This window comes from Sphingomonas suaedae (genome assembly GCF_007833215.1).
Classification (GTDB): Bacteria; Pseudomonadota; Alphaproteobacteria; order Sphingomonadales; family Sphingomonadaceae; genus Sphingomonas; species Sphingomonas suaedae.
The window spans coordinates 2250231-2361971 of the sequence record NZ_CP042239.1 but is presented as its reverse complement, the minus strand read 5'-3'; the positions used below and the strand labels follow the sequence as shown (position 1 = coordinate 2361971).

Sequence of the window (111741 nt, the reverse complement as noted above, 5' to 3'; positions counted from 1 at the left end):
CTCGGCCTGAAGCGCGAATCGGAAAACCGCGTCACCGCCGAGGAATTGCACATGATCGTCGCCGAAGCGACGCATTCCGGCGTGATCGAGGAGCATGAGCGGTCGATCATCTCGGGCGTGGTGCGGCTGGCCGATCGCCCCGTGCGCGAGGTGATGACGCCGCGTACCGATGTCGACTGGATCGACGTCAATCTGGACGAGGGCGCGATTCGTTCGGCGCTGGCGGCGACGCCGCATACCCGGCTGCCGGTGGCGGACGGATCGGTCGATGCGGTGATCGGGGTGGTGCAGGCGCGCGACGTGGTCACCGCGCTGATCGAGGGGCGACCGATCGATCTGCGCGCACTGATGCAGACCGCGCCGGTGCTGCCGGACCAGGTCGATGCGATGGATGCGCTCGGCGCGCTGCGCCGCGCGGCGGTGCCGATGGGCTTCGTCCATGATGAATACGGGCATTTCGAGGGGATCGTGACCCCGGCCAACCTGCTCGCGGCGATCGCGGGCGAGTTCCTGTCCGACGCCGATCCGGGCGACAATCCCGCGATCACGGTGCGCGAGGACGGGTCGCTGCTGGTATCGGGCCAGCTTGCGGCAGACACGCTGGCGGAGCGGATTGGGATCGATCTGCCCGAGGATCGCGACTATGCGACCGTGGCGGGGCTGGCGCTGGCGGTGCTCAAGCGGCTGCCGCATGAGGGCGAGACGTTCGTCGAACAGGGCTGGACGTTCGAGGTGGTCGATATGGACGGCCACAAGATCGACAAGCTTCTGGTGACCGAGATCGCCGAGCCGGCGTGACCTAATCGGCTTCGTTTTCCCGCGCCGCCAGCGCGTCGGCTTCGTGTTCTTCCTGCGCTTCCTTCCACCGGCGATGCAGATGGCGCCCCCACCAGAGGATCGCGATGGCGCCCGCTGCGCACAGGGCAATTACGAGGAAATGGGTGACGGTCACCCATGCGAACATTTCGGCCATGCCGGCCGGAGGCACATAGGGTTTGTCGCTGTCCATTTCGTCGCCTCCCCGCTCGCACGCATAGCATCAATGCGCGGAAGCGGGGAAAGGTTCGTATGGGGGTTCAATTGCCCTCGGCGCTGCGCACCTGCTGTACTGCCGCGAGTTGAGCGAGCTTGAGGAACTCGTTGCGCCAATAGCCCTGGGGGTTGCCGGCGAGGCCGCGAATGTCGGCGAAGCTGTAGCTGCCCAGATATTTGTCGCCGCGCAGCTTCTGCCCGAACGCCGCGACCGCGACGGCGAAGGCCATGTCGCCCGACGGTGCGGGCGCGGCGCGCAGCAGCGATGCGGGAACCGGCTTTTCGATCAGTTTCGATGCGGTTTCACCGGGCAATTTATAGCGCAATTTGACGAAGGCGAGTTCGCCGCCCTTGCCAGCTGGAGCAGGCGGCTGGTTCGCCTCATAGCGGCGATCGGGCAGCCATCCCTTTGCGCCCGCCGGAACGACCTCGTAGATCGCGGTCACCTGATGCCCCGCGCCGATGTCGCCAGCGTCGACCGCATCATTGTCGAAATCCTCCTCGGCCAGCGCGCGATTCTCGTAACCGATCAGGCGATATTGGCTGACCTGTGCGGGGTTGAACTCGACCTGGACCTTCACATCCTTGGCGATGGTGAAGAGCGAGGCGCTCAGCTCGTCGTCGAGCACCTTCTGCGCCTCCATCGCGCTGTCGATATAGGCGTAGTTGCCGTTGCCGAGATCGGCGATGCGCTCCATCAGCGCCTCGTTGTAATTGCCCTGGCCGAAGCCGAGCGTGGTGAGGGTGACGCCGCTGTCGCGATATTTCCTGACCATCGCCTCCAGCGCCTTGTTGTCGCTGACGCCGACGTTGAAGTCGCCATCGGTGGCGACGAAGATGCGGTTGATCCCGCCCTTGATGAAATTGGCGCTGGCGATGTCATAGGCGAGCTGGATGCCCTGTGCCCCTGCGGTCGAGCCGCCGGCTTCGAGACAGTCGAGCGCGGCGCGGATATAGTTGGGGCTTGAGGTGGGTTCGAGCACCACGCCCGCGGCGCCGGCATAGGCGACGATCGAGACGCGGTCCTTTGCCGTCAGCTTGTCGGCGAGCAGGGTCAGCGCCTGCTTTACCAGCGGCAGCTTGTCCGCGCTGCTCATCGATCCCGAGACATCGACGAGGAAGACGAGGTTCGCCGCCGGGCGCCCCTGTGCGGTCACGTCATAGCCGCGCAGGCCGATGCGGACGAGGCGGGTGTCGGGATTCCACGGGGTCTTCGCGACGTCGGTGGTGACGCTGAACGGCTGTTGGCGCGAGGCGGGCAGGGGGTAATCGTAGCGGAAATAGTTGATCATCTCCTCGGTCCGCACCGCTTCGGCCGGAGGGGTCTGCCCCTTCTGGAGGAAGCGGCGGACGTTGGAATAGGCGCCGGTGTCGACATCGACGGAGAAGGTTGAGACGGGCGCGGTCGCGACCGCTTGAACCGATGCGACGTCCTTCCCCGCATGGCGTTCGCGGTTGTCGGCGCTGCCATAGGGGGCGGCCTGCGCGACGACGCCAGGGGCCATGCGCTTGGCGGCGAAATCGGCGGTCGAACCCGGAGGGGGCGGCGCCGACATGACCGGCGGCGGCGGAGCCATCGGGAGCGGCGGCGGGGGCGGTGGAGGCGGCGCATAGGCGCGGCCGCTCGCCCCGCCGCGCGGGCGAATGCCGGTCGCGGCGCCGGGGCGATAGGGGCTGCCGATCTTGCACCGCACGGGCGAGTCATTGTCGGCGCGGGTCGGCGCCGGACGCGGCTTTTGCGGCGTGGCGACCGGCGGCGGCGGCGCGGCGGCGCCGAGCAACAGCGAAAGCGAAACGAGGGCGGCGGTGCGCTTCATGGGACTTCCCCTTTGGTCGCGAATGACACGACCGGGGGTGCTCCGCGCGGGATGAGCGGTGCATGAATAGGTTATGGTGTTACATCGGCTTGACTGAACCTGTCAGAATTGCGGGGGCGGGTGCCAGGTCGCGGACGGCCTACGACCGCTATCGGCGGCCGGTCGGAACGTCGTATAATGGGTGGGAAGCCGCCGTTACGTAATCCCCATCAAGGCCAATGCAAAAAGCACCGTCGAGGTCAGACCAAGCAGGCTTCTGACATTGTGGAGCCGCCCCCAAGACAAAAGCAAAGCTCGTGTGTGCGGGCCTGCCTGCTTCGGAAGGACCGCCTTCAATCGCTTGTTCGTTGGCATGATCGCTACAAGCGTGAATGGCCAGTTGCCAAGAAGCACGATGCTCCCGGCGATCCACAACGATTGTCCCGAGAAGTACCAAGCCGCCAATCCACATATGCCGCCGACAATCGCTAGACCCGACTGTATCGGCAGTGCCTTGGCGTAACTTGGCTGCTATTGCGCGAGCAGCGCTTCGTCGTTCAACAGCAGGCGGACCGGGTGTTCGACCAGACTGATGTATCCCGCCGCGCCGGTAAACAGAGCGGCGGACGTCAGGGCGACAATTTCAAATAGAAACATGAGTAGTCCTCGGCTTCAGCCGGAGGAGGCGCGGTTCATACAGCCAGCGTCTCCCCAAGCAAATTGGGTCAACGCCGCGGCTGAGAAGAACCCACAATGTGGGCGCAGGAGCTACCGACCTGCTGCTCTATTTTCGGCTCTCACGCAGTGCACGGAGGTTCGTGACGGATCAAGCTATTCGTGACGGATCAAGCTAAATGTCCGCAATGGGGTCGGAACCCAGACCGCATTCATGAATCGGCTGCCTAGCCTCCTGTGGCTTGGGGCAGCTCCACTTTGACCGCGTGCGTCGGCATTGGGACCAGCAGAAGGAGCAAGCCGCTCGCCAACCCGAGTGCGCCCCAGACATAGTTTCGTCGGCGGAAGTCCACCATGCTCCGGGCCACGCAATAGACGCACGCGCCGATCACTGCGGCGCTCCAGAGCAGTGCCGGGTTCATTCACTCCGTTCCCGCGCCACTTCGCGCCAGCCGATGTCGCGGCGGGAAAAGCCGGTGGGGAAGTCGATCGCATCGACCGCGCGATAGGCGGCTGCCTGGGCCTCCGTCACGCTGGCGCCGGTGGCGGTGACGGTGAGGACGCGACCGCCGACGGCGACGAGCGTATCGCCATTCAGCTTGGTACCCGCCTGAAATACCTTTGCGCCGGTCGCTTCGGCTTCGGCGATCCCGGCGATCGCGCCGCCCGCTTGCGGCGTACCGGGATAGCCGTTCGCCGCCATCACGACGGTCAGCGCGGTGTCCGCGCTGAATTCCGGGGTGGGGTGATGGGCGAGCGTCCCAGCCTCGGTCGCGATCATCGTTTCGAGCAGATCGCCCTCGAGCCGCATCATCAGGACCTGACATTCGGGGTCGCCGAAACGGGCGTTATATTCGATCAGCTTGGGGCCGGCATGGGTGAGCATCAGGCCCGCATACAGCACGCCCGAATAGGGCATCGAGTCACGCGCCATCGCCTCGACGGTGGGGCGGATGATCGTGTCGATCGCCTCTTCCTCGAGCTCGGGGGTCAGGACGCGGGCAGGGCTGTAGGCGCCCATGCCGCCGGTATTGGGGCCGGTGTCGCCATCGCCGACGCGCTTGTGGTCCTGGGCGGAGCCAAAGGGCAGAATCGCGGTGCCGTCGGTCAGCACGAACAGGCTCGCCTCCTCGCCATCCAGAAACTCCTCGATCACCGCTTCGCCGCCGGGCTTGTCGAAGATCGCGGCGATGGCGGCTTCGGCCTCTTCGTCGGAGAAAGCGACGGTGACGCCCTTGCCTGCCGCGAGGCCGTCGGCCTTGATCACCACCGGCCGGGGGAAGTCGCGGGCGAGGGCGAGGCGTGCGGTGTCGAGATCGGCGACGCGGACATAGCCTGCGGTCGGAATATTCTCGCGCGCGCACAGATCCTTGGTGAAGCCCTTCGACCCCTCCAGCTGCGCTGCGGCCTGGCTGGGGCCGAACACCGGGAGGCCGGCGGCACGCAACGTATCGCTCAGGCCATCGACCAGCGGTGCCTCCGGGCCGATGACGACGAAGCCGATCAGATGGGTTCGGCAGAAGTCGATGACGGCGGCGTGATCGGTCAGCGGTACATCGTGGCACAGCGCATGGTCGGCGATTCCGGGGTTGCCGGGAATCGCATGGAGGCTATCCAGCCGGGGCGATTGCGCGAGCTTCCAGGCCAGCGCATGTTCGCGGCCACCCGACCCAAGCAACAGGACGTTCATGCCAGATCCCTTCGACGATACCGATCTTCCGCGGCTCGTAGCCGAGGGGCGGGAAGGGGACAATGATGCGCCGCTCTCCGTCGGCGAATTGTCGCTGAAGCTGAAGCGGATGGTCGAGGGCGAATTCGGCCATGTCCGCCTGCGCGGCGAGATTTCGGGATTCAAGCGCGCGGCGTCGGGCCACGTCTATCTGGCGCTGAAAGACGCTGATGCGGTGATCGACGGCGTCATGTGGCGCGGCGCGGCCGACCGGCTGCAGTTCCGGCCACAGGACGGGATCGAGGTCGTCGCGACCGGCAAGCTGACCACCTATCCCGGCCGGTCGAAATACCAGATCGTGATCGATCGCATGGAACTGGCCGGCGAAGGCGCGCTGATGGCGCTGTTCGAGAAACTGAAGGCGCAGCTGGCGGGCGAGGGGCTGTTCGACGTGGCGCGGAAGAAGCCGCTGCCCTTCGCGCCGAGGGTCATCGGCGTCGTCACCTCGCCCACCGGGGCGGTGATCCGCGACATCCTGCATCGGCTGGAGGATCGCTTCCCGACGCATGTGCTGGTGTGGCCGGTCAAGGTGCAGGGCGACGGCGCGGCGGCGGAGGTTGCGGCGGCGGTACGCGGGTTCGACGCGATGCCTGCCGATGGCCCGGTGCCGCGCCCCGATCTGGTGATCGTCGCGCGCGGCGGCGGGTCGATCGAGGATCTGTGGGCGTTCAACGAGGAGGTGGCGGTGCGCGCGGTCGCCGCCTGTTCGATCCCGATCATCTCGGCAGTGGGGCATGAGACCGATACCAGCCTGTGCGATTTCGCGGCGGACATGCGCGCGCCGACGCCGACCGCTGCGGCGGAGATGGCGGTGCCGGTGCGCGCCGAACTGGCCAATGGCATCGCCAGCATGGGGCTGCGCGCCGAGCGGTGCGCGCGGCGCTATCACGAGCGAGCGGGCGAGCGGCTCTCGGCGCTGGTCCGCGTGTTGCCCAGGCGCGACGCGCTGCTGGGGCCGCAGCGGCAAAAGGCCGACGATCTGGGCGCGCGGCTCGATCGCGGGCTGGAGCGGCGGGTGACGCTGGCGCGCGGCGTGCTCGACCGGGCGGGCGGGGCGCTGCGCCCGGCGGTGCTGGAGCGCAAGCTCGACGCGCTGCACCACCGGCTGGACGGCGCGGGCAAGCTGCTCGACGCAGTCCATCCCGACAAGCCGCTCCAGCGCGGCTATGTCCGCGTCGGCGCAAAGGCGAGCGGCAAGGTGATCGCGAGCGCGGCGGATGCGCGCGCGGCGGGCGCGCTGACGCTCCATTTCCGGGATGGTCCGGTTGACGCGCGGGTTGAGCGTGGCGGCGGCAAACCCTATGCTGGCGACAAGCCCGAACAGCCCGACCTGTTCTGACCCCAAGCGAAGAGTGAGCGTTGCCATGCTGATGTCGTCCAATACCGCCCGTCCGGCGCGACTCCATTTCATGGCCAACGGCTTTCGCGTGCTTACCCCCGGCGACCATGTCGTGTGCGGAGTGAGCGGCACGGCGATCCCGCTCGATGCGCTGCGTTACTGGAGCGTGGCGAAGCAGGAAGCCTATGCGTCGGCCGACATCGCGACAAAGGCGATGGCAACGACGTGAGGAAGATCGGGGGGACGATCGCCGCCGGGGTTGCGCTGGTGCTGATGGGCACCTGTTCGATGGCGCCGGAGCCGATGGCGCACACCGCGTCCGCGCCGCCGCCCGTTGCGGAGCCGGTGGTTCAGGCGCGCGGGGCGCCGAACCGCAATGATTTCAGCTTTGACGGGCCGATGATCCAGGGCGGTACGGTGCTCGGCACCGTGCCCGCGCTGACGAGCGGCCTGACACTGGACGGGCGCGCGGTTCCGGTTGCGGGGGATGGGCGATTCCTGATCGCCTTCGACCGCGATGCGGGGGCGCGGGCCGAACTGGTGGCGACGCGGGTCGATGGCAGCGCGGTGCGCAGGACGCTGTCGATCCAGCCCCGCGCATGGCGGATCGAGCGGCTCGACCGCTTGCCGCGCTATTCGCAGCCCAGCGCCGAGTTCCAGCGCCGCCGCCCCGGCGAATTGGCGCAGATCAACGCCGCGCGGGCGAAGTCGCACGACATCCATGGCTGGCGACAGGAGTTCATGTGGCCGGTCACCGGGCGCATCTCCGGCCTGTTCGGGTCACAGCGCATCTACAAGGGCGAGCCCGGATCCTATCATTCGGGCGTCGATGTCGCCCGGCCATCGGGCACACCGGTGATCGCGCCCGCCGACGGCGTCGTCATCCTGGCTGCGCAATCGCCCTTCACGCTGGAGGGCAAGCTGCTCATGCTCGATCATGGCATGACCCTCAACAGCGCCTTCCTGCATCTCTCGCGGATCGACGTGAAGGTCGGTGATGTGGTGCGGCGCGGCCAGCGGATCGGCGCGGTCGGCGCGACCGGCCGCGCGACCGGGCCCCATCTCCACTGGGGCATGAAATGGGGCAGCGCGCGGATCGACCCGCTTCTCATCGCCGGAACGATGCCGGTGACGGCGGATTGAACAAGCTGTTCCCCGGCCTGCGCCGGGGAACAGCTTGTGCCGACTTCGGATCAGACCGGCGTCAGTACCAGCCCGCCATCGCCTTCGCTCACCTTTACCGTCGCGCCGTCCTTCACCTCGCCGCGAAGGATCGCGTCGGCGAGCGGGTCCTGAAGGTAGCGCTGCACCGCGCGCTTCAGGGGCCGCGCGCCATAGACCGGATCGTAGCCGACGCGGCCCAGCCAGTCGCGCGCCTCGGGCGTCAGCTCCAGAACGATCTTGCGATCCTTGAGCAGATGGCCCAGCCGGGCGACCTGGATGTCGACGATCGGCGCCATTTCGTCGCGGCCAAGGCGATGGAACAGCACGATCTCGTCGAGGCGGTTGAGGAATTCCGGGCGGAAATGCGCGCGGACGATCTCCATCACCTGCGGTTCGACGCTCGACACGTCCTGCCCGTCCTCGAGTTGCGTCAGGAACTGGCTGCCGAGGTTCGATGTCAGCACGACGATCGTGTTGGTGAAATCGACCGTGCGGCCCTGTCCGTCGGTCAGGCGGCCGTCGTCGAGCACCTGGAGCAGGATGTTGAACACGTCGCCATGGGCCTTCTCCACCTCGTCGAACAGGACGACCTGATAGGGGCGACGGCGCACCGCTTCGGTGAGCACGCCGCCTTCCTCATAGCCGACATAGCCGGGAGGGGCGCCGATCAGCCGGGCGACGCTGTGCTTCTCCATGAACTCGCTCATGTCGATGCGGACCATCGCGCTTGAATCGTCGAACAGGAATTCGGCGAGCGCCTTGGTCAGTTCGGTCTTGCCGACGCCGGTCGGGCCGAGGAACAGGAAGCTGCCGAGCGGGCGGTTGGGGTCCTGAAGCCCTGCGCGGCTGCGGCGCACGGCGGTCGAGACGGCCTTCACCGCCGCCGCCTGGCCGATCACGCGCTTGCCGAGCTGTTCCTCCATCGCGAGCAGCTTCTCGCGTTCGCCCTCCAGCATCCGGTCCACGGGAATCCCGGTCCAGCGGCTGACGACGCCGGCGATGTCGTCGGCGGTCACTTCCTCGCGCAGCATCGCGCTGCCGGTGGTGGCCTGTGCCTCCTCCAGCTGCTTGGTCAGCGACGGGATCGTGCCGTAGTTGAGCTCGGCCATCTTGGCGAGGTCGCCCGCGCGCTGCGCCTGTTCGAGTTCGAGGCGCGCGGCGTCAAGCTGCTCCTTGATCTTCGCCTCCCCCGCGATCTTGTCCTTCTCCGCCTGCCAGCGCTGGGTCAGTTCGGCGGATTGCTGTTCGAGATTGGCGAGTTCGTGGCGCAGGTTGACGAGCCGGTCCTGCGACGCGGCGTCGGTTTCCTTGGCGAGCGCCATCTCCTCGATCTTGAGCTGGACGATGCGGCGGTCGAGAGTCTCGATTTCCTCTGGCTTGCTCTCCACCTCCATGCGGATGCGCGAGGCGGCCTCGTCCATCAGGTCGATCGCCTTGTCCGGCAGGAAGCGGTCGGAGATGTAGCGGTTCGACAGGGTCGCCGCCGACACGATCGCGCCGTCGGTGATCCGCACGCCATGGTGCAACTCGTATTTCTCCTTGAGCCCGCGCAGGATCGAGATCGTGTCCTCGACCGTCGGCTCGCCGATGAACACGGGCTGGAAGCGCCGCTGGAGCGCCGGGTCCTTCTCGACATATTTGCGATATTCGTCGAGCGTGGTCGCGCCGATGCAGTGCAGCTCGCCGCGCGCCAAGGCGGGCTTGAGCAAATTGCCGGCGTCCATCGCGCCTTCGGATTTGCCCGCGCCGATCAGCGTGTGCATCTCGTCGATGAACAGGATGATGTCGCCCTCGGCGCCCTTCACCTCGTCGAGCACGCCCTTGAGCCGTTCCTCGAACTCGCCGCGATACTTTGCTCCGGCGATCAGGCTGCCCATGTCGAGCGCCATCAGCCTGCGGTCCTTGAGCGTGTCGGGGACATCGCCATTGGCGATGCGCAGCGCGAGGCCCTCGGCGATCGCGGTCTTGCCGACGCCGGGGTCGCCGATCAGCACGGGATTGTTCTTGGTGCGACGGGCGAGGATCTGAATGGTGCGGCGGATTTCCTCGTCGCGGCCGATCACCGGGTCTAGCTTGCCGTCCTTGGCCGCTTGCGTGAGGTCGCGGGCGAATTTCTTGAGCGCGTCGTAGCGATCCTCGGCCCCCGCCGTATCGGCGGTGCGGCCGCCGCGCAGCTGATTGATCGCCGCGTTGAGCGCTTCGGGCTTCACCCCGGCGGCGGCGAGCGCACGCCCGGCATTGGTGGTCATCGCAAGGGTGAGCGCGAGCAGCATCCGCTCGACCGTGACATAGCTGTCGCCCGCCTTGCCGGCGATCTGCTCGGCCTGATCGAGCACGCGGACGGCGTCATTGTCGAGGCCGGGGGCCTGTTGCGCGCCGCTGCCGGTCACCGCAGGCACGCGCGACAAGGCGGCGTCGGTTTCCGCGACCGCGCGCTTCGCGTCGCCGCCCGCCGCCTGGATCAACCCTGCGGCCATGCCCTGCTCGTCCTCCAGCAGCGCCTTGAGCAGATGTTCGGGGCTGATCCGCTGATGGTTCATGCGGATGGCGACCGTCTGGGCCGACTGGAGGAAGCCCTTCGCGCGGTCGGTGAATTTTTCGAGATTCATATGCGTCCCTGCCTTTCATCCAGCGAAATAGTGTTGCAGATTTGCAACACAAGGGCTGCGCGCGCCGAAATCCGCCGCTGGGCAATGCTGGTCCTTTCGTTGCTGGCGAGCAAGGCGGCCCCGCTTCCCGGGGTTGCACCCCTTCGACGGACCGGTATGTTGTTGCGATCGATACAGTTCACTCCGGGAATTTCCGTACATGAAATCAGCATTTGCCAGCCTGACCGCGCTCGCGGTCGTGCTCAGCGCACCGGTCCATGCCCAGCAGGTCGCAGCGCCGAAGGTCGAAGCGGTTCCCGTCGCCGATCTCGTGAAGCGCGTCGATATTCCCTATGAGGAGTTCCGCCTGGACAATGGCCTGCGCGTGATCGTCCATACCGACCGCAAGGCGCCGATCGTCGGCGTCGCGGTCTGGTACAATGTCGGATCGAAGCATGAGCCCAAGGGCAAGACCGGCTTTGCGCATCTGTTCGAACATCTGATGTTCAACGGGTCGGAGAATTCGCCGGGCGAGTTCTTCGAGCCGCTCAAGGAAGTCGGCGCGACCGACTATAACGGCACGACCAATTCGGACCGGACCAATTATTTCCAGACGGTGCCGCGCGCGGCGCTCGACCGGGCGCTGTTCCTGGAGAGCGACCGGATGGGCTATCTGCTCGGCGCTGTGACCCAGGCGAAGCTCGACGAGCAGCGCGGTGTCGTCCAGAATGAGAAGCGTCAGGGGGACAACCAGCCCTATGGCCTGCTGCGCTACAAGGTGAGCGAGGGGCTGTTCCCGGAGGGGCATCCCTATCGCCATTCGACGATCGGTTCGATGGCCGATCTCGACGCCGCCAGCCTTGAGGACGTCAAGAACTGGTTCCGCCAATATTATGGCCCGAACAACGCCGTGCTGGTGCTGGCGGGCGATATCGATGCCGCGACCGCAAAGCCGCTGGTCGAGAAATATTTCGGCAAGATCGCGCGCGGCCCGACGATCAGCGATCCGGCGATCACCGTTCCCACATTGCCCGCGCCCAAGGTCGAGGTGATGAAGGACCGTGTCGCGGTGACCCGCATCTATCGCATGTGGGCGGTGCCGGGGATGCGCGACGCGGACTCGACCGTGCTCGACGCATCGATCGGCGTGCTGGGCGGCCTCGCCAGCTCGCGGCTCGACAATATCCTGGTCAAGGACGAGAAGCTGGCGGTGAGCGTCGGCGCCTATAACCAGAGTCTGGCGCAGGCGGGTCTCGTGCTCATCTCCGCGGACGTCCGCCCCGGGGTCGATGCGGCCAAGGTGGGCGAGCGGCTGGACGCGATCATCGCCGATTATCTCGAGAATGGTCCGACCGCAGAGGAGCTGGAACGCTACAAGACGCGTACCGCTTCGTCGCGCATCCGCGGGCTTGAATCGGTCGGCGGCTTCGGGGGCAAGGCGGTGACGCTCGCCTCCGGCGCGATCTACATGGACGATCCGGGCTATTACAAGAAACAGCTGGCGCAGCTTGCCGCCGTGACGCCCGAACAGGCGCGCACCGTGACCGCCAAATGGTTGTCGCGGCCCGTTTACGCGCTGACCATCGAGCCGGGCGCGCGCGAAGCCTATGCCGAGGCTGCGAGCGCCGCGAAGGTGCCGGTCAAGGAAGCGCCCGAGGTGGTGAAGGGCACGCGCGGGCCGCTGCCCGGCGTCGCCGAGGTCAAGGACATCGACTTCCCGGCGATCACACGCGCCAGGCTCTCGAACGGGATCGAACTGGTCTATGCCCAGCGCGATGCGGTGCCGGTGACCCAGGCGGTCATCACCTTCGATGCCGGGACCGCATCCGATGTCCCGGATGCCCTGGGCACCGAAGGGATGACGCTGTCGCTGCTCGAAGAAGGCACGAAGAGCCGCAATTCGATCCAGATCGCCGAGGCGCAGGAGCGGCTGGGCGCCGGAATCAATGTCGGTAGCAGCGCGGACCGCGCCTATATCTCGATGTTCACGCCGAGCCCGAACCTGGCCGGCGCGCTCGAACTGACCGCCGATATCGCGCGCAACCCGAGCTTCCCGGCGAACGAGCTCGAGCGTGTGCGCGGCCAGATGCTGGCGACGATCGCGCAGGTTAAGGCGAACCCGGCGGGCCTGGCACAGATGGCGATGCCGCCGCTGTTGTACGGCAAGGAGTCGCCTTATTCGAAAACCGCCGCGATCGGCGGCGATCCCGAGGCGGTCAAGACGCTGAAGCGCGAGGATCTGGTCGGCTATTACAATGCCTGGATCCGCCCGGAAAAGGCGAAGATCTTCGTCGTTTCCGACCGTCCGATGGCCGAGGTCAAGGCGGCGTTCGAGGCGAAGTTCGGCGACTGGAAGGGCGAAGGCGCCCCCGGCAGCAAGGTATTCGCCGCCAAGCCGCAACAGGCCGCGCCGAAGATCCTGCTGATCGACCGGCCCGATTCGCCGCAGTCGCTGATCTATGCCGGACAGATGACCCCGGTCGATCCGTTCGGCGACCCGATCCCGCTCGCCACCGCGACCGAGGTGCTGGGTGGCGACTTCCTGTCGCGCATCAACATGAACCTGCGTGAGGACAAGAGCTGGTCCTATGGCGCGCGCGGTGGGGTCAACCGTTACGAGCACGCCGTGCCGTTCCTGATCCAGGCGCCGGTCCAGGCCGACAAGACCGGCCCGGCGATTGCCGAAATCCAGCGCGAGCTGGCCGACTATCTGGGCGACAAGGGCATCACCAAGGCCGAGTTCGACCGCTCCGTCATCAGCGCGATTCGCAAGATGGCGGGCCAGTATGAAACCGCGGGCGCGGTGCTGGGCGCGATGCAGTCGAACGACTTCATGCGCCGCCCGGACGATTACCAGGACGGGCTCGCGAAAAAATATCGCGCGCTGACCCAAGCCCAGGTTGACGCTGCGGCACGCGCGGCTCTCGACCCCAAGCGGCTGGTCTGGGTGGTCGTGGGCGACGCGGCGAAGGTGCGCGATCAGCTTGACAGCCTCGGCCTGCCTGTCGAGGTGGTGAAGCCCGAGTCCGTCGGCGTCGCGGCCGGCGGTAACTGAGGCGACACCGGATTACAGGAGAGACGAGCATGGCGAATGTCGATGGCAACTGGGATACCGTCACCCACTCCCCGATGGGCGACCAGAAGGCGACGCTGACCGTCAACAGCGCGGGCGACAGCTTCACCGGCACCTATGCCGGGGCGATGGGATCGACCGAGATCAAGGACGGCAAGGTCGATGGCGACAAGCTGAGCTGGTCGCTGGACATCACCGTGCCGATGCCGATGACGCTGACCTGCGAAGCCACGGTCAATGGCGACGCGATCAACGGCACCGTGACCGCGGGCGCGTTCGGCAGCTTCCCGATGGAGGGCACGCGCGCCTGATCGTAGCTCCCGTGCGATGAAATAGCCCGCTTTCCGCGAGGGAGGCGGGCTTTTTCGTTCCCGGCGGCAACCAAGTGGCGCTGGTGCGTTGTCCACCCTGAACACAGGGAGACTTCACATGCTGCGTGCCGCCTTCATCTTCGCGATCATCGCGCTCGTGCTCGGCCTGCTCGGCTTCGGCGGGATCGCCGGCGTCGCCTGGGATATCGCGAAGATCCTGTTCTTCATCGCGCTCGCGATCGCCGCGGTTTTCCTGATCCTGGGTGTCACCATCTATAAAAAGGTGACCTGACGCGTTCGGGCTGAGTTTCATCCGCCTGTTCCCCGGCGGAGGCCGGGGCCCAGGATCGACGGATACCAGGCGGCATCCCGCCCCTGAGACTGCTCGCAACTGGCCCCGGCCTGCGCCGGGGAACATTCGGTTCCGCCCGAATAGGCTTCTAGAGTCGTTTTCAGCAGAGCTGAATCGGCACCGGCCCGCTCCCCCACCCGGCCACCCATAGAATACACTTCCGTTGGGTGGCCGGGTGGGGGAGCGGGCCGGTGCCGCCTGACTGAAAACGACTCTAACGCAGCCGCGTTCCCACCAGCGTCCCCTTCGTCCCGCCATCGGCGATGCGAAACTCGAAATCGGGCCAGCGTGCCCGCCAGCGCGCAGCAACCACGCGCTCGCCGGGACGGCGGGCGTCGTCGAGCATCACCGTGCCGCCGACCGGGATGCGGTCGAACAGCACCTCCGCCGCGCCGCGCGTATAGGGGTGGATCGACCAGGAGGGGCCGTCCACGACCAGCAGGTCGATCTGCGGGGGCACGTCCACCGCCTGGTACCAGGCGCCCGGCCAGCCGCGCGGGCTGGCCCCGAGTTCGGCGAAACGCAGATCGGCGGCGATGCCTTGTTCGGCGAGCCATTCAGCGGTCGCGGCGACGAACCCCTGATTCTGGTCGAAGCTGATGAGCTGGCCATGGCCGTTACGCTGCAACGCGCGGCCGATGACGAGGCTGGAGGCGCCCATGCCGAATTCTACGACCGTGTCGGGCCGCCGCGTCTCGACATGGTCGGCGAGCATGGTGAGCAGCCCGGTATCTGCCTTCCAGCTGCCGAGATAGGGGAGCGCGTCGGGGGCGAGGCCGAGCCGTTCGATCAGCGCCGCTTTGTGCGCCCGCGACCCGCCCGAAAGGCTGCGCAACAGCCAGGGCCAGCCGATCGCGCCGAAAAGCAGGACATGGGCGGTGTCCGAAATCGACCGTTCGAGATCGCGCGTCGCCGCATCCGCCAACGGTAGCAGCGGCGTTAGGTTGCGTGAGGTCATTCGCTCTCCTTGGGGGCAGTCTCACGCATTCGGCAACATGCCGGAGCCGGAACGGTCCTTATCAACGGTCAGCGCCGCACCCGCGTCACATGGCCCATCTTGCGGCCCGGGCGTGCGTCGTTCTTGCCATAGAGATGCAGATGCGCGCCGGGTTCGGCAAGCAATTCGGCCCAGGCATGGACATCGTCGCCGATCAGATTGCGCATCTCGGCCGATGTGCCGGTCAGGCCGACTGCACCGAGCGGCAGGCCCAGCACCGCGCGGACATGGTTTTCAAATTGGGAGGTTTCCGCCCCCTCGATCGTCCAATGGCCGCTATTATGCACGCGCGGCGCCATTTCGTTGAACACCGGGCCGTCGGCGGTGGCGAAAAACTCGCAGGTCAGCAGCCCGACATGGTCGAGCCGCTGGGCGATGGCCATGGCGAGCGCGGCGGCGTCCCGCGCCTGTTCGACCACTGCGGCAGGAGCCGGAACGGTCGAGCGCGCGAGGATACCGCCCTCATGCTCATTATGCGGCGGCGGATAGGCGATGCTGGCGCCGTCGGTGCCGCGCACCAGCAGGATCGAAAATTCATGGGTGAAGTCGACAAAGCCTTCGAGCACGCAGTCGCGCCCGTCCATCGCCGCCCATGCCGCTTCCGCATCGGCGGGGCTGGCAAGACGGATCTGCCCCTTGCCGTCATAGCCCTCGGTCGCGGTCTTGAGGATTGCGGGGGTGCCGATTTCGGCGAGCGCGGCGTCGAGTTCGGCGCGTGAGGACACCGCCCGCCAGGGTGCGGGACGGCCGCCGCACTCCTCCGCCAGCTGCTTCTCCCGCCAGCGATGCGCCGCGGTTTCGAGCGAGGCGCGACCCGGGCGGACGGGCGCGTGAGCGGCGACGCTATCGACGGCGGCAGGATCGATATTCTCGAACTCATAGGTGACCGCCGCGCAGTCCTTCGCAAATTCGGTCAGCGCTGCTTCGTCGTCATAGGCTGCGCAGGTGAAGGCGGCGGCGACGTCGCAGGCGGGGCCGCTTTCGGGGGCGTAGATATGGACGCGATAGCCAAGCTGCGCCGCCGCGACCGCGATCATCCGGCCAAGCTGACCGCTGCCGAGAATGCCAAGGGTATTGCCGGGCGGGATCGCAGTCATTCGGACGTGGTCACGCGGGGTCGGTCGCGACGCTATCGGTCTGGCGCCCGCGCCACGCCTTGAGCCGTTCGGCGAGGTCCGCGTCACCCGTCGCGAGGATCGCGGCGGCGAGCAGGCCGGCATTGGTCGCCCCCGCCTTGCCGATCGCTAGCGTGCCGACGGGGATCCCGCCAGGCATCTGGGCGATCGAGAGCAGGCTGTCCATGCCGTTCAGCGCCTTGGACTCCACCGGCACGCCCAGCACCGGCAGGTGCGTCATCGATGCCGCCATGCCGGGCAGATGCGCCGCGCCACCCGCGCCCGCGACGATCACCTTCAGCCCGCGATCGGCGGCACCGGTGGCATAGTCATAGAGCCGCTGCGGGGTGCGGTGGGCCGACACCACTTTGGTTTCGTGCGGCACGCGGAGCGTATCGAGAATATCGGCGGCGTGGCGCATCGTCTCCCAATCGGAGGTGCTGCCCATGATAATGCCGACCAGTGGTGCGTCCGCCATTCGCCTGCCCTGAAGAGTACGGGAAAGCGTCCCCCTAATGGCGTGCGGCTTTGGACGCAATGGACGGGAAGCGGCGCACGCGCGATGCGCTATATCTGCGCGCATGAGCAGCATCATCTCCGACGACGAAGCCTGGGCCGCATTCGAACGCCGCGACCGCGCCTATGACGGGCGGGTGATCGCAGGCGTGCTGACCACCGGCATCTATTGCAAGCCGAGCTGTCCGGCGCGGCACCCGCTGCGCACCAATGTCGTGTTCTTCCCCGATACCGAGAGCGCGCGGGCGACGGGGCTGCGCGCGTGCCTTCGCTGCAAGCCCGACGAGATCGGGCGCGAGCGGATCGCGGTGGCAAAGGCGGTCGCGCTGCTGGAGGGTGCCGAGGACTCGCCGGGGCTCGACGCGCTGGCAGCGCAGGTCGGCTATGCGCCGCATCATTTCCAGCGGCTGTTCAAACGTGCGACCGGGGTCACCCCGGCGGCCTATGCCCGGGGGCTGCGCGCGCGCCGCGCCGCCGCTGCATTGGATGCGGAGGGAAGCGTGACCGAAGCGATTTACGAAGCGGGCTATTCGGCACCAAGCCGCTTTTACGAAACCGCTGCCGACCGGCTGGGGATGACCCCCAGCGCCTGGCGCAATGGCGGGGCGGGGGTGACGATTCGCTGGACGGTGGCGGATACCAGCCTTGGGCCGCTGCTGATCGCGGCGACGGACAAGGGGCTGTGCCGCGTCGCGTTTGACGAGGACAGCCTTGCGCTCGCGACGCGCTTTCCGCGTGCGGAGATTGCACAGGGCGGCGCGGCGCTCGCCGATCTTGCAGCGCGGGTGGTGGCCGAGGTCGAGCAGCCGGGACGGCACACCGACCTGCCGCTCGATGTGCGTGGCACCGCGTTCCAGGAGGCGGTGTGGCAGGCATTGCGCGCGATCCCCCCCGGCGAGACGCTGAGCTATACCCAGCTCGCCATCGCCGCCGGTCACCCCGGCGCGGTGCGCGCGGCGGGGACGGCGTGCGGCGCGAACAACGTCGCCATCCTCATCCCCTGCCACCGTGCCCAGCGCAGCGACGGGACCATGGGCGGCTACGCCTATGGCGTCGACCGCAAGAAGGTGTTGCGCGCGCGGGAGGGGATCGAAGACTGAGGACGATCAATCGACGCTGCGGCGCATCCGATAGGTGCCGGGGCCATAGCCGCCGCCTCCGACGATCGCGAAGCCCTGCGCCATCCAGAAACGTTCGGCGCCATTGACCGCGACCAGGCTGACCTCGCAATGCCCCGCCTGCCGGGCGAGATCGAGGACGAGCCGGGTCGCAGCGCTGCCTGCGCCATGCCCGCGCGTCGCGGGGAGCAGAGCGATATCGTGCAGATAGAAGCTGTCGGCATCCTCCGGGATCGCGCCGAGCAGCACCCCCAGCGCAGGCGCGGCCGCGCGATGCCAGGGATGGGCGACGAGCAGGCCTGCGACGCCATCGCCCTGTTCCCATATGAAGCAGCCTGCCGGCCATAGCCGCAGCCGCTCGGCATAGACCTCCTCGGACTCGGCATAATCGCCATGTACCTCGGCCGAGATCGCCGCCACGGCGGGCAGCTCGGCGACCGTCATCGCATGCCAGCCCATGCTAGTCCGCAGACTTGCAGCTATAGACCAGCCGTTCGTTGAAAATCTGGGGCAAAGCGGTGCGGATCGCCTGCTGGCGCGACGCCAGGTCGGCGCGGGCGGCGGGATCGGTGCTGCAGGCCTTCACCTTGACCTCTGCGCGGCGCTTGCGTGCCTCCTCCATCTGGCGCGCGGACAGCAGGTAGCGCGTCGTCGAATAGGTGCGCGTCGTCGGCGCATATTCGAGGACGGAGACCGCCTGTTCCTCGTCGGGCACCAGGATGCGCTGCCAGTTCTGCCCCGCCTCGGCATATTGGGTGCGGCCGTTGACGCAGCCATCGGCGTTGATGTCGATCGCCACATCCTGCGTATCGGATACGGTAATGCGCGAGCGGGCCGGATCGATGGTGCAGACCATCTTGCCCAGCCCTCCGGGCTGCGCGACCGGCGGGGGAATCGCCACGCGCGCACCGCCATCGATCGCCGCGGGGTCGAAGGCCGGGCGGAGGATGAAGGTGACGACCGACGCCACGATCAGCGCGCCGCCGCCCACCGCCGTGTAAATCGCCTCGCGCTTCTGTTCGCGGGTCAGCAACAGCCCGGCAATGCCGAGCGTGAACGCGCCGAACACCAGCAGCAGCGCGGCCCCGGCCATATAGTTCTCGCGCATCACGATATTCTCGGACCGCGCCCGCTGGATGGCGTTGTCGCGATCCGCCGCCGCCACTGCCGCCGCCTCGCGCTTGCGCAATTCCTCCGCCTCGCGCGCCTGCTCGGCGGCGCTGCGGTCCTGTGCCAGCCGCTCGGCGATGCTGGTACAGGCGACGCCATTGGCGGGCATTGGCTGCTTCGCTTCGCGGAGGAAAGCGGCGACCTCCTCGTTCGCGATGGCGAAGCCGAAACTGGCATCGCCATCGTCGGCACGGGTCAGCGCGGCATTGACGCCGAGCACGCGCCCGCAGGAATCGAGCAACGGCCCGCCCGAATTGCCCCGCGCAATGCCCGCAGTGTGGAGCAGCACCCGCACCCCCTGAAGATCGCGGCGCCCCGAAAACACGCCCTGCGACCGGATCGGGGTCAGCGGCGTGATGAAGTCCGCCGCCGATCGCGCGGTGGCGAGATCGACATTGCCCGGATAGCCGAGCGCGATCATCGAATCGCCCTCATTGACCGGCCCGGAATAGAAGGTGAGCGGGGGCAGGCGGATGCCGGCAAATTCGATCAGGGCAAGGTCGCGGTCGCTGTCGATCGCGATCAGCCGCCCCTGAAAGGTCTTGTCGCCCTCCGACGGGACGACGCCGATCACGACATTGCCGGGATAGCGTTCGGCTGCCTCGACGACATGGGCGTTGGTGAGCACGCGGTTGGGGGCGACGGCAAAGCCGCTGCCATGGCCGAAACCGACGACTTCGCCTTCGATCGTCGCGATGGTGACGATCCGCACCACGCCCCGCCCGGCCGCCGAGATATCGTCGGCGCGGGCCGCGAACGGCCAGACGCACAGCATGGCGAGCAGGATCAGCCAGCGAACCATGCCGTGCATCGTGCCCTCAGTTTCCGGCGGTCTTGCCGCCCTTGGCCTCGTCCTGCTTCTTGAGCAGGCGATCATACATTTCGCGGGGCGTCTCATAATCGGTCTGGCCCAGCATCGCATAGGTTTCCTTGGCCTTGTCCCGCCGCCGCTTCTCGCCCGGCGACAGCTCGCTGTCCGGCTTGATCGTATAGGCGAGCGGACGGATCACCGCGATCGCTTCGGGGATCATGTCGCGATCCTCATAATCCTTCGCCACCTGATAGCGCAGGTCGTCGTCGTTCGGCACGAGCTTGAGCGCATAAGCGAGGCCGTTGAGCGCGCCGGCGGGCGGCGGATAACGACCCTCGGCGACGAAGCTGTCGTAATAGACCTTGTAGAAGCGCGGGGTGTCGGGTGACGCCTTGATCGCGGCGGCGATATTGGCGCGTGCGGTTTCCCATGCGTCGGCATCGGTCGATTTGGCGGCGGCGAGCCGCTGCGTCGCGAGCTTGCCCTTGAACATCAGCGCGCCCGGATCCTTCGGAGCGACCGCGATCCAGCGGTCCAGCGCCGCCTGTGCCTCGGCTGCGTTGCCCGCAAGGTCCTCGGTCTCGGTGAGAACCGCGAGCGCGAACGGATCGTTCGGGAACTTCGCCGCGCCCTCGCGCACCCGGCGGACGAAGCTCTCGCGGTCGCTCTTGGCGACACCGCCGCTCAGCCGCTGGTCTTCGTCGAGCAGTTCGTTCTCGGCGGGCGTCGTCGCGCGAATCGCGATCTCGCCCGTCGGGATCGGTTTGAACGAGATTTGCTGGGTGCCGATCTTGCCCTGACGCGCATAGGCCTGAAGCTCGCTGTTGAGCGCGTCGAGCGTGGCACCGTATCCCGCCTTGGCGGCGTCGGCATAGGTTTCGCCCCGGTTGATCGCGGCGAGATAGGTCTGAAGCTGCTTGTTCCGTTCGCTGTTGACGAAGGAATAATGGGTCAGCAGCCAGCCCTGCGCATAGAGCGATCCGATCTGGTCGCCCGCATCGGCATAGCTGCGCGCGGTGAGCAGCTTTTCCATCGGCATCCAGGGCGAGCGCGCAATCTGCGTCAGGCGCGAGGTCTGCGGCAGGCCGAAGCGGACGAGGTCAGCCTTGTCGCTGGTCTCGATCTGGAACCCGCCCCAGAATTCCGCGAACCCTTCCGAATACCATGAGGGGTATGCGGCGGGCGAGTATTGGAACATGAAATGGTGGGTCAACTCGTGATAGAAGACGCCATCCGCCTCGAACGCATCGTCGGCGGCGCTCAGGCGGCGGGCGGAGCGCATCTTGGTGCTGCGGATCCCCCGGCGCGGCGTCACCAGGAACGGGCCGCGCAGCACCGGATTATAATAGCCGCCGACGCCATAGGACGGGAAGGGGAGCGTCGCGACCACGGCGGGCACGTTCGCGACCATATAGACTTTGAGCTTCACCGGCGATGGCGGCACGTCCTTCTTGCCCTGCACCACGGCCTGCACGAAGGCGAACTTCTCCATATTCTCGGTCGCGGTGCGCAGCTCTTCCTCGGAACCCTCGCTGAACACGATGAAGTTCTTCGATTCGGCACGCTTCCAGTCGGCATGGGCGATTCCCGGCGCGACCAGCGTCGCGCAAATCGCCAAGAGCTTGAAATTCATTGGTAACCCGTCCCCACTATCTGATGGGCCAAGGGTATTGGGTGGCCCCCGGCGAGGCAAGGCAAAAGCCCGGCCTTTCCGGCGTTAGACTCGTTTTCGGCTTGGCTGAACCGGCGCCGGCCCGCTCCTCACCCGGCCACCCATCGAAGATACCGTGTGGTTGGCCGGGTGGGGGAGCGGGCCGGCGCCGCGCAACTGAAGACCAGTCTACAGGAAATTATAGGGGTCGACGTCCACCACCACGCGCACCTTGGCCGACCAGTCCACCCCGCCCAGCCAGTCGCGGATCACATCCTGCACATCCAGCGCGCGGCGGGCGTGGACCAGCAGGCGAAAACGGTGGCGGCCGCGCAACATCGCCAGCGGAGCGGGAGCGGGGCCGAAGACCTGCATCGCCTCCACCTGCGGCGCGCTGCGGCCGATCGCGCGGGCGGTCTCCAGCGCCGCGTCCTTGTCCTCGCTCGACACGATGATCGCGGCATAGCGGCCAAAGGGCGGGGCACCCGCCTCGCGCCGCGCCTCGGTTTCCGCCGCATAGAACCCCTCTGCATCGCCGCTGACCAGCGCCCGCATCACCGGCGCCTTGGGGCTGTGCGTCTGGATCAGGACATGGCCCGGCTTTTCGCCGCGTCCGGCGCGCCCCGCGACCTGGCAGATTTGCTGGAAGCTGCGCTCCGCCGCGCGCAAATCGCCGCCCTCCAGCCCCAGATCCGCGTCCACCACCCCGACCAGGGTGAGGTTGGGGAAGTGATACCCCTTGGTCACCAATTGCGTCCCGACGACGATGTCGATGTCGCCCGCCTCCATCCGGTTGACGAATTCCGCCGCCTTGGCCGGGGACCAGATCGTGTCCGACGTGACGATGGCTGTCCTGGCGTCCGGGTACAGCGCCGCCACCTCGTCCGCGATCCGCTCGACGCCGGGGCCGCACGCGACCAGGCTGTCCTCGCTGTCGCATTCGGGGCAGGCGCGCGGCGTCGGGATGACATGCCCGCAATGGTGGCAGGCAAGGCGGCTGATCAGCCGGTGCTCGACCATCCAGGCGGTGCAATTGGGACATTGAAAGCGATGTCCGCAGGTGCGGCACAAGGTCAGCGGCGCATAGCCGCGCCGGTTGAGGAACAGCAGCACCTGTTCGCCGCGTTCGAGCGTCGCGTCGATCGCCTTGACCAGTTTCGGCGCCAGCCAGCGCCCGCGCATCGGCGGTTCCGCGATCAGGTCGATCGCCTCGATCGCCGGCATCTCCGCCGCGCCATAGCGACCGGGTAGCTTGAGTTCGGCATAGCGGCCCAGCGCCACCTGCTGCCGCGTCTCGATCGCCGGGGTCGCCGATGCCAGCACCACCGGACACGCCTCGAAATGCCCGCGCATCACTGCCACGTCGCGGGCGTGGTAATGGACGCCTTCCTCCTGCTTGAAGCTCGTCTCATGCGCCTCGTCGACCACGATCAGGCCGAGATTGGGATAGGGCAGGAACAGCGAGGACCGCGCCCCCACCGTAACCAGCGCCTCGCCACTGGCGATCGCGCGCCACGCCCGGCGCCGCTGTGACTGGCGCAGGCCCGAATGCCACGCCACCGGCTCCACCCCGAAGCGCGCGTGAAAGCGTTTGAGAAAGGGCTCGGTCAGCGCGATTTCGGGCAGCAGGACCAGGCTCTGCCGCCCGGCGCGGATCGCGCTCGCCACCGCCTCGAAATACACCTCGGTCTTGCCCGAACCTGTGACGCCGTCGAGCAGAAAGGGCTGAAACCGCTGCGCATCGACCGCCTCGCACAATGTCGTCGCGGCGGCGCGCTGGTCGGCGGACAGGTCGGGCGGGGCATAGGCGGGGTCGGGCGCGGGATAGGGGCTGTCCAGATCGACCGCGACCCCCTCGATCGCGCCGACCTTGACGAGGCCACGGATCACGCCGTCCGATACGTCGGCAATCGCGGCCAGTTCGCGGATCAACCCCTGCCGGTCGCCAATCCGCGCCAGCGCCTGTTCGCGCTGCGCGGTCATGCGGTCGGGCACTTCGCCGGTCGCGCGATATTCGACGATCGTCTTGCCGCCCTCCAGCGCAGACGTGGAACTGAGCGCCATTCGCAGCACCGAAGCGAGCGGGGCGAGATAATAGTCCGCCGTCCATTCGATCAAGCGCCGGAGCGGCGCCGGGATCGGCGGCGCATCGGCGACGGCGAGCAGGTTGCGGAGGCGATTGTCGCCTACCTCCTCGGTCGGCAGTCGCTCGGCTTCCCACACCACCCCGATCAACTGGCGCGGGCCGAGCGGCGCGACCACGATCGACCCCGGCTCGACCGCCATGCCGCGCGGGACGCGATAGTCGAGCGGGCCGAGCGCGCTGTTGAGGACGATGACACGGGCGCGGGACATGGGGGTCCATATCGGGATTCGGGCGGGCGGCGCAAACCCGGTCGATGACCCGGTTGATGGGATGTCTGTCGTTTTTGATGCGCCCAAGGGCGCATGTGCGGTGCCAGCCCGCTCCCCCACCCGGCCACCCATCGAAGATACCTTGAAGTGGGTGGCCGGGTGGGGGAGCGGGCCGGCACCGCGCTGCGGGCGAATGCCCGGCCAAATATCGAATGATTCAGGTGCGCCACGGCTGGCGCTACGCGTACCGCGAGGCTGGATCGACGTTAATAGGCCAAGAAGATCACGGTTGCAGCGATCAGGTTCCACGTCGCATGGGCGGCGATCGGGGCGGCGAGCCGCATACCCCGCCACCAATAGAGCAGGCTCATCAGCAGTCCGCCATAAAAGCCCGTGTCGATGATCCCCGCCCACCCTTGATAGCCATGGCTCAGGGCGAACAGCGTTGCCACGACGATGGTGGAGACGATCTTGCCGGCGGTTCCTCCCCCGCACAGCTTCGCCAGGCCGAACAGCAGCAGGCCGCGAAACAGCAGTTCTTCGCTTGTCGATCCGAGCAGGGCGAGGATCAAAATCCCGGAAAAGCCGGCATAGGTTTCGCCGATCTGCGCTGCATTGGCGACAACGTCGCTGCGCGCAGCGCCGCCGGTAGCGGGAATGATGAGCAGAAACTGCACCGCCGCGAATGTGAGGCCAATCCCGATTCCGACGAGAGTGTCGGACTTCAATTCCGTGCGGACGAGTCCGGCGTCAGTCAGGCGCAGCCGCGCGAAACGGAGCGCGAGCCAGATGATCGCGCCGCCGAAGACCAGTTCGACCAGGCCCAGTGCGGTATATCGGACACCCGGCGGCAGTTCTCCCGCGCTGACCAGCATATAATCGGCGGCAACCACGATTGCATACCAACCGACAAGGCCAAATATCAGGGCTAGGGCGAGGCGAAGGCTTCCAGTCACTGTGTTAGTCTAGCAGTACAGTTGGGGCGGGGCAAGGTTGCAGCATTCCCCTTGAAATGTTGGAATAGATTTGATCTGGCATCGCGATGCCGGACGCCCGGATCGCTCCTTGACCCTGTCAGCCGCGCCTGCGTGTCGATAGTTCGACGATGGGTAGATCAGTTGGTGATTTCGGACACCCGCCAAAGCTGCGCGTTAGCGTAAACTTTGTGTCAACTTCGGGCATTCGCATCGTCGTCAGAGCGACAGGCCGACGCTCAGCGACAAGACATGGTCCATCGTGTCCCGGCGGGTGCCGCGACCGAAGCGATACTGGTTCAGATAGCCGATCTCGACGCCGATCGCATCGCTCGCCTTCCACGACACCCCCGCCAGGTTCCGCATCCGGTCATAGCCCGCGCGTTCCCCCCAGTCGGTGTCGTTGAGCGGGATCAGGCTTTCATGGCTGGCAACCAGACTGAAATCGCTGTCCCCCAGCGGCAGTGACGCCTTGATCTGCGGGCGAAAACGATAGGCAGTGTCGTCGCCGGTCGATGCCGATCGATGCTCGAGCCGCAACCGGCCGGAAAGCCGGACCGGCCCGGCATCGCCCGACAGCCCCAGCTGGACGCGGAACCGGTCCTCACCGCGCGTCACGTCGCCGCGCGAATAGCTGACGACGCGAACATAGCCGCCGTGGATCGACACGCCCTTTGCGACTGTCTGGGTAAAGCCCCCCATGAACTCCGCTTCGTACAGACCGCCCGAATCGTCGCTGAACCGGCTGACCGCCTCGAAATCGATCTCGCTGTTCTCGCCCACCGCAATGCCTGCGCCGCCGGTCAGCCACACTTCGCTGTCCTCCTCCTGGGCCAATGCGGGGCTGGCCAGGATCAACAGCGGCAGGGCGAGAAGGATGGAGCGCATTGGAGTCCGGTGTTAGAGGGCTACTCGAAAGAATCGCGCACCCCTTAGCGCGCCGTAATACAACTGTCACATTTCACGGAGCACCCCCCATGAAGTTCTTTGCCGATACCGCCGACACCAATGATATCCGCGAACTGGCGGACGCCGGGCTGCTCGATGGCGTGACGACCAACCCGTCGCTGATTCACAAGGCGGGCCGCAATTTCCTGGAAGTGGTCGAGGAGATTTGCGGCATTGTCGACGGACCGGTTTCCGCTGAAGTCGTCGCACTCGATTATGACGGCATGATGCGTGAGGCCGAAGTGGTGCGGAAGATCGCCGACAATGTCGCGGTCAAGCTGCCGATGACGATCGAGGGGCTGAAAGCGTGCAAGGCGCTGACCGACGATGGGACGATGGTCAATGTGACGCTCTGCTTCTCGGCCAATCAGGCGCTGTTGGCGGCAAAGGCCGGGGCGACCTTCATCTCGCCGTTCGTCGGCCGTCACGACGATATCGGGTTCGACGGCATGGACCTGATCGGCGACATCCGCCTGATCTACGACAATTATGCGTTCGAGACCGAGATCCTGGTCGCCAGCGTCCGCCACCCGATCCACATCCTCGAAGCGGCAAAGCTCGGCGCCGATGTGATGACCGCCCCGCCCGCAGTGATCCGCCAGCTGGTCAAGCACCCGCTGACCGACAAGGGCATCGAGGGCTTCCTGTCGGACTGGGCGAAGACCGGCCAGACGATCGGCTGAATTGAATTGCGCGAATTGAGGAGGGGCCGTCCCGGGTCGGGGCGGCCCTTCTTCGTTGGGATCACTCGGCGAGGAACGCCTTGACCTCGGTCGCGAAGCGTTGCGGCTGGTCGAGCATGATGAAGTGGTAGCTGTCGGGGACCGCGACCAGCTCGGCGGGGGTTCCGGCGTAAGCGGGATCCCAGATCGCTTTTGCCTGTGCCTCGCCGACGCCGGCGGCGTAGAGGATGGTGAAGGGCTTTGCCGTCACCTTGGCCAGTTCCGGGCCAATATCGGTGACGATATCCTCGTACAGCGCCTGGGCGACGGCGGCCTGGTCGGCCTGGCGGGTCCAGTTGGCGACCTTGATCCGCCCCTGCGCCGTGTTCGACCAGATGCCGCCCGGATCGCTCGTGATCGGCGCCATCGCCTTCATCCGCTCCGCCCCGGCGATGGTCATGGCGCGCATCTGTTCGGCGCGCGGCGCGATGCTGGCGGGGGTCGCTGAAGGGTCGAAGAGGCGGCCGAAAAAGGGCAGGGTATCGACCACCATCAGCCGTCCGACCCGATCGGGATGGCGCGCCGCCAGCATCATGCCGATCAACCCGCCATAGCTGTGGCCGATCATCGCGGGCTGCGTGGCACCACGGGCTGCGGCGTCGGCGAGAATGTCGGCGATGATGCCATCGGTCATGCCTGGCTTGCCATTCTCCCCCACCGCATCGCCGCCGAACCCGTTGACCTGGACCAGCAGCACTTGCCGGTCCTTCGCCAGATCGGGAGCGATGCCGTCCCAGACGGCGCGGGGGCTGGACAGGCCGGGGATGAGATATACGGGGTCGCGGTCTTTGCGTGGTTCGCCGAGCACGACGATCGAGATGTGCGGCGTGCGCTTTTCCGCAGTGGCGGAGGCGGTAGCTTCGGCCTTGGACGCGGCGAGTGCGGCAGGCGCGGTGAGGCAGGCCGCGGCGAGCGCGGCGAACAGGGTCAGCTTGTTCATGATGTCAGCCCTCTTTGGACGGGTTGATGAAGATATCTTCGATGGTCAGCGCGAACAGGTCGGCGATCTTGAAGGCGAGGGGGAGCGAGGGGTCGTAGCGGCCGGTTTCGATCGCATTGACGCTCTGGCGGGAGACCTCGAGCCGTTCGGCCAGATCCTGTTGGCTCCAGGCCCGCTCGGCCCGGAGGACCCGGAGGCGGTTTTTCATGCTGCACCGTCCGCGCGCTTGTCGCGCCACGACAGGATGCCCTGGGTTATTCCCCATGCGCCGCACCAGATCGGAAAGGCGAGGAAGACGGGCAGATCGCCGACCAGATCCTCGAACTGAAGAAAGCCCAGGATCGAGGTTAGCGAGAGCAGGACGCCAAGTCCGATCAGCATCGAAACGACGATTCGATCACGCACGAACTCGTCAGTCTCTTCCTTGAGATAAATGCCGAGCACGCCAAGCATGGCGATGATGGGCAGGGCGGTCAGCACTGCCATCGCCGCCAACACCGCCGAAGGGGGTTCGAGCATCCGGCTGATCGCCACATTGGCGCCGATCATCAGACAATAGACGGTCATGACGATCGTGAACCGAGAGACATAGCGCTTTGCGGCTGTAGTAGGCATTGGAAAGCTCCCTTGGTTAAATGACAAGGTCACTTTACGTAAATGTCGCTTTACATGTCAAGTGTCCTTTGCTCCATTTTTTGCCATCGGTTTGACACCGCTCTCTGGGATGCCCAGTTGTACCGAATCTGAAACAGCCAGGAGCATGAAGCCCGCCGCCATCGCGTCGGGCGGCGATCGACCGCGTGATGAACGATATTCAGTCCAACCTCTCCGCCCTTCCCTTCCTCTCCACCCTGCCGCCCTGGACCGAGGCGCTGATCGGCCTGTCGCTGCTGGTCGCCGTCGCTGCGCTGGCCAATTTCATCGTCCGCCGGGTGATCCTTCGCGTCGCGCTGCGGGTCATCGGATGGGAGACGCCGATGCTGCGGCAGATCGCATCGCGGCTCGCCAATATCGTCCCGGCGATCATCGTTTCGCGGGGCATCTATCTGGTTCCGCATTTGCCGCCGGAGGTTGCGATCGTGACCGGGAATGTGGTGAGCGCACTGGTGATCCTCAGCATCGTGCTGGCGCTCAGCGCCGCGCTGAACCTTGGCAACGAGCTGTATCAACGGCGTCCGGACGCGGCGAACCGACCGATCAAGGGCTATCTTCAGGTGGTGAAGATCCTGCTATTCGGCGGCGCGGCGATCCTGATCATTGCAGTGCTGATGGAACGGTCGCCGTTGCTGCTGCTGTCCGGGCTGGGGGCGATGGCGGCGGTGCTGATGCTGGTGTTCAAAGACACGATCCTGTCGCTGGTGGCTTCGGTCCAGCTGACGTCCAACGACATGCTGCGGGTCGGCGACTGGATCGAAATGCCGCAACTCAATGCCGATGGCGATGTCATCGATATCGCGCTGCACACGGTGAAGGTGCAGAACTGGGACAAGACGATCACCACCATTCCCACCCATCGTCTGATCGCCGAAAGCTTCAAGAACTGGCGGGGGATGTCCGAATCGGGCGGGCGGCGGATCAAGCGGTCGCTGTTGATCGACCAGAACAGCATCCGCTTCCTGACCGACGACGAGAAGGGGGCGATGCGGCGGTTTGCGCTGATCGACGACTATCTCGACGCCAAGTCGGGCGAACTGGCGGACTGGAACGCACGGCTGGGCGAAGCGGGGCGCGACCCCGTGAATGCGCGGCGGGTGACCAATATCGGCACGTTCCGCGCCTATGTCTTTGCCTATCTGCGCGCCAATGCCCGGATTGCCCAGGACATGACGCTGCTGGTGCGGCAGCTGGATCCGACGGCGCGGGGACTGCCGATCGAAATCTATTGCTTCACCGCTACCACCGGCTGGGACGATTACGAGGCGATCCAGGCCGACATTTTCGATCACCTGCTGGCGATCCTGCCCGAATTCGGCCTGCGCCTGTTCCAGGAACCGAGCGGGCTGGACCTGGGCCAGCTACGCGCCGCCTGAAGCCTGTCCATCCAGGCGTTCGACCATCTCCTTTGCGAGCAGGCTCAGCGTATCGTCTCTTGCCCCCATGATGACGATGCGATCGCCAGGCCGTGCGATCGCGGTGAGATGCGCGGCGGCGGCCGCGCGGTCGGGGATGTGGCGGGCGTCGCGGCCGGTGGCGGCGATGTCGGCGACGATGTCGGCGCTGGTTACTTCGCGGGTGACGGTGCCGCCCTGATAGACCGGGTCGGGCAGGATCAGCAGGTCGTCGGGGGCCAGTTTCGCCGCGAACATCGCGACGAGTTCGGCGCGCATCACCTTGAGCGGGCCGAAACCGTGCGGCTGGAACAGCGCGAGGACGCGGCCGGGGAAGGCGTGGAGCGCGTCGAGCGTCGCGCCGATCTTGTCGGGGTTGTGCCCGAAATCGTCGATCACCGCGACACCGGCGCCATGGCCGACCAGTTCGAAGCGGCGGCGCAGGCCCGAATAGCCGTGCAGTGCGGCGCAGACCGCATTGGGTTCGAGCCCGAGCGCGACGCAGGCGCCGATCGCGGCAAGCGCATTGGCGACATTGTGCCTGCCCGGCGTCATGATGCGCACCGGTCGCGTCCGGCCGTCCATGACGAGATCGAAGCGGATCGCATAGGGTTCCGGTTCGAGATTGCGTGCGGAGAGATCGGCGGGAGCATCGACCGCGAAGGTGCGGGTGCGGGCCGGATCGAGCGTCGCGGCGAGCGCGGCGCTTTCCGGGTCGCCGACATTTACGATGGTGGTCGCTGCGCGCGCCGCGAAATCGCCGAACAGCTGGCGCAACTCCTCCAGGCTCTTGTGATCGAGGCTGACATTGTTGAGCACCGCGATCTGTGGCTGGTAGAGTGCGATCGACCCGTCGCTCTCATCGACCTCGCTGACATAGATGCCGCCATCGCCGACCAGCGCGCTGGCAAAGGGGGCGTCGGGGCTGACGAAATTCTTCATCACCGCGCCATTCATCACCGTCGGGCGGCAGTCGAGCGCATGGAGGATCCAGGCGATCATGCCGGTAACGGTCGACTTGCCGCTGGTCCCGGCGATACCGATCGATTTCGGGGCCGCGTTGAACAAAGCGGCGTTGAGCTCGGCGCGGCTCATTCGCGGACAGCCCAGTTCCGCCGCGCGGACCATGTCGGGGACGCTGTCCTCCACCGCGGCGGAGGCAATCACGACCTGATCGGGCGATGTGATGCCGCTGCCGTCCTGGGGGAACAGGTCGATGCCGAGTGCGCGGAGCGCATCGAACTTGGGCGTCAGGCGCCCGGAATCGAGGCTGCGGTCCGAACCGGCGATCTGTGCGCCTTGGCCGGCAAGGATCATCGCCAGCGGCATCATGCCGCTGCCGCCGATCCCGACGAAGAAATGGGGTTTGCCGTTGTGCATCATGCCGGGCTATCGACGCTTGAGCGCGGTTCAGCAAGGCTGAACCGGTTGCGGCGCCGGCCCGCTCCCCCACCCGGCCACCCATAGAATATACTGGCGTTGGGTGGCCGGGTGGGGGAGCGGGCCGGCGCCGCAACACCAACAAGGGGTAGCATATGCGGATCGGCGTTGTCGCACCGGCACGGACCGTCAGCCAGGAATCGGCGGCGCGGATGCAGGCATTCATGGCGCTGACCTATCCGGCGCACGAGATCGTGTTCCACCCGCAATGCTTCGTGACCGAGGGGCATTTCGCCGGTCCCGACGATCTGCGCGCCAGGGCGTTTGTCGAGTTCGCCAACGACCCCGCGTTCGACGCGATCTGGTTCGCGCGCGGCGGCTACGGCTCCAACCGCATCCTCGAGATCGCGATGCCGCAGTTGGGCCCCGCGGCGCGCAACAAGACCTATATCGGCTATTCCGACATGGGGTTCATGCTCGGCGCGCTCTATGCCCGGCGGATCGGGCGTCAGGCGCATGGATCGATGGCCAGCGCCATGGGGCCGAACGACAAGGGCGTCGATGCCGGATGGGTGCTCGGCTGGCTGATCGACGGCAAGCGCGACGGGCTGGAGCCGACGCTGGACGGCCGCCCGGCGGCGGCGTTCAACCTGTCGATCCTGGCGGCGATGATCGGCACGCCGTGGCTGCCCGACCTGACCGACCATGTCCTGCATATCGAGGAGGTCGGCGAGCCGATGTACCGGATCGACCGGATGCTGTTCCAGATGGCGCATGCCACGCAGCTGCAGGGCATCGCCGGGGTGCGGCTGGGCGCGGTGACCGACATGGTCGACAATGACGTGCCGTTCGGCGAATCGCTCGAGCAGATGATCATCCGCTGGTGCCGCGAAATGGGGGTGCCGTATCTCGGCCGGTCGGGCATCGGGCATATCGCGCTCAACCGGGTGGTGCCGTTCGGGGTGGTGTGAGGTCGGGGCTGACAGGCGCCCGACGATCCTGACGAAAACAGGGGTGTTTCGGGCGGAGGCGACCGGGACGCGACGGGTTTGCGGCTGGAAGGCGACTGCGACGCGACAGGTGCGCGACGAGGCCACGACACCGGCGCGACGGATATGCGACGGGGGTGCGTTGCGTGTCAGGAAAGCGGATCCGGGCGGCGACTTCATCGATCAGTTATGCGCCGATCGGGGGGCTGTAGGAAAGGTGTTCATGGTGGGGACGGGTCGCGCTCAGCTCGACGATTGCCCCGCCATCTGCTGTAAATTGATGACGACGAATTCGGCGGGCTTCATCGGTGCGAACAGGATCGCAATATTGACGATGCCGTTAATCATGTCTTCCGCCGTCGTCGTCGATTCATCGCAGATCACCAAATAGGCCTGCGCGGGCGTGGCGCCAACGAACGCGCCCTGAAGGTAGAGCGGGTGCAGGAACGCGTTCACGCTGAGCCGGATCTGTGCCCAGAGCCGCGCATCATTGGGTTCGAAGACGACCCATTGCAGCCCCTGGATCAGGCTCTGTTCCAGATACAGCGCGAGGCGCCGGACCGGGACATATTTACAGTCGTCATCGGCCAGATTTGCGGATGCGAGCGTGCGCGCGCCCCATGCGACACTGCCATAAACCGGGAAGCTGCGCAGCGCATTGATGCCGAGCGGGTTTAGCTGGCCATTTTCCTGATCGGTCATGACATAGGCGAGTCGTTCGACGCCCGTCAGCACTGCCGTGATGCCGGCAGGGGCCTTCCATACGCCGCGATTGACATCGGCGGCCGCGTAGATGCCCGCCATGGTGCCGCTGGCGCCCAGCGAGAGCGGCCGGGCCGAACAGGGCGAGGAAATCTGAACCTGCGGCCAGTAGCTGGCGCCGTTGATGACGCCCGCGCCGACGGTGCCCAGCGTTTGCGTGGCCCATGCAGCCGCGTCCGAAGGCGTCGTGAGGCGCGATGGCATGTCGAGAATGGCGAATGCCTTGCGCCGAACGGCGTAATCGAGGGTCGCGGTCGCCGCCGCGAGATAGTCCGCCGTGCCCATCGATTCCATGTCCGGTACGGCGATGATGTTCACGATCCTCATCGCATCGAGCGCATGGATGCCGGTGCGGGCCGTCGCGTCCCCCGCGATGTCCGGCCCTGTCGGCGGCAAGCCGTCGGGATGTTCGACCGGATTGGCGGTCGCCGGCGCGGCGAGCCGCTGCGCCTGATGGTTGATCGACTGCACGGTGAACAGGGCGGGCGTGGAACGAATGCTGACCAGATAGTCGGCGAAGTCTGGATCGGGCACCCAGATCTGAACGAGCGGCGTCTGCGTGCCGGTGGGCGAAATGAAGGGCGACAGACAGCTGCGCACCTGTGCGTCGCCCAGGGCAAACAATCGCAGATCGCGGGCGGCGTTGGCGATTGCGCTCTGGATCGCCGCGACCAGATCCGCCTGTGTCGAGACAGATACGGCAACATCGAGCGTCGATTGCAGCGGTGGCGGGGGCATGGCCGGATCTGAACCCGGCGGCTGGACGATTACCGTGAAAGTGGCGCTCACTGCGCTCTCGGGCGGTATGAACTCGAGCATCGTACCGCTGGCGAACGGTGCCGAGACCGGGGGTGAAGCGGTCAGCAGTGGTACTGCGAGCAGCGCATCGTTCTGATTGCCCGACTGCATCACGGCGATGATCGACTCAGGCTTACGCACATCGAGCGTCACCGCAGAGACATGCTGCGCCTCCACGATGTGGTATCCGTGGCTCGCGGAATTGCCGCTTTTTGACTCCGAATACAGCGTCGCGGTCATGTTGAAGGTGTCGGGCTTGTTCGTCATGTAATCGACGGTGACGAAAATGTTTTCGCCCCAGCTTCCCGGGTTGTGAGAGGCGATTTGCACCAAAGTCGTGCCCGGCGTCGGCGCCAGCCCCTTATCGGCACCTTCGCCCATGTCCGTTGCCGACACGGGAACCGCGCCCCTCAGCTCGACCCGAGGCTGGACCGGGGGCGCCGAACCGGCACAGACGCGGCTGACCCATGCCTCGGTCCCGCCGTTCAGGAAGAATTGCGAAACCTGAAGACTGGTGAGGCTGTCGGGATCGGGTCTGCCGAAGACGCGCTGGAAATCCCCGAAATCGAGGCACTGCACCGGGGCGTCCATCGGGCCGCGCGCGAGATAGCCGACAAATGCCGAAACGGATGTCGCCACGCTGGAGATGGTGTGTGTGCCGCCTGGAAGCTCCTGCACATAGACGCCGGGATAGGTGGGCTGCAGGGGCATGGGCGTTTTCCATCGTGAAGGTGGCTTAGAAGGGCATAGCTATCAGAATTATGCGACACGCGGGATATTCGATCGCCGATGTCCGGCGCGATCATCGTGGTGATGTTCCGGGAATGGTGCTTGTTCCTGAGCGTATTGCGCCCGTTGGCGTCAGGCCTCTCGCCCCACGCGGACCAGCGTGCCGTCGGGATCGCTGACGACGAATTCGTACATGCCCCACGGTTTGAGATGCGGGGCGCCGGGTTCAATCACGAGCTCGCGCACGCGGTCGGCGACGGCATCGACATCGGCGACATAGAGGTACAGGCCGAACGCGTTGTCGGGCGGGCCGGGAGTGCTCGATTCGTGACGCAAATGCAGGTGCCAGCCCTTGCCGTCGCTCAGGATGCGGTAATCGCCATAGTCGCTGTCGAGGGTGAGGCCGAGGCGTTCGTAAAAGGCCGTGCTGGCGGCGAGATCGCGGCAGGGGAGGATCGCGGCGATGCGGTGGTCGGGGCGGTGGTCGGCCATTGTCAGATGCCCCCTCTGGCGTTTCCGGCGCGCGATGCCTATTCTGTGTTAATGGCACAGCGTTTCGTCCCGACCACTAGCACTACTCCCGCTCCGGCGGGAGGGCTGGTCGGGCGCGGCTGACGCGCGGCCGGTTCCTCCTCCGGGGACGGGGGAGGCCGGCGCCCCGCTTCCCCTGTTCCGACGTGAATTCGCGGGCGCGAGGGAGCGATCGTGCGTTACTATATCGACACCGAGTTCAACGGGAGCGGCGGGCAGCTGCTGAGCATTGCGCTGGTCCGCGAGGACGGTGCGGAGTTCTATGAGGCGCTGCACGCGCATGAGCTGATCATGCCCTGGGTGCGCGACCATGTGATGCCGCAGCTGGACCGCGAGCCGGTCGACCGCGCGACGGCGGTGAAGCGGCTGCAGAACTTCCTGCGCGAGGATGAGGGACCCTTCCTGTTCGTCGCCGATTGGCCCGAGGATCTGGCGCATTTCTGCACGCTGCTGATCCGCGACCATGGTAAGCGCAACGATCCGCTGAGCTTTTCGTGTATGCTGGTGCATCTGCCGGGGTTCGACACCGCGGCGCATAGCGCGCGGCCGCACAATGCGCTGGCGGATGCGATTGGGCTCAAGGAACGGGTCGAGGCGAGCCTGCGCGGGGAACGCGCGGACCTGTCGGAGCACGACCTTGCGCGATTGCGGGCGGGCTGACATGCCGCGAGCCTTGCCTAGTTCCCCACCGCGCGGGCATAAGCCGCGCGACTTGAACGACCCCTCCAACAGAAAGTCCGATCCCGTGTCCGAGATGTTCCGCATTACGCTGCCCGACGGTTCCGTCCGCGAGGTTGCGCCGGGGACTACCCCCGCGGATATCGCCGCGGCGATCGGGCCGGGGCTGGCCAAGGCGGCGATCGCCGCACGGGTCGATGGTGAATTGCGCGATATCGGCCGGCCGTTCGAGGGCGATGCGAGCCTTGCGCTGGTGACGGCGCGCGACGAGGCGGATGCGCTGGAGCTGGCGCGGCACGATTTCGCGCATATCCTGGCCGAGGCGGTGCAGGCCTTGTGGCCGGGCACGCAGATCACCTTTGGTCCTGCGACCGATGACGGATTTTATTACGACGTGATGGCCCCGGCGTCGCGTGCGCCCTTCTCGATGGAGGATCTGCCTGCGATCGAGGAGAAGATGCGCGAGATCATCCGCGCCGACAAGCCGCTGCGCCGCGAAGTGTGGAGCCGGCAGGCGCTGATCGACAAATGGTCGGCCGAGGGCGAGACGTTCAAGGCCGAATGGGCGAAGGAGCTGCCCGAGGGCGAGGAGCTGACGGTGTACTGGTCGGGCGACGATTGGCTCGACATGTGCCGGGGGCCGCATCTCGCCTCGACCGGCAAGCTCGATCCGCAGGCGTTCAAGCTGATGCGGGTCGCGGGGGCCTATTGGCGCGGGGACCAGAAGAATGCGCAGCTGACGCGCATCTATGGCACCGGCTGGCTCAACAAGAAGCAGCTCGACGCGCATCTCCACCGGCTGGAGGAAGCGGCCAAGCGCGACCATCGCAAGCTGGGCGCGGAGATGGACCTGTTCCACCTGCAGGCCGAGGCGCATGGGAGCGTGTTCTGGCACCCCAAGGGCTATATGATCTGGCGCGAGCTGGAGGCCTATATGCGCCGTGCGATCGATGCGGCGGGCTATCGCGAGGTCAAGACGCCGCAGGTGATGGACGCGCGCCAGTGGGAGCAGTCGGGCCATTGGGGCAAGTATCGCGAGAATATGTTCGTGATCCCCGACGAGGTGCCCAACACCGAGGACGAGGGCCCGATCGTCAGCGACGATGCCGACTGGATGGCGCTGAAGCCGATGAACTGCCCGGCGCATGTGCTGATCTTTCGCCAGGGCCTGAAGAGCTATCGCGAGCTGCCGCTGCGGCTGTACGAGAATGGCTGCTGTCACCGGAATGAGCCGCATGGCGCGCTGCACGGGCTGATGCGGGTGCGTCAGTTCACGCAGGACGACGCGCATATCTTCTGCCGCGAGGACCAGATCGTTGCCGAGGTGCAGGCGTTTTGCGCGCTGGCGGACCGGATCTACAAGGATTTCGGCTTCAGCTATTCGATCAAGCTCGCGCTGCGCCCCGACAAGCGGTTCGGAACCGAGGAGATGTGGGACAAGGCCGAGGCGGAGCTGCGCGACGCGGTGGTGCGCGCGGGGCTGGCGACCGAGGAATATGGCTGGGAAGAGCTGCCGGGCGAGGGGGCGTTCTATGCGCCGAAGCTGGAATGGCACCTGACCGATGCGATCGGGCGGACGTGGCAGGTCGGCACGATCCAGTCGGACCGCGTACTGCCCGAGCGGCTCGACGCGAGCTATGTCGGCGAGGATGGCGAGCGGCACCGGCCGGTGATGCTGCACCGAGCGATCTTTGGGTCGTACGAGCGGTTCATCGGCATATTGATCGAGCATTTCGCGGGGCGCTTGCCGACCTGGCTGGCGCCGGTGCAGGCGGTAGTCGCGACGATCGTGTCGGATGCCGACGACTATGCGAAGGATGCCGTCGCGAAGCTCAAGGCCGCGGGAATCCGGGTCGAGAGCGATCTGCGCAACGAGAAGATCAACTATAAGGTGCGCGAGCACAGCCTTGCCAAGGTTCCGCATCTGCTGGTCGTCGGCAAGCGCGAGGCGGAGGAGGGTACGGTCGCCGTCCGGACGCTCGGCAGCGAGGGGCAGAAGGTGATGTCGCTGGACGAGGCGCTGGCTTGGCTTTTGCAGGAATCGCTGGCCCCCGATCGTTCGGTCGCTGTGCTGGGAGGCGATATGGCGGGTGATGCGTGATCTGTTCTCCTGCGAAAGCAGGAGTCCAGGATCATGCCGCGTAGCCTTTGCCACCCGGGACACCTGCTTTCGCAGGGAACAGGATTGAACAGGCGATGCGCGCTCCCGATATAAAGGCGTAACCCGCGCGCCACAGCGTGTGGCTTTTTCGTCAGGATCGTGCGGCGGGGCTACCGGTTCGCGCGTTCCTGCGTTATCGTAAGTCGTCGAAATTATAACAGGAGCTGTTCCTATACGTCCCCCCATGTCCCGGCGCGGTTTCGCGCCCCCGGTGCCGACCGGCCCGCGCCACAATGAATTCATCCAGTCGCCCAAGGTCCGCGTGATCGACCATGAAGGCGAGAATCTCGGCGTGATGTTCACGCGCGAAGCGATGGAGCAGGCGCAGGCGCTGGGTCTCGACCTGGTCGAGGTGTCCCCGAACGCGGACCCGCCCGTCGCCAAGTTCCTGGACGTCGGCAAGTACAAGTACGAGGCGCAGAAAAAGGCGAACCTCGCCCGCAAGACCCAGAAGACGCAGGAGATCAAGGAGATCAAGATGCGTCCGAACATCGACGACCATGACTATGAGACCAAGATGAAGGCGGTCCACAAGTTCATCGGCGAGGGCGACAAGGTGAAGATCACGCTGCGCTTTCGCGGTCGCGAGCTGAGCCACGGGCAGCTCGGCATGAACCTGCTCAAGCGCGTCCAGGAGGATTGTGCCGAGGACGCGAAGGTCGAGAGCTATCCGCGCATGGAAGGCCGCCAGATGCTGATGGTGCTGTCGCCCAAATGAGGGCGGCGGCCTGTCTGTCGCTCGCGCTGCTGGTGCTGGGGGCTGCCCCCGGTTCCGCGCAGACGGTGCACAGCCCCCCGATCACCGCCGGGACGGACGAACCGCTGGTGCGGCCGTCCGACGCGAAGCTGGTCTGGTCGGACGAGTTCGACCAGGACGGCCTGCCCGACCCCAAGCGCTGGGCCTATGACACCGCGCTCAACAAGCAGGGGTGGCATAATGAGGAGAAGCAATATTACGCCGCCGCGCGGCCCGAAAATGTGCGGGTCGAAGGCGGGCGGCTGATCCTCACCGCCACTGCCGAGCGGCTGGCGGACAAGCCCGATCATGGCGGGCAGGACTATGCGTCGGGCAAGATCTTCACCAAGGGGATCGCCGACTGGCGCTACGGCTTCTTCGAGATCCGCGCCAAGCTGCCCTGTGGGCGCGGCATCTGGCCCGCGATCTGGATGCTGGCGTCGGACGACAGCAAGGGCTGGCCCGCAATGGGCGAGATCGACATCATGGAGCATGTCGGCTGGGACAATGGCCGTGTCCATGGCACGGTGCATACCGGCGCGTACAACCATGTCGCCAAGACGCAGAAGGGTGCGCATGTCGTGCGGCCCGATGTGTGCGAGACGTTCCACACCTATCAGCTCGACTGGACCGAAGACCGCATCCTCGTGGGGATGGACGGGCGGGCCTATATGCGATTCGAGAACGACAAGAAGGGTGATCCGCAGACCTGGCCGTTCGGCACGCCGGAATATCTGATCCTGAACGTCGCGGTCGGCGGCTGGGGCGGGCAGAAGGGCATCGACCCCAAGGCGTTTCCTGCGTCGATGGAGGTGGATTGGGTGCGGGTCTGGCAGCGGGATTGAGGGGGGCGGCGTATTTTCGCGCGAGCACTACGATCGGAGCGAGCCGCTTCCCATCCGCCCGCTTAATGTAGAATTTCGTCACCCTGAACTTGGTTCGGGGTCCATTGTACCAGTTACGACGAAGTCGCTTGTGGCGCGGTGGATTCTGAAACAAGTTCAGCATGACGGGGTGTCGAGGGGCGGGCTGAAATCTCCCGCGTCCTTCCGGGCTTGACCCGGGACTGGGCTGTTCTCGCAGCATTTGAAAAAAGAAGCCTTGGCCCGCTCAAGGCTGCGTTGACGGTGGCTGCAAATCCTCCCCGGAAGGGTGACCGCCGTCGCAGGCGGTGGTGGAGGGGGCCTGAGGCAAGCGAGTCGATTCGCGGGGGACCCCTCCGTCAGCGCTGCGCGCTGCCACCTCCCCGTTCCGGGGAGGAATTGCTCAGTCCCCGCCGCCGCCATCTCCGCCACTGTCGCCGCTCCAGTCGTTGTCGGTGCGGTGGCGGTCGGTGTCGCCGGGATAGGTCGTGCCGGCGTCGCCGCCGCTATCCTTCTTGCGCTTCGCCGTTTTCGCCGCGTTGAGCGAGATGGCGACGGAGACCAGCGCGATCGCCACCGCGCCCAATGCGATCCAGACGGCGGTCATGCGGCGGGCTCCCACAGTTCGATGGCGTTGCCCTCGGGGTCGTGGATGCGGGCGAATTTGCCGACTTCGGGGGAGTCCCATTCGGGCTTGGTCAGCACCGCGATTCCAGCGGCGTTAAGCTGTTCGAGCATCCCTTCGAGATCGCGGACGCGCAGGTTGATCATGAACTGCTTGTCGGCGGCGAAATAGTCGGTCGTCGCCTTGAACGGGGCGAACACCATCGGGCCGCCGAGCGTCTGCCACACCCACTCGTTCGGCTCACCGCCGCTATCTTCCGCGACGCAGCCTGCGCCGATGCCGAGATGCTCGCGATACCATGCGTTGAGGGCGTCCGGGTCCTGCGCCCGGAAGAACAGCCCGCCCATGCCGAGTACGCCCATGTTCATAGTCTCCGATGGTCACGGCAAAGCCTAGGCCGGTCGCTTCGCCGCGCCAAGAGGGGGCGATTGAACCTTGGCGCCGGTCGTGCGTCGAACCGCGTAGGAACCAGGTCAAATTCGGGAGTGAAGGATGAAGGTTCGCAGGTTTACCGTCGCCGACGCGTCGTTCGCACGCTCACCCGGGCAGGAGGATGAGGTTTACACCGCCAATCTGGTCGATCAGCGCGATGGCGCCCCGATCACCATCGGCTATGGCCGTTGGGCAGCCGGATCGGAACTGACCGAGACGATGGCGGTGGACGACATCATGATCGTGCTGGAAGGCGAACTCTCCGTGACCAGCGATGGCGAAACGCATCGGGCGGGGCCCGGCGCGATCGTCCATATGCCCAAAGGGGAAAAGGTCACGATTCGTGCGAACGCGCAGGGGGCGGTCACCGCCTATGTCACCTATCCCCATTGGCAGGAGGCGCAGGGCTGAGGGACGCCGCCGACGCGCGATCCCGTTCGATCAGCGCTGGCGCAACTCGATCACGCGCCATTCGCCCTCGACCCGGCAGGCGGTGCCGTCGACCGCGCCCTGAGTGAAGGGACGGCAGTCGCGCCCGGTCTTGTCGGTAAAGCGCTCGCCCACGGTGGGGCCATATTCGCTATGCCCCTCAGACCGGCCGTCGAGAACCGCCTGAAGCCGCCCGCTCGCCATCAGCCGCTCGCCATGGAACACCACCGGCGAACCCGGCTCCGCCCAGATGCTGAGCGTCATGAAGACGCCGAACCACAGGACCGCCAGTGCGCCCCCCCAGCGGACCCAGCGGTTGCTCAGGCCGGTTCGCCAGACGGATCGGGTGCCGGGTTCGGAAATGGTGTCGAGGGTCGGGCTGTGCATGGGACGAATTCCGGAACTGGTGTATTGCCACACTAACGCACTATGGGAGCCCCCGCAACCTGCCAGTTCACGCCGCGCTGGCGAACTCGCCGAGGCCGGTCGCGGCGTCGAGCAGCCGGCGTTCGAGCGACTTCAGCCGCAGCACGGCGGTGATCTTGTCGCCGGTCAGGTCGGTAACGTAGAAAGTGTCGACCGCGCGCTCGCCATAGGTGGCGACATGGGCACTGTGGATCGTCACCTTGGACTGGAACAGCGCATAGGCGAGGTGGTGGAGCAGGGCGGGGCGGTCGCGCGCATTCACTTCGATCACCGTGAAGCGGTTCGACGCCTTGTTGTCGATCAACACATTGGGTTCGATGTCGAACGCGTCGGCGCGCAGCCGGGGAAGCGGCTTGGCGGCCAGCTTTTCGGTGAGCTTGGCGCGGTTGGCGAGCGCGTCGGCGATGGCGCTTTCGATGCGGGCGAGCTGGCCGGGATCGTCGAACGGGCGACCGAGCGGGTCCTGAACGAGGAAATTGTCGAGCGCCATACCGTCGCGCGTGGTGTGAATGCGCGCGTCGATGATGTTGCCGCCGGCCGCATGGATCGCCCCGGCGATACGGTAGAACAGGCCGGCATGGTCGGCGGCATAGACGGTGACCAGCGTCGCGCCGCGGTCGGGATAGACGGTCGCCTCGACCGAGAGCTGCGCGGGGCCGACGCGTTCGACGAAGCGCGCATTGCGCTCGATCACATCTTCCGGCTCCGCCACCCAATAGGGATCGGGAAGGCGGCGGACGAAATCCTCGGTATCGCCGTTGAGGTTGCGCGAAAGCGCGGCCTGTTTCGCGGCGATCCGTTCGCTGCGGCCCTTTTGCTTGTGGCCGAGGCGCAGCACTTCCTCGGCGCTGTCGAACAGGTTGGTGAGCAATTGCCGTTTCCACCCGTTCCATACGCCGGGGCCGACCGCGCGGATATCGACGACGGTCAGGACGAGGAGCATCATCAGCCGCTGGGGCGATTGCACGACCGCGGTGAAGTCGAGGATCGTCTTGAAATCGCTGAGGTCGCGCTTGAACGCGGTGGCCGACATCAGCAGATGATAGCGGACCAGCCAGGACACGGTCTCGGTTTCGGCTGGGGTAAGGCCAAAGCGCGGGCCCAGCTTGAGCGCAATTTCCGCGCCGATGATGCTGTGATCGCCGCCGCGCCCCTTTGCGATGTCGTGCAGCAGCACCGCGACATAGAGCGTGCGGCGCGAGGCGACCTGGTCGAAGATGCCGGTGGCGAGCGGGTGATCCTCCTTGAGTTCGCCGCGCTCGATCCGGCTGAGCAATCCGACCGCGCGGATCGTGTGTTCGTCGACCGTGAAGTGATGGTACATGTCGAACTGCATCTGTGCCACGACGCGGCCGAAATCGGGCACGAACTGGCCGAACACCCCGGCCTCGTTCATCCAGCGCAGCACCGTTTCGGGATCGCGGGGACTGGTCAGCACGTCCATGAACAGCGCGTTGGCACGGCGGTCGTCGCGCCAGTCGGCGATCAGCTTGGCATCGCGATTGGCGGCGCGCATCGCGAGCGGATGGACCTCCAGCTTGTGCAGGTCGGCGAGCTGAAACAGTTCGACCAGTCGGACGGGATCCTCGCGGAAGAAATCATCGTTCGGGAGGGCGAGGCGACCGCGATCGAGGACGAAGCCCTTGAGCTTGCGGGGGCTGCGGCGGATGCGGGGGAGGCCGAAGCGGCTGCCGCGCGCGGCGAACTTCTCGTCCAGATGCGCGAGGAAGACGCCGGTCAGGTCGCCGACCATCTTCGCCTGAAGGAAGTAGAAGTGCATGAAGCGCTCGACCTTCGACTTGCCCGGCCGGTCGGCGTAGCGCATCCGCTCCGCGATCTCGCGCTGATAGTCGAAGGTCAGCCGGTCCTCGCCGCGTGCCGCAAGGTTGTGAAGGTGGCAGCGCACCGCCCACAGGAAATTCTCGGCGCGGCGGAACTGGCGATATTCGAGTTTGGTGAGCAGCCCGACCTCGACCAGATCGGCGGGTTCACGCACGCCATGGGCATATTTGCCGATCCAGAACAAAGTGTGGAGATCGCGCAGGCCGCCCTTGCCCTCCTTGACGTTGGGTTCGACGACGTAACGGCTGTCGCCCATCTTGCGATGGCGCTCGTCGCGCTCGGCGAGCTTTTGCGCGATGAAGTCGCGCGCGCTGCCATTCTGGATCTCCGCCTTGAAGCGCGCGGCGGCCTCGTCATAGAGCGCGGTGTCGCCCCAGATATAGCGGGCCTCGAGCAGGGCGGTGCGGACGGTGATATCGTTCTTTGCCTCGCGCACCATTTCGTCCAGCGAGCGCGAACTGTGGCCGACCTTTAGCCCCATGTCCCACAGCGAATAGAGCATCGATTCGATGACCTGCTCGCTCCACCCGGTCTGTTTCCAAGGGGTGATGAAGCCGATATCGACATCGCTGTGCGGCGCCATTTCGCCGCGGCCATAGCCGCCGACCGCGATCAGCGTCATGCGTTCGGACGCGGTCGGGTTGCTGTTGGGGTAGAGCCGGGTGAGGGTGAAGTCCCACAGGGTGCGCAGCAGCTGATCCATCAGGAACGCGCCGCTGGCCGCGCTTTCATGCCCCTTGGCGGGATGGTCGATCAGGCGGCGGGCGATTTCCGCGCGGCCATCCTCCAGCGCCTGTTTGAGCCGCAGCGCAGCGGCCTGACGCAGCCGCATCGCATCGGGCGCGTCGAGCGCGGCGAGATCGTCCGCCAGCGCCCGCCGGTCGACGATCGCGCGGCGGTGGGGGATGGAATCAAAGCGGCCGGACATGAGGGGGAGATAGGGGAGATGTGGGGCGGGCGCTAGGCAGGACGATAGCCCCTCCCCTTCAGGGGAGGGGTTGGGGTGGGGCCTTTCCTCTGGGTGCGCCGGTCTCGGTGAGACTTTGACGCCCCACCCCCATCCCCTCCCCTGAAGGGGAGGGGCGAGAGATTTAGTCCGGCTTTTTCGCCACGCCGACGAGCGCCGGGCGGAGCAGGCGGTCGCGGATCATGTAGCCGGACTGGATTTCCTGGACGATCGTGCCGGGCTCGGCCTCTTCGCTCGGCATTTCCATCATCGCCTGATGGCGATTGGGGTCGAGCGTTTCGCCGAGCGCGCTGATCTTCGAGATACCGTGACGGGCGAAGACGCTGTCGAGCTCGCGGCCGGTGGCCTCGAGGCCGGTGATGAGGCCCTTCATCTTCTCGTCGCCGCGCAGTTCCTCGGGGATCGCGGCGAGCGCGCGGGCGAGGTTGTCGGCGACCGAGAGGATGTCGCGGGCAAAGCCGGTGGCGGCATAGTTGCGGGCGTCCTCGGCCTCCTTCTGCGCGCGGCGGAGCAGGTTTTGGGCCTCGGCGCGGGCGTAGAGGGTTGCCGATCTGGACTCGGCGAGCTCGGCCTCCAGTTCGGCGACGCGATCATGTTCGGCGACCTCGGGCGCGCCCTGGGCGGTTTCCGCGCGCAGGTCTTCGGTCGCGTCGGCGGTGTCGGTCTTGTCCTGTTCGGTCATGGTTCCTGCGTGTTTTCTTATGAGTCAGGCCAGCAATCTGGCCAGGGTTGAAGCCGTAAAATCCACCATGGGCACGACGCGGGCATAGTTCAACCGAGTCGGTCCGATAACCCCCACCACGCCGACGACGCGGCCGTCCATCGCGCGTACCGGCTTGGCGATCACCGACGAGCCGGACAACGCAAAGAGCTTGTTCTCGCTGCCGATGAAGATGCGCGTCGCCTCCCCCTCCCGCGCGCTGTCGAGCAGGCGCGCGATCTCTTCCTTGCCCTCAAGCTCGTCGAGCAGGCGGGTGACGCGATCGAGATCGTCGGCGAGCGCGGATTCGAGCAATCGCCCCTGGCCGCGCACGATCAGGACGGGGCGGTCGTCGCCATCCTGCGACCAGACCGCAAGCCCGCGATCGACCAGCGCGCGCGCAGCATCGTCGAGCGCGGCGCGTTCACTGGCGATCTGGCTCTCGATCCGCGCGCGGGCCTGCGCCAAGGTCAGGCCGCCCAGCGTGGCAGTGAGATAATTTGCCGCCTGTTCGAGCGCGCCCGGGGCGAGGCCGGGGGGCAGATCGACGACGCGATTCTCGACCGACCCATCCTCGCCCACCAGCACCGCGAGCGCGCGATCGCCGCCCAGCGGCACGAAGCCGAACTGGCGGACCACCCGCTCCGCCTTGGGAACGAGGACGAGCCCGGCACAGGCCGAGAGGCCCGACAGCGCGGCGGTGGTGCTGGCAAGCGCCTCCTCGACCGGGCCGCGGGTGCCGATGCGCGATTCGATTGCGGCGCGCTCCTCGGCGGAGGGCTCGCTGGCCTGCATCATCCCGTCGACGAACAGGCGCAGCCCCTGTTCGGTGGGAATCCGCCCGGCGCTGGTATGCGGCGCGGCGAGCAGGCCGAATTCCTCAAGGTCCTGCATGACGTTGCGGATCGAGGCGGGGGAGAGGTTGAGGCCGGGCGCGCGTGAGATGGTGCGCGACCCGACCGGCTGGCCGGCGTCGAGATACGACTCCACCACGACGCGGAAGATGTCGCGGGCGCGGTCGGTCAGTTCATGGATGGGTGGGGTGGTCACGTCATTGATGTAGCGTGTCGGCGCAGGCTCTCAAGTGTCCGTCGATTGCCGGTCGACTGCATTTTCAAGCTGAAACAGCCGGTCGACAACGGGTTCCAGTCGGCTTCGCAAGGCGTCACCGGCGGGACCTTGGCAGCCCAGGTCAAAGGACGAGACAATGGAGTGGGGCGTTTCGCGGGAAGGCTGCCTGGGGGCGCCCCAAATGATGATGACGCCGTTGGGATGGAGTGAACTGCTCGTGTCACACCAAATTCGCTTACGGGTCGGGTCCCGGAAAATCTGGCTCATCGGGCGATCGACGACGTTTGTATCCACATAATCGCGGAGGGGAGCGAGTCGATCGTAAAACCAGGCGTAGTCGCTGCGCGACAGCACCATGGATTTTAAAAGCGCATCGTCCAGACCACGGCGCAAAATCGCAGAGCCGTCGGGTTTGATGGTCAGGGTGAGCGAGTCTGGACCTAATCCCCTCCCCTCGAACGATGCGACAATTTCCAACGTCCCGATTTTCCGTTGGCTGGCGCTGCCGGTGAACGGGTCGCATTCGTCAAAGTCGAACCGAATGAGGCGGCCTAAGCGGTGGCTCCAGCTGGCGACGCCGTCGGCAGAGATATAGCAACTTTTCTCCACCTGCGTGCCTGCTGCGGCGCCGATGCCGGTTAGCAGAATGACCGCTACGGCTATCCAACCCTTTCGCTGCATCGGGGCTCTCGCAAATTCAAGGCTTTTGAAGGTGGCGGAACTACCAGCCTCTCTCAAGGCCGCTCGCCGATCAGCGGGGCGAGCGCGGGGATCAGGTCGGGGGCGTTGCCGATCGCGTCGGCCATGGCCCGGTTCGCTTCCATGTCGCAGCCGAAATAATAATAGAGCTGGCTCTTTCCGTCCGGTCCGACCCAGGTGACTTCGGCGCTGGGGAGATCGGTGGCAGCGCGTTCGCAGCCCTTTTCGCCCTGCGAATAGCGGCGGCTGGTGCCGGGCGCGGGGCGATAGGGAGCGAGCGCGGCGGCGAAGGCGTCATAGTCTGCGCGGCTGAGCTTGAACCTCTTGGTACCGCCGGTCTGGGTGAAACGCTTGCCCTCGAAACTGCCATCGCCATTGGCCTGGACCGTGAAGGCGTAGACCGGGCAGGCGCCGAAGCAGGGCCCGGTGCTGTAGCTGATCTGCGTCGCGAAGGGTGCGGCAGGGGGTGCCTCCGGCCCGGGCGTGCGCGCGCAACCCGCCATTGCCAGCCCCAGCACCACGATCAGACCAAGCCGCTTCATGTCGTTTCTCCGACGGATCGAAGCGCGACACTGGCGCGTTCGTTCCATCGCGTCTAGGAGCGTTTGCAGCTTTGCTGAAGCGGCACCGGCCCGCTCCCCCACCCGGCCACCCATAGATTAACTTGCGTTGGGTGGCCGGGTGGGGGAGCGGGCCGGTGCCGTACTTCGACCACCAGGAGAATATTCTATGCGCCCCAGCGGCCGCGCCCCCGATCAGATGCGTGCGATCAGCATCGAGCCGAACTTCACCATCCATGCCGAAGGATCGGTGATGGTGAGCTTCGGCAATACCAAGGTGCTGGTGACCGCGAGTGTCGAGGAACGGCTCCCGCCCTGGCTGCGCGGCAAGGGCGAGGGCTGGGTGACCGCCGAATATGGGATGCTGCCGCGCGCCACGCACACCCGCGGTAATCGCGAGGCGGCGAAAGGCAAGCAATCGGGCCGCACGCAGGAGATCCAGCGGCTGATCGGGCGCAGCTTGCGGGCGGTCACCGACCTCAAGCTGCTCGGCGAGCGGCAGATCACGCTCGATTGCGACGTGATCCAGGCCGATGGCGGCACGCGGACGGCGGCGATCAGCGGCGCCTGGGTTGCGCTGCGCCTCGCGGTCGACAAGCTGATCGCCGAGGGCAAGCTGACCGCCGACCCGATCGTCCAGCAGGTCGCGGCGGTGTCGTGCGGGATCTACCAGGGCACTCCGGTGCTCGACCTGGATTATGACGAGGACAGCGCGGCCGATGCCGACGCGAACTTCGTGCTGCTGGCGGACGGCAAGATCGCCGAGGCGCAGGCGACCGCGGAAGGCGCCTGTTACGACGAGGAGGGGCTGCTGCGACTGCTGCGCCTCGCGCGGATCGGGTGCAACGACATCTTCGCGGCGCAGCTCAAGGCGGCCGGGCGTTGATGACGATGCTGCGATCGCCTATGGGTATGGGGTGAATTTCGTCAGACCATCCTTGCTGCTGGGAAGCAGGCTCGATCTGGCCAGTCGGCTGGATTCGGCATCGCTTGCGGAGCTTCAGAAGGAAGTTCTTGCCGAGCAGCTTCGCGCGATGGTGCGTCGCGAGACCTATGTGCGATATTTTGTCCGTCTCGCGGCGCTGGCGTTCGGCATTTTGATTGCGGCGTTCAGCATCCAGATTCTTCAGCTTTTTCAAGTGCCGCTCGCATGGAATGGCTGGAGCTTCGACATGATATGGGCGTCGTCGGTCGTGCTGGGCGGCGCCGCTACCTTGCTGACGGGCGTCCAATGGTGGCGCGCGCGCGAGCAATTTGTGCGGACGGAAATCGGTCTGCTGCAATTCCGCCTGCAGACCGATTTTGCCGACGACCATCGGGATTCGTGACATCGTCGCCGCTTCCCGCCCGAGTGCGCTCGGTTGCGTGGCGCCAGTGGCTCGCTGAATTTCCCTCCTACCCCGAGCGCGAGCGTAGCGCGCTGATGCGGTATCAAAAGGATGTGCTCGACCATCTGTCGATCGTGCCTGATGTGGGGGAATTGCGCCCGCATGAAGCGCGCAGGATTGCGGAGGATCTGGTTTTTTATTGCCAGGAGCTTCAGGCCCAGCAAGAGGCTGATGCCGGGGTGGGCCTGATCAATCTGGGCGTTGCGCTGTTTGGCTTTGCGGGTGCGATTTTCTTTCCCGCTGCAGCGGTCGTTCTGGCGGCGCTGCCTGCAGCGGCAGCTGTCCTCGCCTGTGCACAAGCCTATGAACAACGTCGGCGGACGAAGATCGTCGATGCTATCCTGCGCCAATTGCGCGATCTGAGTCGGAGGCTACGCTGAACGAAGAGTCCAAAGAACCGCAGGCGATCCGCAAGCTCGCGCCCGGCAGGCTGGTGATCGCCAGCCATAATGAGGGCAAGGTGCGCGAGATCCGAGCGCTGCTCGCGCCCTATGGCATCGAGCCGGTGAGCGCGGCGTCGCTCGATCTGCCCGAGCCCGAGGAGACGGGGACGACCTTCGTCGCCAATGCCGAGCTGAAGGCGATGCAGGCGGCCGATCTGTCCGGGCTGCCCGCGCTGGCCGATGACAGCGGGCTGTGCGTCGAGGCGCTGGGCAATGCGCCGGGCATCTTCTCGGCGCGCTGGGGCTTGCCCGATCCGGGGATTGAGGGGATCGAGCCGGAAGCAGGCGAGGGTCGCGATTTCGACCGGGCCATGCGTCGCGTCAACGCGAAGCTCGACGCACTGCCCGAAGGCACGTCGCGCGCGGCGCATTTTGTCTGCGCGCTGGCGCTTGCCTGGCCCGACGGCCATGTCGAATGGTTCGAGGGTCGGGTCGACGGCACGCTGATCTGGCCACCGCGCGGGGACAAGGGCTTTGGCTATGACCCGATGTTCGTGCCCGAAGGCCATGGCCGCAGCTTTGGCGAAATGGCTCCGGAAGCGAAACATGCGATGAGCCACCGGGCCGACGCGTTTGCGCAACTGGTAGCGGCGGTTTTTTAGGCGCTGAACCCTTTGGCGATGCGCGCGTTGTGCGTGCGCCATGATAAAACCGATCAATGAAGCGGAACACCCGCTCGCCCAGCGTTTCCAGTCGTTCGTCCGCGATCCCGAATTTCCCTGTGTCGGCGCCAAATCGGCGCTGGCGAAACAGCAGATGCGGTTCGTGGTCGGGCGCGACATCCGTTCGGCCTGGGACGATCTGCGGATCCTGCCCGGGCTGCTCGACCTTGCGCAATCCTATCGCGCGGAGCCGACATTGTTTCAATCATTCGTCGTCCTGTTCGAGGAGGATGCCGGGCTGGACGAGGCCGGGTTCGAGGCGAATCTGTGGGCGCGACTCCAGTCACTGACCGACAAGGACGAATGGCTGGGGCAGGCGCCCGATCCGCGGGTCAGCATCGCGCCCGACGATCCGCATTTCTCGCTGAGCTTTGGTGGCGAGGGATTCTTCGTGGTCGGCCTGCACCCGCGCGCCAGCCGTCCGGCGCGACGGTTCGAGCGGCCTGCGTTGGTGTTCAACCTGCACGATCAGTTCGAGCAGCTGCGTGCGCAGGGGCGCTACGAGAAATTGCGCGATTCGATCATCGAGCGCGACGTCGCGCTTGCGGGTGAAGCGAATCCGATGCTGGCAGTCCACGGCACGGTATCGGAGGCGCGGCAATATAGCGGGCGTGCGGTGGACTCCGATTGGGTCTGTCCGTTCAGCGGCCGTCGGGGCGTGTCCGATGCGGCATAGGATCGCGCCGCGCACCGGGACCGCGTTCACGCTCGACAAGGGCCAGACGCTCACCGTGATCGACCCCAGCGGGGAACAGGTCGCGGACCTGCTCGCGTTCAAGCGCGCCGATGTGCATGAGGTGATCTCGTCGGGGCGCACGCTCGATTATGCCAGTCGCATCTATCTGACCACGGGCGACAAGCTCTATTCGAACCGCAGCAACGTGCTGCTGGAGATTATCGCCGACGATGTCGGGCGGCATGACTTCCTGCTGACGCCCTGTTCGAAGGACACGTTCCGGATCATCTATGGCGATACCGACCCGCATCGCGGATGCTTCGGCAATCTCGCGATCGCGCTAGCGCCCTATGGGGTGACCGAGGACATGATCCCGGTGGCGTTCAACTGTTTCATGAACGTGCCGGTCGATGGAACGACAGGCGAATTGCGCGTCGATCCACCGCTGAGCAAGGCGGGCGACCGGGTGGTGTTCCGGGCGGAGGCGGATCTGGTGATCGGCCTCACCGCCTGTTCGGCGCTGCAATCGAACAACGGGTCGTTCAAGCCGATCGACTATCAGATCGACTGACGCTTTCGGACGCAGGCTGGCGGTCGTCGCGCGGCCCCGTTACCAACGCGCATGGCCACCTTCGTTCACCTGACCAGTCACCGCAACCTGCCGGGCATTCGCCGCGGGGGTATCGCGCTCGTCAAGAAGGACGGGTGGGCGCGCCGCAATGTCTATGCGATGCCCGTGACGCGCGAGTTCAACATCGCGCACCAATGGCTGCGCGAACTGCGCCGGGGCAATGGCGGGACGATCGCCGGGGTCTATTTCCGCATCCCGGATGATGAGATGGTGACGGTTTCCCATTATGGCGGGACGGGGCGCGATATGACCGCCGCACAGGCCGTGGCACTGATGCTGGAGGCGGAGCGGCGCGACCCGGCGACGGCGCGCGTCGCCGACAAGGCGTCGAAGGCGGTGCAGCGCGGGGGACGGCTGCCATCCTCGCCCGAAGGCTATCAGGTGATGATCCCCCGTGCGATTCGCCCCTCGGAAATCCTGCGCTTCAAGATGCTGCCGCAGGTTACCGGCTGGCGCTACATGCCCGGCGCCAACGGCAAGGCGCCGTGCGGGTGCATCTGCTGCGAGAAGGGGAGTTGGGGCATCCGCAAGCTCGAACGGCGGTTGGAAGCCGATGAGGCAGCCGGCCGGAAACCCAAATTCGATCTGTTCGGGCGCGAGGACGCCTCCTACGCGCGGGTCGCGCGGCTCAAGGCGCGGATGGGGCGGGGTTCAGTTCCCTGAACGCTCTCTTCCGTTCGTGCTGAATGTCGAAGCACCGTTCCTGTGCCGATGAGGACGGGGACCGCCCTTCGACAGGCTCAGGGCAAACGGTGCTTGGACTTCGGATTTAGCGCAGAGGAGTCCAGTTTCCAGCCCTTCTACGGCAGCGCAACCCGCCCCACCACATTGCCGGCGGGGGAGTAGCGACAGACCAGCACATCATCGCGGCGGTTGCTGGCGAGCGCGCAGCCGACTCGGGTAGTGGTCGACCAGACGATCTGGGCATAATGGCCCGCATCGATGAACTTGCCGGTGCGGCTGATGTCGGGAATCGGGCGGTTAAGATAGTTTCGCCGCTCATCGACCCAATGCTGCGCCATTTCCTCATAGCGATAGGCGCCGCGCGTGCCGGTCCACAGATTCTCGCCTTGTGCACCCGGTCCGCGCGGCTGTTTGGAGTGTTCGAATGCGCCGCGCCGGGCGAGATCGCGCGCATAGGCGGCGGCGTCGCGCGCCAGCCCGGCGTCCCAGGCGAGCGGCGCCTGGCCGACGGCGGCGCGGGCGGCATTGTGCGCGGCGAGCATCGCCTCACGCAGCCGCGCCTCTCCGCGCGGGGCGGGGCCGGCGAAGGGACGCGGCTCGACATGGCGTTCGGGCGTTTCCTGTTGCGCGGGCGAACAGGCGGCAAGGAGGAGGAGGGGGAGCAGCAACATCTTTCGGTACGCCTCGATCCGGCGCATAGCGCGGCGCAGATGAATGGTTCCCAACAACATGCCGACCCGCTGGCGCTGTACGTCCACTGGCCGTTCTGCGTCTCCAAATGCCCCTATTGCGATTTCAACAGCCACGTCCGCGAGGTGGTGGACCAGGAGGCGTGGCGCAAGGCGCTGCTCGCCGACCTGGCCCATGAGGCGGCGCTGCTGCCGGGGCGGCGGCTGGGGTCGATCTTTTTCGGGGGCGGGACCCCGTCGCTGATGCCGCCCGAGACGGTGGCGGCGGTGATCGACGCGGCGGTGGCCGCGTGGGCGCCGCAGGGCGACCTCGAAGTGACGCTGGAGGCGAACCCGTCATCGGTCGAGGCGGCGCGTTTTGCCGATCTGGCGGCTGCGGGCGTGAACCGGGTGTCGCTGGGGTTGCAGGCGCTGGACGACGATGCGCTGGCGTTTCTGGGGCGGGCGCATGGCGTGGCCGAGGGGCTGGGGGCGCTGGCGACGGCGCAGCGGCATTTAGGACGGGTGAGCTTCGACCTCATCTATGCGCGGCCGGGGCAGAACGTGGCGGACTGGGAGGCTGAGTTGGCGCGGGCACTCAGCTTCGGAACCGAGCATCTGTCGCTCTACCAACTGACGATCGAACCGGGGACGCGCTTCGCGACGCTGGCAGCGAAGGGGGATCTGGTGATCCCCGATGCCGACGCGGCGGCGGACCTGTGGGACGTGACGCAGGCGCTGACCGGTGCGGCGGGGCTTCTGCTGTACGAGGTGTCCAACCATGCGCGCCCGGGGGCGGAGAGTCGGCATAATATGAGCTATTGGCGCTACACCGATTATGCCGGGATCGGGCCGGGCGCGCATGGGCGACGCGGGGGATGCGCGACGGTGCGGCACAAGAAGCCCGAAAACTGGATCGGCGCAGTGGTGCGCAATGGCCACGGCGCGCAGGAAGAGACGGCGCTGACTCCCGCCGAGCGCGCGACCGAGGCGCTGGTGATGGGACTGCGGCTGGCCGAGGGGGTGGATCTGGCGCGGATCGGCGCTGAGTATGTCGATCTGGATGCGGTGGCGCGGCTGGCCGGGCATGGACTGATCGCGCTGAAGGGCGATCGGTTGCGGGTTAGCGCTGCGGGGATGCCGGTGCTGGAAGCGATTTTGCGCGAGGTGGTGGCGGACTAATTCCTCCCCGGAACGGGGAGGTGGCGCCGAAGGCGACGGAGGGGGCGCGAGGCAACGGATTCCCTTGCCTCGCGCCCCCTCCACCATGCTTCGCATGGTCCCCCTCCCCGTTCCGGGGAGGATTTTAGTTACCGCCCCCCAAAGCCCTGCGGCGCGGGCGACACCGTCACCGTCGTCCCGCCACGGATTTCCTGGACCTCCAGCGCGCGCTCGGCGACGCCGTCGCGACCGAAGCGGAAGGCGCCGTCGAGGCCCGCAAAGCCGTCGCGATCGGACAGGCGGCTGGCCGGGAAGTCGGTCCCGGGGCGCCAGTCGCGGGCGATGCGGACGGTGAGCAGCACGGCATCATAGCCGAGCGTCGACAGGCGATAGGGTGCCGCGCTGAACCGCGCGCGGTATTTGGCGGCATATTGGCGGTAATAGGTGTCCGACACGCTGGCGAACCAGGCGCCGTTGAGCTGGGTCATGCCGCCGATCCCCGAATCGCTGTTCCACAATTCGGTGCCGAGTACCCGCGCGGTTTCGCTGGTGCGGCGCAGCGCTGGAATGGCGGTGACCGCGCCATTCGCGCTGTCGGCGATCAGCACCGCCTGAAAGGGCGAACGGGCGATTTTCGCGACTGCCGCGTTCATCGCCGCAGGACCGCGATTATAGGTTTCGAGCGCGGTGACCTTGCCGCCCGCGTTCTCAACCGCGCGCAGAAACGCGGTCGAGGCGCGGTCGCCATAGAGTCCGGTGGGCATCAGCCCGGCGAATTCGGTGACACCGGTGCGGCGGGCATAATCGACCACCCGCTCGATCGACTGGGCGGGGGTATAGCCCATCACATAGGCGCCGTTTCCCGCGACATTGGTGTCGTTGGAGAAGCTGAGCACCGGCACATTGGCGCGGCGGGCGAGCGGGGCGACCGCGCGGACGTCTTCGGAGAGAAGCGGGCCGAGGATCAGCTTGTTGCCATCCGCCAGCGCGCGATTGGCGGCGGCGGCGGCACCCATTGCGGTGTCATAAGTGGTGATGCGGATATTGTCCGCCTTGGTATCGAGGATCGCAAGCTGGGTCGCATTGGCGAGGCTGCGGCCGATTCCGGCATTGGTGCCCGACATCGGGACGAGCAGCGCGACGCGGTGCCGTTCCAGATCGCCCTCGGGCAGGCCGGGGCGGACCGGGGTGGGCGCCGGACGAGTCGGACCGACCGGTTCGGGGCGCACCGGCCCGGGCGGCGGGCCGGGGCGGGGAACGCAGGCGGCGACCAGAATCGCGCCCGCCACCACCGCGCCACGGATCAAGGCGACAATGCCCCGTTGCGGTTTCACTGCTGCCTCTGTCATGACGACTCCCCGATGACCTTTGTTCTTGCGCCCGGCCTCTATATCGTCGCGACACCGATCGGCAATCTCGGCGACCTATCCCCACGCGCGGCTGAAATACTCCTGAACGCCGATGTGGTTGCGGTCGAGGACAGCCGTGTGACAGCCGGACTGTTCCGGCATCTCGGCGCAAAGCGACCGATGACGCCCTATCACGACCATAATGCCGAGGCCGTGCGGCCGGGGCTGGTGGCGCGGATGGCGCGTGAGGCGGTGGCGCTGGTTTCGGATGCGGGGACGCCGCTGATTTCCGATCCGGGATATAAATTGGTGCGCGATGCGCGCGCGGCGGGGCATCCGGTGACGACGATTCCCGGCCCGTGCGCGGGGATCGCCGCGCTGACGCTGGCAGGGCTGCCGACCGACCGGTTCCTGTTCATGGGGTTCCTGCCGAGCAAGCAGCAGGCGCGGGCGGAGGCGATCGCCGAGGTGGCGGGCGTGCGCGCGACATTGGTGTTCTACGAAAGCGGGCCGCGGCTGTCGGCGGCGCTGGCGGCGTTGGCCGACGGGCTGGGGGATCGCGAGGCGGCGGTGGCGCGCGAGATTACCAAGAAGTTCGAGGAATGCGTGACGGGGTCGCTGACGGAATTGTCGGCGCGCTATGCCGAGGGCGGGCCGAAGGGCGAGATCGTGATCGTCGTCGCCCCGCCGGGCGAGGCGGCGCCGGCGAGCGCCGAGGATGCCGATGCGGCGCTCGCCGAAGCGCTGACGCGGCTGCCCGTGTCGAAGGCGGCGGGCGAGGTCGCCAAGCGGCTGGGGCTGGATCGCAAGGCGCTGTACGCGCGGGCGATGGAGATCAAGGGTGCTTAGCCCCTCCCCTTCAGGGGAGGGGTTGGGGTGGGGCCTATCCTCACTCGCGCCGGTCTCCATGAGACTGAGACGCCCCACCCCCAACCCCTCCCCTAAAGGGGAGGGGCTTTAAATGGCATACGACCGCCGCGCTGCCGAGCAGTCGGGCCGCGACGGGGAGACTCGCGCGGCGTGGTATCTGCGGCTGCGCGGGTGGCGGATCCTCGATCGGCGCGTGCGCACCCCGGCAGGGGAGGTCGACCTGGTGGCGAAGCGCGGGCGGCTGATTGCGTTTGTGGAGGTCAAGGCGCGCAAGTCGGCCGCGGAGCTTGATTTCGCGATCGACGAGCGGCGGCTGGCGCGGGTGGCGGCAGCGGCGGAAGTTCTGATGCCGCGCTATGCGACGAACGGGGAGGATATCCGGGTGGACGTCCTGCTGCTCGCGCCCGGCGTGCGGCCGCGACATATCGAGAATGCGTGGATCGGGTGAGGGCGGATCGGGTGACAATCGGCCTCAGGCACCCTACTTGCTCCCCCAGCCGTCACCCCAGCGAAAGCTGGGGTCTCCTGCCGCACCAGACCCCAGCTTTCGCTGGGGTGACGAGAAAGATAACCGGATGCCGCTCACCGTCGCCGTCCAGATGGACCCGCTCGATGCGATCAACATCGCGGGCGATTCGACCTTTGCGCTGATGCTGTCGGCGCAGGCGCGCGGACATCGGCTGTTCCACTATGCGCCCGAGGCGCTGAACTATGCCGATGGGCGCGTCTGGGCCAAGGCGCATCCGGTGACGGTGCAGCGGGTGGCGGGCAATCATTTCGAGTTCGGCGATCCGGTATCGCTGGACCTGGGCGCAGAGGCGGATGTCGTGTTGATGCGACAGGACCCGCCGTTCGATCTCGGCTATATCACCGCGACGCATCTGCTCGAGCGGATTGCGGACAAGACATTGGTGGTCAACGATCCCGCGAGCGTGCGCAATGCCCCGGAGAAGGTCTGGGTGCTCGATTTCGCGCGATTCATGCCGCCGACGCTGATCACGCGCGACTATGACGAGGCAAAGGCGTTCCTGGCCAAGCATGGCGCGATCGTGGTCAAGCCGCTGCACGGCAATGGCGGCAAGGCGATCTTCAAGATCGACAGCGACGGCGCGAACCTGTCGTCGCTGATCGAGGTGTTCAACACCGCGTACCGCGAGCCGCATATGGTGCAGGCCTTCCTTCCCGATGTGGCCAAGGGCGACAAGCGCATCGTGCTGGTCGATGGCGAGGTGGCAGGCGCGGTCAATCGCGTGCCCGGCGAGGGCGAAATCCGGTCGAACCTGGCAGTCGGCGGCACCGCGGCGAAGACGCAGCTGACCGCGAAGGAGGAGGAAATCTGTGCGGCCTTGGCTCCCGAACTCAAGCGCCGAGGGCTGATCTTCGTCGGGATCGACGTGATCGGCGGCGAGTGGCTGACCGAGATCAACGTCACCAGCCCGACCGGCATCGTCGCGATCGACAGGTTCAACGGGACCGATACGAGCGCGATGATCTGGGACGCGATTGAGGCGCGGGTGGCGGCGCGGACCTGATCCTTTCAGTCCCGGCTGCGTTTGACGTCGTTCATGACCGAGTTCATCCTCAATCTCATCGCCTGGGGCGGCTATATCGGGATCTTCATCCTGATGACGCTGGAGAATGTGTTTCCGCCCATCCCGTCGGAGGTCATCATGGGTCTGGGCGGGATGGCGGTGGCGCGGGGCCATATGGCCATGACGCCGTTGCTGATCTGGGGGACCGCAGGCACCACGCTGGGCAATCTGTTCTGGTATGCGGTCGGGCGCTGGATCGGGATCGAACGGCTTAAGCCGTTCGTCGATCGCCACGGCCGGTGGCTGACGATGACGTGGGAGGATGTCGAGCGGCTCAACCGTTTCTTCCACCGCCATGGCGGCTGGGTGGTATTCTTCTTCCGCTTCCTCCCGACCTTCCGCACGATGATCTCGCTGCCTGCAGGAATGGCGAAGATGGGGATGCCGCGCTTTCTGTTCGCGACCTTCGTCGGGAGCGCGATCTGGAACGCGGTGCTGGCCTATGCCGGGCTGTTAATGGGATCGCGGTTCGGGGCGTTGCAGGACTATGTCGGGCCGGTCGCGATCGGGACATCGGTCGTGGTGATCGGCGCCTGGGCCTATCGTGTGGTTACCTGGAACCGGCGGGTACGCTAGCCCCGGAAGCCGTCCTTCGCCGCGCGGCGTTCGGCCAGTTGCTCGACCGATGTCGCGCGCATGAAGGGATTGGTGGCGCGTTCGAGCGCGATCGTGGTGGGGACGGTGGGCAGCCCCTGGGCGCGCATTGCGTCCACCTCCGCCATGCGCCGGGCGATGGCGTCATTGTCCGGCTCGGCAACAAGGGCGTAGCGGCCGTTGGACTGGGTATATTCGTGCGCGCAATAGACCTGAGTCTCGCCGGGGAGCGCGGCAAGGCGCTGCATATTGGCGAACATCTGCGCCGGGGTCCCTTCGAACAGGCGCCCGCAGCCCATGGCGAACAGCGTGTCACCGACAAAGGCGATCTGCGCCTGGGGAAGATGATAGGCGATATGGCCGGCGGTATGCGCGGGGACGTCGATCACCTCTGCCTCGAACGCACCCAGCTTCACGGTATCGCCCTCGGCGACCAGCCGGTCTGCGGTGGGGATCTTGGCGGCTTCGGCCGCGGGGGCGATGACGCTGCAGCCGGTCGCGTCCTTGATCGCGGCGTTGCCGCCGGTGTGGTCGGGATGCCAGTGCGTGTTCCAGATCGCGGAGATGGTCCAGCCGCGTGCCTCCGCGGCTTCCAGCACCGGTTCGGCGACCGCAGGGTCGACGACGATCGTCTCACCCGAGGCGGCGTCGTGCGCAAGCCAGATGTAATTGTCGCTGAGGGCGGGGATGCGGACGACTTCGATCATGGGGTCTCTCCTAGCAGGGCGAACGCCTCGCTTGCCAGCCGTTCGGTCAGCGCCTGTGCGCCTTCGGGCGGCTCTCCACGCGCGGGGCGGCCGAGCGCAGCCGCCTGTCCGGCCCATAAAGGCGAATAGTCGCCGCGACCGTCAGCTTCGGCAACGCGGCGCAGTTCGGTCAGCGCTGCGGAGGCATAGGGAAAGCGCGGCGCGGCGGGATGCACGGGGCCGATCGCGTCGATCAGCGCGTTGCGGATGCCGCGTGCGAGGCCGCCGGAGAAAAGGTTGGTGACGACCGATTCTTCGCCGAGTGCGGCGCGATGGGCAGCGGAGATCGTCGCTTCGGCGGAGTGGAGATAGGCGGTGCCAAGCTGCACCGCGCCTGCGTCGAGCTGCAATGCAGCGGCGATCCCTACAGCGTCGCCAATGCCGCCCGCTGCAATCACCGGCTCCAGAATCGCATCATACTCTCGCACGATCTGACGGGTCAGGGCCATCGTCCCCACCGGGCGATGGCCGGCGAGGAAATGGCCGGCATGACCGCCCGCCTCGAACCCCTGTGCGATGACCATATCGACCTTCCCCATCAGCCATCGCGCCTCTGCAAAGGTCGTGGCGTTGCCAAGCACGATGGCTCCGGATCGGCGAATGCGATCGAGCAAAGCGGGGTCGGGCAGGCCGAAATGGAAGCTGACGATCTCTGGCCGCATCTCTTCGACCGCCGCGCACATCGCCGCGTCAAACGGCGTGCGCAGCGGGGGCGGGGTTTCGGGCGGGCCGACGCCTTCCTTGTCGTAGAAGGGCTGGAGCAGCGCACGCCACGCGGTCTCGTCGGGCGGATCGCCGAGGTGGTGACAGAAGAAATTGAGGTTGAGCGGGCCGTCGGACTGCGCGCGGACTTGCGCGACCTGCTCACGCACCTGATCGGCGGTCAGCATCGCGCAGGGGAGCGAGCCGACCGCGCCGCCGCGGATCGCAGCGGCGGCGAGCGCGACCCCGCCTGCTCCCGCCATCGGTGCCTGAATGATAGGAACCCGCGCCCCGGTCCGCTTCAGGAAATCCTGAACCGGCCAGTTCGCAAGCGGCCCGGTCATGCTTACCAGCTGCCGGTATTCGGCATCGATGCCCAGGGTTCGGCGGGATCGAGATGGCCATCCTGCAACAGCTCGACCGAGATACCGTCGGGGCTGCGGACGAACGCCATATGGCCGTCGCGCGGGGGGCGGTTGATCGGGACCCCGGCGTCCATCAGCCGCTGGCAGGTTTCGTAAATATTCTCGACCCGATAGGCGAGGTGCCCGAAATTGCGACCGCCGGTGTAGGTTTCGGGGGCGCTGCCGTCTTCCGGGGGCCAGTTATAGGTCAGTTCCACCTCTGCGCTCGCGCGTTTGCCGTCCGCGCCGATATCGCCCGGGGCGGCGAGGAAGATCAGCGTGAAGCGACCCTTCTCGCTCTCCATTCTCCGGACTTCCTTGAGGCCGAGCAGTTCGAAGAAGCGGATCGTCGCGTCGGGATCGGACACGCGGATCATCGTGTGGAGATAGTTCATCGGGAGTCCCTGTCTGGTTCGCGCCAGAGATAGGGAGCGTCGCTGGAGAATCTATTCCTGCGCGGCGAATTGTTCGAGGGCGGCGCGGGCGGAGCGGCCGATCGGACTGTCCGGGGCCAGTTGTGCGGCGCGCGTCCAGCCGGCCTTCGCTCCCGCCGCGTCCCGCGCGACGGCGGCGATATTCCCGGCTTCGAGCTGGACCGAAGCGTCATCGGCGGCGCGCTCCAGCGCGCGGGCGATATGGGTCTTCGCGAGCGGGATATCGCCCATGCGGCGGGCGAGATTGGCGGAGAGCAGCCATGCCATCGGATCGGCGGCGGCATGGACCAGCGCCTGATCGAGATCGGCGCGCGCGCCCGCTAGGTTGCCGGCAGCGACCAGCGCGCGGGCGCGATCGAGATGCGCTTCGCCGAGTTCGAGGCCCGTCAGCGTGCCGGTCGCGAGCGCAGCGTCGAGCGCCGCGCGCGCCTTGCCCGCGTCCCCGGCGGCGAGCCAGGCATTGCCCGCCTGTGCCCAATAGTTGGGGGCGCGCGCGTCGCGGGCCACTTCCGCCTCCCGCGCGGCGGTTTCGAAGGCGTCGCCCGCGCTCGTCCAGCGGCGTTGCGCGGCATAGGCCATGCCGCGGCATTGATGGGTCAGGAAATTGCCGCCCGCGAGCTTCCACCGATCGGCTTCGGCGATGCCGCGGGCGGGATCGGCGATGGCGAGCTCGACGCAATTCTCCCAACGCTTCTGGTCGGGCGAGGGCGGCCCGGCGACGGGGGCGGCGGACGCGGCGGTTTGAGCGAGCAGGAACAGGATCATGGGATGGGGGCGATGTCCGAGCCCGGAGCTTCTTCGAGCGTGCGCAGGATCAGGGCGATGTCCTGCGCGCGCGACAGGCGGTGGTCGCCATCCTTGACGAGGATAGTCTGCACATCGTCTGAACGCAGGAGGCGGGCGAGCGCGACGCTGCGCTCCCACGGCACGTCGGGATCGCGCTGGCCATGGATCAGGCGGGCGGGGGCGTCGATCGCGATCGGGCCATGCATCAACCGATTGGCCTCGCCCGACGACCAGAAGGCGCGGGTGGTGATGGTGGGCTGCGGCGAATAGATGGACGGCTGTTCGAGACGCCCCTCGGACAGCAGCGTCATCTTCTGCTCCTGGGTGAAGCCCCAGTCGGTGAAGTCGGGCGCGGCGGCGATGCCGACCATTGCGGCGATCCGCTCGGGCCGGGCCTTTGCCAGCAGCAGCATGATCCATCCGCCCATCGACGATCCGACGAGGACGACCGGACCGTCGATCATCCGATCGATCAGCAACAGCGCGTCGTCGCGCCAGCTGGCGAGGGTCTGGTCCTCGAACGCGCCCTCGCTCTCGCCGCACCCGGCATAGTCGAAGCGGAGGAACGCGCGGCCATTAGCCTGCGCCCATGCCTCGATCGCCACCGCCTTGCTTCCGCTCATGTCGGACGCATAGCCGGGGAGAAAGACGATGGTCGGCCCGGTCCCGGGACTGTGATGGAATGCGATGCGATGGCCGTCAGCGTTGATCATGGACGGGGTCTTAGGGCGTATCGGCAAGCGGCGTCGAGGTCTGTCCAGCGACTGATCCAAACTGTTCCCCTGCGAAAGCAGGGGTCCAGAGCTGCAATCGTCATCGCCTGCGACCCTGGACCCCTGCTTTCGCAGGGGAGCAATGCTGGTTCAACTTGATGACGCCCGGTTTCGACGTGGCTAGGGTACGCCGATGGACGACCGGCCCCTGCCCTTGCTGTTCGGCGCGCATCTGGCGCGGGATCGGCGGCGTTCGGCGCATACGGTGCGGGCCTATGAGGCGACGGCGGCGCGGTTGATGACCTTTCTGTCGGGGCATTGGGGCGCGGCGGTGGATCGTGGCGCGCTGGGCAAGGTGACCGCCGCCGACCTGCGCGCCTATCTGGCGCAGCGGCGCACTGACGGGATCGGCAATGCCAGCGCGGCGCGGGAGCTGTCGGCGGTGCGGGCGTTCCTGAACTTTGCGGGCGGGGAGGACGCCGAGCTCCCCCGGCTGCGCGGGCCGCGCGTCAAGAAAGGCGTGCCGCGTCCGGTATCGCCTGACGAGGCGGTGGCGCTGGCCGAAGAGGTGGCGGAGGATGCGCGTGAACCGTGGATCGGCGCGCGTGACCTGGCGGTGCTGTTGCTGCTCTATGGTGCAGGATTGCGCATCGGCGAGGCGATGGCGCTGACCGGCGCGGACCTGCCGATGGGCGAAACGCTGCGGGTAACGGGCAAGCGTGACAAGACGCGGATCGTGCCGCTGTTGCCGCAGGTGCGTGCTGCGGTGGAGGAGTATGTACGCCTCTGCCCTTACGGCCCTGCGCCGGCCGTGCCGCTGTTCCGGGGCGCGCGGGGCGGGCCGCTGGCGCCTGCCCTGATTCGTCGCGCGGTGCGCGCGGCGCGGGTACGGCTGGGACTCCCCGAACGGACGACGCCGCACGCGCTGCGCCACAGTTTCGCGACGCATCTGCTGGGACGCGGGGCGGACCTGCGGGCGTTGCAGGAATTGCTCGGCCATGCCAGCCTGAGCTCGACGCAGATTTATACCGCGGTGGACGCGGCGCATTTGCTCGACGTCTATCGCAACGCCCATCCCCGGGCATGATTTCGGAACCCTTCCCCCGCCTCGCACATTGGCGTCGCGAGGATTTGCAACAGGAGAGACGGCATGATGATCCGAACCGGCTGCGCAATCGCGGCGCTGGCACTGACCGCTGCGTGCGGCGGTAGCGAGACGACCAACACCGCCACGGTCGACAATATGGCGATGCCGATGGAGAATATGGCCATGCCGATGGAGAATGGCAGCGAAGCCGCGCAGTCGGCGACCGCGACGCTGACCAAGGCCGATGGCAGCGCGGCGGGCAGCGCGATCGCCACCGTCACGCCCGAGGGACTTGGGGTCACCGTTTCGGTCAACGGCATCACGCCGGGTGACCATGGCGTCCATGTCCATATGACCGGCAAGTGCGATGCGCCTGGCTTCACCACGGCGGGTGGTCATTGGAATCCGGAATCGACCCAGCATGGGCTGGAAAATCCCCAGGGTGCCCATGCGGGTGACATGCCCAATCTGACCGTCGCGGATGATGGGACGGGCACGCTGACCTTCACGCTGCGCTCGGGGACGATGGCGGGACTGCTCGACGCGGACGGATCTGCGTTCGTGGTCCATGCGGGCGCGGACGATCAGAAGACCGATCCGTCGGGCAATAGCGGCGACCGCGTCGCGTGCGGCGTGTTCGCGGCGGGCTAGATGAAAGCGTGCGTCACCCCGGCTTCCGCGCCGGGGTGACGGATCAGATGGCGTTCAGTCTATAGCGCTCGATCGCATCATAGCTGGCGCCGCCATGGCGGAGGCGGCTTTCGTAGAGCGTCATGTGCGTGACGGCGAAATCCGGGCTGGTAAGGCCCGCATGATCGACGAGAAAACGGTCCGCCGGACCCGCCGATCCGGAGAGGCGGGCGAGGGTGATGTGCGGCACGAAGGCGCGGTGCTCCGGTTCCAGCCCCGCGCGGACGATCGCGGCATCGACCTTGCGATGAAGCGCGGCGAGCGGATCGCGCGGCGCGACCCCCGCCCAGAGCGCGTTCGGCTTGCCCCGCGTGTCGAACATCCCGCAGCCCGACAGGCGCAGCGGGGGCAGGTCGAAGCGAATGCTGCCGAGCGCCGCCGCGACATCGTCGGCGGTGCGCGAATCGACCTCGCCGACGAAGCGCAAGGTCAAATGGAGCTGGTCCTCGCTCTGCCAGCGCGCGCCCGGTACCCCGCCCATCAGGCCGAGCAAGCGCGCGCGAATCGGCGGCGGTGGCCGCAATGCGACGAACAGGCGATGCATGGAGGGCCCCTTAACCGTTTATGTCAGGCGGGGCGATTCCGGTTTTCCTTGAAAGTCGGCCCGCAAACCATGATATTCGATCACATCCGGGCGGCCGATGATCTGAGACCGCCGGGCAAAGGAGTTTGAGATGGCTAACTGGTCTGACCCCCAATCGACCGCCGCGCCGTACGCGACGGCCGCAGGTACGCGGGATAGCGCCGCGTATGATGCGGGGCTGCGGTCCTATATGCTTTCGGTTTACAACTATATGGCGTCGGGCGTTCTGCTCAGCGGCATCGTCGCATTGCTGTTCGCCTGGGGCGGTGAGCAGTCGGTCGCCTATTCGGTGTTCGCCAATGGCGGGCCGCTGGTGTGGCTGATCGTGCTGTCGCCGTTGGCGATCGTGTTCGCGATGAGCTTCGGCCAGAACAAGATGTCGACAGGCACCTTGCAGATTCTGTTCTGGAGCTTCGCGGTCCTGATGGGCCTGTCGCTCTCGACGCTGCTGCTGCGCTACACCGGCACGTCGGTCGCGCAGGCATTCTTCGCAACGGCGGCGGGCTTCGTGGCGCTGAGCCTCTATGGCTATACCACCAAGCGTGACCTGACCGCGTTCGGCAGCTTCCTGATCATTGGCGTGGTTGGACTGCTGGTCGCCATGATCATCAACATCTTTACCCAGTCGACCACGCTGTCGCTGATCATCAGCATCGGCGGCGTGCTGATCTTCGCTGGCCTGACGGCGTATGACACGCAGCGGATCAAGAGCATGTACCAATATGTCGCGGGTACCGACATGGTGGGCAAGGTCGTCATCATGAGCGCACTCTCGCTCTATCTCGACTTCATCAACATGTTCCAGTTCCTGCTCGCCCTCATGGGCACGTCGCGCGACTGATCGCAGCGTCAGAACCGACAAGTAGGGAAGGCCCGGCCAGCGATGGCCGGGCCTTTCTGCATTTGGCGGCTGGAACGTGTGGTTGCCTCGGCGCGTTTTACGTTCACATCCCTTGGGAGTTGGAACGATGATGGAAGACCAGGACAAGAAGCGCGGCGACGCCGGGACCGACGAGAGCATCAGCGAACGGCTGGACCGCAACCCGGAGAGCAAGGAAGCACGGCTCGACCGCGCACTCGACGAGTCCATGGATGCCTCCGATCCGCCCTCCGGGACGCAGCCGGTGCATTCGCACCATGCCGCGCCTGCGACGGGCTATGATGCGGAAAAAGAAGCGGAGCTGGCGAAGAAGCGGGCCGACGCGGAGTAACGGTAACCGGCAGTGCGTTTGCCCTGAGCCTTATCGGAGGGCGGAGGATCCACAGCGGTCGCTTCGGCCGGTCGACAGGCTCAGGGCAAACGGCCTTTTGTGTCAGGGCTTCAACACATCCAGCGCCGCCGCGGTCATCGCCTCCGCCGCAGTGCCGATCACCTTTTCCGCATCGGGCGCCCATTTGGGGCTGTGGAGCGAGGGCAGGCCGGTGCCGCCGCGCTTCTGCGCTGCATCCCAATGATCCTGCGGTACCCCGCCAACCCAATAGATCACGCTTTGGATCTTCGGATCGGCGATATGGTAGCGGCCGAAGTCCTCCCCAGCCATCACCGGCGCGACCTCCTGGACCCGCGCCGCGCCGAAGCGCGCGGTAAACAGCGATTTGAGCTTGCCCGCAAATTCCGGCGTGCTCACCGCAGGCGGGGTGAAGGGTTCGCGCACAGTCACCTGCGGCATCCGGTCCTCCGGAACGCCCGCCGCGACCGCCTCGCCTTTTGCGATGCGCGCGATGCTGTCGAGCAGCTGCTTGCGCACCGCGGGCGTGTAGGAGCGGACGGTGAGCAGTAGCAGCGCGGAATCGGGAATGATGTTGTGGCGGGTCCCGCCCTGGAAACTGCCGACGGTGACGACGGCCGAATCGAGCGGATCGACCTCACGCGCGACGATGGTCTGAAGCGCCGAGACGATGCGCGCGCCGAGCACGATCGGGTCCTTGGTCGTCGCAGGGTACGCGCCATGGCCGCCGACTCCCTTCACGAGGATGTCGACCGAATCGACGCTGGCGAAGGTCGGGCCCGAGCGGATGCCGATGGTCCCTGCGGGCAGCGCGGCGCTGTTGTGGAAGGCGATGGCGTAATCGGGCTTGGGGAAACGGGTGTAGAGCCCGTCCTCGAGCATCGCGATCGCGCCGCCGCTGCTTTCCTCGGCGGGCTGGGCGATCATCACCACCGTGCCGCGCCACTGATCCTTCATCGCCGCCAGATTGCGCAGCGTGCCGACCCAGGCGGTCATGTGTGTATCGTGCGCGCAGGCGTGCATGATGCCGGTCTCGACCCCCTCGGGCGTCTTGCCGCGGACCTTCGACGCGAAGGGCAGGCCGGTTTCCTCGGTCACCGGCAATCCGTCCATATCGGCGCGGATCAGGATCGTCGGTCCCTCGCCATTCTTCATCACCGCGACCACGCCGGTTCCGCCGACCTTCTCGGTCACGGTGTAGCCCGCCTTGCGCGCTTCGGCCGCGAGCTTGGCAGCCGTCTTCACCTCGGCAAGGCTCAGCTCGGGATTGGCGTGGAGGTCGCGGTAAAGCGTCATCAGCGCGGGTAGCTCGCGTGCGGTGGCGTCGCGGACGCTGTCCGCAGCGGCGGGGACGGCAAGCGTGAGGCCCGCGGCGGCGGCGGTGAGGAGCAGCATTTTCATGCGCGCTACCCTAACCCGCCAACGCGACGGTGCAATGTCCAAGCGCCCGGGTCAGGCGGGGACCAGTTCGATTACGTCCAGCTGCGATTCGAAGCTGGGCCAGGGCAGGACGAGCCGCCAGCGTCCGACGCCGATCCGCTCGACATAACCCGCCATGTCCCGCTTCGCATCCTGGCCATAAGCGAGCGTGGTCGTTTCGTCGCCCAGTTCGAGCGCGCCGAGGAAAATCACCCGGGCATCGGTCTCCGCATAGAGCGTGCCATAGGGGCGCTGGGTCCCTTCGAGCTTCGCGAAGACGGGCATGTCGCCCTGTCGCCCGATGCGGCAGCGCGACCAGGGCTGGGCATAGAAGGTGCGCAGGCCGGGCCGCTTGGCGCCGAGCTTGAAGGTCCGGCAGCGATAATCGCCCGCTGGCGGCATCGCGTTTGGCATCGCCTGATCCGGCTCGAACAGCGCACGCTCGCTCGCGATCACGCCATTGTCGGCGGTGCGGGCGGCGGGAAGCGCCTCGACCCATGCCTTGCGCCAATCACGCAGCCGGTCGCGATCCTGCGCCGTGGTCACCTGGCGCCAGCGGGTTTCCGGCCCGGCTTCGCCCGCAAGACCGCCGCGCGAGCATCCTGCCAGCGACAGTGCGACCGCCACTGCGATGAGCGGGAACGCGGGCTTCATGCCGCGGTCCACCCGCCGTCCATCGAATAATTGGCGCCGGTGATCGCCTTCGCCTCTTCGCGGCACAGGAACAGCGCCAGCGCGGCGACCTGTTCGGGCTGGACGAACTCCTTGGTCGGCTGCGCGGCGAGGAGCACGTCGTTCATCACCTGCTCGCGGGTCAGGCCGCGCGACTTCATCGTGTCCGGGATCTGGTTCTCGACCAGCGGCGTCCAGACATAGCCCGGCGAGATGCAGTTGACGGTGATGCCGTCGGTCGCGGTTTCCAGCGCGATCGTCTTGGTCAGTCCCGCAATGCCATGCTTGGCGGCGACATAGGCGGATTTGTTGGGGCTGGCGACGAGGCTGTGGGCGGAGGCGGTGCAGAGGATGCGGCCCCATTTCGCCGCCTTCATATGCGGCACCGCGGCACGCATCATGTGCCAGGCGGAGGAGAGATTGATCGCGATGATCGCGTCCCATTTCTCCGGGGGAAAGTCCTCGATCGCCGCGACATGCTGGATACCGGCATTGTTGACGATGATGTCGGGGCCGCCAAGCTCGGTGTGGCAGCGCTCGACCATCGCATAGATGGCGTCGGGCTTGCTCATATCGGCAGCATCATACAGCGCTTTGGCGCCGCTCAGCTGCTCCAGCCCCACGCGCTCCTGCTCGATCGCGTCCGCGTCACCGAACCCGTTGATCGTCACGCTCGCGCCCTCCGCCGCGAACGCCTTGGCGATGGCGAGGCCGATGCCCGAGGTGGAGCCGGTGACGATGGCGGACTTGCCCTTGAGGAACATGGGGATACTCCTGAAACTAGGGATGGGGATGCTGGCGGCGGGTAAGGTCGAAGGCGGCGGTGCGGCCGTCGGCGATATTGCTGGCGATCAGGCGGGCATTGGCCATGGTTTCGGCGACCGCTTCGCGCCCCGCCTGCCAATGCTCGCGCATCGAGCGGGCGGAAAATTCGAAGTCGCGACTCCCGCCCTCCCAGGCATTGGCGCGGTAGATCAGGTGAACAAGGCTGACCGGCTGTTCGTTCGCGGCGGCGCGCAGGACGGCGACATCGGGGTCGTCGGCAAGGCTGTCGGGCAATTTGGCGAGCACCTTGCGGATCATCTCGCGCTCCTTGCGCAGCTTGAGGCGTTCGTCGCTGACCTGGCGGGTGCGGCTGGAGAAGCGGATTTCCTTTTCCCGCGCCATCACGTCGGTGATGGTGTGGGGCATCGGCGATGCGGCGGAGAAGAGATCGACCTGGAAGACGAGCGTCGCTTCGCGCTGATGGTCGAGGACATGGATCAGCGGGGTGTTGGAGACGAGGCCGCCGTCCCAATAATATTTCCCGTCGATCTCGACCGGGGGCAGTCCCGGCGGCAGCGCGCCCGAGGCCATGATGTGGCGCGCGTCGATGCGATCGTCCGCCGTGTCGAAATAGCGGAAATTGCCGCTTTCGATCTCGACCGCGCCGACCGAGAGGCGCACCGGGCCGTCGTTGACCAGATCCCAGTCGACCAGTGCGTCGAGCGTTTCACGCAATGCGGCGGTGTCGTAATAGCTGAGCGCGGCGCAGCTGCCGGGCGTCGCGAAGAAGGGTGGCACCGGGCGGGGATGGAAGAAACCGGGGACTCCCTGACCCAGCACCATCGCCGCCGACCATTCATGGACGAATTCGCGGACCTGATCCTGGGGGAAGATCGGGAAGCTGGGCAGGCCGCTGGTGACCCGGTCCCAGAACGCATTCAGCCGCTCGACGCGCCGTTCGGGCGGGTTGCCCGCGACGATCGCCGCATTGATCGCACCGATCGAGATGCCAGCGACCCAATCGGGAGCGATATCGGCCTCCGCCAGCGCCTCAATCACCCCGGCCTGATAGCTGCCCAGCGCGCCGCCGCCCTGCAGCACCAATGCGACGCAGCCGGGAAGGGGCAGCGGCCGTTCGCGGCCCTGCTTCGTGCTGCGTTGCGGATCGGCATCGGCCATGGCCCCCATGTGGTGCAATGCAACGCGAAGGGCAATGCGGGATTCTTCATGCAACATGCGGCGGCTTCGGGCATTGTTGCGAAGGACCAATGAAAAGGGGTGCCCGATGCGGCTCGACGATCTCGATCCCAGTGACAATGTCCGCGATCTCGGCTCGGGCGGCGGCGGCTTTGGCGGCGGAGGCGGCAACATCCTGTTCGCGCTGCTGCCGATGCTGCTCGGGAGCCGACTGGGCTGCGGGACGATCGCGCTGATCGGTATCGGTGCGGCGATCTTCATGACGATGGGCGGTGGCGGCGCACTGCTGAGCGGTGGCGGTGTGACGGGCAGCGGCGGGCAGCAGGTGACCCAGCAAAAGGCGTGCGACACCCCTGAGGAATTGCAGGCGTGCCGGGTGATGACCAGCACCGAACAGACCTGGACCAAATTGTTCGCCGATGGCGGGCAGCGCTATCCGGCACCGGTGCTCAATTTCTACGAAGGTCGGGTCCAGTCGGGCTGCGGACAGGCGTCGTCGGCGGCGGGGCCCTTCTATTGCCCATCGGATCGGGGCATTTATCTCGACACCGCCTTCTTCCGTGAACTGGCGACGCGCTTCGGCGCGGCGGGCGATTTCGCGCAGAATTACGTGATTGCGCATGAGGTGGGTCACCATATTCAGAACGTCACCGGCACGATGGAGCAGGTGCGTGCGCGCCAGGCGCGGATGAGCCAGGCCGAGGGCAATGAACTTTCGGTCCGTGTCGAGCTTCAGGCGGATTGCTATGCGGGCGTCTGGGGCGCCCAGAATCGCGACCGGCTGGAGCCCGGCGATATCGAGGAAGGGCTGCGCGCCGCCGAGGCGATCGGCGACGATACGCTGCAACGCCAGGCGCAGGGAACCGTGGTTCCGGAGAGCTTCACCCATGGTACGTCGGAGCAGCGGATGCGTTGGCTGAAGCGCGGGCTGGAGAGCGGCGACCCGGCGGCCTGCGACACGTTCAGCGGGGCGATCTGAGCATGGCACGATGAGCGTCGCATTCCGCCGCGAGAGCGACGAGGAGCATAAGGAACCGAAGTTCGAAATCCCGATGGTGCCGGGACCGAATCTGGTCACTGCGCGTGGCAAGGCGCTGATCGACGCGCGTGTGGTGGAGCTCGAGGCTGCGGTCGTGGGGGCGGAAGGCGACGCGCGCGAGGCGATCCAGCGGGACCTGCGCTACTGGCATACCCGCCAGACGACGGCGCAGATCGTTCCGACGCCGCCCGACGGCACGGTCGCGATCGGATCGCGCGTGCGATTTCGCATGGCCGGGCGCGAGCGGTGCATCGACATCGTCGGGCATGACGAGGCGGACCCTGCGGCCGACCGCATCGCCTTTCAGGCGCCGCTCGCCGCCGCAATGCTGGGCGCCGAGCCGCGCGAACTGGTCGATTTCAACGGCCGTACCGAAGCGATCGAAATCCTGTCGGTCGAACCGACCCCCGAATAAAACAAGAAGGCCCGGACGTTTCCGCCCGGGCCTTCCGTCGCTGGCCGGTCGAGACCGGCCCGCTTGGGAGCCACTTCTGCTGCCGCATCGTTATTGCGGAAAACCGGTGCCCACTTTTCCGCGCGATGCTTGGGCTCAATAAGTCCCAGAGAAGCTCCGGTTGAGAGAGTGCGCACCGCGCGCATCGTCGCGGTCGCCGAACAACGCGCCGCTGCGCTCCTCGTCACGCCAGGCCGACTTCGCCTGATCCGCCGTCTTGCGAATGTGAACCTTGTCATCCACCGATTCGATCCAGCGCGACGGGATCGAATGGTGATGACCGCCTGCATCGGGATCGCTCTTGGTCAGGATGATGCGGTCGCCGCGCACCTTGTCGACCGTCCCGACATGTTCGCCGTCGGAGCCGACCACTTCCATATGTTCGGACACCCGCTGGAGTGCGCTGCGCTGGCCCTGGCGTTCATTGCGCCAATTGCCGAATTCATCCTCGAACCGCGCCTGGTTTTCCCGACGATATTCGTGATAATCGCGGTCGAGATCGTCGATCTGGCGACGGCGCCAGCCATAATAATCCTGGTCGCGGCTCGCCCAGTCATTGCCATAGCGCTCGTCATAGCGGGCATCCATCGCACGGCGGCGCTCGGCATCCTCGTCGCCGAACCAGGAGCGGACCTCGTCCCCCGCGCGGTCGAAAAAGCCGCGATCGTCATAGGAATAGTCCGCAGGCTCGCGGTCATGGCGGCGTCCGCGCTCATCATGGTCGCGATAGCCTCGGCTGCCGCTGGTGTAGCGATCGTCATAGTCGCGATAGCCGCGCGGTGCGTATCCGCGCGCGCCGCCGGATCGGCCATAGCGACCCTCGTCGCGATATCCGCCCTCGTCGCGGTCGCGCCAACCGCTGCGCTCGCCGCGTTCGCGGTCATAATCGGCCGCGGCGAACTCGCGCGCGCTCGATCGGCTTCGGTCGCGAGCGGGGTCGTAGCCATAGCCATAGCCGCGCGAGGGCGACTCGCCGCCGGTGCCCCAGAGTTCGTCGCGATTTCGGTTCGGATAGGGTTCGTAACCCATGGTAACCTCCTCATCCTATTGGTTTTCAGGCGCGCGCCATCCGCGCACCCCACATCCAAAAAATGAACCGGAAGCGGCAATTGTTCCGAGCTTGAACGGGGCGTGTGCGACGAGCGGACGCAGGCGCTCGCCGAGCCGGAAAATCGGCGCAAAGGACGTTGCAAAGAGGGTGCAGGAAAGCTAGACGGTCCGCCTTCCGGCGGTGCCGGGGCGTGGAGCGGGGCTGTAGCTCAGATGGGAGAGCGCTGCAATCGCACTGCAGAGGTCAGGGGTTCGATTCCCCTCAGCTCCACCAGCCCGGCTCGTATCATATTGATTTGACGCGATAAATTGGAGACGCTGGGGCCTTCCCACCGTTCCACGCACTCGCGAAATCGCTGGTTATGGACTCCAAAAAGGCGACGTGGCAGCCTCTAGAGCGACCGATAATATTGCGAGGTCGAGCGGGGTCGGCTGCATCCTTGGGCGGATTTTTCGTCCTCGATCAGGCCGGTGAACCGGTCATACCGCTACGTCGCCACAGCCTAGAATCTTTTGCGCGCGGTCAGTTTTATCGTGCGGCCGAGCGGATCGGTCTCGTAGCGGCTATAGCCAGCGGGGACGCTGCCATCGTCGAAAAGCAGCTTGCGGTACCCCCTCAGGACATTCTGGATATCGAGCGAAAGCTTCAGCTTGTCCATCCACGAAGATCGCGCGCCGCCCCGCCGAAAATGTTCCGGTTCGACGAAGAGCGAGAGGTTGAAGATGGCGGGTGGCACGACCCTGAAGCCACCTCCGCCATCGGTGCCGACATCGCCGCGCACGCGGGTGGCGCTGCTCCAGTTACCGCTGAGATTGGCACCGACCCCCCGCTTGCCGACGGTGGCCTGCAACGAAATGAAATGGGCCGACTGGCCACCGTCACCGCCGAGCTGGTCGATGACGGGAAGGCCCGATCGTACCAGCAATTCGCTCCTCACCCGCCAGCGGTGGGTGAGCGCTAGGCTGTATTGCCAGGGTTCGGCACCGGGTTCGTCTGGTACGGCACCGCGTCTCTGACCGGGACGCGGCAGGCGCAGGGCGATGCCGGAGGTGAATTCGGCGTCGCTGGTGCGTTCGATGTTGATGGGGCGGGTATCGATCGCGATCAGTCGCCCTTGCGCGTCGCGCGTTATACGTTCGGGAAAGGCGGCTTCGATGGCTGGCGTCAGTTCCGGGAGCGATGTGATGCCGCCCCTGGCGGTCTGTGCCCGGTAGCCGATATTGAACGCGAGGAACTGATCGTCGAAGGGCGCCAGTCTTGCCGTCAGCGACAAGCTTTGCTGGCTGCCGCGCGCCAGTTCGGGGTTTCCGCCCGCGGTTGAGATGACGTCCACGGTTTCCTGCGTCGCGAAATCGAAGATGCGCCGGACCGTGGTGACCGGCGGCCCGTCGAGTTCGTCGATCGAGGGCGCGGTTTCGGCCTGGTCGAACGCCGCGCGCAGTTGCAGCATCGCCACCGGCGACCAGTTTACGCCGCCACCGAAGCGCCTTTGGGGACCGCGCCCCCCCAGCGTCTGTGCGCCCACGGTCAATTCGGCGGAAAGATCGCCCAGCGGCCCGGCTGTCCCCTCCGCCCGACGCGACAGGGGGATGTTGAACGATGCCTGGCCGTTACCCTGCGCGCGCGTTCGTTCATCGGTCACGAACGGAGTTCCCGCACCGCCGTTCGCTTGCCGGTTGACGAAGTGACTATGCGAGACATCCACGGCGAGGTTGGTCGTCAGCGGTCCGGCGGGTAGATCGATGACGGTCGTGCTGGTGTTCAGCCGTGCGGTGAGGCTCTCCCTTCGCGAGCGGTCCCGGTCGGTACGCCGTACGCCGTCATCGCGTTCGAGCAGGCTTTGCGACCCGTTGCGCGTATAATTGGCGGACAGGCCGGTCTGCCATTTGCCGATCCTGCCCGAAATGTTGACAACGACACCGAACGATTGGGAGTCGCTGTCCGCGCGCAATCCGGCGACGGGGTCGCCCGGATCGCCATCGTTCGCGACCGGCGCGCGCACCCCTCGGCGCTCATTGGTGCTGGCGTTCATGTTCAGCGAGGCCGAAAAGTCGCCGATCGGGCGCGTGACGCCAGCGTTGAACGCTATGCCGCGCCGTGACGGCAGCAGGGTTGTCAGGCCGTTCGCACCCTGACGCGGCCGGGTGGGGCGGTCCCGTTCGAGGAGGGCGTCAACGCGCTCGATGCTCGCCCGCGCGTGCCACCGGGTCGGCCCGTCGATCGCCACGCGCCGGGCCGACAGTGAAACGCCGAACTGGCCCCCTGCGGTCGCCCGGGACGCGCCCGCTTCGGCGTCCAGGCTGGCGAATTTCTTCTTGAGGATCAGGTTCACCACACGCTTGCCGGCGCGTTGCCCGTATCGCGCCGCCGCTTCCGGCTTCAGCACCGCGAGGCGATCGAGCGCCTCGGGCGGATAGGACAGGATTGACCGGTCGAAGCCGACCTCCCTGCCGTTCACGAGGATGACGGGCGCACCGTCCGGATCGTCAATAAAGGGCGCAAGGCGGTCGAGCAGATCGGCGATGCTGTCGCTGCCCTTGCTGGCGATACTGGCCTCGTCGAATTCGGATTCGGACTCCACCTCGGCCTGGCCATAGGGGCGACCGATGATGACGATGTCGGTGTCCAGCGAAAAACGATCGGACGGCACGGGAGTCTGCGCTTCCGCCACCGGTTCGACGCCCGCCGGACCGTCTTGCGCCCTGGCTTCGAGCCATGGGGCCAGGGGCAAAGCGACGGACAGCAACAGGGCGAAACGATAGGGGATCATCACATCATGCTTCTAACCCCCGTAACTGCCAATCGGCGAAAAACCGGCGCGCGCTCCCCCAACGCGCGCCGGAGTCCGATCCGCGGGAGGGGCGGGTCAGAACCGTTTCGACAGGCGGACGGCGAACAGGCGCGGGTCGAGCGTGAAGATGTTCGCGGTGAGCCCGGTATCGTCGCTGTTGGTGAAGACATCGGTAATCGGGGCATCGTTGAACACGTTCTTGACATAGAACTGGATCGCGAAATCGTCTGCCGGCCGCGCGATCGTCAGCGTCAGGTTGAGGTTGTCCCACGCGCGCAGCCGGTCATATTCGGTATTGTAGACACGCGCGTAGCTTGCGCCCTGGCGGTAGTAATCGCCGCGCAGCGTCGCGCGCCAGTCGCCGAGCGGCAACGTATATTGTGCACCGACGTTGACGGTGTAATTGGGCGCGTTGGGTAGTTCGTTGCCGCTCAGGTCCGCCGCGAAGCCGCGACCGCCATTGGGTCCGTCGACCAGAGGATTGTACTGGGCGGTCCCCAATCGCCGCCACCAGCGCAGGGCTGTTGGCACGGCGACGGCTTCCGACCAGCTGCCGCCGCGCGACGATCCGCCGCACAATGCAGCCAGCGCCTGCGGCGCCTGTTCGGGTGCCAGACCGTTCAGAGCCGCTTCCACCAGCGCGGTCGGCGCGATGCAGTTGGAGGGCACCTGAACGAACGGGCGCACCACCGTCCAGTCGGGATTGCCCTGGGTGCGGTCCATGACATCGATCGAACTTTCGCCGTCGGCGATGCGCGTATTAAGATAGCCGAAATTGGCATCGATCTGAAAGTCGCGGGTCGGTCGCCACGCGGCCTCCAGTTCCACTCCCATGCTCCGCGCGTCAAAATTTTCGTTGAACGAAATACGATCGACGATCTGCGACACCTGATAATTTGTATAGTCATAATAGAAGGCGGTGAGGTTCAGCGTCAGCCGACCATTGTCGAACGAGTTCTTCGTGCCGATCTCGATCGCGTTGACATATTCCGGTTCGAACGTCTCCGGCAGCGGCTGGAACTGCACCACCTCCGGATCGATCGCCACGCGAGGCGGATTGGTGCCGCCGCCCTTGTAGCCGTGCGCAAACGACGCATAGATCAACGTATCGTCCGAGAAGGGCAGGTCGGGTCGCCAATCGGCGACCAGGCGACCGCTGAAGCGGCGCCAGCGCTGACGGATTTCGGGATCTTCGGGGTAGCCGAAAGAGGACGTCCCCCCGGTTGCCTGCCCGATGCCCGGGCCGAAATTCAGCAGCAGCTGGCTGGGTACCGGCGTACCGACCTTGATGTCGTCGGTATAGCGTACACCGGCGGTCAACTTGAAACGATCGGTGACGTCGTAATAGAGTTCGCCGAATGCTGCTTTCGATCGCGTTTCGACCAGATTGCGACTGAGGAAGTAATTGCGTCCCTGTTCGCTAAGCTGGCCGAGTGGATTTGAATCGATGAAGATGCAGTCTCCGGTATCCGTGTCATCATACATGCTGGTGGGCTGGCATGGCCGGGTTCCAATAAAGCCCTCGAAAAGACCGGTCTGATTATAAAAATATTCGGCGATGAATGTGAAAGTATTGTTGAAAACGAAATAATCGTCCTGAGATTTGAAATCGAGGTAATTGGCACCGAAGCCGAAATTGAGCGGGCCGTCCCAGTCGGACTGTAAGCGAAATTCCTGCGAATACTGGCGGCTCTTCGAGCGGCTGAGATCGATCGCCAACACCCGATCGGATGCGCCCAGTTGCGGATCGACATAGATGCCGCCCGGCGTCGGTCCGGCACTGGCATAAGGCATTCCGTAGATGTTCAACAGATTTGGATCCGCCGAGTCCGAGAAAATCGGTCTTGAGGCGAAACGATAATAGTCCTGCGACTGATAGTAACGGTCCCGCGTATAGAGCGATTGCGAGTACAGACGCAGACCTCCGCCCAGTCCCAGTTCCAGATTGAGCTGGAACACATCGTTGGTAGCGCGGAACTTCGGATCGTAGGTCGTCGAGATTTCGCGCAGGTCGCGCGACTGGGTCACGCCTCCATAGGGGTCACCCGGCCTTAGCCCGTATATGGGGTTGAAGCTCGGATCGAACCCATAGATGACCCCCTCCTGGCCAAGGCGAATGTTGGGAAAGCTCGATCCGTTGGGTGCGCCGAAAGCTGCGTCGGCATAGAGCGAACCGGGCAGACAGCCCTGGCTGAGCACCGCGCGCAGCGATTCCGGCACAGCGGTAGCGCCGATCTGCGTCGGACCCGGATCGCGCGTACACAATGCCTTGCCACTGCGTGACCGACTGTCATCCTCCTTGAAATGCTGCCACATGAAGTTCGCACGGAAATTGTCGCTGGGCTCCCATTGCGCGCTGATCCGGGTCGAATACATGTCGCGACCGTTGACGCGCCGATCGGTGAAGCTGTTGTAATCGAACCCCTCGCGATGGGTATAGGCACCCGCCGCGCGGATCGCGAAGCTGTCGGTCAGCGGCACGTTGAGCATGGCCGATGCGCGCATCGAGCCGTAGTTGCCCGCCTCGATCCAGGCGGACCCTTCCAGGACGGTGCTGGGCAGGGCGGGCAGAACGTTGACCACGCCGCCGGTGGCGTTGCGGCCATAGAGCGTACCCTGCGGCCCGCGCAGCACCTCGACCCGTTCGATATCGAAGAATTCCTGCTCGAACAGACGGCTGCGGATCAGCGGCGTCGAATTGAAGCTGACCGCGACCGCGGGGTCGCTCGACGCCGAGATCGCCTTCGTCCCGATGCCACGAATGGTGAAGTTGAAGCTGGAGAAATTGCTCTTGGTGAAATTGATGTTGGGGACCGCCCGGACCAGTTCGCCGCCGCTCTCGATCTTCCGACTGTCCAGCCCATCGCCCGAGATCGCCGTCACCGCGATCGGCACGTCCTGCAGCGATTCCGTTCGGCGCTGCGCCGTAACGATGATGTCCTGCACCACCTCTTCCTGCGCGGGGGCGCTCTGCGCTACCACTGGCCTGCTACCTTGCGCATCTGTCTGCGATACCGGCACCGCGCGCATAACGACGAAGACATTGCCCCGCCGCCGGTAATTGAGACCGGTGCCACGCAGCAAGGCGCGCAACGCGGTTTCGGGATCGGCGATGTTGGTATAGCCGGCCGAGGATTTTCCCTTCGTCACCGATGCGTCGGCCATGATGGTGAAGCCGCTCTGTACACCGAAATCGCGCAAGGCACCGTCCAGCGATTGCGCCGCGATTTGGAAACGCGATTCGGCGGGCCGCGACTGCGCGGGCGCGGAAACGGCGATCAGGCAGGCACTAGCGACGCCGATCATGAGGTAGCGATGATATGCAGACGCGCGCTGACGCATGGTTTTCCCCTCCGATAACAGGGCTTTGCCCTTGTCCGGCGGCATTCGAACGACGCCGCTGCATCACTAGGACGCAACGGCGCTGGTTTCGGGGGGATATTGTCGCGAAAAAATGTTCGGAAACGTGGCTTTGCGTTGCAGCGAAGGGCCGGGACGATGCCATCGCGGGAAGGGCGTCTTGCCAAAATCGTCACCCGCCTATCCCCCCTGTTTCCGCTGCGCCGCGTCAAGCGGGGTGACTGGCGCTTTCGGCGCACCATACAGAGATCGCGGGATCGATGATATATCAAGGCCGCGTGACGGAGTGCCGTAAGGAATGATCGAGCGCCTGGACCATGACGCGAGCAACGAACGGGCCTCGCAAGAGCGCGATCTTGCCGCATGGCTGGCGCATTACGGCCCCGCCTTGCGCCGCTATTTCGCGCGGCGCGTGGGCGATGCCGAAACCGACGACCTGGTACAGGAAGTCTTTTTGCGGCTGCACGCCGCGCGCCGCGAAACGCCGATCGACAATGTCGATCGCTATATGTTCGCCGTGGCGCGCAACGTCCTCATCAGCCGCCACCGCAGCAACCAGGCGCGCGGCGGCGAATACCACCAGCGGCTCGACGTGCTGACCGAGCCGGTAGATCATCTGTCGCCCGAACGTGTGGCCATCGGCAATGAGGAATATGCCCGCGCGGTCCGCGCGATCCTGGCGCTGCCGCCCCGCGCGCGCGCCGCTTTCCAGTTTCACAGGTTCGAGAACATGACCTATCAAGCCATTGCCGCGCGCATGGGCATCTCCCGGGAATCGGTGAAGGAACTGATCCACCGCGCGCTCGTCCGGATTGCCGAGGATATGGAGACGGACGCATGACCGCCCTGTCTCCTCCGGCGCGCGATGCATTGCGCAGCGAGGCGGCCCATTGGCTGGCTTTGCGGCGTTCGGGCGAAATGACCGCCAGCGAGGAACATGAATTCCGCATCTGGCTGGACGCGAGTCCGGCGCATGAGGATGCCTGGCTGCGGATGGAGCGCGTCTGGGCGATGACCGGAGCGGTGGCGGACGATACGCGAATCGTGGCCGCGCGCGCCGAAGACGCACGCACGCACGATCCCGCGTTGCGGCGCTGGCGGATGGCCGGTATCGCCGCAGCGATCGCGCTGACGCTGGGCAGCACATGGGCCGTGCGCGATTCAGGGCTGATCGGCGATTTCAAGACGGCGTCGCTGGCTGACGCCCAGACGTTTCAGACCGGCCTGGGCCAGCGCACGACGCTAACCCTGCAAGATGGATCGACCGTGACGCTGGATACCGCTTCCGAAGTGCGGGTATCGGCTATGGGTTCCACGCGCAGTCTGGCGCTGGTCCGCGGACGGGCCTTTTTCAAGGTCGCCAGAGACCCATTGCGCCCGTTTCTGGTCAAGGCCGGCGACAAGACCGTTCGCGCGCTGGGAACGGCCTTTGGCGTGCGGCTGGACGGCGGTGAGGTGACGGTGACGCTGGTCGAGGGCAAGGTGCGCGTCGAGGAGCCGCGCGCATTCCTGAAACCGGGCCATAGCGCCGAAATGACCGCGGGTGCCGAACTGGTCGCGCGGCCCGACGACAGCTGGACGATCGACCGGGTCGATACGGCGCGCGAAACCAGCTGGCTCGACGGTCGCCTGACCTTCATGCGCGATCCGCTGGCGGAGGCGGTCGAGGAGATGAACCGCTATTCCGAACGCAAGCTTGTGTTCACGGGCGGCAGGATTCCCGACGAACACATCGTCGGGGTATTCCGCGCAGGCGACGTCGACAGCTTTGCCCAGGCCGTCGAGCTGAACGGCTTTGCGCGCATCGTGAAGACTGCTCCGGATCGGATCGAACTGGCCGCAGAATAAATCCGATTTTGATATAGATGGAATTAAAAATCGCACGGGCGATCCCCCCGCGCGACGATCCCCTGCGTCTATGGTTGTGGGAGCACCCGTTCCCACCGACACGGCGCGCTCAAGTGCCGGTCGTGCAAAGAGAGGATCTGTCATGAAAAATTTCAAGACATTCTGTATCGGCACCGTCGCTATCCTGGGCCTGGCCACCGGGGCGTCCGCCCAGACGGTGTCGCCGAACGGGACCTTTACGCTCAGCAATGTGGGGACGATCACCGTTTCGAAAGGGATCACCCTGAATTGCAGCGGCCTTTCGGGCGAGCTCGTCGTCGCGAGCAATGACGCAGAAGTGACCGACCTCAGCCTGTCCGGCGGCTTGTTCGGCCAGTGCGCCAACATCACCTTCACCGACTTCGACTATCCGCTGACCGCCACCGACACGTCGTCCGTGACGATCAACAATGTCGTCGTCGAAGGCATCACCGGCAATTGCGCGGGCAATATCACCGGCGCCTGGAACGATGCGGCCGACACCATCACCTTCACCAATGCCGTGCTTCCCCGGACTTCCGGAACGTCGTCCAACTGCACGATCAATGGAACGATCAAGGTGTCTCCTGCGCTAACCTACACCGTTCCCTGATTCCTTTTCAGTCGTGATAATCGGCACCGGTCGCCGCAGCCAACGGGCGTCATGCCCTCCGGCGGCGGCGTCACCGGTGCCGAAATTCGTGAAGGACCCCGGCGATCGATTGACAGGTGCATGACGGGTGTTGCGCAGGCCGGTTTTTGGCTAAGCCCGTCCGATGGCCGATCTTCCCACGCCCAAGCGCCGCAAGCGCAGCGCCGCACAGGCCCGTGACGAAGGACTGATCGCGGCGCGCGCGCTGCTGCTCGACGGCGGTCCGGCGGCGGTAACTCTGGCCAATGTCGGCAAGGCGATCGGCATGTCGCACACCAATGTCATCCATCATTTCGGATCGGCAGCTGGCCTCCAGACTGCGCTGATGGAATCGATGATCCGCGATCTGGCGGATGCGCTGGGCGACGCGGTCAGCCAGCTGCATACCGACGCTGCCGCACCGTCGATGCTGGTCGAGCGGGTGTTCCACGCATTCGGCGAGGGCGGGGCGGGGCAGCTTGCCGCCTGGCTGGTACTGGCGCGCGAATATGAGCATCTCGAAGTGATCCGACAGGCGGTGCTCGATCTGGTCGATGCGGTGAAGGCACGCGCGCCCGAACTGCCCGACCAGGATTCGCGCATCCCCGGGATCGTGCTGTTGATTGCGATCTGCGCGTTCGGCGACGCTGTGATCGGTCCGCATCTGCGCCAGATGCTGGGGCAGGATGGGGACGCAGCCAAACGCCTGGTCGCCCAGATCCTGCCCCTGCTGATCGTCACACCGTCGGACTGAGGCTGCTCCGGCAAGGTGGCGCCGACCGGATCCCCACCCGGCCAGCCACAAGATCATGTTGGGTGGGTGGACGGGTGAGGAGTCGGCGATACCGCCCGGCGCGCGGAACGAACCTAGCGCACGCGCTTCCAGGTCTGGGTGCGGCACAGGAAGGCGGCGATGCAGCCCTTCACCTTCAGCGTGTTGGCGTCGGCCAGCGTGAGCACGCCCGAATTCGCGCCGTCGCCCGTCTCCGGATCATAGACGGGTCCGCCCTTCCATACGCGCGGGCCGCCGGTGAAGCCGTGCAGCACCCGCGCGCCGAGCAGCTTGCGATCGCGCAGCGCCTTGTTCGGGTTGTTGACATCGCGCTGATCGGGGTTGGCCCGTAAGGGCGCGCCATCGACGACACGGCCGCACAGCGCTTCGCCGCAGCGGTGAATCTCGACGATTCCACCCTGTTTCTGCGTGTTCCAGCGGCCGATGACCGATTGCGCGTTGGCCGCAGGCAGCGCCGCCGGGACGGCAAGCAGTATGGCGAGCACGCCCGCGCGGGGGAGGAGTCGCTTCATGCCGCCGCCTCCAGTCCGAGCCGCGCCTGAGCGCGGGCGAGCAGATCGCGGTCGTCATGCTGCCACGGGTGGAAACCGGGCTTGAAATAGGTCAGCCATAGCGGAAAGATGCGGCGCAGGACGCCATTCGATCCGAACAGATAGGCGATGGTGCGACCCCAGATGCGTGGCCCCTTGATGCCATCGGCACGGTAGAGGTCGGCCATGCTGGCCTTGATCGTCGAAAACAGGATGATGGTTGCAAGGATCATGGCAAAACTCCGCATGATGTAACGCCGCAAACCGGTCAGATCCCTGGTGGCGACCAGGAAGGTGTCATAGGCCACCGCCTTGTGCTCGATCTCCTCGATCGCATGCCAGCTCCACAACCGTTCGGCATCGATCGGCGCGGCAGCCATGTCGGCGCTGTCGCCAGCGAGCAACGCGTGCGCGAGGATCGCGGTGAAATGCTCCAGCGCGCAGGTCGCCGCCAGCTGGCGCTGCTTGCTGCGCTTGCGGGCGAAGTCCAGCACCTTCTTGGTGCGCGCCTCCAGCCGGGCGACGTCGTAGCCGCTGTTGGCGGCGAGCGCATTGAACGCGGCATGTTCGCGGCTGTGTACCGCCTCCTGCCCCAGGAACTGCTTGATCTGGGCCTGCAGTTCCGGCCCGACCTCGCGGCGATAGGCGCGCACGCTGTCCATGAAGAATTTCTCGCCCGCAGGGAAGGTGCAGGACAGCGCGTTGAAGAACGCGGTCGGCACCGGATCGTTGCCGTGCCACCAGCGCGGATGTCTCGCCGGGTCGCGGTTGAATTTCAGATCCCGCACCAGGATGCCATGGGTGGCGGGGGTCAGCGTCGCATGAATGTTCATTCGACTCACTCCATATTGACAATGATGTTCATATAGAAATAGACATCATTGTCAACAGTCGTGGCGGGCGTCGCAAAACCTATCGACTTGCGCGTGATGCCAAAGGGGAGTCTCGTTCATGGAATCCGGGCTCACCCTCGTCGCCCTGCCGTTCGCGCTGGCGGTCATCATGTTCGGCCTGGGCCTCGACCTCACCACCGGCGATTTCGTCCGAATCGCTCGGCGTCCGAAACCCGTCGCGATCGCATTGGGCTGCCAGCTGATCCTGCTGCCGCTGGCCTGTTTCGGCCTGGTGATGCTGTTCGCGCTGCCGCCGGTGCTGGCGGTTGGAATGATGCTGCTGGCGGCGTCGCCGGGCGGAACCGTCGCCAATCTCTACAGCCATTTGTTTCGCGGCGACGTGGCGCTCAACATCAGCCTGACCGCGATCAACTCGATCATCGCCGTCGTCACACTACCGCTGGTGGTCAATCTGTCGATCGCATGGTTCCGGCCGGGCGGCCTGCAACTGGGGCTGCAGTTCGGCAAGACGGTCGAGGTCTTTCTGCTTGTCCTCGGTCCCGTGGCGGCGGGCATGGTGGTGCGCGCGTTCAAACCGGGTTTCGCCCGCGCCATGGACAAGCCGGTCCGCATCGCTTCGGTGCTGATCCTGGCCGGGGTCATCGTCGGGGCGGCGATCGCGAACTACGACATTCTGTTGCGGGTGCTGGGGCCGCTGGCGGGCGTCACCCTATCCTTCTGCCTGATAAGTCTTGGCATCGGTTACGCGATGCCCCGATTGCTCGGGATCGACCGACCCCAGGCGATTGCGAGCGCGTTCGAGGTCGGCATCCACAATGCGACGCTGGCCATCGTCGTCGCGCAGAGCGTGCTGATGCGTCCCGATATGGCGCTGCCCGCTGCAGTCTATGGCGCGTTGATGCTGCCGCTGGCCGCCGCGTTCGGCCTGGTCGTCAGCCAGAGAAACGCCGCACGCAGCTGATCGGCGGCCGGGTCAACGCAGTTCGCGGCGCAGGATCTTGCCGACATTGGTCTTGGGCAGGGGCTCGCCGCGCAATTCGACCACCGACGGCACCTTGTAGCTGGTCAGCCGCTCGCGGCACCAGGCGCGCACAATATCCGCAGTCAGGGTGGGCGATAGCGAATAGACAACCGCCTTGATCCGCTCGCCCTTCACCGGATCGGGCAGACCGACCACCGCCACCTCGACCACGTCGGGATGGCTCGCGATGACCCCCTCGACCTCGGCCGGATAGACGTTGAAGCCGGACACCAGGATCATGTCTTTCAGCCGGTCGATCAGCCGCACCTCGCCGTCGCGGCCCATCACGCCGACATCGCCGGTCGCGAGCCAGCCGTCCGCCGACAGCACTTCTGCTGTGTCGTCCGGCCGCTGCCAATAGCCGCGCATCACCTGCGGGCCGCGCACGCACAATTCGCCCGGTTCGTCGAAGCCGCACCAGCCGCCATCAGGACGACGCATCCGCACATCGGTGGATGGCACCGGCAGACCGACCGTCCCATTATAGCCCATGCGCTGAGGCGAGGCGAGGTCGATCGGCCGGATGCACACCACCGGCGAACATTCGGTGAGGCCATAGCCTTCGACCAGCGGCTTGCCGGTCGCCTCCTCCCAGCGTCGCGCGGTATCGGCCTGGGTCGCCATACCGCCGGCGATGGTGAGTTTCAGCGCGGAGAAATCACGCTGCCGGAATTCGGCATCGTCGAGCAGACTTGCGAACAGCGTGTTCACGCCGGTGAACCCCGCGAACTTCTCCTTGCGCAGGATCCAGGCCACCCGCCTCGTATCGCGCGGGTTGGCGATCAGGATGTTGCGTCCGCCAACGCCCACGAACATCAGCAGGTTCGCGGTCAGCGAGAACACATGATAGAGCGGCAACATCGTGACGTTGGTCAGCACCTCGCCATCGTCGAACTGCGCCAGCGCCCAGGCGCGACCCTGCAGCACATTGGCGACGACGTTGCGATGGGTAAGCATCGCCCCCTTCGCCACCCCCGACGTGCCGCCGGTATATTGCAGAAAGGCCAGGTCCTGCTGATCGATCGCGACACGCCGGAACGTCATCCTGTGGCCCTGCCCGAGCACCTGTTTCCAGCGATGCATCCCCGCGCGGGAAAAACGCGGTGCCTGACGCCCCATCAACAGGCTGACCGCACGCCCCTTCACCGGGCCGAGCATGTCGCCCATCGAGGTGACGACGATATGGCGGAGCTCGCTCCCTTCGCGCGCGGCCAGAACGGTGGCGGCGAACAAATCCATCACCACGATGGCGGTGGCGCCGCTGTCGCGGAGCTGATGGCCCAGTTCGTGCGCGGTGTAGAGCGGGTTGACGTTGACCACCACCGCACCGACGAAAAGCACGCCGAAGGTTGCGACGGGATATTGCAGGCAGTTCGGCATCATCAGCGCGACCCGATCGCCCTTGCCGATGCCGATATGCTGCAGCCATGCGGCGAACGCCTTGGCGTCGCGCAGGATCGCGCCATAGCTGCGCCCCGTCCCCAGGCTGACAAAGCCCTCGCGGTCGGCATAGCGGGTCGCATCACGCTCGAAGAGATCGACCATCGACCCCGCCGCGTCCAGTTCGGCGTCGATCCCGGCGGGTACCCCGGGACTGTAATGCCGCGTCCAGAAGCGATCGGCAAAGAGCCGGTCGACGTCGGCGTCGGTTTCGGTGGTCGGCATGACGCTCATTTTTCCACTATCGCGACGACGCCCTGTCCGCCTGCGGCACAGATCGAGATGAGTCCGCGTCCGCCGCCGCGCCGGTCGATCATCTGGGCAAGCGTGGCGAGAATCCGTCCGCCGGTCGCGGCGAAGGGATGGCCGGCGGCGAGCGAGCTGCCATTGACGTTCAGTCTGGCGCGATCGATCGATCCAGGTGGCTCGGTCCGGCCCAGCCGGTCGCGGGCGAAATCGCCGTCCTCCCACGCCTTCAGCGTGCAGAGAACCTGCGCGGCAAACGCCTCGTGCAATTCGTAGAAATCGAAATCCTGGAGCGTCAGGCCCAGCTTGTCGAGCATCCGCGGCACGGCATAAGCGGGGGCCATCAGCAGTCCTTCGTCGCCATTCGCGAAATCGACCGCAGCGGTTTCCCCGGCGCGCAGATATGCGAGCACCGGCAGGTCATGCGCTTTGGCCCATTCCTCGCTTGCCAGCAGCACCACCGCCGCGCCGTCGGTCAACGGCGTCGAATTCCCGGCGGTAAGCGTGCCGTTCGCTCGGTCGAACACCGGCTTCAGCGTCGCCAGCTTCTCGATGCTCGAATCGGCCCGCAGGTTATTGTCACGCCCAAGGCCGCGAAACGGCACCACCAGATCGTCGAAATCGCCGCGATCATAAGCGGCGGCCATCTTATGGTGGCTGGCGACCGCCAGCGCGTCCTGATCGGCGCGGGCGATGTTCCAGCGCTTCGCCATCGCCTCGCAATGCTCGCCCATCGACAGGCCGGTGCGGGGTTCGGCATTGCGCGGCAGCGCGGGCATGAACAACATGTTCGGGCGGATCGCGGCCAGCGCCTTCACGCGCGCACCGATCGACTTGGCGCGGTTGGCGCGCAGCAGCGCCTGACGAAACCGCTCGTTCACCGCGATCGGTGGGTCGGACGTGGTGTCGACGCCGCCGGCGATGCCGACATCGATCTGCCCCAGGGCGATCTTGTTGGCGACGAGGATCGCCGCCTCCAGCCCGGTGCCGCACGCCTGTTGCAGGTCATAGGCGGGGGTGTCCGGCGACAGCCGGGTCGATAGCAAGGCTTCGCGGGTCAGGTTGATGTCGCGCGAATGTTTGAGCACCGCACCCGCCGCCACTTCGCCCAGCCGCATGTCGGCCAGACCGAAGCGGTCGACCAGCGCGTCGAGCGCGGCGGTCAGCATCTCCAGGTTCGACGCCTCCGCATATGCGGTGTTCGAGCGCGCGAAGGGAATGCGGCGTCCGCCGATGATCGCGACGCGGCGCGGGGTACTGATGCTCAGCATGGCGGCTTCTCCGAAGGATCTGCGTCATAGTTGCCGATCAGGTGGAGCCGCTCGCCCGCAGCGTCGCGCACGGCAAAGCGCGCATCGTGCGGTTCGGGATCGGCGAAAAAGGTGGCGGTGCCCGGCAGGAGGATCGGGGCGCGGAAATCGACGGTGGCCGTAAGTGCCTCAAGGCGCCGGGGCGGCAGTGCGACCGCAAGCGCGCGGGCCTTGGTCCACATGCCATGGGCGATGCGCCGTTTGAAACCGAACAGGCGCGCGCCGATGCTCGATATGTGGATCGGATTGCGATCGCCGGAAATACGGGCATAGCGCGGACCGAGCCGGGCCGACAAATTCTCCCGGGCACGTTGCGTGCGCGCCGCCTTCTCCCCCGCCATCGCCGCGAACGCCGCGCCAACCGGGTCGCGCGCGCCGATCCGCAGATATAGGCTTTCGCTCTCCCAGACAGTCTCGTCGGCAACGGCGACTTCGGCGCGGATGGTCAGCGCCTGCCCGCGGGCATGGGCGCGAAGCGGACCGAAGCTGGCACGCACCGACGGCTGGTCGTCAGACCGCAGCGCGCGGTACTGAACGATGCGGTTGGCGATATGTACCAGCCCGGCAAGAGGGAAGGGGAAGTCGGGACGCAGCATCAATTGCAGGTGCAGCGGAAAGGCCAGCAGGTGCGGATAGGTGATCGGTATGCCGTGATCGGGGTCGAACCCGCACAGCACGCGATAGGCGTCCAGATGCCCCGCATCGATCGACACGATCGGTCGCAGCAATTCGACGTCGGGAAGCGTCGGCGCGCCGTGCGGCCGTTTCGCCAGGGTGCGCAGTCCACCGCGCAGGACTGCGGCGGTCGATAGCGGGCGATCGACCAGGATCGTCTCGGCAGGCATGACCGTTCAGGCGCCCAGCAGGCTTTGGCCGCACACGCGCACCACCTGTCCGTTGATGCCGCCGCTGGCCGGGTCGGCGAGCCACGCGATCGTCTCCGCCACATCCTCTGGCGCGCCGCCCTGGCCCATCGAATTCATCCTGCGCCCCGCCTCGCGGATGGCGAAGGGGATGGCGGCGGTCATCTGCGTCTCGATGAAACCGGGCGCGACGGCGTTGGCGGTGATGCCACGCGCCGCGACCTCGCGCGCCAGCCGTTCGATCCACCCGATCACCCCGGCCTTTGACAGCGCATAGTTGGTCTGGCCGACATTGCCCGCGATGCCGCTCAAGGAAGCGACGCCGACGATCCGGCTTCCGGCGGCAAGGTGACCACCGTCGAGCAGGGCTCCGGTGATCCGCATCGGTGCGCCCAGATTGACCTCCATGACGGACGTCCAGCGCTGCGCATCCATCCGCGCCAGCGTCTTGTCGCGGGTGATGCCGGCGTTGTGCACGACAACGTCATAACCGCCGCGCGTCGCCGCATCCGCAGCGATGTGCGCGGGGGCATCGGGCGCGGTTATGTCGAGCGCGAGCGTGCTGCCGCCGATCGCGGCGGCAACAGCGTCCAGTTCGTCCGACAGCGCGGGAATATCGAGCGCGACGACATGCGCCCCCGCCCGCGCGAAGCTGGTCGCAGTCGCCGCGCCGATCCCGCGCGCCGCGCCGGTCACCAGCACCGTCCGGCTGGTCCTGTCCGCCTTCGCCTCGGGTGCGGGTCCGACCCGCACGGCCTGTCCTGAGACATAAGCGGAGCGGGCCGACAGGAAAAAGGCCAGCGTGCTGGCGAGCGTCGGCATCGCGTTCCAGGGGACGAGGATGATGTTGGCCGCGATCGCGCGCCGCGCCTCCTTTGCCAGCGAACGGAGGAAGCCCTCCATCCCGCGCGCGATGGCCGCCGCTTCGACATCGGGCGCATCGTCGGGATCGCCGACGCAGATCAGGATGCGCCCATTGGGTTGCACGGCGCGCAGATGATCGTGAAAGACCCGGTACAGCGCTCGGCTATCCGTGACGGTACGGCAGCCGGTCGCATCGACCAGCAGGGCGTCGGGCACATTGGGGCCTTCCGCATCGTCGATGCGAACGCCGAGCGCCGCCGCGTCGCGCGCGAGCAGCGCTGTCAACCGACCCTCGCCGACATCGACGATGCGTGCGCTGGCGACGAATCTGCCGGGATTCCGCACGAGCGGCACCGGCTGCGGCAGACCGAGCGCCCCGGTGAGCCAGTGGCCGACGCCCGAATTGGCAAAGGCAAGATAGCGGTCGCTCATTCTGCAGCCTCAGCCGGATGAGGGTACCGGGCCGCGTTCTCGAACTGGCGCATCCCCTCGGCCAATCCGAAATCATGCGGGAAGTCGTCGACCTGGATTGCGATATCGGCATGTTCGGCGAAGTCGGCGATCACGCCGCGCTCTGCCGCGCTGATCAGTCCGGCGCGTTCGGCGTCCGCTGCCCAGGCGTCGAGTTCGCGATAATTCTGCGGCAGACGCGCGACCCTGCCTGTACGGATGTCCGGTCGCAGCCGCTGCTCGATCGCCGTGACGGCGGGATACAGGGCGAAGGCGACATGTGTCGCGGCGATGGGGTCGACCGCCATCCGGGGCGTCCAGCACCCCGCGAACAGCCGCTCGCGCGCCGGACCCTGTGCCTGCACCAGCGCCGCCACCGCGGCGTCGGCGCGGTCGTCGGGCGGCGCGATGCGTCCGCCGAACGGTCGGATCAACAGCCGCAGGACAAAGCGCGCCGCGCCGCTGGGGTGGTTGTCGATCGTATCGCGCAATGCCGTATCGGCGCGCGCCAGCGCGTCCTGCGCGGCCCAGTGAACCAACGGCAGGTCGGCGGTCGGACGCCCCTCATCCTCATAGCGCTTCAGCACAGCGGACAGGATGAACAGCTGCGACAGCACGTCGCCCAGCCGCCCGGTGATCGTCTCACGCCGCTTTAGGGTCCCGCCCAGCGTCGCCATCGAGACGTCGCTCGCCAGCGCCAGCGCCGTCGAAAGCCGCGTGGCGGCGCGATAATAGCGCGCAAGCTCCCGCGCCGCGCCATGTGGACGGGCGATCAACAGCCGCAGCGGCGTGGCGAACGCGAGCGCCCGCGCGGCATTGCACAGCAGGAAGCTGAAATAGCCGAACAGCGCGCGGTCGAACGCCCTGCTATCGCCCCCCTCTGCCGAACGCATCAGCGCGAGGACATAGGGGTGGCAGCGGATCGCCCCCTGGCCAAAGATGATCAGCGTGCGCGTCATGATGTTCGCGCCCTCGACCGTGATCGCGATCGGGATCTGCTGATAGGCGCGGGCGAGGAAATTACCCGGACCCATGCAGATACCCTTGCCGCCGATCAGGTCCATGCCGTCGTTCACCACGATCCGGGCGCGTTCGGTAACGTGATATTTGGCGATGGCCGAAATGACCGAGGGTTTCTCGCCGATGTCGAGCGCGGCGGCTGCGAGGCGGCGCGTCGCGTCCATCGCATAGACATGCCCCGCCATTCGCGCCATCGGCTCCTGCGCGCCCTCGAACTGGCCGATCGGCGTGTTGAACTGGCGGCGGAACGCGCAATAGGCGCTGACGCTGTTCGCTGCGAGCTTGGCCATGCCGACATTGGACGACGGCAGCGAGATGGCGCGGCCCGCCGCCAGGCATTCCATCAGCATGCGCCAGCCATTGCCGACCTGGTCCTGCCCGCCGATCACCATATCCATCGGCACGAACACGTCGTCGCCCGAGGTGGGACCGTTCTGGAACACGGCGTTGAGCGGCCAGTGGCGGCGGCCGATCCGGACTCCCGGATGGTCGCGCGGGATCAGCGCGCAGGTGATCCCGACATCGGCCTTGCCGCCGAGCAGCCCTTCAGGATCCTGCACACGAAACGCCAGGCCCAGCACCGTCGCGATCGGTGCCAGCGTAATGTAGCGCTTGTTCCAGCTGATGCGAAATCCCAGCGTTTCGCGCCCTTGCCATATGCCGCGACAGACAATGCCGGTATCAGTGATCGAAGCGGCGTCGGAACCTGCATAGGGGCTGGTCAGCGCGAAACACGGAATCTCGTCTCCGCGGGCAAGGCGGGGTAGGTAGTGGCGCTTCTGTGCCTCGGTGCCGTAATGCACCAGCAGCTCGGCTGGCCCCAGCGAATTGGGCACCATCACCGAAACCGCCGCCGCCGAACAGCGCGTCGAGAGTTTCTGGATCACCTGGCTTTGCGCATAAGCGGAAAAGCCGAGCCCGCCATATTCCCTGGGAACGATCATCCCCAGGAAGCCTTTGTCGCGCGCATAGGCCCAGGCAGCGGGCGGCAGGTCCTGCCAGACCGCCGTACTTTCCCAGTCGCTGGACAGGTCGCACAGCTGCTCGGTCTCCTCGTCCAGAAAGCGCTGCTCTTCCAGAGTGAGCTTCGGAGGCCTGGTTTCGAGCAGGCGCTGCCAGCGCGGCGCGCCACCAAACAGCTCGGCATCCCACCACACCGTTCCGGCGTCGATCGCAGCCTGTTCGGTCGCGCTCATGCGCGGCATGATCCTGCGAAACACGGTCAATAACGGCCGCGATAACAGCCCGCGACGCAGCGGCACGAGCGCGACCATGACGATCGGCAGCAGCGCGATGGCGAGAACGAGCGTGGCGGTGGGGCCGACCAAGCCCGACGCGGTGCCGACAGCGAGCCAGCCGGCAAGGCCCGACAGCCAAAGCAACGCCCGCGCCTGGATATAGGCCAGCGCGAAAGCGCCAACCAAGAGCGCAACGATCCAGATCGCCATGACCCATCCTCCGACCGTCTAAACATTGACATCAATGTCAATATTGGACTTTGCTGTCAATGGCCGGTAGAAATGAGAATATGGTGCGAACGCCACCCTCCCGAGTTGTACTACCGGAGAGGCCGGTCAGCCGCTCTTGCGGCTGTTGAACCCAATGATGCGCGGATCGCCGGTGAAGATGTCGGTAGTCATACCGGTAAATCCGTATTGGGGAGGACCTCGGTGATTGGCGTGCTACCGAGAACGTTATTCACAAAGACAAAGACCACCAGTTCCCCCGCGCGCGCCACGGTGGAGCGTCAGGTTCACATCGTCCCACCCGCGCAGCCGGTCGTTTTTCAGGTTGTAGACCTGCGCAGATCTGTCCGATGCGATCGGCCACCGTCGCCGATGCGCCAGGTTCAGGTCGGCGCAAGACGTGTCCATTTCTGCGCGCCGGCGCTGTTTTCGATCATCGTCTCGATGAACGCCATGGTCCGCAGCCCGTCGGAGATACCGGGGAACCAGTCTGCCGCGCCACGCGGCGGGGGTATAGTCGCTCCGCCGCGTACGGCCCGCCCGAAGCTGCGGTAAAGATTGGCGAACGCCTCGATATAGCCCTCCGGGTGCCCCGCAGGCGTGCGCAGCATGGCCAGCGTGGACGGGGCGAGGCCGGGGCCGCCGGCGCGGACGATCTCGGCGGGGCAATCGAGCCAGCGCAGGGTGAGCGTATTCGGCTCCATCTGCGACCAGTCCAGCCCGCCGCGCTCACCATGGATACGCAGGCGCAGGCCATTTTCGTCGCCCGCCGCGACCTGGCTCGCCTTGAGCACGCCGCGCGCGCCGCCGTCCAGCCGCAGCAGCGCCGCGACATCGTCGTCGAGACGGCGACCGGGGACATGGGTGGTGAGATCGGCGCTGAGTTCCTCGACCGCGAGACCCGAGACATGTTCGGCGAGATGAAAGGCGTGGGTGCCGATGTCGCCCAGACAACCGCCAAGACCGGCGCGGGCCGGATCGGTGCGCCACTCCGCCTGCTTGTTGCCTTCGCGGTCCAGCGGTCCGCTCAGCCAGCCCTGCGAATATTCGACCTGCACCAGCCGGATCGCACCGAAATCGCCTCGCGCCACCCGCACCCGCGCCTCTTCGACCAGCGGATAGCCGCTATAGGTGAAGGTCAGCCCGTAAAGCCTGCCGCTGCGTTCGACCGCCGCCGCGATGGCCCGCGACTCGGCAAGGTTCAGCGCCATCGGCTTGTCGGAGATCACATGAAACCCGGCATCGAGCGCGGCGATCGCTGCCGGGGCGTGGAGATGGTTGGGCGTGACGATCGACACCAGCTGCATCCGCTCACCCTCGGGCAGCGCACGTTCGCCCGCGAGCATGGCGTCGAGCGTGGGATAGCTGCGCGCCGGATCGAGGCCCAGCGCCGTACCGCTGCGTCGCCCGCGCTCCGCGTCGCTGCTGAACGCGCCGCACACCAGCGCGTAATCGCCGTCGAGCGCGGCCGCCATGCGATGCACCGCGCCGATAAATGCGCCCTCGCCGCCGCCGACCATGCCATAGCGAATGCGTTGATGTCCGTCCGTCTCCATTGCGCCTCTCCTGTTTCTCTAATTCCGCCCGCCCGGTTTCGCGGGGTTGCGTTGCGCGCCGCCATCCGCTTAGATGTTGTCAACGATGTCAACCCGAAGGTTGGCACAGTCGGAGGGGATTGTGAAAGCACTCATCGCATTGCCCTTCGCGGCATCGCTCCTCGGCGTGGTAGCGCTAACGGCTGGAGCGCCCAGCGTCGGCGCGCGCCAGACCCAGACTCCCGGTGCACAGGCTTTCGCCGCCTGCCGCGCCTGCCACACGCTCCCCGCTGGCGGGAAGAGCGTGATGGGGCCCAATCTCAACAAGCTGTTCGGCCGCAAGGCCGGAGCTGCGCCAGGGTTCGCCTATAGTCCGGCGCTCAAGGCGTCCGGCATCGTGTGGGATGCGAAGACGCTCGACGCGTATCTCGCCGCGCCGACCAAGGTTGTGCCCGGCACGCGCATGGTGATGAAGGTGCCCGATCCGGCGCGTCGGGCCGCGCTGATCGCGTATCTGAAAGCGGAAACGAAGTAGCTCAAACCTGCGGAGGGGGTGTCATGAAGGGTCCGGCGGTTTTCCTCGCACAGTTTATGGGCGATGCCGCGCCGTTCGATACCTTGCCCTCCGCTGCGCGCTGGATGGCGGAGGCAGGCTATGTCGGGGTGCAGATTCCGACCTGGGACAGCCGCTGTATCGACCTGGCGCTGGCGGCGGAGAGCCAGGATTATTGCGACGAGCTGGCCGGCACGTGCCGCGAGGTTGGGGTCGAGATCACCGAGCTGTCGACGCATCTTCAGGGACAGCTGGTTGCGGTGCACCCGGCCTATGACGTGGCGTTCGACGCCTTCGCGCCCGAAGCGCTGAAGGGCAAGCCTGCGGAACGCCAGGCATGGGCGGTCGAGCAGCTTCATCTCGCCGCCAAAGCGAGCCGGCGGCTGGGGCTGAACGCGCACGCGACCTTCTCCGGCGCGCTCGCCTGGCCCTATCTCTATCCCTGGCCGCAGCGACCGGCGGGGCTGGTCGAAGAGGCCTTTGGCGAGCTGGCGAAGCGCTGGCGGCCGATCCTCGACGCGTTCGAGGAACAGGGCGTCGATGTCGCTTACGAGATTCATCCCGGCGAGGACCTGCACGATGGCGTGACGTTCGAGCGGTTCCTGGCGGGCGTGGACAATCACCCGCGCGCCAACATCCTCTACGATCCCAGCCATTATGTGCTGCAGGCGCTCGATTATCTGAGCTTCATCGACATCTATCACGAGCGCATCCGGATGTTCCACGTCAAGGATGCTGAACTCAATCCGACCGGGCGATCGGGCGTCTATGGCGGGTTCCAGGATTGGGTGGACCGTCCCGGCCGGTTCCGCTCGCTGGGCGACGGGCAGGTCGATTTCAGCGGAATCTTCTCCAAGCTGACGCAATATGGCTATGCCGGCTGGGCCGTGCTCGAATGGGAGTGCTGCCTCAAGCATCCCGAGGACGGCGCCCGCGAGGGCGCACCCTTCATCGCCGCGCACATGATCCGCAAGGCAGACAAGGCGTTCGACGATTTCGCCGGGGGCAGCGATCCGGCGCTCAATCGCGCGATGCTGGGACTGACATAAAAACAAAGGGGGGAGGCGGCGATGGCCGAGACATATCACAAGGGGCGGCTGTTCTGGCTGGGCATCCTTGCCTTGTTCACCGCCGCAGCGGGGCTGGCAATCCGCGGGGCCATCGCCAGCGGCCTGAAGGCCGAATGGATCGACCCGATCGCCCCATTGCAGGCGGGTGAGCTGATCGCCGCCGCGCTGGGCGCCGCGTTCCTGAGTTTCGCGATCACATTGTTCGTCGCGAGCGCGTTTCTCGATCAGATCGGGATGAAGCGCTGTCTGGTGGCCGCTGGCCTGTGTTTCTTTGCCGGACCGTTACTGATCGTCACGGCGGGCCAGATCGCGAGCGGCATGACCATCTACACGATCGTGTGGGTCGGGATGCTGCTGAGCGGAATCGGCTGGGGCCTGACCGAGGCGGCGATCAACCCGCTGACGACGCAACTCTACCCCGATGACGCCACCCATCGGCTCAACGTGCTCCATGCCTGGTTTCCCGGCGGCATCATCATCGGCGGCTTGGCGGGCTTCTTCCTGTCGGCGACCCTGCCGTGGCAGGGGATCATGGCGCTGGTGATGGTTCCCGCCGCCGCGACGATCCTGGTCGCGGCGACCACGCACTTCCCGCCGCCGCTGCGCAGCGAAAGCGGCGTGAGCTTTGGCCAGATGATCGGCGAGGTGTTCCGCCGCCCCAGCTTCTTCATCTGGTTCGGCGCGATGTTCCTCACCGCCGCGTCCGAACTGGCACCCGGCCAGTGGATCGACGTGGCCCTCTCCAACCGCGTCGGCATGCGCGGCATCCTGCTGCTGGTGTATGTCAACGCGCTGATGTTTGTGTTCCGCCATTTCGCGGGGCGGCTGGCCAACACCATCTCGAACCCCGGCCTGCTGTGGGTGTCGAGCCTGCTCGCCGGAATCGGGCTGTTCATGCTGTCGCAGGCGCAGTCGCCGGTCGCCGCGGTTATCGCCGCGACCGTCTGGGGCCTTGGCGTGTGCGTGATGTGGCCTACGATGCTCGCATCGGTCGCCGAGCGCTATCCGCGCGGCGGGGCGTGGGCGATGGGGCTGGTCGGATCGGCCGGCGCGCTCGCCAGCTTCTTCGTGCTGCCCCAGCTCGGCGCGATGTTCGATGCTGCCAAGATCGAGTTCGCAGGCGGACCGGAGGCGTTCGCCGCGCTGACCGGTGCGGCCAAGCTGGCGGTCGAGGATGCGGCGGCGTCGGTGTCGTTCCGGACGCTGGCGATCCTGCCGGCGGTTCTGCTGGTCGTGTTCGGCTTCATCTGGCTGCGGGAGCGCGGCAAGTCGCGCGCGCAGCTGGCGGGTGAAGCGGCGTGAGGCTGACGCGGCGCTCCGTCCTTGCTGCGGGTGCCGCCATGGCGGGCGCGGCGGCAATGCCGGGCGCCGCGAAGCAATCGAACGCACCGCGCTTCTCGCTCGGCTTCGCGCCGCATGAGGGCAGTTTTGCGAGCCGGGGCAATCGGCTCGAACAAATCGCCTTTGCCGCCGACCAGGGCTTCACCGCGTGGGAGGACAACGAAGCCGCTAGCCGCCCGGTCGCCGAACAGGTCGCGATGGCGAAGGCGCTGCAGCAGCGCGGCATGACGATGGGCGTGTTCGTAGCGTCGATGCCCAAATGGGTGCAATCTCGCCCGGTGCTCGGGGCGAATGACGATAGCGACCGCACCGCATTCCTCACCGATATCCGCGCGTCGATCGACGTCGCCAAGCGCTTGAACGCCAAATGGATGACGGTAGTCCCCGGCTTTCTCGATCGTCGGGTGCCGGTCGATATCCAGACCGGCCGGGTGATCGATACCATGCGCCACGCCGCCGACCTCGTCGCGCCGCACGGGCTGGTGATGGTGATGGAGCCGCTCAACACGTTGGTCGATCATCCAGGCGTGTTCCTGCAGACGGTGCCCCAGGGCTATGCGGTCGCGCGCGGCGTCGACAGCCCGGCGGTGAAGATCCTCGCCGATCTCTATCATGAGCAGATTCAGGCGGGGCATCTGATCCGAACGATGGACAGCTGCTGGAGCGAGATCGCCTATCTCCAGTTCGGCGACGATCCGGGCCGCAAGGAGCCGGGGACGGGCGAGATCAACTATGCCAACATCGTCCGCTGGCTCCGCGCGAAGCGGTTCTCCGGGGTGATCGGCATGGAACATGGCAATTCGGTCGAGGGTCGCGCGGGCGAGGCGCGCCTGCTCGCCGCCTATCGCGCGATCGACGCGGCATGAAGGGGAAGCATGTGAAACTCACTCTGCCGATTGCGGCACTGGCATTGACCGCGGCGAGCGAATCGGCCCCGGCGCAGGACAAGCCCGGCTTCCGCGACACCCCGACCATCCCCGGCACCCGCTGGAAGGTGCATGACGCCGATCGGCCTCACCCGACCGTCGTGACCCCGGCGGCGCAACCCGGCGGCGCGCCGTCCGACGCTGTCATTCTGTTCGACGGCGCCTCGCTCGACGCCTGGCAGGCCCAGCAGACGCCATGGACGGTCGCCGATGGCGCAGTCACGTCGCGCCCGCGCGCGGGCGGCGGCGAGAACGCACTGATCAGCAAGGCGAGCTTTGGCGACGTCCAGTTGCATCTCGAATTCCGCTCGCCGAACCCGCCCGAGAAAAGCTCGCAGGATCGGGGCAACAGCGGCATCTGGTTCATGCAGCGCTACGAGATCCAGATCCTCGACGGCTACAACAACCCGACCTATGCCGATGGCACGGTCGGCGCGATCTATGGCAGCACGCCGCCGCTGGTGAACCCGTCGCGGAAGCCGGGCGAATGGCAGAGCTACGACATCGTCTTCGAGCGCCCGCGCTTCGCCGCCGACGGCAAGCTGCTGCGCCCGGCCTATATCACCGCCTTCCTGAACGGCGTGCTGGTCCAGAACCGCCAGCCCTGGCTGGGCACCACCGTGTGGCGGCAGATCGCGAAGTACGAGGCACATGGCGATGCCGCGCCGATCCAGCTGCAGGATCACAATTCGCCGGTGTCGTTCCGCAACATCTGGGTGCGCCCGCTTCCGGAAGCCGCGGCGAGTCACGATCAGCAGGATGAGAAGAAATGAGACTTGACCGACGCGACGCGCTCGCCGGGATGGCGGCGATGTTCGGCACCGCGCTGTTCGCGCCGATCGCGCGTGCAGCGGCGGCGCAGGTGACGCCGATCAGCGACGGCCCGCCGAGCGCGCCGGTATTCAGCGCGGAGCAGCGCGCGCTGATGAGCGCGCTCAGCGAACGCATCATGCCGACCACCGACACTCCGGGCGCGATTGCGGCGGGCGTGCCGGAGTTCATCGAAAAGATGCTCGCCGATTGGGCGATGCCCGATGAGCGCAAGCCGATCCTTGCCGGGCTCGATGCGATCGAGGCACGCAGCCAGGCAGATTACCAGCTGGCCGCGGTCAAGGCGTCGCCCGAGCAGCAGGATGCGCTGCTGACGCTGGCGATGGAGGACAAGTTGCCAGGCGGCCTGAGCTTTTTCGACAAATTTCGCCAGCTCGTCATAACCGGCTATTTCACGTCGGAAGTCGGCCTCACGCAGGAGCGCGACTATCTGCCCGTGCCGGGGCGATATGATGGCGCGCACCCCTATTCCCCCGGCACGAAGGTGTTTTCCTCATGAAGATCGACCGACGCCAATGGCTGGCGGGCGGTGCCGCGCTCGCCACCACCCTCGCCGCAGCACCGCTGATGGCGCGCGGGACGCCCAAGCGACCGATCGGCTTGCAGCTCTATACCGTACGCGAGCTCTTCGCTCCCGACCCGATCGGTACGCTCGAGAAGGTGGCGGCGATCGGCTATCGCGAGGTCGAATATGGCGGCGGCGGCTATGACAAGATGGACCACGCCGCCTTGCGCAAGGCGATGGACCGGCTCGACCTGGTCAGCCCGTCAATCCATGTCGGGTACGACGCGATGGCCGCCGATCTCGGCGCCGTGGTCCGGATGGCGAAGACGCTGGGCGCCGACACGGTCGTCCTGCCGTGGCTGACTCCGGAGATGCGCGACCCGCAGGTGTTCAAGCGCGCGATCGGCGATTTCAACCGCTGGGCGGGGCAGTTCAAGGAGGCGGGACTGGGCTTCGCCTATCACAACCACGATTTCGAATTTACCGTGAAGGCAGAGGGCCGCAGCCTCTTCGACATGCTGGTTGCGGACGCCGATCCCGCGCTGGTCGGGATCGAGCTCGACCTGTTCTGGGCGATCGCTGCGGGCGAGGATCCCAAGGCGCTGATCGCCCGCCTGCCCGGACGCATCTACGCCTATCACGTCAAGGATCGCACCGCCGACGGCAAGATGGCCAGCGTCGGGGCCGGCACGATCGATTTCGCGGATATCTTCACGCTCAACGCGCAGGCGGGCGTCAAGCATCTCTATGTCGAGAATGATCAGGCCCCTGCGCCCTACCTGCCCGACATCAAGGCAAGCTTCGACCATCTGCGCCGGATCGGCGCGTAACCGGATTTAATGGGGGATCGGCATGGCCGACATGTTCGACGCGATCGTCATCGGCTCTGGGGTGAGCGGCGGATGGGCGGCAAAGGAACTGACCGAAAAGGGCCTGCGCGTGCTGATGCTCGACCGTGGCGTCATGGTCGAGCACGGCCAGGATTACGATTATGACGGCAAGCCCGCATATGAGATCCCCGCGCGCGACATGATGCCCAAGCATCTGATCGACAGCGATTATTTCATCGCGAAGAACGGCTACATCGCGCCCTCTTCGCAAAAATTCTACAATAACGACCGGCTCAACCCCTATGCCTATGGCGAGGGCGACAAATTCTACTGGATCCGCCCGGGCGCGTTCGGCGGCAAGTCGCTGATCTGGGGGCGCTGGAGCTTTCGCTGGAGCCCGGAGGATTTCGAGGCGAACAAGCGCGAGGGGATCGATGGCGAATGGCCGATCGGCTATGATGACCTCGCCCCCTGGTATGACTATGTCGAAAAGGTGGTCGGCGTATCGGGCTCGCGCGAAAACCTGCCGCAGCTCCCCGACAGCCTCTTCCAGCCGCCGATGCAGATGAACGTCGCGGAGAAATGGCTGAAGGAAAAGCTCGAAGCCAGTTCGCCGGGGCGCAAGCTGATCCCCTCGCGCCTGTCGAACTTGACCGAGGACAAGCCCGATCAGGGTCGCAGCAAATGCCAGTATCGCAACCAGTGCGGTCGCGGCTGCTCGTTCGGCGCCTATTTCTCGACCCAGGCTGTGACGCTGCCGGCCGCGCGCGCAACGGGGCGGCTGACGCTGCGTCCGGACTCGGTGGTCACCAGCCTCGACTATGACGCGCCGCGCCGCCGCGTGACCGGCGTGCGCGTCGTCGATGCCAAGACCAAACAGGTCGAGGTGATCCCGGCGCGGATGGTGTTCCTCTGTGCCTCGGCGATGGCGTCGAACCAGATCCTGATGAACTCGCGCGCGCCGGGCAGCGGCAAGAGCCATTTCGACAGCAGCGGCACGCTCGGCCGCTATGTCATGGACCATATCTTCCGCGTCGGCGCGGCGGGCGACATCCCGGGGTTCAGCGAATTCATCGAATATGGCCGGCGGCCGGGCGGGGTCTATATCCCGCGTTTCCGCAATGTCGGCGGCGAGGAAGGCGTGGGCTTCCGCCGCGGCTATGGCTATCAGGGCAGCGCACGGCGCGAGCCGGCCCCGCCCAAGGGCTTTGGCGCGTCGATGAAGCAGGGCATGCGCGACTATGGACCGTGGAAGTTCGCCATGGGTGCGTTCGGCGAATGCCTCCCCTATGAAGACAATCGCGTCAGCCTTCACGCCGACAAGGTCGACCGGTTCGGTGTTCCGCTGATGCGCTTCGACGTGCGGTTCCGGGAAAACGAGATTCGCATGATGGACGACGCGCGGGCCGAAGGCGAGAAGATGCTGCGGGCGGCGGGCCTGCTCAACGTGCACAGCTGGCGCGGCGAGCATGTGCCGGGCGACGCGATCCACGAGATGGGCGGCGCACGCATGGGCCATGACCCGCGCCACGCGGTGCTCAACAAATGGAGCCAAGCCCACGACGCTGCAAATCTGTTCGTGACCGACGGCGCGCAAATGGCGTCGGTGTCATGCGTCAATCCCTCGCTCACCTTCATGGCGCTGACGGCACGCGCGGCCGATCATGCAGTCAGGCAGCTAAAGGCCGGCGCGATCTAGGTTCAGCACCTATTAAATCGCTTGCCGATCGGATGTTCGATGGATTCATTCGCGGCGCTGAGGAGGCGTTGTTATGAGCGACCTGATTTGGTTGGCGGAGGCGCGGATGCGGCGTTAAAAAGCCGACCATTCCCGGCGTGACGTTGCCGATCGCCAAGCCCAAGCCGAAGGGCAAGGCGAAAGGCGGGTTACGCCGCGGGGAGGCTTATAGTCTGCTCAAATCGCTGGGCGGGCGGTTCGCGGCGGACACGACGCCGGGTCTCAATCTCGGCACGTTCACTTTTCCGACCCACCAGCGGCTCAATTTCCTGGACCGGGCACTCGACAGCGAAGCCCAGACACTCGCGAAAAACGATCTGTTCGGGTGGCGCTATCGATCGAGCTGGGGCGAGCAGGACGAACTATTTTCCACCGCCAGTACCCGCTTCTTCGTCCAGGGCCTCTTGAACAGCCTGCCGCGCGGTCAGATCGCCGACGATGTCTGGCAGCGCTGGACGACGTTCCGGCCGTTCCGACCGGCGGTCTTAGCGGGGGGCTGCAGGACCTGGCTGAACTTGCTGTCGCGCTCTGAAGCTCAGGGTACGAGCTTGTAGGTCCGCAGCGCATCGTTGACGAACACCGCGCGTGCTTCCGGTGCCAGCAGCGCGGTGCGGGTCGCGCGCCAGCGGCCGATGGGGGAGGCGGGATCGTCGCGCGGGCCGAAATCGCGTTCGACCTTGGGCGCGTCGAGCTGGCCCAGCTTCGCCCAGTGCATCGAATAGTCGATGCCGTTCAGGTCGAATTCCGTGCGGATCTTCATCGCGCCGGTCTTGGTAAATACGCCCCAAGCGCGCGCTTCATCGGGCACTTCATCGGGCAGGGCATCCGGCAAATTGTCGGACAATCCGTCGATCTCGATCACCGCAGTCTCCTCGAAACGGGTGAAGGCGAGCGTGCCGGACGGGCGGGTGACGAACCGTATCGTATTGAGGAAGGCAGGCTCCAGATCGCGTGCCGCCGACAGGATCAGCGGCAGTGCCCGGCCCACCTCGTCCCGCCGGATCGCATAAGAGGCATTGTAGAGCGCGCCGGGAGCGTTCCCGGTGACGACATCGCGATGCAGATGTTCCCACCCCAGCGCGGGAGAGGCCGGCGTGATCGGAAGCGTGAAGGCGCCATAGAATTCGCGGACAAGGCCCTTGTAGTAGCTGAACGCCGAAAAGCCTTCCGGCCACAGACCATGGGCCTCCGACTCGGATTTGCGTCGCACAAGCTCCTTCGCGAATCCGGCGATCGAATCTCCCGCGTGCGGCAGCGGCGTTCCATCGCCGCCATCGGGCGGAAGCAGCCCGGGTGGGGCGATGAAGTACATCAGATGGATCGCGTCGCGCGTGCCGTCATTGTCGAACGGATCGATCGTCACTTCGTAGAATGCGGGATCGTCATCATGGCCGAGCTGTGCTGCAATCTCGCGGAACCGCCCCTGTTCGACCTGCGCTTCCCAGTCGGGCCAGAGCGGGTGAACCACGGCCAGAACATTGTAGCTGTGATAAGGCGCGAGCCGCAGCGCGACGCCGTTGACGATCCCCATGCCGCCCAGATGAATCAGCGCATCGTCGAACATCGCATCGGAGCGGATGATGCGGGTCGCGAAGCGGGATGCCGCCGCGCCACTCAGCACCGGCGCCCGCGCTGGCTCGATCCACACCGATTCCTTCTCCCCCGTGATGAGGTGCATCCCCATCACCATGTCCTGAAGCCCGCCAAAGCCCAGCCGCGAGCCATGGCTGGCGGTGCCGAACCCGCCCGCGACCGTCGGGCCGAGATGGGTGCCGCTGGTCATGATCGAGCGCCGCGGGCTCAGGTTCTTGGCCCATTCGACGAGGCAGCGCAGCGTCGTGCCGCCGCGAACAAAGGCGACGTCCTCCGGCGCGTCGCTGCAATCGGGATGAAGGTCGGCGGCGGTGGCGCGGGTGCAGCCCTGCAGGCCCGTCAGGTCGAGTTCGCGCCGGTTGCTTCCGGCCAGCGGCGCGAAGCTCCACGCGCGGCCGATCATCCCCGCGGCGACGCGATCTTTCACGGCCTTGGCGATATAGTCGTGCAGCGGGCCGCGGGTCGCGCGGAACAGCTCGGGGCCGCTCAGCGGCGAGCCCTTCGCGCAGCATCCTTCCTCCTCGCGATCGAAGATGCCGTAATCGTCGATATCGTTCGTGAGCGTAAGGTGGTAGTTCTGCCAGTCCTTGCGGGTTTCGTAAGTGATGCGCGCCATTCCGCCCTCCCGTCGATCCAATGCGACCAGCGTTGGGCAAGTCGCGGACCGGCGCAATTGCGAATTGATCCGTCACGGCAGGATCGTTCACTTTTCACGAGTCTCGAACGGTTGCCGGACTCTTTGATCGCGCGGCCTGCCGGTCTTGCGCAATTTGGAGTTGTTTCAGCGCAGCTGAAGCCGAACCTAGCGCCGTTCGGCGCTGGCTGCTGCCCGTTGTTGCACGCCGTTCAGCTCGGCGAGAATCATCGCGCGCAGCCCGGGGTCCTGAAAAATCGCCAGCGTATCCGCAGCCGTCCCACCCGCTTCCTCCAGCCTCGCCAGCGCGTCGCGCGCGGTCCCCCAATCGCCCCGCCGCGCCGCCGCCACCGCGAGCGCGGCGATCGTCACGGGATAATGCGCGATGTGGATCGCCGCCTCGCTAAGCATCGCGAAGGCGGCATCATTGTCGCCCTCGAACAGATTGGCGATGCCGATGCCGGTCAGCGCATAGGCGCGCACCCCCGATGCCGGGTTGATCCGGAGCGCGAGTTCCAGCCGCTCGCGCGCCCGCGCCGCGCGGCCGGTGGCGATATCGACCCAGCCGCCCCAGAACAGGGTCGGCTGGTGCGCAGGTAGCAGCGACAGGGCATGGGCGATGATCCGGTCGGCCAGCGCCAGGTCGCCGCCGATGCTGATCAGCGTCCCCGCGACATAGCCGAGCGATTCGACATTGTCGGCGCCATGGCGCAGCGCATTCTGATACTGGATGATCGCCCGCCGCCGGGTCGCGGCTGGATCGCCGGTCCAGCGAAAGGCGAAGGCGACCCCGTTGCAAAAGGCCGCAAGCCCGGCGGAGAGCGGACAGGCCGGATCGGTGGCCGTCAGCGCGTCGGTCAGCCGCAGCGCTTCGAGCACGGGTTCGCGCTCCCAGCTACGGAACAGCGCATTGGCGCGCCAATAGAGTTCGTAGCTGTCATGGCCGAGTTGCGGCTGGCGCAGGATGCGGTGACGTTCGGCAAGATCGATCTGGGTCCATATCTGCGGCGCGGCCATCGTCGCTACCGCCTCCTGAAGCGAAAACAGGTCGTCGCGGCGCCCTTCGGTGCTCCAGCTCCAAACCTGAAGCCCGCTCTGCCCGTCGAGCAGGCTGACCGAGGTGCGCAGCCGGTCGCCCGCCTCGCGGATCGTGCCGTCGAGCAGATAGCGGACACCGAGCTGACGGGCGATCTCGACATGGGTCAGTCGCCGCTGGACGAGCACCGCCGCCGAACTGGTCGAAACGACGAACAGCTGGGGAAACTGGGTCAGGGTCATGCCCACCTCATGCGCGATCCCCTGGCCCAGCCAGTTGGCCTCTTCCGGGCGGCCGAGATGGATGAAGGGGAGCACGGCGACCGACGGCTTGGGCGGGAGCCGGGGCGGGTGGGCGCCGAGCAGTTCGGATTGCGGGGGCAATGGCGCGCCGAACACGCTATGCGCATCGGCCAGTGGGGTCGCCGCCTGGGGGAACGCCACCTGGCGGAGCGCGTCCAGCCGTGCCCGCTGATCGCGCAGCCAATCCTCGAACTCGTCGCAGCCGCGCAGGTCGATCCCTTCCAGGAAATCGCTGCGCTCGTCCCCCGCTCGCGCGGTCGCCCCCATCGCCAGCGACAGCAGGTCGATGTCGATCCGGTCGAGGTCGAGCCGGATACGCTGCGTCGAGCGCGTCAGAAGGTCGCCCGCGTCATGCGCCTCCAGCAACTGGTGGAGCGTCGAAAGCTCGCGGCGCAGGCTCGACTGGGCCTGGGGCGTGTCGCGCGATCCCCAGAGCATCGAATAGAGCCACACCCGGGTGCGCTCGCCATCGGGCGCGACGGCGAGCAGGGCAAGCAGGGCGATGGCCTTCTTGCTGCTGATCTCCATCCGCACGCCCGCAGGCGTGAAAAAGCCGAATGGCCCCACGAGCTTCAACGAAAACCGAGCGCCTCCGTCCATCGATCATCCCCCAGGATGGACAGCATCAAGACCACGATCCTTATCACCAAGCGCGCGCGAATGAACCGTTTTTCACGCTTCTGCGACGCTTCTTCCGCGCGTTGCGCGCGGTCAGCGCGGACAAGGGCTGCATGTGAGCAGGGAGACGCCGCGATGTTGAGTTCGTTGAACCATGGACAGAATGCCGGGCCGATCCCGCCCGCCGCGGCGACGAGCGAGCGGGCGCCCGCCTCCGCCGTCCTCGCCTATGCCGGGTCGCGCGATCGGATGACTGCCCGCGGGGCCTCCGGAGCCGATGCGTTCGGCTATCTGTTCGATGTCGCGGGGATCTCCCGGATCGCCAATCCGTTCGACGCGCTGGGCGCGGTCGGCGCGGGGATGACGGCCGGGGCTGGTCTGCCTGGACCATCGGGCCTTGCCGCGATCCTCACCTATTTCGGCCAGTTCGTCGATCACGACATCACCGCCAACACCGACCGCGACCCGGCATCGCTGCCCCGCTTCGCGATCGGCACGCCGCAACTCACGCTCAATGCGCGCAGCGACGTGCGCGCCCAGCTGGGCAATCTGCGGCGCGGCACGCTGCGGCTCGACAGCGTCTATGGCGACGGCATGGCGATCGATGCCAAGCTGCGCGACGGCGCGCAGATGCGGATCGGGCAGACCGATGGCGGCGCGCCCAATGATTTGCCGCGCTTCGGCGCGATGGTCGATGCCGGGGTCGTGCGCGCCGACGAGCTTCCCGACACCAGCGCGATGCACAGCGATTTCGGGCCGGTCGACCCGCGTCGCATGGCGTTCATCGCCGATGGGCGCAACGACGAGAATCTGGTGGTGGCGCAGCTGCACCTCGCCTTTCTGCGCTTCCACAATGCGATCGCGGACCGGCTCGCGGGCAGCGACGACGAACGCTTCGCCCGCGCGCGCCAACTGGTGCAATGGCATTATCAATGGCTGGTGGTCGAACGCTATCTGCGCGCGATCTGCGATCCGGCCATGCTCGATGCGGTACTTGCGGGCGGGGCGCAACGCTATCGCGACTTCGCGACCGGACATGGCGGGGCGTCGGGCGATCATGCGCCGATGCCGATCGAATTCAGCGTCGCGGCATTCCGCTTCGGCCATTCGATGATCCGCCCGGGCTATGTCTTCAACGCAGATTTCCCGCGCGCCTCGCTCAACCAGCTGTTCCAGTTCACCGGGCGCGGCGGGCTGGGCGGGCCGGAGGTGCTGCCCGATATCTGGGTGATCGACTGGAACAATTTCATCGACGACCAGCCCGCCAATCTTCAGGCACTGGCGATTGACGCCGCGCTCGCCCCGGCGCTGGGCGATCTGGTCAATGAGGATCTGCCGCATCTGCGCTCGCTGGCGCAGCGCAATCTGCGGCGCAGCTACGTGCTCAACGTTCCGACCGCGCAGGCGATCGCCGCGCAGCTGGCGGCGCAGGGTGTGGACATCGCGCCGCTGGCGCACGCCGAACTCGTCTCGGTTCCCGGCGGCGTCGCGCTGGAACAGCATGGCTTGGCGGAGACGACGCCGCTCTGGTTCTACATCTTGGCCGAGGCGGAGAAACGCGGCGGGGGCAAGCGGCTCGGTCCGCTCGGCTCGCTGATCGTCGCGGAGACATTGGTCGGGCTGCTCGTGGTCGACCCCGAAAGCTACTGGCACGCGGGCGCGGGTGGCGCCCGCTGGCATCCGGCCGATGCGGGGCTCGACGCACCGATCGACAGTTTTCAGGCCATGCTGGCCTTTGCGGGAGTGTTGTGATGCGCCGGACCCTGATGGGCGCCGTCATGGCGTTGATGCTGACGAGTGCCGCCCAGGCGCAGACCGATGGCGGGACCGACGCCGCCGCGCTCGAACGCGCGAAGCTCGACCTTGAGTTCGCGAAGCTCCGGCTGGAGCAGGGCAAGCTCGAAAAGGAAGTGATGCAGGCGCAGATCGATGCCCTTGGCTTTTCCAAGGCCGAGGGCAAGACGACGCTGGGTGCCGATGCGGGCAAGCTGGAGGGCTGGATGCTCGCCAGCCGCGCGGTGGACGAGGCGGCCGCGCAGATTGGTGAAAAGGCGGTCGCGGCTGTGACGGCACAGCAGGACGGGGCGAAGGCCGACGCCAAGCCGCGCAAGATAACGCTGCTCGGCGCCACCGAGAGACTCGATTTGTCGGCGGCGGTTGCCGTCACACGCGAAATGCAGGCCATCACTCAGGCGCTGGAAGGCGTCGCACAAAGCTATTGCAGTACGACTGAGGTTCTGGTCGAGTCAGGGAAATCTGCGGGGTTGCCCGTGCCCGCCATCATCGGCGCGGCGCTCTCGCTGCTGCGCACGGATACCGAAATCAGCGGCTTCACGGTGGCCGCAGCGGAAGCGCCGCTGATCGATGCGGTCGTCGGAAAGCGGACGGATAAGATTCAGTGGGTGATGCCCCGGGAAGTGGCTCTTGCGGCAGCGGACGGCGCCGTGGTCAAGGCGTTCGATGCGTTGCTTCTGCAGCGTGAACAGACAGCACTTTGCCGCAGTCAAGTCGCTGCCGGGGCGACGACCGATGCAGAAAAGAAGGCGGCGGCGCCCAAGCTCGCCGCGCTCGATGCGATGGTGGCGCGCGCCGATGCCTTTTCCGTGCGCGTCAGCGCGCCGCGCGAGGGTGGAAGTAGTGAGTTGGCCGCAGCGGCGATCGCTGAAACGCTGACCAAGCACGACGCCGGGTTGCTCGCGTTGCGACTGAATGTGAGCCAGGCCGGGGGGACGCTGTTGAAACGCGCGAACCTCTGGACGGCGCTTGGCGCGCCTGCGGTCGGGATTACCGGCGGGCTGGTGGTCAGCTGGCGGTTGTTCAATCCAGCGGACGGATCGGTACGTGGCGGCGGCGTGATCGTCTGTCGCACTGCCCTGACCAATCTCAATGCGATTCATGCGGGGCGCACGGATGCGCCCAGCTGTGACTGGACCACTTCGACCGCGCAATGACCGTAAGCGCTTGCCTGCCGCGCGGGCGCATGGCGAGATGGATTCAAGGGGGAAAGACGATGCTGAAATGGATAGGCCTGCTGGGTGCCGCCGCGCTGCTGCCCGCTTGTGCGACGCGCGGGACGCTGGACATCGAATGCGCGGAGGCAGACCTCAAGCGGACCGCGCTTGAACCATCTCAACTGGTACAGGATATCCAGAGCGGAAAGCCGGTCGCCGAAACTCTGAGCGTGAAACGTGAGGACGGAACGTCGCTCGCGTCGAAATCCGCCGCGCAGGTCGCAGAAGAGGCCGCGCTGGTGAATGCGTTCGTGACCGCCGGGGGGGAACCTCGCCACAGCCTGTTGCTGTCCGGGGGGGGCCAATGGGGCGCCTACGGCGCCGGATTCCTCGCCGCGCTGGAAGAGGGCGGCAAGATGCCCGATTTCGAACGGGTCACCGGGGTCAGTACGGGGGCGCTCCAGGCGCTGTTCGTGGGGGCATTGAACGATTCGGATCTTGGTCCGCAGGAGCGCAAGAAGCTCACCGGCCTTTTGATGGCAAGCTATCGCCCCGCCGCCGAGCGCGAGATCGTCTATCGCCACGGATGGAAGGGCTGGGCCGTGATCAGCGGCTCCTTCGCCGGACTTACGCCACTGCGCGACCGCATTTATGGGCGACTGTGCGACAGCGCGACCGAGTGCCCGTTGATCCGTCATCTCGCCAACAGCACTACCGAAGTGCTGGTGGGCTATGTCGGCGCCAGCGATGGGGTCTTCTATTATTCGAATATCACCGAAATCGCCCGAATTGCGTATCCTGACGGTCGAAATCCCGGTCCACCCGGCGCATTGAAGAGGGCAAGGCAGTGCATTGCCGGTGCGGCGCTCGCTTCGGCGGCGATGCCCGTCTTCTTTCAGCAGGTTCGCATCGGTTCGGGCGCGGACTGGAAGACCTATTATGACGGCGGGGTCCGTCAGTCGGTGTTCGAGGCGAATGCCGCCGAACGGGTCGATCGGGTCGTCACGCTGATGAAGGAGAGGCGGGAGCAGGAGATCAAGGCGCAGCTAAACAGCAGCGACAAGGACCGCGTCGCGTTGAAAAGCCTCACGAATGCCGAGCTTCCCGCACTCTATGTGCTCCGCAACGGCCCAACGGTGCTGATCCGCAAGCATGAGGATGCAGCCTTCGACCGCAAGGGTAACGCGCTCGACACGGCGTTGCGCGCGCAGACCATTTTAGTCAACCAGCTGGAGGTGCAGTCGATCGCGGACCTACGGCTTGCCCACCCTAAAGGGTATATCTGGCTACGCACCGCCGATGGGTTCGATCGCAAGCCGGAAACGGACGGCGAGATAGGGTCGTCACCGCCGCGGTCCCGGACGCCCGACGAGGTCGTAGAAACCAGGCCGTGCGTGAAGAACCCGCCCGAGGCGATGTTCTCCCCCAGCTTCATGGGTTGCCTGATGCGCTACGGCCGGGAGCATGGTGCCAAGGGCAACTGGATTCGCCTGTCCGAGCTCGACCTGAAGCCCAGGGCGGAGTCCGGCCAATGATCCCGCCCCTCGTCGATCGCCGCGCCGTTCTCGCCACGGGCGCCGCGCTCCCCCTGCTGGCATCCTGCGGACCGGCGGCGCTCGGGAAGAAGCCGTCGGCGCGTCGCGCCTATGCCGACACGCATGTCCATCTGTTCAACGCGCACGACCTGCCGATCGGCATGTTCATGGTCGAGATACTGTTCGGCCAGGGAGATGCGCCGCCCTTCCTCAAGGCGATCGTGGATTATCTGCTGCGCGGCGTGCAGAAATTCGCCGATTCCGCGACGGCGGAGCGTCGCCGGATCGAGGGGGGCGCGGCCTTGGCCAAAAGCGTCGGGACGCTGAGCCCCGAGACGTTCGGCGCGGATATCGCCTATTGGGCGACACGCGATCCCGGCGCGGAGAAGGACGCGAATGCGGAGTTGCCCTTGTTCGCGAACGAAGGCGAACGCGACGCGGCCTATGCCGAATTGATCGAGGCGGTCGTCGCCGATTCGCGCGGAACCTCGCTCGACAAGGTGCGCAAACGGATGGGCGAGGGGCCTGGCGCGCCCGTCGCAAAGGCGGAAATTCAGCGCGCCTTCGCCGATCTGGCGCGCCGGGCCGAGAATAGCGACCTTCCGCCCCCAGGGACGAAGCTGTTCGATGGCGGCGCCAGTATCAAAAAGTCTGGCGGCGTGCGCTGTGACAGCGGCTGTTCCGATACCGGGTTCAGCAGGTCGATCGGAGCGATCATCCGTTATTTCGGCTGGGGCTATCTGATGCTCAAATCTCGCGAGCATCATCTGACCAAATATCTTGCGCTGGCCGCGGGGCAGCGCGAGCAGCCGACGCTGATCCTCAATCATCTGGTCGATTATGATGCGTGGCTGGGCGTTCCGCCGCGTCGGGGATCGGCGCATGTCGAGCAGGTCGCGGTCGCCCATGCGCTCGCCGGCAAATATCGCACGGGCGGTCGGCGCCGCCCGGGGGTGGAGATCGTGACCTTTGCCGGGTTCTGCCCGCTCAAACACGCGCTTGAAGCGAAGGCGGGCCTGCCCCGTGCGCTCGATGCGATGCTGGCGCTGGGCCGCGACAAGGTGGCCGGGTTCAAACTCTATCCGCCGATGGGCTTTCGACCTTCGGGCAACAAGGAACTGCGCAACGACGCCTTCGATCCGCGCTCGCGCTATCGGGCCGCGCATTTCCGTCGCTGGCGCGCGGCGCTGGCGGGGCAGGGGGGCGGCAAGGAGATCGGATCGGCGATCGACGCCGCGCTGGAGGAATTCTACACGACCTGCGCGAAGCAGGGCATTCCGGTCATGGCCCATGCAGGGCCGGGAATGCAGGCGGGGCCGGATTTCGGCCAGCGCGCCAATCCACATTTCTGGATCGACGTGGCGGAGCGGCACAGGCTGCGAATCAGCCTGGGCCATCTGGTCAACAGCGCGGAGGATTTCGTCTGCGCTCTGCGGGCAGGCGGGGACCCACCCAAATGCGTCTGGGCGCTACATGCGGGCAGGACGCTGCTCGATCCGACCAATTCCGCCCTTAAGGCGACGGTCTATGGCGACCTGGCCTTCATGCCCGAGCTGATCGAGAGTCCGGCGCTGGCGGTCGAGTTCTTCAAAGGGCTCCACGCGGTGTTTGGCGTGAAGGATCCCGCCTTGACCCGGATCACTTATGGCAGCGACTATATCATGCTCGGAACGATGAAGGATTATGACGAACATCTGAGCGTCATGCGCGCCGCGATGGCGAAGGCGGAGTATACGTCCGAGCAGGTCGAGAATATCCTGGTCAACAATGCGCGGCGGTTCCTGAGCGGATAGGCGTGCCTATTCCAGCGCCTCGAACCGGAAATTGGCGAATTTCGCAGTTCCCGTTCCCGCCGAATAGAGGCCGGGGCGCAGCATCAGAAAGCCGCCGCGAACATTGTGGTGATATCCCGAAACCTCCATGCCCCGATCGAAGCGGTGCCAGGTCTTTCCGCCATCGCCACTGGTATCATAGGTCACGATGTGGCGGTCGTTGGTCACGCGCATCCGCATCCTGCGCCCACGGGGATTGGCGGGGCGGGCGCGTTCGATGCCGTATTGGTGGGTGACGAAGCGCTCGCCGTCAAAGCCGAGCCCGCAATAGAGCTTGTCGTCGTAGAAGAGGATCAGGCCCGCAGTGCCGCCTGGCCCGATCTCGATATCGCATTCGAAGCGATAGCCGGGGTCCCCCGCGATCAGCAGCAGCGGCGATGAACTGGACGGCGCGGTGCCGCGCGCGTCGAGGTGCAGGACATTGTTTGCGACGCGGGCGCGGCTGCGTTCGTCGGGCGCGGGGCGGAAGAAATTCCATTTGGTGCCGAGCGCGAGGGTCGCGAAATCGTCCGACAGGGCCATGCCGTGCGGGCCGGTCTTTTCGCCGCCTTTGGGCTTGGCAATCGGCTGCGACAGATCGCCGCCCTTCATGCGAAACCAGCCGTCGTCGGTCCACTCGACCGGATCGAGCAATGTCTGACGCCCCAGCGTCCAATAGCCGTTCTCATAGCCGTGATAGACGCTCCACCAGTCGCCCCCCGGTCCTTCGACCAGCGTCGCATGGCCACGCGACCACCATTTTTCCCGCAGGGAGGTCGTGCGGACCAGCGGGTTGTGGGGGCAATTCTCCCACGGCCCGTGGATCGATTTCGAGCGCGCGGCAATGACCATATGTCCGGTCGGCGGACCGGCCGTGCCTCCCACTGCGGTAATCATGTAGAACCAGCCATTGTGACGGGTGATTTTCGGCCCTTC

Annotated in this window: 107 protein-coding genes and 1 tRNA gene (2 of these 108 running past the window's edge); 53 read left to right on the top strand and 55 right to left on the bottom strand. The window is 66.2% G+C overall.

Translation table 11 applies throughout. The annotated features are described in order from the left end of the window. A protein-coding gene (locus FPZ54_RS11260; RefSeq protein ID WP_145847274.1) for a hemolysin family protein crosses the window boundary here: on the top strand, positions 1–798 show its 3' portion. It extends 516 nt beyond the left edge of the window; only the last 798 of its 1314 coding nucleotides appear in the window; its start codon lies beyond the left edge, outside the window; it ends in the stop codon at positions 796–798. Between the two features lies 1 nt (position 799). On the opposite strand, the gene FPZ54_RS11255 is transcribed toward FPZ54_RS11260, so the two are convergent. The 5 genes from FPZ54_RS11255 to purD all read right to left on the bottom strand — a co-directional run bounded on the left by FPZ54_RS11255 (position 800) and on the right by purD (position 5193). Continuing rightward, complete coding sequence (locus tag FPZ54_RS11255; protein ID WP_145847272.1) at positions 800–1009, bottom strand: hypothetical protein; 210 nt, start codon at positions 1007–1009, stop codon at positions 800–802. A 67-nt stretch (positions 1010–1076) separates the two neighbouring features. After that, positions 1077–2849: a vWA domain-containing protein gene (locus tag FPZ54_RS11250; RefSeq protein ID WP_145847268.1), complete on the bottom strand. Its 1773-nt coding sequence runs from the start codon at positions 2847–2849 to the stop codon at positions 1077–1079. A 195-nt stretch (positions 2850–3044) separates the two neighbouring features. Next, a complete protein-coding gene (locus tag FPZ54_RS20475; RefSeq protein ID WP_422396573.1) occupies positions 3045–3314 on the bottom strand; it encodes an anthrone oxygenase family protein in 270 nt (89 codons plus the stop codon). Positions 3315–3359: 45 nt separating this feature from the next. Next, positions 3360–3485, bottom strand: coding sequence for a hypothetical protein (locus FPZ54_RS20345; protein WP_277872290.1), 126 nt, complete (start codon positions 3483–3485; stop codon positions 3360–3362). Positions 3486–3921: 436 nt separating this feature from the next. Next, on the bottom strand, positions 3922–5193 hold the full coding sequence (gene purD / locus FPZ54_RS11235) for a phosphoribosylamine--glycine ligase (protein WP_145847265.1): 1272 nt from the start codon (positions 5191–5193) through the stop codon (positions 3922–3924). On the opposite strand from purD, the gene xseA reads away from it, so the two are divergent. Genes xseA through FPZ54_RS11220 form a run of 3 tightly spaced genes read left to right on the top strand, consistent with a single transcriptional unit; the run spans position 5192 to position 7714 of the window. Further along, entirely contained in the window at positions 5192–6571 is a 1380-nt protein-coding gene (gene xseA / locus FPZ54_RS11230; protein ID WP_145847263.1) for an exodeoxyribonuclease VII large subunit, read from the top strand. The two genes, purD and xseA, sit on opposite strands and share 2 nt — an antisense overlap. Positions 6572–6602: 31 nt before the next feature. Next, positions 6603–6800, top strand: coding sequence for a DUF2093 domain-containing protein (locus FPZ54_RS11225; RefSeq protein ID WP_422396572.1), 198 nt, complete (start codon positions 6603–6605; stop codon positions 6798–6800). Positions 6801–6844: 44 nt separating this feature from the next. Beyond that, a complete protein-coding gene (locus FPZ54_RS11220) occupies positions 6845–7714 on the top strand; it encodes a peptidoglycan DD-metalloendopeptidase family protein (protein WP_422396571.1) in 870 nt (289 codons plus the stop codon). 50 nt (positions 7715–7764) lie between these two features. Here FPZ54_RS11220 and clpB read toward each other — a convergent pair whose 3' ends face one another. Then, positions 7765–10344 carry an ATP-dependent chaperone ClpB gene (gene clpB / locus FPZ54_RS11215; protein ID WP_145847261.1) on the bottom strand — a complete coding sequence of 860 codons (2580 nt, stop codon included), beginning with the start codon at positions 10342–10344 and terminating at the stop codon, positions 7765–7767. A gap of 199 nt (positions 10345–10543) precedes the next feature. Here clpB and FPZ54_RS11210 point away from each other — a divergent pair, with 199 nt between their 5' ends. From FPZ54_RS11210 to FPZ54_RS11200, 3 genes are all read left to right on the top strand, one after another. Further along, positions 10544–13378: a M16 family metallopeptidase gene (locus tag FPZ54_RS11210; RefSeq protein ID WP_145847259.1), complete on the top strand. Its 2835-nt coding sequence runs from the start codon at positions 10544–10546 to the stop codon at positions 13376–13378. A 29-nt stretch (positions 13379–13407) separates the two neighbouring features. Continuing rightward, positions 13408–13707, top strand: a complete 300-nt coding sequence (locus tag FPZ54_RS11205) for a hypothetical protein (RefSeq protein ID WP_145847257.1) — start codon at positions 13408–13410, stop codon at positions 13705–13707. Between the two features lie 118 nt (positions 13708–13825). Continuing rightward, the gene (locus FPZ54_RS11200) at positions 13826–13999 is read left to right on the top strand and encodes a DUF1328 domain-containing protein (RefSeq protein ID WP_145847255.1); all 174 of its coding nucleotides are present in this window, start codon (positions 13826–13828) and stop codon (positions 13997–13999) included. A gap of 274 nt (positions 14000–14273) precedes the next feature. Here the strand turns inward: FPZ54_RS11200 and FPZ54_RS11195 are convergent, their stop codons facing one another. The 3 genes from FPZ54_RS11195 to purE form a co-directional block, all read right to left on the bottom strand. Then, positions 14274–15017, bottom strand: a complete 744-nt coding sequence (locus FPZ54_RS11195) for a class I SAM-dependent methyltransferase (protein WP_145847253.1) — start codon at positions 15015–15017, stop codon at positions 14274–14276. Positions 15018–15085: 68 nt separating this feature from the next. Continuing rightward, positions 15086–16153, bottom strand: a complete 1068-nt coding sequence (locus FPZ54_RS11190) for a 5-(carboxyamino)imidazole ribonucleotide synthase (RefSeq protein ID WP_145847251.1) — start codon at positions 16151–16153, stop codon at positions 15086–15088. A gap of 10 nt (positions 16154–16163) precedes the next feature. After that, positions 16164–16649 carry a 5-(carboxyamino)imidazole ribonucleotide mutase gene (purE, locus tag FPZ54_RS11185; RefSeq protein ID WP_145847249.1) on the bottom strand — a complete coding sequence of 162 codons (486 nt, stop codon included), beginning with the start codon at positions 16647–16649 and terminating at the stop codon, positions 16164–16166. 103 nt (positions 16650–16752) lie between these two features. On the opposite strand from purE, the gene ada reads away from it, so the two are divergent. Continuing rightward, the gene (ada, locus tag FPZ54_RS11180; protein WP_145847247.1) at positions 16753–17787 is read left to right on the top strand and encodes a bifunctional DNA-binding transcriptional regulator/O6-methylguanine-DNA methyltransferase Ada; all 1035 of its coding nucleotides are present in this window, start codon (positions 16753–16755) and stop codon (positions 17785–17787) included. Between the two features lie 6 nt (positions 17788–17793). On the opposite strand, the gene FPZ54_RS11175 is transcribed toward ada, so the two are convergent. From FPZ54_RS11175 to FPZ54_RS11150, 6 genes are all read right to left on the bottom strand, one after another. Next, positions 17794–18264 carry a GNAT family N-acetyltransferase gene (locus tag FPZ54_RS11175; RefSeq protein WP_145847245.1) on the bottom strand — a complete coding sequence of 157 codons (471 nt, stop codon included), beginning with the start codon at positions 18262–18264 and terminating at the stop codon, positions 17794–17796. A gap of 1 nt (position 18265) precedes the next feature. Beyond that, complete coding sequence (locus FPZ54_RS11170; RefSeq protein WP_338419508.1) at positions 18266–19786, bottom strand: trypsin-like peptidase domain-containing protein; 1521 nt, start codon at positions 19784–19786, stop codon at positions 18266–18268. Between the two features lie 7 nt (positions 19787–19793). Continuing rightward, positions 19794–21419: a hypothetical protein gene (locus FPZ54_RS11165; RefSeq protein ID WP_145847244.1), complete on the bottom strand. Its 1626-nt coding sequence runs from the start codon at positions 21417–21419 to the stop codon at positions 19794–19796. A 207-nt stretch (positions 21420–21626) separates the two neighbouring features. Beyond that, entirely contained in the window at positions 21627–23792 is a 2166-nt protein-coding gene (locus tag FPZ54_RS11160; protein WP_145847243.1) for a primosomal protein N', read from the bottom strand. Between the two features lie 266 nt (positions 23793–24058). Further along, positions 24059–24685 carry a CPBP family intramembrane glutamic endopeptidase gene (locus FPZ54_RS11155; RefSeq protein WP_186456741.1) on the bottom strand — a complete coding sequence of 209 codons (627 nt, stop codon included), beginning with the start codon at positions 24683–24685 and terminating at the stop codon, positions 24059–24061. 300 nt (positions 24686–24985) lie between these two features. Further along, on the bottom strand, positions 24986–25654 hold the full coding sequence (locus tag FPZ54_RS11150) for a DUF2490 domain-containing protein (RefSeq protein ID WP_145847239.1): 669 nt from the start codon (positions 25652–25654) through the stop codon (positions 24986–24988). A gap of 89 nt (positions 25655–25743) precedes the next feature. Here FPZ54_RS11150 and fsa point away from each other — a divergent pair, with 89 nt between their 5' ends. Next, positions 25744–26397, top strand: a complete 654-nt coding sequence (gene fsa, locus FPZ54_RS11145; protein WP_145847225.1) for a fructose-6-phosphate aldolase — start codon at positions 25744–25746, stop codon at positions 26395–26397. Between the two features lie 61 nt (positions 26398–26458). On the opposite strand, the gene FPZ54_RS11140 is transcribed toward fsa, so the two are convergent. Genes FPZ54_RS11140 through FPZ54_RS11130 form a run of 3 tightly spaced genes read right to left on the bottom strand, consistent with a single transcriptional unit; the run spans position 26459 to position 27991 of the window. Continuing rightward, on the bottom strand, positions 26459–27376 hold the full coding sequence (locus FPZ54_RS11140) for an alpha/beta fold hydrolase (protein ID WP_145847223.1): 918 nt from the start codon (positions 27374–27376) through the stop codon (positions 26459–26461). A gap of 4 nt (positions 27377–27380) precedes the next feature. Continuing rightward, positions 27381–27584 (bottom strand): helix-turn-helix transcriptional regulator, encoded by a 204-nt coding sequence (locus FPZ54_RS11135; protein ID WP_145847221.1) that lies wholly within the window; start codon positions 27582–27584, stop codon positions 27381–27383. Then, positions 27581–27991, bottom strand: coding sequence for a hypothetical protein (locus FPZ54_RS11130; protein ID WP_145847219.1), 411 nt, complete (start codon positions 27989–27991; stop codon positions 27581–27583). The genes FPZ54_RS11135 and FPZ54_RS11130 overlap by 4 nt, the downstream gene beginning before the upstream one ends. Before the next feature lie 188 nt (positions 27992–28179). On the opposite strand from FPZ54_RS11130, the gene FPZ54_RS11125 reads away from it, so the two are divergent. Continuing rightward, the gene (locus FPZ54_RS11125) at positions 28180–29406 is read left to right on the top strand and encodes a mechanosensitive ion channel family protein (RefSeq protein WP_145849744.1); all 1227 of its coding nucleotides are present in this window, start codon (positions 28180–28182) and stop codon (positions 29404–29406) included. Here the strand turns inward: FPZ54_RS11125 and FPZ54_RS11120 are convergent. After that, entirely contained in the window at positions 29392–30804 is a 1413-nt protein-coding gene (locus tag FPZ54_RS11120) for a UDP-N-acetylmuramate--L-alanine ligase (protein ID WP_145849742.1), read from the bottom strand. The genes FPZ54_RS11125 and FPZ54_RS11120 overlap by 15 nt on opposite strands. Before the next feature lie 155 nt (positions 30805–30959). Here FPZ54_RS11120 and FPZ54_RS11115 point away from each other — a divergent pair, with 155 nt between their 5' ends. Continuing rightward, positions 30960–31775 (top strand): LD-carboxypeptidase, encoded by an 816-nt coding sequence (locus FPZ54_RS11115; protein ID WP_145847217.1) that lies wholly within the window; start codon positions 30960–30962, stop codon positions 31773–31775. 261 nt (positions 31776–32036) lie between these two features. On the opposite strand, the gene FPZ54_RS11110 is transcribed toward FPZ54_RS11115, so the two are convergent. Together FPZ54_RS11110 and FPZ54_RS11105 are read right to left on the bottom strand one after the other, a co-directional pair. After that, positions 32037–34064, bottom strand: coding sequence for a phage tail sheath family protein (locus tag FPZ54_RS11110; RefSeq protein ID WP_145847215.1), 2028 nt, complete (start codon positions 34062–34064; stop codon positions 32037–32039). A gap of 150 nt (positions 34065–34214) precedes the next feature. Further along, positions 34215–34574, bottom strand: coding sequence for a VOC family protein (locus FPZ54_RS11105; RefSeq protein WP_145847213.1), 360 nt, complete (start codon positions 34572–34574; stop codon positions 34215–34217). 213 nt (positions 34575–34787) lie between these two features. Between FPZ54_RS11105 and FPZ54_RS11100 the strand changes: the two genes are divergently transcribed. From FPZ54_RS11100 to FPZ54_RS11085, 4 genes are all read left to right on the top strand, one after another. Then, entirely contained in the window at positions 34788–35273 is a 486-nt protein-coding gene (locus FPZ54_RS11100) for a 3'-5' exoribonuclease (protein WP_145847211.1), read from the top strand. 85 nt (positions 35274–35358) lie between these two features. Next, the gene (gene thrS, locus FPZ54_RS11095; protein ID WP_145847209.1) at positions 35359–37392 is read left to right on the top strand and encodes a threonine--tRNA ligase; all 2034 of its coding nucleotides are present in this window, start codon (positions 35359–35361) and stop codon (positions 37390–37392) included. Positions 37393–37636: 244 nt separating this feature from the next. After that, on the top strand, positions 37637–38170 hold the full coding sequence (infC, locus tag FPZ54_RS11090; RefSeq protein ID WP_145847208.1) for a translation initiation factor IF-3: 534 nt from the start codon (positions 37637–37639) through the stop codon (positions 38168–38170). Continuing rightward, a complete protein-coding gene (locus FPZ54_RS11085) occupies positions 38167–39033 on the top strand; it encodes a glycoside hydrolase family 16 protein (protein WP_145847206.1) in 867 nt (288 codons plus the stop codon). Before infC ends, FPZ54_RS11085 begins: the two co-directional genes overlap by 4 nt. A gap of 421 nt (positions 39034–39454) precedes the next feature. Here the strand turns inward: FPZ54_RS11085 and FPZ54_RS11080 are convergent, their stop codons facing one another. Both FPZ54_RS11080 and FPZ54_RS11075 read right to left on the bottom strand, forming a co-directional pair. Beyond that, positions 39455–39658 (bottom strand): hypothetical protein, encoded by a 204-nt coding sequence (locus FPZ54_RS11080; protein WP_145847204.1) that lies wholly within the window; start codon positions 39656–39658, stop codon positions 39455–39457. Continuing rightward, positions 39655–40038 (bottom strand): VOC family protein, encoded by a 384-nt coding sequence (locus tag FPZ54_RS11075; protein WP_145849740.1) that lies wholly within the window; start codon positions 40036–40038, stop codon positions 39655–39657. The genes FPZ54_RS11080 and FPZ54_RS11075 overlap by 4 nt, the downstream gene beginning before the upstream one ends. Before the next feature lie 130 nt (positions 40039–40168). On the opposite strand from FPZ54_RS11075, the gene FPZ54_RS11070 reads away from it, so the two are divergent. After that, on the top strand, positions 40169–40519 hold the full coding sequence (locus FPZ54_RS11070) for a cupin domain-containing protein (protein WP_145847202.1): 351 nt from the start codon (positions 40169–40171) through the stop codon (positions 40517–40519). Between the two features lie 30 nt (positions 40520–40549). On the opposite strand, the gene FPZ54_RS11065 is transcribed toward FPZ54_RS11070, so the two are convergent. The 6 genes from FPZ54_RS11065 to FPZ54_RS11040 form a co-directional block, all read right to left on the bottom strand. After that, a complete protein-coding gene (locus tag FPZ54_RS11065) occupies positions 40550–40924 on the bottom strand; it encodes a hypothetical protein (protein ID WP_145847200.1) in 375 nt (124 codons plus the stop codon). A gap of 67 nt (positions 40925–40991) precedes the next feature. Then, positions 40992–43733: a [protein-PII] uridylyltransferase gene (locus FPZ54_RS11060; protein ID WP_145847198.1), complete on the bottom strand. Its 2742-nt coding sequence runs from the start codon at positions 43731–43733 to the stop codon at positions 40992–40994. Between the two features lie 163 nt (positions 43734–43896). Next, positions 43897–44454 carry a nucleotide exchange factor GrpE gene (gene grpE / locus FPZ54_RS11055; protein WP_145847196.1) on the bottom strand — a complete coding sequence of 186 codons (558 nt, stop codon included), beginning with the start codon at positions 44452–44454 and terminating at the stop codon, positions 43897–43899. A gap of 24 nt (positions 44455–44478) precedes the next feature. Beyond that, a complete protein-coding gene (hrcA, locus tag FPZ54_RS11050) occupies positions 44479–45522 on the bottom strand; it encodes a heat-inducible transcriptional repressor HrcA (RefSeq protein WP_145847195.1) in 1044 nt (347 codons plus the stop codon). Positions 45523–45552: 30 nt separating this feature from the next. Continuing rightward, positions 45553–46224 (bottom strand): hypothetical protein, encoded by a 672-nt coding sequence (locus tag FPZ54_RS11045; protein WP_145847193.1) that lies wholly within the window; start codon positions 46222–46224, stop codon positions 45553–45555. A gap of 53 nt (positions 46225–46277) precedes the next feature. Next, entirely contained in the window at positions 46278–46784 is a 507-nt protein-coding gene (locus tag FPZ54_RS11040; protein WP_145847191.1) for a DUF6438 domain-containing protein, read from the bottom strand. 187 nt (positions 46785–46971) lie between these two features. On the opposite strand from FPZ54_RS11040, the gene rph reads away from it, so the two are divergent. The 7 genes from rph to FPZ54_RS11005 all read left to right on the top strand — a co-directional run bounded on the left by rph (position 46972) and on the right by FPZ54_RS11005 (position 51265). After that, positions 46972–47688 (top strand): ribonuclease PH, encoded by a 717-nt coding sequence (gene rph, locus FPZ54_RS11035; RefSeq protein WP_145847189.1) that lies wholly within the window; start codon positions 46972–46974, stop codon positions 47686–47688. Between the two features lie 31 nt (positions 47689–47719). Then, on the top strand, positions 47720–48130 hold the full coding sequence (locus FPZ54_RS11030) for a hypothetical protein (RefSeq protein WP_145847187.1): 411 nt from the start codon (positions 47720–47722) through the stop codon (positions 48128–48130). A gap of 113 nt (positions 48131–48243) precedes the next feature. Next, on the top strand, positions 48244–48570 hold the full coding sequence (locus FPZ54_RS11025) for a hypothetical protein (protein WP_186456740.1): 327 nt from the start codon (positions 48244–48246) through the stop codon (positions 48568–48570). Then, positions 48567–49235, top strand: coding sequence for an RdgB/HAM1 family non-canonical purine NTP pyrophosphatase (gene rdgB, locus FPZ54_RS11020; protein WP_145847183.1), 669 nt, complete (start codon positions 48567–48569; stop codon positions 49233–49235). The genes FPZ54_RS11025 and rdgB overlap by 4 nt, the downstream gene beginning before the upstream one ends. A gap of 40 nt (positions 49236–49275) precedes the next feature. Beyond that, positions 49276–49971: a guanitoxin biosynthesis heme-dependent pre-guanitoxin N-hydroxylase GntA gene (gntA, locus tag FPZ54_RS11015; RefSeq protein ID WP_145847181.1), complete on the top strand. Its 696-nt coding sequence runs from the start codon at positions 49276–49278 to the stop codon at positions 49969–49971. After that, positions 49961–50542 (top strand): DUF1989 domain-containing protein, encoded by a 582-nt coding sequence (locus FPZ54_RS11010; protein WP_145847179.1) that lies wholly within the window; start codon positions 49961–49963, stop codon positions 50540–50542. Before gntA ends, FPZ54_RS11010 begins: the two co-directional genes overlap by 11 nt. A 51-nt stretch (positions 50543–50593) precedes the next feature. Next, positions 50594–51265, top strand: coding sequence for a hypothetical protein (locus FPZ54_RS11005; protein ID WP_145847177.1), 672 nt, complete (start codon positions 50594–50596; stop codon positions 51263–51265). A 137-nt stretch (positions 51266–51402) separates the two neighbouring features. Here FPZ54_RS11005 and FPZ54_RS11000 read toward each other — a convergent pair whose 3' ends face one another. After that, complete coding sequence (locus FPZ54_RS11000) at positions 51403–52017, bottom strand: CAP domain-containing protein (RefSeq protein ID WP_239019540.1); 615 nt, start codon at positions 52015–52017, stop codon at positions 51403–51405. On the opposite strand from FPZ54_RS11000, the gene hemW reads away from it, so the two are divergent. Further along, positions 51997–53136: a radical SAM family heme chaperone HemW gene (hemW, locus tag FPZ54_RS10995; RefSeq protein WP_145847175.1), complete on the top strand. Its 1140-nt coding sequence runs from the start codon at positions 51997–51999 to the stop codon at positions 53134–53136. The two genes, FPZ54_RS11000 and hemW, sit on opposite strands and share 21 nt — an antisense overlap. Before the next feature lie 128 nt (positions 53137–53264). Here hemW and FPZ54_RS10990 read toward each other — a convergent pair whose 3' ends face one another. Continuing rightward, positions 53265–54464, bottom strand: coding sequence for a penicillin-binding protein activator (locus tag FPZ54_RS10990; RefSeq protein WP_145847173.1), 1200 nt, complete (start codon positions 54462–54464; stop codon positions 53265–53267). 12 nt (positions 54465–54476) lie between these two features. Between FPZ54_RS10990 and rsmI the strand changes: the two genes are divergently transcribed. The 4 genes from rsmI (at position 54477) to FPZ54_RS10970 (ending at position 57502) form a co-directional block, all read left to right on the top strand. Then, positions 54477–55313: a 16S rRNA (cytidine(1402)-2'-O)-methyltransferase gene (gene rsmI, locus FPZ54_RS10985; protein WP_145847171.1), complete on the top strand. Its 837-nt coding sequence runs from the start codon at positions 54477–54479 to the stop codon at positions 55311–55313. 112 nt (positions 55314–55425) lie between these two features. Then, positions 55426–55782 (top strand): YraN family protein, encoded by a 357-nt coding sequence (locus tag FPZ54_RS10980; RefSeq protein WP_145847170.1) that lies wholly within the window; start codon positions 55426–55428, stop codon positions 55780–55782. A gap of 127 nt (positions 55783–55909) precedes the next feature. After that, the gene (gene gshB, locus FPZ54_RS10975; protein WP_145847168.1) at positions 55910–56866 is read left to right on the top strand and encodes a glutathione synthase; all 957 of its coding nucleotides are present in this window, start codon (positions 55910–55912) and stop codon (positions 56864–56866) included. Positions 56867–56899: 33 nt separating this feature from the next. After that, positions 56900–57502 carry a DedA family protein gene (locus FPZ54_RS10970; RefSeq protein ID WP_145847166.1) on the top strand — a complete coding sequence of 201 codons (603 nt, stop codon included), beginning with the start codon at positions 56900–56902 and terminating at the stop codon, positions 57500–57502. Here the strand turns inward: FPZ54_RS10970 and gloB are convergent. From gloB to FPZ54_RS10945, 5 genes are read right to left on the bottom strand one after another with little or no spacing between them, the layout of a single operon-like run. After that, a complete protein-coding gene (gene gloB, locus FPZ54_RS10965) occupies positions 57499–58227 on the bottom strand; it encodes a hydroxyacylglutathione hydrolase (protein WP_145847164.1) in 729 nt (242 codons plus the stop codon). The genes FPZ54_RS10970 and gloB overlap by 4 nt on opposite strands. Next, on the bottom strand, positions 58224–59312 hold the full coding sequence (locus FPZ54_RS10960) for an NAD(P)H-dependent flavin oxidoreductase (protein ID WP_145847162.1): 1089 nt from the start codon (positions 59310–59312) through the stop codon (positions 58224–58226). Before FPZ54_RS10960 ends, gloB begins: the two co-directional genes overlap by 4 nt. Before the next feature lie 2 nt (positions 59313–59314). Next, positions 59315–59767, bottom strand: coding sequence for a VOC family protein (locus FPZ54_RS10955; protein ID WP_145847160.1), 453 nt, complete (start codon positions 59765–59767; stop codon positions 59315–59317). A gap of 51 nt (positions 59768–59818) precedes the next feature. After that, positions 59819–60571: a tetratricopeptide repeat protein gene (locus FPZ54_RS10950; RefSeq protein WP_186456739.1), complete on the bottom strand. Its 753-nt coding sequence runs from the start codon at positions 60569–60571 to the stop codon at positions 59819–59821. Beyond that, on the bottom strand, positions 60568–61305 hold the full coding sequence (locus FPZ54_RS10945) for an alpha/beta fold hydrolase (RefSeq protein ID WP_145847158.1): 738 nt from the start codon (positions 61303–61305) through the stop codon (positions 60568–60570). Before FPZ54_RS10945 ends, FPZ54_RS10950 begins: the two co-directional genes overlap by 4 nt. Positions 61306–61498: 193 nt before the next feature. On the opposite strand from FPZ54_RS10945, the gene FPZ54_RS10940 reads away from it, so the two are divergent. Continuing rightward, positions 61499–62392, top strand: a complete 894-nt coding sequence (locus FPZ54_RS10940) for a tyrosine recombinase XerC (RefSeq protein ID WP_145847156.1) — start codon at positions 61499–61501, stop codon at positions 62390–62392. Positions 62393–62455: 63 nt separating this feature from the next. Next, positions 62456–63043, top strand: a complete 588-nt coding sequence (locus FPZ54_RS10935; protein WP_422396527.1) for a superoxide dismutase family protein — start codon at positions 62456–62458, stop codon at positions 63041–63043. A 43-nt stretch (positions 63044–63086) separates the two neighbouring features. On the opposite strand, the gene thpR is transcribed toward FPZ54_RS10935, so the two are convergent. Beyond that, positions 63087–63626: an RNA 2',3'-cyclic phosphodiesterase gene (gene thpR, locus FPZ54_RS10930; protein WP_145847154.1), complete on the bottom strand. Its 540-nt coding sequence runs from the start codon at positions 63624–63626 to the stop codon at positions 63087–63089. 130 nt (positions 63627–63756) lie between these two features. Between thpR and FPZ54_RS10925 the strand changes: the two genes are divergently transcribed. Together FPZ54_RS10925 and FPZ54_RS10920 are read left to right on the top strand one after the other, a co-directional pair. Next, positions 63757–64506 (top strand): Bax inhibitor-1/YccA family protein, encoded by a 750-nt coding sequence (locus FPZ54_RS10925; RefSeq protein ID WP_145847152.1) that lies wholly within the window; start codon positions 63757–63759, stop codon positions 64504–64506. Between the two features lie 127 nt (positions 64507–64633). Then, complete coding sequence (locus FPZ54_RS10920) at positions 64634–64876, top strand: hypothetical protein (RefSeq protein ID WP_145847150.1); 243 nt, start codon at positions 64634–64636, stop codon at positions 64874–64876. Between the two features lie 102 nt (positions 64877–64978). Here the strand turns inward: FPZ54_RS10920 and FPZ54_RS10915 are convergent, their stop codons facing one another. The 4 genes from FPZ54_RS10915 to FPZ54_RS10900 are packed head-to-tail and all read right to left on the bottom strand — an operon-like array spanning position 64979 to position 68929. Beyond that, positions 64979–66295 (bottom strand): amidohydrolase, encoded by a 1317-nt coding sequence (locus FPZ54_RS10915; protein WP_145847148.1) that lies wholly within the window; start codon positions 66293–66295, stop codon positions 64979–64981. Positions 66296–66346: 51 nt separating this feature from the next. After that, the gene (locus FPZ54_RS10910) at positions 66347–66967 is read right to left on the bottom strand and encodes a DUF4893 domain-containing protein (protein WP_145847145.1); all 621 of its coding nucleotides are present in this window, start codon (positions 66965–66967) and stop codon (positions 66347–66349) included. Then, positions 66964–67749, bottom strand: a complete 786-nt coding sequence (locus FPZ54_RS10905; protein ID WP_145847144.1) for a 3-hydroxybutyrate dehydrogenase — start codon at positions 67747–67749, stop codon at positions 66964–66966. The genes FPZ54_RS10910 and FPZ54_RS10905 overlap by 4 nt, the downstream gene beginning before the upstream one ends. Before the next feature lie 16 nt (positions 67750–67765). Continuing rightward, positions 67766–68929, bottom strand: coding sequence for a patatin-like phospholipase family protein (locus FPZ54_RS10900; protein WP_145847142.1), 1164 nt, complete (start codon positions 68927–68929; stop codon positions 67766–67768). 106 nt (positions 68930–69035) lie between these two features. Here FPZ54_RS10900 and ypfJ point away from each other — a divergent pair, with 106 nt between their 5' ends. Both ypfJ and FPZ54_RS10890 read left to right on the top strand, forming a co-directional pair. Further along, on the top strand, positions 69036–69926 hold the full coding sequence (gene ypfJ, locus FPZ54_RS10895; RefSeq protein WP_145847141.1) for a KPN_02809 family neutral zinc metallopeptidase: 891 nt from the start codon (positions 69036–69038) through the stop codon (positions 69924–69926). A gap of 10 nt (positions 69927–69936) precedes the next feature. Beyond that, a complete protein-coding gene (locus tag FPZ54_RS10890; protein ID WP_145847139.1) occupies positions 69937–70401 on the top strand; it encodes a GreA/GreB family elongation factor in 465 nt (154 codons plus the stop codon). A 135-nt stretch (positions 70402–70536) separates the two neighbouring features. Here FPZ54_RS10890 and FPZ54_RS10885 read toward each other — a convergent pair whose 3' ends face one another. Continuing rightward, positions 70537–71469: a DUF2171 domain-containing protein gene (locus FPZ54_RS10885; RefSeq protein ID WP_145847137.1), complete on the bottom strand. Its 933-nt coding sequence runs from the start codon at positions 71467–71469 to the stop codon at positions 70537–70539. A gap of 219 nt (positions 71470–71688) precedes the next feature. Here FPZ54_RS10885 and FPZ54_RS10880 point away from each other — a divergent pair. Then, positions 71689–71764: transfer RNA gene (locus FPZ54_RS10880), tRNA-Ala, on the top strand. A gap of 229 nt (positions 71765–71993) precedes the next feature. Here the strand turns inward: FPZ54_RS10880 and FPZ54_RS10875 are convergent. Both FPZ54_RS10875 and FPZ54_RS10870 read right to left on the bottom strand, forming a co-directional pair. Further along, positions 71994–74261, bottom strand: coding sequence for a porin family protein (locus FPZ54_RS10875; protein ID WP_145847135.1), 2268 nt, complete (start codon positions 74259–74261; stop codon positions 71994–71996). A gap of 96 nt (positions 74262–74357) precedes the next feature. Next, the gene (locus tag FPZ54_RS10870; RefSeq protein WP_239019538.1) at positions 74358–77624 is read right to left on the bottom strand and encodes a TonB-dependent receptor; all 3267 of its coding nucleotides are present in this window, start codon (positions 77622–77624) and stop codon (positions 74358–74360) included. Between the two features lie 316 nt (positions 77625–77940). Here FPZ54_RS10870 and FPZ54_RS10865 point away from each other — a divergent pair, with 316 nt between their 5' ends. The 4 genes from FPZ54_RS10865 to FPZ54_RS10850 all read left to right on the top strand — a co-directional run bounded on the left by FPZ54_RS10865 (position 77941) and on the right by FPZ54_RS10850 (position 80893). Next, the gene (locus FPZ54_RS10865; protein WP_145847133.1) at positions 77941–78483 is read left to right on the top strand and encodes an RNA polymerase sigma factor; all 543 of its coding nucleotides are present in this window, start codon (positions 77941–77943) and stop codon (positions 78481–78483) included. Then, positions 78480–79490 (top strand): FecR family protein, encoded by a 1011-nt coding sequence (locus FPZ54_RS10860; protein ID WP_145847131.1) that lies wholly within the window; start codon positions 78480–78482, stop codon positions 79488–79490. The genes FPZ54_RS10865 and FPZ54_RS10860 overlap by 4 nt, the downstream gene beginning before the upstream one ends. Positions 79491–79632: 142 nt before the next feature. Continuing rightward, positions 79633–80121 carry a hypothetical protein gene (locus FPZ54_RS10855; protein ID WP_145847130.1) on the top strand — a complete coding sequence of 163 codons (489 nt, stop codon included), beginning with the start codon at positions 79633–79635 and terminating at the stop codon, positions 80119–80121. Between the two features lie 163 nt (positions 80122–80284). Beyond that, positions 80285–80893, top strand: coding sequence for a TetR/AcrR family transcriptional regulator (locus tag FPZ54_RS10850; protein ID WP_145847128.1), 609 nt, complete (start codon positions 80285–80287; stop codon positions 80891–80893). Positions 80894–81006: 113 nt separating this feature from the next. Here the strand turns inward: FPZ54_RS10850 and FPZ54_RS10845 are convergent, their stop codons facing one another. Together FPZ54_RS10845 and FPZ54_RS10840 are read right to left on the bottom strand one after the other, a co-directional pair. Beyond that, positions 81007–81444, bottom strand: a complete 438-nt coding sequence (locus FPZ54_RS10845; RefSeq protein WP_145847127.1) for a DUF2147 domain-containing protein — start codon at positions 81442–81444, stop codon at positions 81007–81009. Further along, positions 81441–82295 (bottom strand): metal-dependent hydrolase, encoded by an 855-nt coding sequence (locus tag FPZ54_RS10840; protein WP_145847125.1) that lies wholly within the window; start codon positions 82293–82295, stop codon positions 81441–81443. Before FPZ54_RS10840 ends, FPZ54_RS10845 begins: the two co-directional genes overlap by 4 nt. A gap of 118 nt (positions 82296–82413) precedes the next feature. On the opposite strand from FPZ54_RS10840, the gene FPZ54_RS10835 reads away from it, so the two are divergent. Next, the gene (locus tag FPZ54_RS10835) at positions 82414–83277 is read left to right on the top strand and encodes a bile acid:sodium symporter family protein (RefSeq protein WP_145847123.1); all 864 of its coding nucleotides are present in this window, start codon (positions 82414–82416) and stop codon (positions 83275–83277) included. A gap of 12 nt (positions 83278–83289) precedes the next feature. On the opposite strand, the gene FPZ54_RS10830 is transcribed toward FPZ54_RS10835, so the two are convergent. From FPZ54_RS10830 to FPZ54_RS10805, 6 genes are all read right to left on the bottom strand, one after another. After that, positions 83290–85002, bottom strand: coding sequence for an AMP-binding protein (locus FPZ54_RS10830; RefSeq protein WP_222428298.1), 1713 nt, complete (start codon positions 85000–85002; stop codon positions 83290–83292). Positions 85003–85007: 5 nt separating this feature from the next. Next, positions 85008–86294 carry an acetyl-CoA C-acetyltransferase gene (locus FPZ54_RS10825; protein ID WP_145847119.1) on the bottom strand — a complete coding sequence of 429 codons (1287 nt, stop codon included), beginning with the start codon at positions 86292–86294 and terminating at the stop codon, positions 85008–85010. Beyond that, on the bottom strand, positions 86288–87178 hold the full coding sequence (locus tag FPZ54_RS10820) for a MaoC/PaaZ C-terminal domain-containing protein (protein WP_145847118.1): 891 nt from the start codon (positions 87176–87178) through the stop codon (positions 86288–86290). Before FPZ54_RS10820 ends, FPZ54_RS10825 begins: the two co-directional genes overlap by 7 nt. A gap of 6 nt (positions 87179–87184) precedes the next feature. Then, positions 87185–88492 carry a 3-oxoacyl-ACP reductase gene (locus tag FPZ54_RS10815; RefSeq protein WP_145847116.1) on the bottom strand — a complete coding sequence of 436 codons (1308 nt, stop codon included), beginning with the start codon at positions 88490–88492 and terminating at the stop codon, positions 87185–87187. After that, positions 88489–90978, bottom strand: a complete 2490-nt coding sequence (locus FPZ54_RS10810; RefSeq protein WP_145847114.1) for an acyl-CoA dehydrogenase — start codon at positions 90976–90978, stop codon at positions 88489–88491. Before FPZ54_RS10810 ends, FPZ54_RS10815 begins: the two co-directional genes overlap by 4 nt. A gap of 401 nt (positions 90979–91379) precedes the next feature. Further along, complete coding sequence (locus tag FPZ54_RS10805; RefSeq protein ID WP_222428297.1) at positions 91380–92552, bottom strand: Gfo/Idh/MocA family protein; 1173 nt, start codon at positions 92550–92552, stop codon at positions 91380–91382. 121 nt (positions 92553–92673) lie between these two features. On the opposite strand from FPZ54_RS10805, the gene FPZ54_RS10800 reads away from it, so the two are divergent. The 9 genes from FPZ54_RS10800 to FPZ54_RS10760 all read left to right on the top strand — a co-directional run bounded on the left by FPZ54_RS10800 (position 92674) and on the right by FPZ54_RS10760 (position 100879). Further along, on the top strand, positions 92674–93066 hold the full coding sequence (locus FPZ54_RS10800) for a c-type cytochrome (protein WP_239019536.1): 393 nt from the start codon (positions 92674–92676) through the stop codon (positions 93064–93066). Positions 93067–93089: 23 nt separating this feature from the next. Next, positions 93090–94133, top strand: coding sequence for a sugar phosphate isomerase/epimerase family protein (locus tag FPZ54_RS10795; RefSeq protein ID WP_145847110.1), 1044 nt, complete (start codon positions 93090–93092; stop codon positions 94131–94133). Between the two features lie 21 nt (positions 94134–94154). After that, complete coding sequence (locus FPZ54_RS10790; protein ID WP_145847108.1) at positions 94155–95456, top strand: MFS transporter; 1302 nt, start codon at positions 94155–94157, stop codon at positions 95454–95456. Further along, positions 95453–96361: a hydroxypyruvate isomerase family protein gene (locus FPZ54_RS10785; RefSeq protein WP_145847105.1), complete on the top strand. Its 909-nt coding sequence runs from the start codon at positions 95453–95455 to the stop codon at positions 96359–96361. Before FPZ54_RS10790 ends, FPZ54_RS10785 begins: the two co-directional genes overlap by 4 nt. An 11-nt stretch (positions 96362–96372) precedes the next feature. Then, the gene (locus FPZ54_RS10780; protein ID WP_239019533.1) at positions 96373–97194 is read left to right on the top strand and encodes a 3-keto-disaccharide hydrolase; all 822 of its coding nucleotides are present in this window, start codon (positions 96373–96375) and stop codon (positions 97192–97194) included. After that, entirely contained in the window at positions 97191–97751 is a 561-nt protein-coding gene (locus tag FPZ54_RS10775) for a gluconate 2-dehydrogenase subunit 3 family protein (RefSeq protein WP_145847100.1), read from the top strand. Before FPZ54_RS10780 ends, FPZ54_RS10775 begins: the two co-directional genes overlap by 4 nt. Then, complete coding sequence (locus FPZ54_RS10770) at positions 97748–98587, top strand: sugar phosphate isomerase/epimerase family protein (protein WP_145847099.1); 840 nt, start codon at positions 97748–97750, stop codon at positions 98585–98587. The genes FPZ54_RS10775 and FPZ54_RS10770 overlap by 4 nt, the downstream gene beginning before the upstream one ends. Before the next feature lie 22 nt (positions 98588–98609). Further along, the gene (locus tag FPZ54_RS10765) at positions 98610–100286 is read left to right on the top strand and encodes a GMC oxidoreductase (protein WP_145847097.1); all 1677 of its coding nucleotides are present in this window, start codon (positions 98610–98612) and stop codon (positions 100284–100286) included. Between the two features lie 137 nt (positions 100287–100423). After that, the gene (locus FPZ54_RS10760) at positions 100424–100879 is read left to right on the top strand and encodes a hypothetical protein (RefSeq protein WP_186456738.1); all 456 of its coding nucleotides are present in this window, start codon (positions 100424–100426) and stop codon (positions 100877–100879) included. Here the strand turns inward: FPZ54_RS10760 and FPZ54_RS10755 are convergent. Further along, positions 100861–102534, bottom strand: coding sequence for a hypothetical protein (locus tag FPZ54_RS10755; RefSeq protein WP_145847092.1), 1674 nt, complete (start codon positions 102532–102534; stop codon positions 100861–100863). The two genes, FPZ54_RS10760 and FPZ54_RS10755, sit on opposite strands and share 19 nt — an antisense overlap. A gap of 186 nt (positions 102535–102720) precedes the next feature. Continuing rightward, positions 102721–104490 (bottom strand): hypothetical protein, encoded by a 1770-nt coding sequence (locus FPZ54_RS19860; protein WP_186456737.1) that lies wholly within the window; start codon positions 104488–104490, stop codon positions 102721–102723. 153 nt (positions 104491–104643) lie between these two features. On the opposite strand from FPZ54_RS19860, the gene FPZ54_RS19855 reads away from it, so the two are divergent. Genes FPZ54_RS19855 through FPZ54_RS10730 form a run of 4 tightly spaced genes read left to right on the top strand, consistent with a single transcriptional unit; the run spans position 104644 to position 110787 of the window. Further along, on the top strand, positions 104644–106260 hold the full coding sequence (locus FPZ54_RS19855; RefSeq protein ID WP_186456736.1) for a peroxidase family protein: 1617 nt from the start codon (positions 104644–104646) through the stop codon (positions 106258–106260). Further along, on the top strand, positions 106260–107459 hold the full coding sequence (locus tag FPZ54_RS10740) for a hypothetical protein (RefSeq protein ID WP_145847085.1): 1200 nt from the start codon (positions 106260–106262) through the stop codon (positions 107457–107459). Before FPZ54_RS19855 ends, FPZ54_RS10740 begins: the two co-directional genes overlap by 1 nt. A 59-nt stretch (positions 107460–107518) precedes the next feature. Continuing rightward, on the top strand, positions 107519–108994 hold the full coding sequence (locus FPZ54_RS10735; RefSeq protein ID WP_186456735.1) for a patatin-like phospholipase family protein: 1476 nt from the start codon (positions 107519–107521) through the stop codon (positions 108992–108994). Beyond that, the gene (locus tag FPZ54_RS10730; RefSeq protein WP_145847080.1) at positions 108991–110787 is read left to right on the top strand and encodes an amidohydrolase family protein; all 1797 of its coding nucleotides are present in this window, start codon (positions 108991–108993) and stop codon (positions 110785–110787) included. Before FPZ54_RS10735 ends, FPZ54_RS10730 begins: the two co-directional genes overlap by 4 nt. Before the next feature lie 6 nt (positions 110788–110793). On the opposite strand, the gene FPZ54_RS10725 is transcribed toward FPZ54_RS10730, so the two are convergent. Further along, on the bottom strand, positions 110794–111741 hold the 3' portion of the coding sequence (locus tag FPZ54_RS10725) for a family 43 glycosylhydrolase (RefSeq protein WP_145847079.1). The gene runs 654 nt beyond the window's last position; the window shows 948 of its 1602 coding nt (coding positions 655–1602); the start codon falls outside the window, past its right edge; it ends in the stop codon at positions 110794–110796.

Excerpts from the sequence above, each read along its gene's own strand:
- FPZ54_RS10940 (WP_145847156.1), top strand. The coding sequence starts at position 61,499 with ATGGACGACCGGCCCCTGCCCTTGCTGTTCGGCGCGCATCTGGCGCGG.
- gshB (WP_145847168.1), top strand. The coding sequence starts at position 55,910 with ATGCCGCTCACCGTCGCCGTCCAGATGGACCCGCTCGATGCGATCAAC.
- FPZ54_RS10740 (WP_145847085.1), top strand. The coding sequence starts at position 106,260 with ATGCGCCGGACCCTGATGGGCGCCGTCATGGCGTTGATGCTGACGAGT.
- gloB (WP_145847164.1), bottom strand. The coding sequence starts at position 58,227 with ATGATCGAAGTCGTCCGCATCCCCGCCCTCAGCGACAATTACATCTGG.
- FPZ54_RS10945 (WP_145847158.1), bottom strand. The coding sequence starts at position 61,305 with ATGATCAACGCTGACGGCCATCGCATCGCATTCCATCACAGTCCCGGG.
- FPZ54_RS10825 (WP_145847119.1), bottom strand. The coding sequence starts at position 86,294 with ATGCTGAGCATCAGTACCCCGCGCCGCGTCGCGATCATCGGCGGACGC.
- FPZ54_RS10890 (WP_145847139.1), top strand. The coding sequence starts at position 69,937 with ATGAGCGTCGCATTCCGCCGCGAGAGCGACGAGGAGCATAAGGAACCG.
- FPZ54_RS11255 (WP_145847272.1), bottom strand. The coding sequence starts at position 1,009 with ATGGACAGCGACAAACCCTATGTGCCTCCGGCCGGCATGGCCGAAATG.
- FPZ54_RS10935 (WP_422396527.1), top strand. The coding sequence starts at position 62,456 with ATGATGATCCGAACCGGCTGCGCAATCGCGGCGCTGGCACTGACCGCT.
- clpB (WP_145847261.1), bottom strand. The coding sequence starts at position 10,344 with ATGAATCTCGAAAAATTCACCGACCGCGCGAAGGGCTTCCTCCAGTCG.
- FPZ54_RS10735 (WP_186456735.1), top strand. The coding sequence starts at position 107,519 with ATGCTGAAATGGATAGGCCTGCTGGGTGCCGCCGCGCTGCTGCCCGCT.
- FPZ54_RS10790 (WP_145847108.1), top strand. The coding sequence starts at position 94,155 with ATGGCCGAGACATATCACAAGGGGCGGCTGTTCTGGCTGGGCATCCTT.
- FPZ54_RS11045 (WP_145847193.1), bottom strand. The coding sequence starts at position 46,224 with ATGCAGCGAAAGGGTTGGATAGCCGTAGCGGTCATTCTGCTAACCGGC.
- FPZ54_RS11040 (WP_145847191.1), bottom strand. The coding sequence starts at position 46,784 with ATGAAGCGGCTTGGTCTGATCGTGGTGCTGGGGCTGGCAATGGCGGGT.
- FPZ54_RS10765 (WP_145847097.1), top strand. The coding sequence starts at position 98,610 with ATGGCCGACATGTTCGACGCGATCGTCATCGGCTCTGGGGTGAGCGGC.
- FPZ54_RS11135 (WP_145847221.1), bottom strand. The coding sequence starts at position 27,584 with ATGAAAAACCGCCTCCGGGTCCTCCGGGCCGAGCGGGCCTGGAGCCAA.
- infC (WP_145847208.1), top strand. The coding sequence starts at position 37,637 with ATGTCCCGGCGCGGTTTCGCGCCCCCGGTGCCGACCGGCCCGCGCCAC.
- FPZ54_RS11060 (WP_145847198.1), bottom strand. The coding sequence starts at position 43,733 with ATGTCCGGCCGCTTTGATTCCATCCCCCACCGCCGCGCGATCGTCGAC.
- FPZ54_RS19855 (WP_186456736.1), top strand. The coding sequence starts at position 104,644 with ATGTTGAGTTCGTTGAACCATGGACAGAATGCCGGGCCGATCCCGCCC.
- FPZ54_RS10840 (WP_145847125.1), bottom strand. The coding sequence starts at position 82,295 with ATGAACATTCATGCGACGCTGACCCCCGCCACCCATGGCATCCTGGTG.
- FPZ54_RS10855 (WP_145847130.1), top strand. The coding sequence starts at position 79,633 with ATGAAAAATTTCAAGACATTCTGTATCGGCACCGTCGCTATCCTGGGC.
- purD (WP_145847265.1), bottom strand. The coding sequence starts at position 5,193 with ATGAACGTCCTGTTGCTTGGGTCGGGTGGCCGCGAACATGCGCTGGCC.
- grpE (WP_145847196.1), bottom strand. The coding sequence starts at position 44,454 with ATGACCGAACAGGACAAGACCGACACCGCCGACGCGACCGAAGACCTG.
- FPZ54_RS10885 (WP_145847137.1), bottom strand. The coding sequence starts at position 71,469 with ATGGGTTACGAACCCTATCCGAACCGAAATCGCGACGAACTCTGGGGC.
- FPZ54_RS11175 (WP_145847245.1), bottom strand. The coding sequence starts at position 18,264 with ATGGGCTGGCATGCGATGACGGTCGCCGAGCTGCCCGCCGTGGCGGCG.
- FPZ54_RS10910 (WP_145847145.1), bottom strand. The coding sequence starts at position 66,967 with ATGAAGCCCGCGTTCCCGCTCATCGCAGTGGCGGTCGCACTGTCGCTG.
- FPZ54_RS11010 (WP_145847179.1), top strand. The coding sequence starts at position 49,961 with ATGCGGCATAGGATCGCGCCGCGCACCGGGACCGCGTTCACGCTCGAC.
- FPZ54_RS11065 (WP_145847200.1), bottom strand. The coding sequence starts at position 40,924 with ATGCACAGCCCGACCCTCGACACCATTTCCGAACCCGGCACCCGATCC.
- FPZ54_RS20345 (WP_277872290.1), bottom strand. The coding sequence starts at position 3,485 with ATGTTTCTATTTGAAATTGTCGCCCTGACGTCCGCCGCTCTGTTTACC.
- FPZ54_RS11210 (WP_145847259.1), top strand. The coding sequence starts at position 10,544 with ATGAAATCAGCATTTGCCAGCCTGACCGCGCTCGCGGTCGTGCTCAGC.
- FPZ54_RS11005 (WP_145847177.1), top strand. The coding sequence starts at position 50,594 with ATGGCCACCTTCGTTCACCTGACCAGTCACCGCAACCTGCCGGGCATT.
- FPZ54_RS11220 (WP_422396571.1), top strand. The coding sequence starts at position 6,845 with ATGGGCACCTGTTCGATGGCGCCGGAGCCGATGGCGCACACCGCGTCC.
- FPZ54_RS19860 (WP_186456737.1), bottom strand. The coding sequence starts at position 104,490 with ATGGACGGAGGCGCTCGGTTTTCGTTGAAGCTCGTGGGGCCATTCGGC.
- FPZ54_RS10770 (WP_145847099.1), top strand. The coding sequence starts at position 97,748 with ATGAAGATCGACCGACGCCAATGGCTGGCGGGCGGTGCCGCGCTCGCC.
- FPZ54_RS10810 (WP_145847114.1), bottom strand. The coding sequence starts at position 90,978 with ATGGCGATCTGGATCGTTGCGCTCTTGGTTGGCGCTTTCGCGCTGGCC.
- FPZ54_RS11070 (WP_145847202.1), top strand. The coding sequence starts at position 40,169 with ATGAAGGTTCGCAGGTTTACCGTCGCCGACGCGTCGTTCGCACGCTCA.
- FPZ54_RS10970 (WP_145847166.1), top strand. The coding sequence starts at position 56,900 with ATGACCGAGTTCATCCTCAATCTCATCGCCTGGGGCGGCTATATCGGG.
- FPZ54_RS10795 (WP_145847110.1), top strand. The coding sequence starts at position 93,090 with ATGAAGGGTCCGGCGGTTTTCCTCGCACAGTTTATGGGCGATGCCGCG.
- fsa (WP_145847225.1), top strand. The coding sequence starts at position 25,744 with ATGAAGTTCTTTGCCGATACCGCCGACACCAATGATATCCGCGAACTG.
- FPZ54_RS11140 (WP_145847223.1), bottom strand. The coding sequence starts at position 27,376 with ATGAACAAGCTGACCCTGTTCGCCGCGCTCGCCGCGGCCTGCCTCACC.
- FPZ54_RS11150 (WP_145847239.1), bottom strand. The coding sequence starts at position 25,654 with ATGCGCTCCATCCTTCTCGCCCTGCCGCTGTTGATCCTGGCCAGCCCC.
- FPZ54_RS11250 (WP_145847268.1), bottom strand. The coding sequence starts at position 2,849 with ATGAAGCGCACCGCCGCCCTCGTTTCGCTTTCGCTGTTGCTCGGCGCC.
- FPZ54_RS10845 (WP_145847127.1), bottom strand. The coding sequence starts at position 81,444 with ATGAAGCGACTCCTCCCCCGCGCGGGCGTGCTCGCCATACTGCTTGCC.
- FPZ54_RS10925 (WP_145847152.1), top strand. The coding sequence starts at position 63,757 with ATGGCTAACTGGTCTGACCCCCAATCGACCGCCGCGCCGTACGCGACG.
- FPZ54_RS11170 (WP_338419508.1), bottom strand. The coding sequence starts at position 19,786 with ATGCACGGCATGGTTCGCTGGCTGATCCTGCTCGCCATGCTGTGCGTC.
- FPZ54_RS10755 (WP_145847092.1), bottom strand. The coding sequence starts at position 102,534 with ATGGCGCGCATCACTTACGAAACCCGCAAGGACTGGCAGAACTACCAC.
- FPZ54_RS11105 (WP_145847213.1), bottom strand. The coding sequence starts at position 34,574 with ATGGCCGACCACCGCCCCGACCACCGCATCGCCGCGATCCTCCCCTGC.
- FPZ54_RS10955 (WP_145847160.1), bottom strand. The coding sequence starts at position 59,767 with ATGAACTATCTCCACACGATGATCCGCGTGTCCGATCCCGACGCGACG.
- FPZ54_RS11115 (WP_145847217.1), top strand. The coding sequence starts at position 30,960 with ATGCGGATCGGCGTTGTCGCACCGGCACGGACCGTCAGCCAGGAATCG.
- FPZ54_RS10865 (WP_145847133.1), top strand. The coding sequence starts at position 77,941 with ATGATCGAGCGCCTGGACCATGACGCGAGCAACGAACGGGCCTCGCAA.
- FPZ54_RS10920 (WP_145847150.1), top strand. The coding sequence starts at position 64,634 with ATGATGGAAGACCAGGACAAGAAGCGCGGCGACGCCGGGACCGACGAG.
- FPZ54_RS11075 (WP_145849740.1), bottom strand. The coding sequence starts at position 40,038 with ATGGGCGTACTCGGCATGGGCGGGCTGTTCTTCCGGGCGCAGGACCCG.
- FPZ54_RS11205 (WP_145847257.1), top strand. The coding sequence starts at position 13,408 with ATGGCGAATGTCGATGGCAACTGGGATACCGTCACCCACTCCCCGATG.
- FPZ54_RS10850 (WP_145847128.1), top strand. The coding sequence starts at position 80,285 with ATGGCCGATCTTCCCACGCCCAAGCGCCGCAAGCGCAGCGCCGCACAG.
- FPZ54_RS10860 (WP_145847131.1), top strand. The coding sequence starts at position 78,480 with ATGACCGCCCTGTCTCCTCCGGCGCGCGATGCATTGCGCAGCGAGGCG.
- FPZ54_RS11120 (WP_145849742.1), bottom strand. The coding sequence starts at position 30,804 with ATGCACAACGGCAAACCCCATTTCTTCGTCGGGATCGGCGGCAGCGGC.
- FPZ54_RS11165 (WP_145847244.1), bottom strand. The coding sequence starts at position 21,419 with ATGAATTTCAAGCTCTTGGCGATTTGCGCGACGCTGGTCGCGCCGGGA.
- FPZ54_RS11125 (WP_145849744.1), top strand. The coding sequence starts at position 28,180 with ATGAACGATATTCAGTCCAACCTCTCCGCCCTTCCCTTCCTCTCCACC.
- FPZ54_RS11160 (WP_145847243.1), bottom strand. The coding sequence starts at position 23,792 with ATGTCCCGCGCCCGTGTCATCGTCCTCAACAGCGCGCTCGGCCCGCTC.
- FPZ54_RS11085 (WP_145847206.1), top strand. The coding sequence starts at position 38,167 with ATGAGGGCGGCGGCCTGTCTGTCGCTCGCGCTGCTGGTGCTGGGGGCT.
- ypfJ (WP_145847141.1), top strand. The coding sequence starts at position 69,036 with ATGCGGCTCGACGATCTCGATCCCAGTGACAATGTCCGCGATCTCGGC.
- purE (WP_145847249.1), bottom strand. The coding sequence starts at position 16,649 with ATGGCGGACGCACCACTGGTCGGCATTATCATGGGCAGCACCTCCGAT.
- FPZ54_RS10980 (WP_145847170.1), top strand. The coding sequence starts at position 55,426 with ATGGCATACGACCGCCGCGCTGCCGAGCAGTCGGGCCGCGACGGGGAG.
- FPZ54_RS10870 (WP_239019538.1), bottom strand. The coding sequence starts at position 77,624 with ATGCGTCAGCGCGCGTCTGCATATCATCGCTACCTCATGATCGGCGTC.
- FPZ54_RS10815 (WP_145847116.1), bottom strand. The coding sequence starts at position 88,492 with ATGAGCGACCGCTATCTTGCCTTTGCCAATTCGGGCGTCGGCCACTGG.
- FPZ54_RS10950 (WP_186456739.1), bottom strand. The coding sequence starts at position 60,571 with ATGATCCTGTTCCTGCTCGCTCAAACCGCCGCGTCCGCCGCCCCCGTC.
- FPZ54_RS10775 (WP_145847100.1), top strand. The coding sequence starts at position 97,191 with ATGAGACTTGACCGACGCGACGCGCTCGCCGGGATGGCGGCGATGTTC.
- FPZ54_RS10990 (WP_145847173.1), bottom strand. The coding sequence starts at position 54,464 with ATGACAGAGGCAGCAGTGAAACCGCAACGGGGCATTGTCGCCTTGATC.
- FPZ54_RS11200 (WP_145847255.1), top strand. The coding sequence starts at position 13,826 with ATGCTGCGTGCCGCCTTCATCTTCGCGATCATCGCGCTCGTGCTCGGC.
- FPZ54_RS10805 (WP_222428297.1), bottom strand. The coding sequence starts at position 92,552 with ATGGAGACGGACGGACATCAACGCATTCGCTATGGCATGGTCGGCGGC.
- FPZ54_RS11225 (WP_422396572.1), top strand. The coding sequence starts at position 6,603 with ATGTCGTCCAATACCGCCCGTCCGGCGCGACTCCATTTCATGGCCAAC.
- ada (WP_145847247.1), top strand. The coding sequence starts at position 16,753 with ATGAGCAGCATCATCTCCGACGACGAAGCCTGGGCCGCATTCGAACGC.
- rph (WP_145847189.1), top strand. The coding sequence starts at position 46,972 with ATGCGCCCCAGCGGCCGCGCCCCCGATCAGATGCGTGCGATCAGCATC.
- thpR (WP_145847154.1), bottom strand. The coding sequence starts at position 63,626 with ATGCATCGCCTGTTCGTCGCATTGCGGCCACCGCCGCCGATTCGCGCG.
- hemW (WP_145847175.1), top strand. The coding sequence starts at position 51,997 with ATGAATGGTTCCCAACAACATGCCGACCCGCTGGCGCTGTACGTCCAC.
- FPZ54_RS11190 (WP_145847251.1), bottom strand. The coding sequence starts at position 16,153 with ATGACTGCGATCCCGCCCGGCAATACCCTTGGCATTCTCGGCAGCGGT.
- rsmI (WP_145847171.1), top strand. The coding sequence starts at position 54,477 with ATGACCTTTGTTCTTGCGCCCGGCCTCTATATCGTCGCGACACCGATC.
- FPZ54_RS10905 (WP_145847144.1), bottom strand. The coding sequence starts at position 67,749 with ATGTTCCTCAAGGGCAAGTCCGCCATCGTCACCGGCTCCACCTCGGGC.
- FPZ54_RS10830 (WP_222428298.1), bottom strand. The coding sequence starts at position 85,002 with ATGCCGACCACCGAAACCGACGCCGACGTCGACCGGCTCTTTGCCGAT.
- FPZ54_RS11195 (WP_145847253.1), bottom strand. The coding sequence starts at position 15,017 with ATGACCTCACGCAACCTAACGCCGCTGCTACCGTTGGCGGATGCGGCG.
- FPZ54_RS11110 (WP_145847215.1), bottom strand. The coding sequence starts at position 34,064 with ATGCCCCTGCAGCCCACCTATCCCGGCGTCTATGTGCAGGAGCTTCCA.
- FPZ54_RS10900 (WP_145847142.1), bottom strand. The coding sequence starts at position 68,929 with ATGGCCGATGCCGATCCGCAACGCAGCACGAAGCAGGGCCGCGAACGG.
- FPZ54_RS10820 (WP_145847118.1), bottom strand. The coding sequence starts at position 87,178 with ATGCCTGCCGAGACGATCCTGGTCGATCGCCCGCTATCGACCGCCGCA.
- FPZ54_RS10875 (WP_145847135.1), bottom strand. The coding sequence starts at position 74,261 with ATGATCCCCTATCGTTTCGCCCTGTTGCTGTCCGTCGCTTTGCCCCTG.
- FPZ54_RS10835 (WP_145847123.1), top strand. The coding sequence starts at position 82,414 with ATGGAATCCGGGCTCACCCTCGTCGCCCTGCCGTTCGCGCTGGCGGTC.
- gntA (WP_145847181.1), top strand. The coding sequence starts at position 49,276 with ATGATAAAACCGATCAATGAAGCGGAACACCCGCTCGCCCAGCGTTTC.
- FPZ54_RS10960 (WP_145847162.1), bottom strand. The coding sequence starts at position 59,312 with ATGACCGGGCCGCTTGCGAACTGGCCGGTTCAGGATTTCCTGAAGCGG.
- FPZ54_RS11080 (WP_145847204.1), bottom strand. The coding sequence starts at position 39,658 with ATGACCGCCGTCTGGATCGCATTGGGCGCGGTGGCGATCGCGCTGGTC.
- xseA (WP_145847263.1), top strand. The coding sequence starts at position 5,192 with ATGCCAGATCCCTTCGACGATACCGATCTTCCGCGGCTCGTAGCCGAG.
- FPZ54_RS10730 (WP_145847080.1), top strand. The coding sequence starts at position 108,991 with ATGATCCCGCCCCTCGTCGATCGCCGCGCCGTTCTCGCCACGGGCGCC.
- FPZ54_RS11000 (WP_239019540.1), bottom strand. The coding sequence starts at position 52,017 with ATGTTGTTGGGAACCATTCATCTGCGCCGCGCTATGCGCCGGATCGAG.
- FPZ54_RS10915 (WP_145847148.1), bottom strand. The coding sequence starts at position 66,295 with ATGAAAATGCTGCTCCTCACCGCCGCCGCCGCGGGCCTCACGCTTGCC.
- FPZ54_RS11130 (WP_145847219.1), bottom strand. The coding sequence starts at position 27,991 with ATGCCTACTACAGCCGCAAAGCGCTATGTCTCTCGGTTCACGATCGTC.